The 111,168-nt window shown below is 64.8% G+C and carries 109 protein-coding genes, 1 pseudogene and 1 riboswitch (1 of these 111 only partly in view); of the genes and pseudogenes, 55 read left to right on the top strand and 55 right to left on the bottom strand.

All coding sequences use genetic code 11. From position 1 onward, the window contains the following. Positions 1–785 carry the 3' portion of an Lnb N-terminal periplasmic domain-containing protein gene (locus CK489_RS38230; RefSeq protein ID WP_095735948.1) on the top strand. The gene continues 226 nt to the left of window position 1, outside the view, so the window shows 785 of its 1,011 coding nt (coding positions 227–1,011); its start codon lies beyond the left edge, outside the window; the stop codon is at positions 783–785. Positions 786–874: 89 nt separating this feature from the next. Here CK489_RS38230 and CK489_RS38225 read toward each other — a convergent pair whose 3' ends face one another. From CK489_RS38225 to pqqA, 8 genes are all read right to left on the bottom strand, one after another. Next, positions 875–2,971, bottom strand: coding sequence for a hybrid sensor histidine kinase/response regulator (locus CK489_RS38225; RefSeq protein ID WP_245350710.1), 2,097 nt, complete (start codon positions 2,969–2,971; stop codon positions 875–877). Further along, entirely contained in the window at positions 2,964–4,466 is a 1,503-nt protein-coding gene (locus CK489_RS38220; protein WP_095735947.1) for an ATPase domain-containing protein, read from the bottom strand. The genes CK489_RS38225 and CK489_RS38220 overlap by 8 nt, the downstream gene beginning before the upstream one ends. Positions 4,467–5,032: 566 nt before the next feature. Beyond that, entirely contained in the window at positions 5,033–6,004 is a 972-nt protein-coding gene (pip, locus tag CK489_RS38215; protein WP_095735946.1) for a prolyl aminopeptidase, read from the bottom strand. Then, complete coding sequence (pqqE, locus tag CK489_RS38210) at positions 5,994–7,226, bottom strand: pyrroloquinoline quinone biosynthesis protein PqqE (protein ID WP_095735945.1); 1,233 nt, start codon at positions 7,224–7,226, stop codon at positions 5,994–5,996. The genes pip and pqqE overlap by 11 nt, the downstream gene beginning before the upstream one ends. After that, a complete protein-coding gene (gene pqqD, locus CK489_RS38205; protein WP_050630001.1) occupies positions 7,223–7,531 on the bottom strand; it encodes a pyrroloquinoline quinone biosynthesis peptide chaperone PqqD in 309 nt (102 codons plus the stop codon). The genes pqqE and pqqD overlap by 4 nt, the downstream gene beginning before the upstream one ends. Before the next feature lie 11 nt (positions 7,532–7,542). Then, positions 7,543–8,298, bottom strand: coding sequence for a pyrroloquinoline-quinone synthase PqqC (gene pqqC, locus CK489_RS38200; RefSeq protein WP_095735944.1), 756 nt, complete (start codon positions 8,296–8,298; stop codon positions 7,543–7,545). Between the two features lie 20 nt (positions 8,299–8,318). Beyond that, the gene (pqqB, locus tag CK489_RS38195) at positions 8,319–9,248 is read right to left on the bottom strand and encodes a pyrroloquinoline quinone biosynthesis protein PqqB (protein ID WP_095735943.1); all 930 of its coding nucleotides are present in this window, start codon (positions 9,246–9,248) and stop codon (positions 8,319–8,321) included. A 145-nt stretch (positions 9,249–9,393) separates the two neighbouring features. Beyond that, positions 9,394–9,474, bottom strand: coding sequence for a pyrroloquinoline quinone precursor peptide PqqA (gene pqqA, locus CK489_RS38190; RefSeq protein WP_035635412.1), 81 nt, complete (start codon positions 9,472–9,474; stop codon positions 9,394–9,396). A gap of 324 nt (positions 9,475–9,798) precedes the next feature. Between pqqA and CK489_RS38185 the strand changes: the two genes are divergently transcribed. The 9 genes from CK489_RS38185 (at position 9,799) to CK489_RS38145 (ending at position 19,532) form a co-directional block, all read left to right on the top strand. Further along, positions 9,799–10,056, top strand: coding sequence for a DUF6894 family protein (locus CK489_RS38185; protein ID WP_016839844.1), 258 nt, complete (start codon positions 9,799–9,801; stop codon positions 10,054–10,056). Between the two features lie 178 nt (positions 10,057–10,234). Beyond that, positions 10,235–11,509 carry a PQQ-dependent sugar dehydrogenase gene (locus CK489_RS38180; protein WP_095736068.1) on the top strand — a complete coding sequence of 425 codons (1,275 nt, stop codon included), beginning with the start codon at positions 10,235–10,237 and terminating at the stop codon, positions 11,507–11,509. A gap of 72 nt (positions 11,510–11,581) precedes the next feature. Next, a complete protein-coding gene (locus CK489_RS38175) occupies positions 11,582–12,148 on the top strand; it encodes a c-type cytochrome (RefSeq protein ID WP_050629999.1) in 567 nt (188 codons plus the stop codon). A 72-nt stretch (positions 12,149–12,220) separates the two neighbouring features. Next, a complete protein-coding gene (locus tag CK489_RS38170; protein WP_095735942.1) occupies positions 12,221–13,612 on the top strand; it encodes an amidase family protein in 1,392 nt (463 codons plus the stop codon). A gap of 2 nt (positions 13,613–13,614) precedes the next feature. Then, entirely contained in the window at positions 13,615–14,091 is a 477-nt protein-coding gene (locus CK489_RS38165; RefSeq protein WP_050629998.1) for a glutathione peroxidase, read from the top strand. Next, positions 14,088–14,345, top strand: coding sequence for a DUF3297 family protein (locus CK489_RS38160; protein ID WP_050629997.1), 258 nt, complete (start codon positions 14,088–14,090; stop codon positions 14,343–14,345). Before CK489_RS38165 ends, CK489_RS38160 begins: the two co-directional genes overlap by 4 nt. 111 nt (positions 14,346–14,456) lie before the next feature. Next, positions 14,457–15,626, top strand: a complete 1,170-nt coding sequence (locus tag CK489_RS38155) for a mandelate racemase/muconate lactonizing enzyme family protein (protein ID WP_095735941.1) — start codon at positions 14,457–14,459, stop codon at positions 15,624–15,626. 165 nt (positions 15,627–15,791) lie between these two features. After that, on the top strand, positions 15,792–16,853 hold the full coding sequence (locus CK489_RS38150; RefSeq protein WP_095736067.1) for a hypothetical protein: 1,062 nt from the start codon (positions 15,792–15,794) through the stop codon (positions 16,851–16,853). 306 nt (positions 16,854–17,159) lie between these two features. Beyond that, positions 17,160–19,532, top strand: a complete 2,373-nt coding sequence (locus tag CK489_RS38145) for a TonB-dependent receptor (protein WP_095736066.1) — start codon at positions 17,160–17,162, stop codon at positions 19,530–19,532. 139 nt (positions 19,533–19,671) lie between these two features. On the opposite strand, the gene CK489_RS38140 is transcribed toward CK489_RS38145, so the two are convergent. Continuing rightward, a complete protein-coding gene (locus tag CK489_RS38140; protein ID WP_095735940.1) occupies positions 19,672–21,024 on the bottom strand; it encodes a malonyl-CoA decarboxylase in 1,353 nt (450 codons plus the stop codon). A gap of 170 nt (positions 21,025–21,194) precedes the next feature. After that, positions 21,195–21,995: an AraC family transcriptional regulator gene (locus tag CK489_RS38135; protein WP_198961126.1), complete on the bottom strand. Its 801-nt coding sequence runs from the start codon at positions 21,993–21,995 to the stop codon at positions 21,195–21,197. Positions 21,996–22,069: 74 nt separating this feature from the next. Between CK489_RS38135 and CK489_RS38130 the strand changes: the two genes are divergently transcribed. The 6 genes from CK489_RS38130 to CK489_RS38105 all read left to right on the top strand — a co-directional run bounded on the left by CK489_RS38130 (position 22,070) and on the right by CK489_RS38105 (position 29,385). Further along, positions 22,070–23,260, top strand: a complete 1,191-nt coding sequence (locus CK489_RS38130; protein WP_095735938.1) for an MFS transporter — start codon at positions 22,070–22,072, stop codon at positions 23,258–23,260. Positions 23,261–23,467: 207 nt separating this feature from the next. Then, positions 23,468–24,997, top strand: a complete 1,530-nt coding sequence (locus tag CK489_RS38125; RefSeq protein WP_095735937.1) for an SUMF1/EgtB/PvdO family nonheme iron enzyme — start codon at positions 23,468–23,470, stop codon at positions 24,995–24,997. 37 nt (positions 24,998–25,034) lie between these two features. Next, positions 25,035–25,460 carry a DUF4399 domain-containing protein gene (locus CK489_RS38120; protein WP_050629992.1) on the top strand — a complete coding sequence of 142 codons (426 nt, stop codon included), beginning with the start codon at positions 25,035–25,037 and terminating at the stop codon, positions 25,458–25,460. Positions 25,461–25,615: 155 nt separating this feature from the next. Further along, the gene (locus CK489_RS38115) at positions 25,616–26,362 is read left to right on the top strand and encodes a transporter substrate-binding domain-containing protein (RefSeq protein WP_050629991.1); all 747 of its coding nucleotides are present in this window, start codon (positions 25,616–25,618) and stop codon (positions 26,360–26,362) included. Positions 26,363–26,769: 407 nt separating this feature from the next. Beyond that, on the top strand, positions 26,770–27,588 hold the full coding sequence (locus CK489_RS38110) for a formate/nitrite transporter family protein (protein WP_050629990.1): 819 nt from the start codon (positions 26,770–26,772) through the stop codon (positions 27,586–27,588). Between the two features lie 60 nt (positions 27,589–27,648). Further along, positions 27,649–29,385 carry a bifunctional protein-serine/threonine kinase/phosphatase gene (locus tag CK489_RS38105; protein ID WP_095735936.1) on the top strand — a complete coding sequence of 579 codons (1,737 nt, stop codon included), beginning with the start codon at positions 27,649–27,651 and terminating at the stop codon, positions 29,383–29,385. Between the two features lie 163 nt (positions 29,386–29,548). Here CK489_RS38105 and CK489_RS38100 read toward each other — a convergent pair whose 3' ends face one another. Then, complete coding sequence (locus tag CK489_RS38100) at positions 29,549–30,343, bottom strand: substrate-binding domain-containing protein (RefSeq protein ID WP_095735935.1); 795 nt, start codon at positions 30,341–30,343, stop codon at positions 29,549–29,551. A 191-nt stretch (positions 30,344–30,534) separates the two neighbouring features. Then, a complete protein-coding gene (locus CK489_RS38095) occupies positions 30,535–31,758 on the bottom strand; it encodes a polyhydroxyalkanoate depolymerase (RefSeq protein WP_094194138.1) in 1,224 nt (407 codons plus the stop codon). 174 nt (positions 31,759–31,932) lie between these two features. Between CK489_RS38095 and CK489_RS38090 the strand changes: the two genes are divergently transcribed. Next, positions 31,933–32,589 (top strand): glutathione S-transferase, encoded by a 657-nt coding sequence (locus CK489_RS38090; protein WP_095735934.1) that lies wholly within the window; start codon positions 31,933–31,935, stop codon positions 32,587–32,589. Between the two features lie 322 nt (positions 32,590–32,911). Next, entirely contained in the window at positions 32,912–33,346 is a 435-nt protein-coding gene (locus CK489_RS38085; protein ID WP_050629986.1) for a cupin domain-containing protein, read from the top strand. Positions 33,347–33,639: 293 nt separating this feature from the next. Here CK489_RS38085 and CK489_RS38080 read toward each other — a convergent pair whose 3' ends face one another. Beyond that, positions 33,640–33,864, bottom strand: coding sequence for a hypothetical protein (locus CK489_RS38080; RefSeq protein ID WP_050629985.1), 225 nt, complete (start codon positions 33,862–33,864; stop codon positions 33,640–33,642). Positions 33,865–34,059: 195 nt separating this feature from the next. On the opposite strand from CK489_RS38080, the gene CK489_RS38075 reads away from it, so the two are divergent. Then, complete coding sequence (locus CK489_RS38075) at positions 34,060–34,431, top strand: hypothetical protein (RefSeq protein ID WP_095736065.1); 372 nt, start codon at positions 34,060–34,062, stop codon at positions 34,429–34,431. 143 nt (positions 34,432–34,574) lie between these two features. On the opposite strand, the gene CK489_RS38070 is transcribed toward CK489_RS38075, so the two are convergent. Both CK489_RS38070 and CK489_RS38060 read right to left on the bottom strand, forming a co-directional pair. Further along, entirely contained in the window at positions 34,575–35,678 is a 1,104-nt protein-coding gene (locus CK489_RS38070; RefSeq protein WP_095735933.1) for a mandelate racemase/muconate lactonizing enzyme family protein, read from the bottom strand. A 217-nt stretch (positions 35,679–35,895) separates the two neighbouring features. Beyond that, positions 35,896–37,137, bottom strand: a complete 1,242-nt coding sequence (locus tag CK489_RS38060; protein ID WP_095735932.1) for an ABC transporter substrate-binding protein — start codon at positions 37,135–37,137, stop codon at positions 35,896–35,898. 236 nt (positions 37,138–37,373) lie between these two features. Here CK489_RS38060 and CK489_RS38055 point away from each other — a divergent pair, with 236 nt between their 5' ends. Together CK489_RS38055 and CK489_RS38050 are read left to right on the top strand one after the other, a co-directional pair. Continuing rightward, positions 37,374–38,213, top strand: a complete 840-nt coding sequence (locus CK489_RS38055) for an AraC family transcriptional regulator (protein ID WP_050629981.1) — start codon at positions 37,374–37,376, stop codon at positions 38,211–38,213. A gap of 51 nt (positions 38,214–38,264) precedes the next feature. Beyond that, positions 38,265–39,119, top strand: a complete 855-nt coding sequence (locus CK489_RS38050; RefSeq protein WP_095735931.1) for a transglutaminase-like domain-containing protein — start codon at positions 38,265–38,267, stop codon at positions 39,117–39,119. Between the two features lie 207 nt (positions 39,120–39,326). On the opposite strand, the gene CK489_RS38045 is transcribed toward CK489_RS38050, so the two are convergent. Further along, positions 39,327–40,337 (bottom strand): polyprenyl synthetase family protein, encoded by a 1,011-nt coding sequence (locus CK489_RS38045; protein WP_095736064.1) that lies wholly within the window; start codon positions 40,335–40,337, stop codon positions 39,327–39,329. A 135-nt stretch (positions 40,338–40,472) separates the two neighbouring features. On the opposite strand from CK489_RS38045, the gene CK489_RS38040 reads away from it, so the two are divergent. The 9 genes from CK489_RS38040 to CK489_RS38000 all read left to right on the top strand — a co-directional run bounded on the left by CK489_RS38040 (position 40,473) and on the right by CK489_RS38000 (position 48,331). Next, positions 40,473–40,700 carry a putative signal transducing protein gene (locus tag CK489_RS38040; RefSeq protein ID WP_095735930.1) on the top strand — a complete coding sequence of 76 codons (228 nt, stop codon included), beginning with the start codon at positions 40,473–40,475 and terminating at the stop codon, positions 40,698–40,700. After that, on the top strand, positions 40,693–41,514 hold the full coding sequence (locus tag CK489_RS38035; protein ID WP_245350708.1) for a tRNA1(Val) (adenine(37)-N6)-methyltransferase: 822 nt from the start codon (positions 40,693–40,695) through the stop codon (positions 41,512–41,514). The genes CK489_RS38040 and CK489_RS38035 overlap by 8 nt, the downstream gene beginning before the upstream one ends. A gap of 242 nt (positions 41,515–41,756) precedes the next feature. Continuing rightward, a complete protein-coding gene (locus CK489_RS38030; RefSeq protein ID WP_095735928.1) occupies positions 41,757–42,680 on the top strand; it encodes a S49 family peptidase in 924 nt (307 codons plus the stop codon). 114 nt (positions 42,681–42,794) lie between these two features. Beyond that, positions 42,795–42,986: a hypothetical protein gene (locus CK489_RS38025; RefSeq protein ID WP_095736063.1), complete on the top strand. Its 192-nt coding sequence runs from the start codon at positions 42,795–42,797 to the stop codon at positions 42,984–42,986. A gap of 117 nt (positions 42,987–43,103) precedes the next feature. Continuing rightward, a complete protein-coding gene (locus tag CK489_RS38020; RefSeq protein WP_095735927.1) occupies positions 43,104–44,039 on the top strand; it encodes a glycine--tRNA ligase subunit alpha in 936 nt (311 codons plus the stop codon). After that, positions 44,039–46,135, top strand: a complete 2,097-nt coding sequence (gene glyS / locus CK489_RS38015) for a glycine--tRNA ligase subunit beta (protein WP_095735926.1) — start codon at positions 44,039–44,041, stop codon at positions 46,133–46,135. The genes CK489_RS38020 and glyS overlap by 1 nt, the downstream gene beginning before the upstream one ends. Before the next feature lie 3 nt (positions 46,136–46,138). Continuing rightward, the gene (locus CK489_RS38010) at positions 46,139–46,732 is read left to right on the top strand and encodes a class I SAM-dependent methyltransferase (RefSeq protein WP_095735925.1); all 594 of its coding nucleotides are present in this window, start codon (positions 46,139–46,141) and stop codon (positions 46,730–46,732) included. Positions 46,733–46,734: 2 nt separating this feature from the next. Then, positions 46,735–47,106 carry a GFA family protein gene (locus CK489_RS38005; RefSeq protein ID WP_095735924.1) on the top strand — a complete coding sequence of 124 codons (372 nt, stop codon included), beginning with the start codon at positions 46,735–46,737 and terminating at the stop codon, positions 47,104–47,106. A 124-nt stretch (positions 47,107–47,230) separates the two neighbouring features. Next, positions 47,231–48,331 carry a hypothetical protein gene (locus tag CK489_RS38000; protein ID WP_095735923.1) on the top strand — a complete coding sequence of 367 codons (1,101 nt, stop codon included), beginning with the start codon at positions 47,231–47,233 and terminating at the stop codon, positions 48,329–48,331. Positions 48,332–48,559: 228 nt separating this feature from the next. Here CK489_RS38000 and CK489_RS37995 read toward each other — a convergent pair whose 3' ends face one another. Then, positions 48,560–48,919 (bottom strand): DUF1236 domain-containing protein, encoded by a 360-nt coding sequence (locus CK489_RS37995; protein ID WP_095735922.1) that lies wholly within the window; start codon positions 48,917–48,919, stop codon positions 48,560–48,562. 234 nt (positions 48,920–49,153) lie between these two features. Here CK489_RS37995 and CK489_RS37990 point away from each other — a divergent pair, with 234 nt between their 5' ends. The 7 genes from CK489_RS37990 (at position 49,154) to CK489_RS37955 (ending at position 58,046) form a co-directional block, all read left to right on the top strand. Then, positions 49,154–49,309: a DUF3096 domain-containing protein gene (locus tag CK489_RS37990; protein ID WP_021080009.1), complete on the top strand. Its 156-nt coding sequence runs from the start codon at positions 49,154–49,156 to the stop codon at positions 49,307–49,309. A 91-nt stretch (positions 49,310–49,400) separates the two neighbouring features. Next, the gene (gene ppdK / locus CK489_RS37985) at positions 49,401–52,319 is read left to right on the top strand and encodes a pyruvate, phosphate dikinase (protein WP_095735921.1); all 2,919 of its coding nucleotides are present in this window, start codon (positions 49,401–49,403) and stop codon (positions 52,317–52,319) included. Positions 52,320–52,869: 550 nt separating this feature from the next. Then, a complete protein-coding gene (locus CK489_RS37975; RefSeq protein WP_095735919.1) occupies positions 52,870–54,351 on the top strand; it encodes a cell wall hydrolase in 1,482 nt (493 codons plus the stop codon). A 191-nt stretch (positions 54,352–54,542) separates the two neighbouring features. Further along, positions 54,543–55,787: an MFS transporter gene (locus CK489_RS37970; protein WP_050629971.1), complete on the top strand. Its 1,245-nt coding sequence runs from the start codon at positions 54,543–54,545 to the stop codon at positions 55,785–55,787. Between the two features lie 46 nt (positions 55,788–55,833). After that, the gene (gene acuI, locus CK489_RS37965) at positions 55,834–56,820 is read left to right on the top strand and encodes an acrylyl-CoA reductase (NADPH) (protein WP_095736062.1); all 987 of its coding nucleotides are present in this window, start codon (positions 55,834–55,836) and stop codon (positions 56,818–56,820) included. 187 nt (positions 56,821–57,007) lie between these two features. Then, the gene (locus tag CK489_RS37960; RefSeq protein ID WP_050629969.1) at positions 57,008–57,586 is read left to right on the top strand and encodes a hypothetical protein; all 579 of its coding nucleotides are present in this window, start codon (positions 57,008–57,010) and stop codon (positions 57,584–57,586) included. Between the two features lie 226 nt (positions 57,587–57,812). Then, positions 57,813–58,046 (top strand): DUF6894 family protein, encoded by a 234-nt coding sequence (locus CK489_RS37955; protein WP_050629968.1) that lies wholly within the window; start codon positions 57,813–57,815, stop codon positions 58,044–58,046. A gap of 27 nt (positions 58,047–58,073) precedes the next feature. Here the strand turns inward: CK489_RS37955 and CK489_RS37950 are convergent, their stop codons facing one another. From CK489_RS37950 to ygfZ, 5 genes are all read right to left on the bottom strand, one after another. Beyond that, a complete protein-coding gene (locus CK489_RS37950) occupies positions 58,074–60,779 on the bottom strand; it encodes a DUF2339 domain-containing protein (RefSeq protein WP_095735918.1) in 2,706 nt (901 codons plus the stop codon). 110 nt (positions 60,780–60,889) lie between these two features. After that, positions 60,890–61,396, bottom strand: a complete 507-nt coding sequence (locus CK489_RS37945; RefSeq protein WP_050629966.1) for a tyrosine phosphatase family protein — start codon at positions 61,394–61,396, stop codon at positions 60,890–60,892. Positions 61,397–61,513: 117 nt separating this feature from the next. After that, complete coding sequence (locus CK489_RS37940; protein WP_050629965.1) at positions 61,514–62,125, bottom strand: YfbR-like 5'-deoxynucleotidase; 612 nt, start codon at positions 62,123–62,125, stop codon at positions 61,514–61,516. Beyond that, a complete protein-coding gene (locus CK489_RS37935; protein ID WP_095735917.1) occupies positions 62,122–62,748 on the bottom strand; it encodes a DNA-3-methyladenine glycosylase I in 627 nt (208 codons plus the stop codon). The genes CK489_RS37940 and CK489_RS37935 overlap by 4 nt, the downstream gene beginning before the upstream one ends. Then, positions 62,745–63,626: a CAF17-like 4Fe-4S cluster assembly/insertion protein YgfZ gene (ygfZ, locus tag CK489_RS37930; protein ID WP_095735916.1), complete on the bottom strand. Its 882-nt coding sequence runs from the start codon at positions 63,624–63,626 to the stop codon at positions 62,745–62,747. Before ygfZ ends, CK489_RS37935 begins: the two co-directional genes overlap by 4 nt. Before the next feature lie 129 nt (positions 63,627–63,755). Here ygfZ and CK489_RS37925 point away from each other — a divergent pair, with 129 nt between their 5' ends. Continuing rightward, positions 63,756–65,090 (top strand): dihydroorotase, encoded by a 1,335-nt coding sequence (locus CK489_RS37925; RefSeq protein WP_095735915.1) that lies wholly within the window; start codon positions 63,756–63,758, stop codon positions 65,088–65,090. A gap of 12 nt (positions 65,091–65,102) precedes the next feature. On the opposite strand, the gene CK489_RS37920 is transcribed toward CK489_RS37925, so the two are convergent. From CK489_RS37920 to CK489_RS37900, 5 genes are all read right to left on the bottom strand, one after another. Next, positions 65,103–65,372, bottom strand: a complete 270-nt coding sequence (locus CK489_RS37920) for a hypothetical protein (RefSeq protein WP_050629961.1) — start codon at positions 65,370–65,372, stop codon at positions 65,103–65,105. A gap of 155 nt (positions 65,373–65,527) precedes the next feature. Further along, the gene (locus CK489_RS37915) at positions 65,528–66,184 is read right to left on the bottom strand and encodes an HAD family hydrolase (RefSeq protein ID WP_095735914.1); all 657 of its coding nucleotides are present in this window, start codon (positions 66,182–66,184) and stop codon (positions 65,528–65,530) included. Next, positions 66,174–66,551: a TIGR02301 family protein gene (locus CK489_RS37910; RefSeq protein WP_050629959.1), complete on the bottom strand. Its 378-nt coding sequence runs from the start codon at positions 66,549–66,551 to the stop codon at positions 66,174–66,176. Before CK489_RS37910 ends, CK489_RS37915 begins: the two co-directional genes overlap by 11 nt. A gap of 85 nt (positions 66,552–66,636) precedes the next feature. Beyond that, the gene (locus CK489_RS37905; RefSeq protein ID WP_095735913.1) at positions 66,637–67,056 is read right to left on the bottom strand and encodes an NUDIX hydrolase; all 420 of its coding nucleotides are present in this window, start codon (positions 67,054–67,056) and stop codon (positions 66,637–66,639) included. Between the two features lie 45 nt (positions 67,057–67,101). Beyond that, positions 67,102–67,602, bottom strand: a complete 501-nt coding sequence (locus CK489_RS37900) for a hypothetical protein (protein ID WP_050629957.1) — start codon at positions 67,600–67,602, stop codon at positions 67,102–67,104. 62 nt (positions 67,603–67,664) lie between these two features. Between CK489_RS37900 and CK489_RS37895 the strand changes: the two genes are divergently transcribed. Beyond that, entirely contained in the window at positions 67,665–68,426 is a 762-nt protein-coding gene (locus tag CK489_RS37895) for an SOS response-associated peptidase (protein ID WP_095735912.1), read from the top strand. A gap of 193 nt (positions 68,427–68,619) precedes the next feature. Here the strand turns inward: CK489_RS37895 and CK489_RS37890 are convergent, their stop codons facing one another. Genes CK489_RS37890 through CK489_RS37880 form a run of 3 tightly spaced genes read right to left on the bottom strand, consistent with a single transcriptional unit; the run spans position 68,620 to position 69,918 of the window. Beyond that, positions 68,620–69,006, bottom strand: a complete 387-nt coding sequence (locus CK489_RS37890) for a RidA family protein (protein WP_050629955.1) — start codon at positions 69,004–69,006, stop codon at positions 68,620–68,622. A gap of 4 nt (positions 69,007–69,010) precedes the next feature. Then, the gene (locus CK489_RS37885) at positions 69,011–69,490 is read right to left on the bottom strand and encodes a DUF6691 family protein (RefSeq protein ID WP_095735911.1); all 480 of its coding nucleotides are present in this window, start codon (positions 69,488–69,490) and stop codon (positions 69,011–69,013) included. 2 nt (positions 69,491–69,492) lie between these two features. Then, positions 69,493–69,918 carry a YeeE/YedE family protein gene (locus CK489_RS37880; RefSeq protein ID WP_050629953.1) on the bottom strand — a complete coding sequence of 142 codons (426 nt, stop codon included), beginning with the start codon at positions 69,916–69,918 and terminating at the stop codon, positions 69,493–69,495. 214 nt (positions 69,919–70,132) lie between these two features. On the opposite strand from CK489_RS37880, the gene CK489_RS37875 reads away from it, so the two are divergent. Further along, complete coding sequence (locus CK489_RS37875; protein WP_050629952.1) at positions 70,133–70,567, top strand: hypothetical protein; 435 nt, start codon at positions 70,133–70,135, stop codon at positions 70,565–70,567. Positions 70,568–70,666: 99 nt separating this feature from the next. Here CK489_RS37875 and CK489_RS37870 read toward each other — a convergent pair whose 3' ends face one another. Next, complete coding sequence (locus CK489_RS37870; protein ID WP_095735910.1) at positions 70,667–71,188, bottom strand: mismatch-specific DNA-glycosylase; 522 nt, start codon at positions 71,186–71,188, stop codon at positions 70,667–70,669. A gap of 48 nt (positions 71,189–71,236) precedes the next feature. Here CK489_RS37870 and CK489_RS37865 point away from each other — a divergent pair, with 48 nt between their 5' ends. Then, positions 71,237–71,782, top strand: coding sequence for an HD domain-containing protein (locus CK489_RS37865; protein WP_095735909.1), 546 nt, complete (start codon positions 71,237–71,239; stop codon positions 71,780–71,782). Positions 71,783–72,090: 308 nt separating this feature from the next. On the opposite strand, the gene CK489_RS37860 is transcribed toward CK489_RS37865, so the two are convergent. Then, a complete protein-coding gene (locus CK489_RS37860; RefSeq protein ID WP_095735908.1) occupies positions 72,091–72,486 on the bottom strand; it encodes a hypothetical protein in 396 nt (131 codons plus the stop codon). 156 nt (positions 72,487–72,642) lie between these two features. Between CK489_RS37860 and CK489_RS37855 the strand changes: the two genes are divergently transcribed. Next, the gene (locus CK489_RS37855; RefSeq protein WP_095735907.1) at positions 72,643–74,310 is read left to right on the top strand and encodes a flavin-containing monooxygenase; all 1,668 of its coding nucleotides are present in this window, start codon (positions 72,643–72,645) and stop codon (positions 74,308–74,310) included. A gap of 763 nt (positions 74,311–75,073) precedes the next feature. Here the strand turns inward: CK489_RS37855 and CK489_RS37850 are convergent. The 8 genes and pseudogenes from CK489_RS37850 to CK489_RS37815 all read right to left on the bottom strand — a co-directional run. Continuing rightward, positions 75,074–75,412: pseudogene (locus CK489_RS37850) on the bottom strand (phosphomethylpyrimidine synthase ThiC); the annotation flags it as partial. 46 nt (positions 75,413–75,458) lie between these two features. Next, positions 75,459–75,854 (bottom strand): hypothetical protein, encoded by a 396-nt coding sequence (locus CK489_RS37845; RefSeq protein WP_050629946.1) that lies wholly within the window; start codon positions 75,852–75,854, stop codon positions 75,459–75,461. Between the two features lie 386 nt (positions 75,855–76,240). Next, positions 76,241–78,139: a phosphomethylpyrimidine synthase ThiC gene (thiC, locus tag CK489_RS37840; protein ID WP_050629945.1), complete on the bottom strand. Its 1,899-nt coding sequence runs from the start codon at positions 78,137–78,139 to the stop codon at positions 76,241–76,243. A 195-nt stretch (positions 78,140–78,334) separates the two neighbouring features. Continuing rightward, complete coding sequence (locus tag CK489_RS37835) at positions 78,335–78,943, bottom strand: thiamine phosphate synthase (RefSeq protein ID WP_095735906.1); 609 nt, start codon at positions 78,941–78,943, stop codon at positions 78,335–78,337. Then, positions 78,930–79,712: a thiazole synthase gene (locus tag CK489_RS37830; RefSeq protein WP_095735905.1), complete on the bottom strand. Its 783-nt coding sequence runs from the start codon at positions 79,710–79,712 to the stop codon at positions 78,930–78,932. Before CK489_RS37830 ends, CK489_RS37835 begins: the two co-directional genes overlap by 14 nt. Before the next feature lie 176 nt (positions 79,713–79,888). Next, a complete protein-coding gene (thiS, locus tag CK489_RS37825) occupies positions 79,889–80,086 on the bottom strand; it encodes a sulfur carrier protein ThiS (protein ID WP_074130496.1) in 198 nt (65 codons plus the stop codon). After that, complete coding sequence (locus CK489_RS37820) at positions 80,077–81,090, bottom strand: FAD-dependent oxidoreductase (protein WP_050629943.1); 1,014 nt, start codon at positions 81,088–81,090, stop codon at positions 80,077–80,079. The genes thiS and CK489_RS37820 overlap by 10 nt, the downstream gene beginning before the upstream one ends. Then, a riboswitch (TPP riboswitch) is annotated at positions 81,078–81,220 on the bottom strand. Its footprint overlaps the gene before it by 13 nt. 177 nt (positions 81,221–81,397) lie before the next feature. Beyond that, positions 81,398–81,925: a lytic transglycosylase domain-containing protein gene (locus tag CK489_RS37815; protein WP_095735904.1), complete on the bottom strand. Its 528-nt coding sequence runs from the start codon at positions 81,923–81,925 to the stop codon at positions 81,398–81,400. 374 nt (positions 81,926–82,299) lie between these two features. Here CK489_RS37815 and CK489_RS37810 point away from each other — a divergent pair, with 374 nt between their 5' ends. Beyond that, on the top strand, positions 82,300–82,494 hold the full coding sequence (locus CK489_RS37810; RefSeq protein WP_095735903.1) for a hypothetical protein: 195 nt from the start codon (positions 82,300–82,302) through the stop codon (positions 82,492–82,494). A gap of 48 nt (positions 82,495–82,542) precedes the next feature. Here the strand turns inward: CK489_RS37810 and CK489_RS37805 are convergent, their stop codons facing one another. Continuing rightward, positions 82,543–83,901 (bottom strand): ATP-binding protein, encoded by a 1,359-nt coding sequence (locus CK489_RS37805; protein WP_050629940.1) that lies wholly within the window; start codon positions 83,899–83,901, stop codon positions 82,543–82,545. A gap of 2 nt (positions 83,902–83,903) precedes the next feature. Further along, positions 83,904–84,641 carry a response regulator gene (locus tag CK489_RS37800; RefSeq protein WP_029078975.1) on the bottom strand — a complete coding sequence of 246 codons (738 nt, stop codon included), beginning with the start codon at positions 84,639–84,641 and terminating at the stop codon, positions 83,904–83,906. A 287-nt stretch (positions 84,642–84,928) separates the two neighbouring features. Between CK489_RS37800 and CK489_RS37795 the strand changes: the two genes are divergently transcribed. Then, entirely contained in the window at positions 84,929–85,306 is a 378-nt protein-coding gene (locus tag CK489_RS37795; RefSeq protein ID WP_095735902.1) for a PRC-barrel domain-containing protein, read from the top strand. Positions 85,307–85,669: 363 nt separating this feature from the next. Further along, positions 85,670–86,197, top strand: a complete 528-nt coding sequence (locus CK489_RS37790; RefSeq protein ID WP_050629937.1) for a PRC-barrel domain-containing protein — start codon at positions 85,670–85,672, stop codon at positions 86,195–86,197. Positions 86,198–86,282: 85 nt separating this feature from the next. Here CK489_RS37790 and CK489_RS37785 read toward each other — a convergent pair whose 3' ends face one another. Beyond that, positions 86,283–87,668: a glycerophosphodiester phosphodiesterase family protein gene (locus CK489_RS37785; protein WP_245350732.1), complete on the bottom strand. Its 1,386-nt coding sequence runs from the start codon at positions 87,666–87,668 to the stop codon at positions 86,283–86,285. Between the two features lie 381 nt (positions 87,669–88,049). Between CK489_RS37785 and CK489_RS37780 the strand changes: the two genes are divergently transcribed. Together CK489_RS37780 and CK489_RS41995 are read left to right on the top strand one after the other, a co-directional pair. Continuing rightward, positions 88,050–88,337, top strand: coding sequence for a hypothetical protein (locus tag CK489_RS37780; RefSeq protein ID WP_245350707.1), 288 nt, complete (start codon positions 88,050–88,052; stop codon positions 88,335–88,337). A gap of 104 nt (positions 88,338–88,441) precedes the next feature. After that, positions 88,442–88,594, top strand: coding sequence for a hypothetical protein (locus tag CK489_RS41995; protein WP_094194135.1), 153 nt, complete (start codon positions 88,442–88,444; stop codon positions 88,592–88,594). Positions 88,595–88,721: 127 nt separating this feature from the next. On the opposite strand, the gene CK489_RS37770 is transcribed toward CK489_RS41995, so the two are convergent. The 3 genes from CK489_RS37770 to CK489_RS37760 form a co-directional block, all read right to left on the bottom strand. Continuing rightward, a complete protein-coding gene (locus CK489_RS37770) occupies positions 88,722–89,936 on the bottom strand; it encodes an ABC transporter substrate-binding protein (RefSeq protein WP_050629935.1) in 1,215 nt (404 codons plus the stop codon). Positions 89,937–90,095: 159 nt separating this feature from the next. Further along, on the bottom strand, positions 90,096–91,664 hold the full coding sequence (locus tag CK489_RS37765; protein WP_198961125.1) for a DUF4403 family protein: 1,569 nt from the start codon (positions 91,662–91,664) through the stop codon (positions 90,096–90,098). A 184-nt stretch (positions 91,665–91,848) separates the two neighbouring features. Then, positions 91,849–92,538, bottom strand: a complete 690-nt coding sequence (locus CK489_RS37760) for a L,D-transpeptidase (protein ID WP_050629933.1) — start codon at positions 92,536–92,538, stop codon at positions 91,849–91,851. 248 nt (positions 92,539–92,786) lie between these two features. Here CK489_RS37760 and CK489_RS37755 point away from each other — a divergent pair, with 248 nt between their 5' ends. Further along, positions 92,787–94,007, top strand: a complete 1,221-nt coding sequence (locus CK489_RS37755; protein ID WP_245350705.1) for an acyltransferase family protein — start codon at positions 92,787–92,789, stop codon at positions 94,005–94,007. Positions 94,008–94,032: 25 nt separating this feature from the next. Here CK489_RS37755 and CK489_RS37750 read toward each other — a convergent pair whose 3' ends face one another. Beyond that, positions 94,033–94,815 carry a sulfite exporter TauE/SafE family protein gene (locus CK489_RS37750; protein ID WP_095736060.1) on the bottom strand — a complete coding sequence of 261 codons (783 nt, stop codon included), beginning with the start codon at positions 94,813–94,815 and terminating at the stop codon, positions 94,033–94,035. Positions 94,816–94,929: 114 nt separating this feature from the next. After that, entirely contained in the window at positions 94,930–96,312 is a 1,383-nt protein-coding gene (locus CK489_RS37745; protein WP_095735899.1) for a TAXI family TRAP transporter solute-binding subunit, read from the bottom strand. 138 nt (positions 96,313–96,450) lie between these two features. Here CK489_RS37745 and CK489_RS37740 point away from each other — a divergent pair, with 138 nt between their 5' ends. From CK489_RS37740 to CK489_RS37730, 3 genes are all read left to right on the top strand, one after another. Beyond that, the gene (locus CK489_RS37740) at positions 96,451–97,506 is read left to right on the top strand and encodes a glycosyltransferase family 4 protein (protein WP_095735898.1); all 1,056 of its coding nucleotides are present in this window, start codon (positions 96,451–96,453) and stop codon (positions 97,504–97,506) included. A 33-nt stretch (positions 97,507–97,539) separates the two neighbouring features. Next, positions 97,540–98,229 carry a class I SAM-dependent methyltransferase gene (locus CK489_RS37735; RefSeq protein ID WP_050629930.1) on the top strand — a complete coding sequence of 230 codons (690 nt, stop codon included), beginning with the start codon at positions 97,540–97,542 and terminating at the stop codon, positions 98,227–98,229. A 227-nt stretch (positions 98,230–98,456) separates the two neighbouring features. Further along, positions 98,457–99,074 carry a hypothetical protein gene (locus CK489_RS37730; RefSeq protein ID WP_095735897.1) on the top strand — a complete coding sequence of 206 codons (618 nt, stop codon included), beginning with the start codon at positions 98,457–98,459 and terminating at the stop codon, positions 99,072–99,074. 275 nt (positions 99,075–99,349) lie between these two features. Here CK489_RS37730 and CK489_RS37725 read toward each other — a convergent pair whose 3' ends face one another. Continuing rightward, positions 99,350–101,014: an aminotransferase class III-fold pyridoxal phosphate-dependent enzyme gene (locus tag CK489_RS37725; protein WP_095735896.1), complete on the bottom strand. Its 1,665-nt coding sequence runs from the start codon at positions 101,012–101,014 to the stop codon at positions 99,350–99,352. Positions 101,015–101,048: 34 nt separating this feature from the next. Between CK489_RS37725 and asd the strand changes: the two genes are divergently transcribed. Both asd and CK489_RS42970 read left to right on the top strand, forming a co-directional pair. Beyond that, a complete protein-coding gene (gene asd, locus CK489_RS37720; protein WP_095735895.1) occupies positions 101,049–101,918 on the top strand; it encodes an archaetidylserine decarboxylase in 870 nt (289 codons plus the stop codon). Between the two features lie 123 nt (positions 101,919–102,041). Beyond that, positions 102,042–102,839, top strand: a complete 798-nt coding sequence (locus CK489_RS42970) for an NUDIX hydrolase (RefSeq protein ID WP_095735894.1) — start codon at positions 102,042–102,044, stop codon at positions 102,837–102,839. Here CK489_RS42970 and CK489_RS37710 read toward each other — a convergent pair whose 3' ends face one another. After that, the gene (locus tag CK489_RS37710; RefSeq protein WP_095735893.1) at positions 102,840–104,654 is read right to left on the bottom strand and encodes a winged helix-turn-helix domain-containing protein; all 1,815 of its coding nucleotides are present in this window, start codon (positions 104,652–104,654) and stop codon (positions 102,840–102,842) included. Positions 104,655–104,808: 154 nt separating this feature from the next. Between CK489_RS37710 and CK489_RS37705 the strand changes: the two genes are divergently transcribed. Next, positions 104,809–105,114: a nickel-binding protein gene (locus tag CK489_RS37705; RefSeq protein ID WP_050630012.1), complete on the top strand. Its 306-nt coding sequence runs from the start codon at positions 104,809–104,811 to the stop codon at positions 105,112–105,114. Positions 105,115–105,720: 606 nt separating this feature from the next. Beyond that, positions 105,721–106,548: a class I SAM-dependent methyltransferase gene (locus tag CK489_RS37695; RefSeq protein WP_095735892.1), complete on the top strand. Its 828-nt coding sequence runs from the start codon at positions 105,721–105,723 to the stop codon at positions 106,546–106,548. A gap of 75 nt (positions 106,549–106,623) precedes the next feature. On the opposite strand, the gene CK489_RS37690 is transcribed toward CK489_RS37695, so the two are convergent. The 5 genes from CK489_RS37690 to CK489_RS37670 form a co-directional block, all read right to left on the bottom strand. Next, positions 106,624–108,153, bottom strand: a complete 1,530-nt coding sequence (locus tag CK489_RS37690) for a FecR family protein (protein WP_502694169.1) — start codon at positions 108,151–108,153, stop codon at positions 106,624–106,626. A 159-nt stretch (positions 108,154–108,312) separates the two neighbouring features. Then, positions 108,313–108,747: a hypothetical protein gene (locus CK489_RS37685; RefSeq protein WP_245350703.1), complete on the bottom strand. Its 435-nt coding sequence runs from the start codon at positions 108,745–108,747 to the stop codon at positions 108,313–108,315. A 16-nt stretch (positions 108,748–108,763) separates the two neighbouring features. Continuing rightward, positions 108,764–109,411 (bottom strand): inner membrane-spanning protein YciB, encoded by a 648-nt coding sequence (locus tag CK489_RS37680; protein ID WP_095735890.1) that lies wholly within the window; start codon positions 109,409–109,411, stop codon positions 108,764–108,766. 131 nt (positions 109,412–109,542) lie between these two features. Next, entirely contained in the window at positions 109,543–110,640 is a 1,098-nt protein-coding gene (locus CK489_RS37675; RefSeq protein WP_158226558.1) for a helix-turn-helix domain-containing protein, read from the bottom strand. Between the two features lie 121 nt (positions 110,641–110,761). Further along, positions 110,762–111,168: DUF2147 domain-containing protein (locus CK489_RS37670; RefSeq protein WP_143278314.1), on the bottom strand; the 407-nt coding region annotated here is incomplete at its 5' end.

The following is a 111,168-nucleotide window of genomic DNA, read 5'->3' as shown; positions in this document are numbered from 1 at the left end:
TGTTTTTCGGCATCGTCGGATGGTGGATCGCCATTCCCCCGTCAAATGATCGTCATTGGCGCCCGGAAGTGGCTGTCATGCCGCGGGCGTTCATCGACGGCGACCGTGTGCGGTTCACCGGCGTGCGCGATTTCGACTATCGCTCGCGCAACGATTTCACGGTGCGTTACGAAGAGCGCGAGGTGCAGCTGTCACACCTAAAAGCTATCGATTTCTACGTTTCCTACTTTATGGAAGGGCCAGTTGGGCACACGTTTCTGAGCTTCATGTTCGACAATGTGCCGCCGCTGACCATCTCGATCGAGACGCGCCCAGAGATCGGCGAAGGTTTTGCTCCCATCGCATCCATGTTCAAGCAATTCGAATTGATTTACGTGGTGGGCACCGAGCGCGACCTCGTTGGCGTGCGGACCAACCATCGCAACGAGCCGACCTATCTTTATCGCCTCAATTCATCCGCCGGCGACGCGCGCCGCCTGTTGCTGGTTTACCTGGAGCGCATCAACCAGCTCGCCGATCACCCGGAATTCTATCATCTGTTGACCAATAGCTGCACGATCAACATCGTACGCTACGCCAATGCGGCGGGACGCGGCGGAAGGCTCGACATCCGTCATCTTCTCAACGGCCTGATCGACAGCTACCTGTATCAATCGGGCCGGATCAACACGGACGTGTCGTTCGATGAATTGCGGCAACGCTCCCTGATCAACCTGGCCGCACAGGCAGCCGACGGCGCGCCCGATTTCTCGGAGCGGATCAGAGCTTCCCTGCCGCCGCGTTGATGAAAAGCCGCTCGCGACATGACGCAGCGTTTCTCTTGCTTGCACCGACGTTCTCGACCTGACGCGTCCGGATCGACGCGTCGCACAAGCTAACGCAGTGTCTGGGACAGCATCTCACCTATTTTTGCCGCTAGTTCTTCGATCTGAAAGGGCTTGCTTATCATCGCCATGTTTGTTCCGAGGAAGCCAGCTCGAATGGCGGCGTTTGCGGCATAGCCCGTGACGAATAGGATCGGCACCTTCGGGTGATGCTTGCGAGCGACTTCAGCGAGTTGCCGGCCGTTCATGCCGGGCAGTCCAACGTCGGAAATCATCATGTCTATCGGACGACCGCTTTCCAGCAGCTTGATTGCGGAGTCGGAATCAGGTGCTTCGATCGTTCGGTAACCCAGCTCCGATAGCAGTTCGCCGATGAGAAGACGAACCGAAGGGTCGTCTTCGACAAGCAGAACGGGCTGACCGGTTCCTTGCGGAGACGCTTCATGCTGGACGGTAGTCTCGATCGCCCCTTGATCCGCAGCCGGCAGGTAGATCTTCGCGGAGGTGCCTTGGCCGGGCGTCGAATGGATCCGGACTTGGCCGTTCGACTGCCGCGCAAACCCGTAGACCATCGATAGACCGAGACCGGTACCTTGCCCCACCGGCTTTGTCGTGAAGAAAGGATCAAAGACCTTTTCGATCACGTCCGGCGTCATTCCGACGCCGGTGTCCGAAACTGCCACGACCACGTAGCGGCCGGGCGAAATGCCTGGTCGAGCCCTTGAATATGTCGCGTCGAGGTCAATTGCAGCGGTCTCGACGGTAAGCTTGCCTCCGTTAGGCATCGCGTCTCGCGCGTTGATGGCGAGGTTAAGGATCGCGTTCTCAAGCTGATTGGCATCCACTATGGCGGCGGGCACGTCCTCGTTGGTTTGGATGGCGATCGAGATATTCTCGTCCACAGTGTGATGCAGCAGGTCCGAGAGCGACCGGACGAGAGCATTGATATCGGTCGGTTTGCTGTCGAGAGATTGCCGGCGCGAGAAGGCGAGAAGTCGTGATGTCAGATTGGCAGCCCGGTGCGCCGATGTACTCGCCGCGTCCATGAAGCGATTCAAGTCGTCGAGCCGATGCGATGCAATGCGCCGTTTCATCAAATCGATCGCGCCGATGACGCCGGTGAGCATGTTGTTGAAGTCGTGCGCAATGCCGCCAGTGAGCTGGCCGACAGCTTCCATTTTTTGAGCTTGGATCAGCGCGGATTCTGCCCGCGACCGCTCTGCCGTCTCCCTACGGAGATCGGACAAGGCCTTTTCAAGCTCCGCGGTACGTTCGGCCACCTGCAACTCGAGCGTCTCGGCGGCCTTCGCCAACCTTTGCTGCGCAAGCTTTTGCTCGTTGATGTCGACGACGACACTTATCGCACCCATGATCGCGCCGTCTTCTCTCAAGATCGGGACGCTGCTGATGCGGGTCCATATTGGTCCCTCCGCCAAGCCCGTGTAGAGAAATTCGACCCCGGTCACATATTCGCCGTGCAGCGCACGCGCGCTCGGGAAACGGTTTCGCGAGAGCGGGGAGCCGTCGCTGTCCTGCGCAAGCCATTCATGCTCCGCTGTGGGGTCGAAAGCGGGGCTTTTGCCAGACTTGGAAAAGCGTCTGAATGCCGGGTTGGAGACCAGACCAGTTCCCGTCTTGTCAAGAAATACGACCCCGACCGGGAGATTGTCGAGAAGCGTCCTCAAGCTGGCCCGCTGCGTGTCCAATTCCGCAAGTTGATCGCGCATCAAAAATTGTCGCTGTCGCGCCCGCATAGCCGATGTGATCGTACTCAGCAGGGATTCGCTGCTTAGCGGCCTCTCGAGCAAGACCACATTCGTGGCGTTTGGCGGCAATTTCCGGCGGACGGCTTCATTCGGACGCTCGCGCCCTGCTCGTCGGCCGGACAGCAGAATGAACGGAATGTCCGACCACGCGGGTTGTGCCGTCAATGCGGATTCCAGCGTCGACGCGTCTTCGCGGAGTGCTTCCTCGGTGATCAGAATGACGCCCGCGTGCGCATCGACGAGTGGCGCGAGCTCGTTGAAGGTCTCGCAAATCTTCGTATCGTAGCCGTGAGACATCAGTAGTGCCGATACGCTGTCCGCATCGCGGCCGTAAGGGGCGATGATCAGGACGCGATGGCCTTCAGCGGCTGTCCTATGCACCTGAACCGCGATCTTCCATTAGGGGATTGGTTGCGCCCGTGTATTCCGGTGTTCCGGTCAAGACGCCCTTGAACTCCGAGAGAGGCTCGCCGACCCTCACGCCTCTGTCGTCGATGCGCATCTCGCGGATCGTGTCTTCGTGCTTTCCGGAGCGGTTTTTGACGACGGAGATGGCCTTCCGGATACGTCCTGCAGCCTCGAAGAACCGCAGAAGGATGACGGTGTCTGCCAGATAAGAAACGTCCAAACCATTTGTCTGCATGTTTCCGAAGAAGCCGCTTTGGGCGTTAATCAACAGAGTCAGGACGCCCGACTGGCTGAGGTAGGACAGGAGTTCGTGAAGCTGCAGAACGAGTTGCTGCTCCTGCGGCATGGCGGCGACGTAGCCGCTGAGGCTGTCGATCATAAGGATCTTGACGGAGCGTTGTTCAACTTCCTTCATAACGTCGGCAGCGAACTCGCCTGGCGAAATCTCGGCCGGGTCGATCTGCCGAACGACAAGCTGCCCCTTCTCGATGCACGCCCCAAGGTTGAGGCCCATTGCTTCCGCGCGTGCGAGAAGGGTGTCGATACGCTCGTCGAATTGATAGACCGTCACCTTCTCTCCTCTCTCGCAAGCGGCAGCAAGGTATTGCAGCGCGAGAGTTGTCTTTCCTGCGCCGGAAGGTCCGGTGATGAGAACTCCTGTGCCGCGCGTAGGACCGCCGTTCAGTAGCGCATCAAGTTCCGGTATGCCGCTGGGAACGAGTTCGTTCGAGCGCTCGATTCCATGCTCAGCTGCGACCAGTCGAGGAAAAATGTCCAAGCCGCCTCGCCGAATGACGAAATCATGGAAGCCGGCGATGAAATCGACGCCTCGAAGTTTTTGAACCTGAAGCCGTCGCCGTGCCGCGCCAAAGTCCAGCGTCAGCCGTGACAGGGTAATGACGCCATGGCAAAGGCTATGTAAGTGATTGTCCAAACCGCCGCCCGACCCAGTGAAGTCGTCCACCAGCAAGACGGTTGTACTGAGACCGGAGAAGAATTGCTTCAGAAGGAGAAGCTGCCGCCGATACCGCAGTGGATCCTGGGCGAGCAGCCGCATCTCGGAAAGGCTGTCGAATACGACCCTGGTCGGCTTGATCCTCTCCACTTGCGTCTTGATGAGCTTGATTGTCTCTCCAAGCTCGATCTCCCAGCTATGGAGTATCGACTGATCTCTGCCTGGGCCGAGAACTTCGTCGGCGGCGCTCAGTTCAAAAATATCAATTCCGCCTAGATCCCAACCATGCGAGGCCGCGACGACTTCTAGCTCTTCCTTGGTTTCCGACAAAGTGATGTAGAGCCCGCGCTCGTTCCTGGATTGACCATCTTGGAGAAATTCGAGCGCGAGCGTTGTTTTGCCTGAACCGGGCGTTCCCTCGACAAGGTACAAGCGGTTGCGCGGCAAGCCTCCGCGAAGGACATAGTCCAGACCGGCGTTGCCGGTCGAAATGCGATTGCGTGTGTGATCCATGGCGCGTTCGGTAATAGGCTCAATCTTTATCGTTCTGCACGAAGCGGCGAACAATGTGAGACAACAAGGCTACTGCTGCAGTAGATCGCCCGCCGTTGATAAAAATGTTCACTAGTGAACATAACCATCGTCTCTGTTGGTAGGTCAGAGAAGACGATCCTGTCCAAACCCATGCTTCTGTCTTTCACCTGTGTTCCTGGAACAGAACGCGCGCGCCGGCGATTGGCTCCCTAGGACAAGGAACTCTATTTCGACCATTATTTTCGGCAATTGCGGAACATTTCCGCTTCATCGAGCCAGCCACACGGCACGCGGAAATGACAGGGGCGGCTGCAATGGGTAGCAATTGAGATCGGGCAGGGCCCGCTCTGGTCGATAGCGCTAGCTGGCTTGCTGCTGTACGGCGGGCATCTTCAAGTCTCTAATCCTGATTGGACAGGCGAAGCCGCAAACGATCTCGTACGACAGATCTCAAAGACCCCAAACGGACAGGTCGAACTCCGGTCGGCATAGCAGTCCAATTCGTCTGCCTTGCGGGCGTTCCAATCTATGGGTACGCGCCCTGGTCATTGTCTTGCCGCCAAATCCGCGATCGCCTTCATCACGGCGTTGCGGATGCCGGGGTCGTAGAGGATGTGGCCGGCGCCATCGACAACGCGGACCTCGCTGCCCGGCCAGCGCGCGGCGAGCGCGTGCGAGGTTGCGGGCGGGCACAGGAGATCGTAGCGGCCCTGCACCAGGATGCCGGGAATTCCGGCGAGCTTGCCGGCTTCCTCCATCAACTGGTTCGGCCGCATGAAGCAATCGTTGGCGAAGTAGTGTGCCTCCATGAACGGCGTCGAGGGCAGGGCGCCTGAGGCCTTCAGATCGAGCCGCGTCTGCTTCGGCGTGTGCTCCGACAGCACGCGCTCCGTGTCATGCCAGGCGCGCGCGGCCGGCGCATGCACGGCGGCGTCGGGATCGAGGATGCGGCGGTAATAGGCCGCAAGTGGCGCCGCACGTTCATGCTCGGGCAGGAAGTTGAGGAAATCCTCCGAGAGGTCGGGATAGAAGCGCGGTAAGGCGCGCCGGAAGACGTCTTCCAGCTCCTCGGCCGTGCCGAGAAATGTCGCGCGCAGCACGAGGCCGCTGACGCGCTCGGGATGGGCCTCTGCATAAGCCAGCGCCAGCGTCGCGCCCCAGGAGCCTCCGGCCACCATCCAGCGCGCGAAGCCGAAGCGTTCGCGGATCTTCTCCATGTCGGCGATCAAATGCTGCGTCGTGTTGTGGTCGCGGCTGCCTTTCGGCCGGCTGCGGCCGCAGCCGCGCTGGTCGAACAGCACGGCGTGGAAGCGCTCGGGATCGAACAGCCGGCGATGGTCCGGCTGGCAGCCGCTGCCAGGGCCGCCATGCAGATAGACCGCGGGGATGCCGCCTTCGCGCCCGACGCTCTCGACGTGAAGGTTGTGGCCGTCGCCGACATCGAGCCATTCCGATGTCAGCGGAGCGAAGGGATCGGCGCGCCTGGCAGCCTTGCCGGCGTCGGCGTCAGGCGCCATGAGATTTGTCCTGGGGCTTTTCCTGGGGGAGGTCCGTCTCCAGCGTGCCGCCGGCGAAGTTGCGGTAGAGGAAACGGTTCTGCGTGCCGGCGGATTCCTGCTCGGCCTGTTTGAAGATCTCCTCATGCCGCGGCGACAGCGCACAGGCCGGGTCGGTATTGCCGGCGTCACCGGTCAGCGCAAAGGCCTGGCAACGGCAGCCGCCGAAATCGACCTCGCGGAATTCGCAGGACTTGCACGGCTCCGGCATCCAGCCGGTGCCGCGATAGCGGTTGAAGGCCTCCGAGTTCTGCCAGATCCAGGCAATCGAATGGTTCGAGCGCACGGATTCGAATTCGAGCCCGGTGATGCTTTCGGCGGCGTGGCAGGGCAGCACCTTGCCCGCCGGAGAGATGTTGAAGAACTGGCGGCCCCAGCCGCCCATGCATTTCTTCGGCCGCAGCGCGTAGTAGTCCGGCACGACATAGTCGATCGCGAGCGTACCCTTCAGGCGAATTTGGGCTTCCTCGACGATGCGGCTGGTCTCCTCGATCTGTTCGACCGTCGGCATCAGCGCGGCGCGGTTCTTCAGCGCCCAGCCGTAATACTGCACGTTGGCGACTTCGAGCCGGTCGGCGTCGAGATCGACCGCCATCTGGATGATGTCGGGCAGCTGATGCAGGTTCTGCCGGTGCATCACCGCATTGACCGTGAGCGGCATGTCGAGCTCGCGGGTCCATTTCGCGACCTCGAGCTTCTTCCTGTGTGCGTCCTTCAGGCCCGCGACGCGATCGGCGACGTTGGGCTCGTTGCCCTGAAAGCTGATCTGCACATGGCTGAGGCCGGCATCGGCCAGCGCCGACAGCTTGTCCCTGGTCAGCAGCACGGCCGAGGTGATCAGGTTGGAATAGAGCCCGACATCGGTCGCGTGCTGCACCAGCTCGACGATGTCCTTGCGCGCGGTCGGTTCGCCGCCGGAGAAATGGACCTGCAGCACGCCGAGCTCGGCAAGCTCGCTCAGCACCTTCTTCCACTCTTCGGTGGTGAGCTCGGTCGAGCCGCGGTCGAGCTCGACCGGATTGGAGCAGTAGGGGCATTGCAGCGGGCAGCGGTGGGTGACCTCGAGCAGCACGGCGAGCGGGATGCCGTAGGTCTCGGCCGCCGAGCGCGTTTGCTCGAGCACCGCGAGCCCGTCGGTTGGGCCTGCTGCCGTCGTCTTGTTGCCGGCGAGCGTGTCAGTCATGCCGTGCTCTCGCGCGCTTCGGTGAGAAAGCCCTTGTCGGCCAGGTCCTGCAGCATCGCGATCACGTCGGTCGCGATCGCCTCGCGCGGCGCGGCGTATTTTTCCGCGAGCTGGTCCACCATCTGGCCGACGCTGCGCACGCCGTCGCAGAGATGCAGCACCTCGACCGCGATCTCGTCCGGCGCCAGCACGCGTTCCGGCGCCAGGATCACCCAGACCTGCCGCGTCTCGTCGAATTTCAGCCTGGTGTGGCGCGGCAGTTTCGGCCGGCTGGTCTCGCTGACGCTGATGTTGCGGCTGGCCATGATGTCTGTCTCTAACCTGTCTTCGGCACGAAGGCGCCGGGCGGAATCTGGCCCTCGACATAGGCGTGATAGAGCGCGTCGAGCTGCACCCACAGCACGTTGGTCTTGAAGATCAGCGCGTTGCACACGGCCTCGCGCTCGGCCGGCGTCCTGGCGTGCTGCTTGACGTAGTCGAGCGCAAAGCCGGCGTCGCGCGGCGCCTGGGTGAGGCGGCGGCTGAAATAGCTCATGATGTCGGGGTTGACGAAGTCGTAATGCTTCAGCATCCCCGAGATGCGCTCCTCATGCAGGTTCGGCGCGAACAATTCGGTGAGCGAGGAGGCGATCGCCTCCAGCGGCGTGCGGTCGCGGCAGAAATGTACATAGGCTTCCACGGCAAAGCGCGTCGCCGGCAGGATGCCTTCGGTGGATTCGACATAGGCGGTGTCGAGGCCGAGGCCTTCGGTCAGCTTCAGCCAGCGCTCGATGCCGCCCTCACTGCCGAGATCTCCGTCATGATCCTCGATGCGGTGGCGCCACTCGACCCGCGTCATGCGATCGCGAAAGCGCGTCATCACCATCGCGTCCTTCAGCGGGATCGTGCTCTGATAGTAATAGCGGTTGAGAGCCCAGGCCTGGACCTGGCCCTTGTTCAGCTTGCCGCCGTGCAACAGGCGGTGGAACGGATGCAGGCTGTGATAGCGCGTCGCGCCGATGGTGCGCAGCGTCGCCTCCATGTCCTCGGCCGTGTCGAGCGTGATGCCCTTGCCGATCGAGAGCGCGGTCATTCCATTGGTGGGCACGACGTTCACAGCACGATCTCCGTTCCGTCCGAAGGTATCTGCCAGCCCGCGTGCTCGGCCGTCTTGCGTTCGGCCGAACTCCCAAGCAGCGCCGGGTTGGAATTGTTGATATGCAAAAACACTTTTCGTCCGATGTCGAGACCGGCGAGGCTTTCGATCGCGCCGTGATCGCCTGACATCGCGATATGTCCCATGCTTTGGCCGGTCTTGGTGCCCAGCCCCGCCGCGATCAGTTCGTCGTCGCGCCACACCGTGCCGTCGAAAAACACCAGCGGCGCACCCTTGAGCCGCGATTTCAGTTCGTCAGTGACCCGCGCGCAGGCGGCCAGGAAATAGAAGTATTTGCCGCTGCGCTTGTCCGCAATACGCAGGCCCAGCGTATCGCCGACGCCGTCGGCGCCTGCCGGGTGGGCCTTGCCTTCGAGATACCATGCGCCCTTGCCGGGAACCTCGAACGGCAGCACTTCGAGCCCCGACGGCGATCCGTCGGGCAGGGCCGGCTCGAAGGCCTGGTCGACGGCGATCGGCAGGCGGGCGACGTTCTTCTCGCTCAGCACGTTGAAGATGCTGTTCGAACGCAGGATCGCGAGCACCCGCTGATGCGCGTAGATCGCAAACGGCGAGCCCTCGCGCATCGACAGCAATCCGGCGACCGCATCGACCTCGCTGTTGGTGAGGATGACGCCCGCGATCGGGCTGTGGCGCAGCGCGCCGTGCTTCGGATGAAGCTGCGGCGTCGCGATCAGCTGCTGGCGGAGATCGGGAGAGGCGTTGACCAGGAACCAGTGCGCGCCGTCGCCGCTGACGGCGATCGAGGCTTGCGTGCTCTGCAATTCGGGATGGTCGCTTCGCGCCGTCCTGCAAACGGCACAGCCGCAATTCCACTGCGGAACGCCGCCACCCGCCGCGGCACCCAGGACGACGACACGAAGCATGATCCGTCCCCTGGAGAGTTTTTTTCAGATCCAGAAACGTTACGAGGTGGACTCCGGATTTGAAACACACCCCCATGCTCGGGAGCGCGTTACGCCCGGATGTCCACCTGCGCTAAAACGCTAAACGTGTATAGGGCGCTGCCGCTTACTTGCGGGTGGCGCACATATACATGTTGATTTCCATGCCGACCGACACTTCCACGATCTTCGGTGCTTTCCAGGCCATTAGGCTCTCCTTGTTGCAACCGGACGAACTTTCCGCCCTGAGGTTAAACTACTGCGGTTCGGAAAGTTCGCCACCTAAATTTTTCGCTAGGCGCCCTGCGGAACGGCATGCTGCACTGCGGAAGACAAATCCGGACCACTCACAAATTTGTGCGCGCATTTCCCGTCAAAACCCGGTGCCATCAGACCTTTTTCCTGTTGTTCGCCACACGGCGAATGGTGATCTTGGATTATGAGACAGGGGCCGGGTGATCCTCCCAAGGTCCTGATGACGATCCTGTGCTTCCCGGTCACGGGAAGCGACTAACCGAGCCGAGTTCAGCCGATGCCACGCTATTTCTTCAATACCCGTATCGGCGACGAGCTGATCTCCGACCCCGACGGCGAAATCCTGCGCGACCCGGATCGCGCGTGGGAGATGGCCCGGGCGATGATTCGCGAGCTGCTCAAGACCGAAGGAGCCGACGGCGCGCTGCTCAGTGCTGTCATCGAGGTGACCGACGACGAGGGCGAGATCGTGCTGGAGTTTCCATTCACCGAGGCGATTCTCGATCGCCCGGACCGCTCGATGACAAGGCACTGATAAACGCCGGCGCTGCCGCGCGGTCACAACCGTGGTCACAACCATGCGTTGGACGATGTCGGCATGTTTCCGATTGCATTTGTCCGGACAAATTCGCAAGACTATGAACGGAAAGCCTAATGCGCCGATCGACATCAATGGCGCGATGAACAAAGGCTTCCACCCAGGGGAGATCATCATGACAAAACACTCGTTCGCACTGCGCAGCCTGCTGCTGGCGGGGGCCATGCTGGGCGCGTTCACGCTCTCTGCTGCGGCGCAGCAGCCGGCGGCCGCACCGGCGGCAGGTGCTGCTCCGGCCGCCCAGCCGCTGCCGCCGGGCTCGCCCTTGATCGGGCGTCCGGACAATGAAGCCGCCGCCAAGCTGGCGCCGGTGGCGCCGCCGCCGCTGCCGTCTGCGCCCGACAAGCTGCCGCTCGCCAAGCTCAAGGTGCCGGCCGGCTTCAATGTCGAGGTCTATGCGGCCGGGATGGCCAATGCGCGCTCGATGGCGCTCGGCGACAAAGGAACGGTGTTCGTCGGCAGCCGCCTCGTCGACAAGGTCTATGCAATCGTCAACAAGGACGGCAAACGCTCGGTCAAGGTGATCGCTTCCGGCCTCTACCGCCCGAACGGCGTCGCCTTCAAGGACGGCACGCTCTACATCGCCGAGCTCTCGAAGGTCTCTAAGATCGACAAGATCGAGGACAATCTGGACAACCCGCCGAAGCCGACCGTGATCTACGACAAGCTGCCGAAGGACGAGGCGCATGGCTGGAAGTTCATCGCCATCGGTCCCGACAACAAGCTCTATGTCCCGGTCGGTCAGCCCGGCAACAACGTGCTGCATGACGCCGACCACGGCCAGATCCGCCGCATGAATCTCGACGGCTCCGGCGCCGAGGTCTATGCGCTCGGCGTGCGCAACTCGGTCGGCTTCGACTGGAATCCCGAGACCAAGCAGATGTACTTCACCGACAATGGCCGCGACTGGCTGTCGGAGACGGTGCCGGAAGACGAGCTCAACCGCGTCACCAAGGCGGGCGAGGATTTCGGCGCGCCGTTCTGCTACCAGGGCAACATCATCGACCAGGAGCTCGGCTGGGGCAAGAACTGCAAGGAGTACACGCCGCCGGTCGGTCTGATGGGGCCGCATACCGCTTCGCTCGGCATGCGCTTCTATACGGGCAGCATGTTCCCGAAGACCTACAAGAACGTGATCTTCGTCGCGCGTCACGGCTCTTGGAACAAGTCGCAGAAGCAGGGCGGTGACGTCGTCGTGGTGCGGCTGAACAAGGACGGCACCGTGAAGTCGGTCGAGCCGTTCATGACCGGCTTCCTCGAGGACAACAAGTATGTCGGCCGCCCGGTCGACGTGATGCTGCTGAAGGACGGCTCGCTGCTGGTCTCCGACGACTGGAACGGCGCGGTCTATCGCATCAGCTACGGCAAGCCGAAGGTCGCCAATCAGTAAGCCGAAACCCAGGGATCGGGGGCAGCGCTTGCTGCCCCCGATTCTTTTTGAACTGCATGCAAGGATGGACCGATGCGCAAGTTCGCAATCGCCGCGGCGCTGGCCGCTCTCAGCTTCTCCGCAAACGCCGAGACCATCCAGGAGCGTGCTGCGGCGTGCTTTGCCTGCCACGGCGAACACGGCACGTCGGAAACCGAGAACACGCCATCGCTCGGCGGCCAGCAGGCGCCCTATGCGCTGATCCAGCTGTTCATGTTCCGCGAGAAGCTCAGGGTATTCGACCCGATGAACGAGATGGCGAAGCCGATGACCGACGACGATTTGCGCGCCTTCTCGGATTTCATCGCCACCCTGCCGAAGCCGGCACCGCCCGCGGATGCCGGCGATCCGGCGCGGATGGCGCGCGGCCAGGCGCTGGCGCAGCAGAACCGCTGCAACAGCTGCCACAACACTGATTTCTCCGGCAAGGACAACGTCCCCCGCATCGCCAACCAGCGCGAGGATTACCTCGCCAAGACGCTGGCCGAATACAAGGACAACAGCCGGCACGGCTACGACGCCACCATGGCGGACGTGATGCAGACGGTGACCAAGGAGCAGATCGGCGACCTTGCCTATTACATCGCGCATTTCCGCTGACCGGCTACGCGGCAGGCCGCTGGCCTTGCCTCGCATGCGGCGCTAAAAAGCCTCCGTCACACGGAGTATCTCATGCAGGATCTTTGGCGTCTGTCGGCAACCGAGCTCGCCGGCCTCATCAAATCGAAGAAGGTAACGGCGAAGGAGGCGGCCGAGGCCGGGCTCGCCCGGCTCGATGCAGTCAACCCGAAGATCAACGCGGTGGTCGATCACCGGCCGGACGACGTGCTGGCGCAGGCCGCGAAGGTCGATGCGGCAATTGCGCGCGGTGAGGCGGTGGGGCCGCTTGCCGGCGTGCCGATCACGATCAAGGTCAATGTCGACCAGGAAGGCTACGCCACCACCAACGGCCTGAAGGCGCAGCGCGACCTGATCGCCAAGGTGGACAACCCGGTGGTCGCCAATCTGCGTAAGGCCGGCGCGGTGCTGCTCGGCCGCACCAATTGTCCGGCGGTGTCCTATCGCTGGTTCACCACCAACCTCATTCACGGCGACACCAAGAACCCGCGCGATCCCGGGATCACCCCGGGCGGCTCGTCGGGCGGCGCGGGCTCCGCGGTCGCGGCCGGCATCGGCCACATCGCCCACGGCACCGATATCGCCGGCTCGATCCGCTATCCGGCCTATGCCTGCGGCGTGCACGGCCTGCGGCCGAGCATGGGCCGCATCCCGGCCTTCAACGCGGCATTGCCGGAGCGTCCGATCGGCCCGCAGATCAGCGCGGTCTCGGGCCCGTTGGCACGTACGGTCAACGATCTGCGGATCTCGCTCGCGGCGATGTCGGCGCCTGACTATCGCGATCCCTGGTACGCACCGGTGCCGCTCGAGGGACCGCCGCGCGAGAAGCGCGTTGCGATGTGTCTCAATCCCGATGGTCTCAACCCGGTACCGGAAGTGGTCGCTGCGGTTGCCGACGCCGGCAAGCGTCTGCAAGCCGCCGGCTGGATCGTCGAGGAAGTTGCCAACACGCCATCCCTGCGTGAGGCGGCCGAGATCCAGACCCGGCTCTGGCTCGGCGACGGCTACGAGGCGCAGCTTGCGTTTGCCGAGCGCGAGGGCGATCCCGGCGCGCTGGCCTGCCTGCGCGGCGTCCGCGCCAGGGTGCATCCGTTCGACCTGTCGCAGGCGCTGACCCGCCGCGCCACGTTGACGCGCGAATGGTTCGCCTTCCTCGACAAATATCCCGTGCTGCTGATGCCGGTGTCCGCTGAGCTGCCGTTCCCCGATCATCTCGACCGCAAGGACGAGGCGTCGTTCGCACGGGTGTGGCACGCGCAGCTGCCGCAGATCGCGATCCCATTCATGGGTCTGCCGGGGCTCGTCGTCTCCACCGGCCTCGTGGGACGGATTCCGGTTGGCGTGCAGCTCGTGGCGGCCCGCTACCGCGAGGATCTCTGCCTCGCGGCAGGCGAGGCGGTCGAGGCCGGCGGCACGCCGTCGGCTGCGATCGATCCGGTGAGCTGAAGATGCCGACGGTCTACGATTTCACCGCCAAATCGCTCGCCGGCGAGGACATGCCGCTGCGGGATTTCGAGGGGCAGGTGCTGCTGATCGTGAACACCGCGAGCGCCTGCGGGTTCACGCCGCAATACAAGGGCCTGCAGGAGCTGCACGCCGGATTGTCGCCGCGCGGCTTTGCCGTGCTCGGCTTTCCCTGCAACCAGTTCGGTGCGCAGGAGCCGGGCGATGCCAAACAGATCGCGGCGTTCTGCGAGACTAACTATGCCGTGACGTTTCCGATGTTCGCCAAGATCGACGTCAATGGCTCAGGTGCGCATCCATTGTACGAACACCTGAAACGTGAGAAGTCGGGCCTGCTCGGACCGGCGATCAAATGGAACTTCACCAAGTTTCTGGTCGATCGCGCCGGCAAGGTCGTGGCGCGGCATGCGCCGACCGCCCGGCCCGAAGGATTGAAGAAGGAAATCGAGGCGCTGCTATGAGCGACGACACCACCAACGACCAATTCCCCGACCGCCTCTCGGTCGATCCGAACAGCCCGTACTACAATGCGGAGATTCTGGCGCGCGACGTCGGCATCCGCTTCAAGGGCGCCGAGAAGACCAATGTCGAGGAGTACTGCATCAGCGAGGGCTGGGTACGCGTCACCGCCGGCAATGCCAAGGACCGTTACGGCAATCCGCTGACCATCAAGGTGCATGGGCCGGTCGAGCCGTATTTCCGGGATAAGAAGTAACCACCATCATTCCGGGGCACGCGAGACGTGAACCCGGAATCTCGAGATTCCGGGTTCGATGCTTCGCATCGCTCCGGAATGACGTGCCCCGACAACTCCGAAAGCTCAACCATGTCCGTCCGCATCGTCGACGTCCGCGAGGTGACGAAGCCGATCTCCTCGCCGATCCGCAACGCCTATATCGACTTCACCAAGATGACCTCGAGCCTCGTTGCCGTGGTCACCGATGTGGTGCGCGACGGCCGGCGGGTGGTCGGCTACGGCTTCAATTCCAACGGCCGTTACGGGCAGGGTGGTCTGATCCGCGAGCGCTTCGCGCCGCGCCTCCTGGAAGCCGACCCGAAATCGCTGCTCGATGCCTCAGGCGACAATCTCGATCCGGACAAGGTCTGGTCGACGCTGATGTCGAACGAGAAGCCGGGCGGCCATGGCGAGCGCTCGGTCGCGGTCGGTACCATCGACATGGCGGTGTGGGACGCGGTGGCGAAGATCGCGGGCAAGCCGCTGTTCCGGCTGCTTGCCGAGCGCCACGGTGTGAGCGCCAATCCGCGCGTCTTCGTCTACGCCGCAGGCGGCTATTATTATCCGGGCAAGGACCTCGGCGCGCTGCGGAAGGAGATGCGCGGCTATCTCGACCGCGGCTACAACGTCGTGAAGATGAAGATCGGCGGCGCGCCGCTCACTGAGGACCGCGAGCGCATCGAGGCGGTGCTGGAGGAAATCGGCAGCAGCGCGCAGCTTGCCGTCGACGCCAACGGCCGCTTCGACCTGGAAACCGCGATCGCCTACGCCAAGATGCTGCGGGAGTATCCACTGTTCTGGTACGAGGAGGCCGGCGACCCGCTCGACTATGCGCTGCAGTCCGCCTTAGCTGAATTCTATCCCCGGGCGATGGCGACCGGCGAGAACCTGTTCAGCCACCAGGATGCGCGCAACCTGATCCGCTACGGCGGCATGCGGCCGGACCGCGACTGGCTGCAATTCGACTGCGCGCTGTCCTATGGGCTGTGCGAGGATCAGCGCACGCTCGAGGTGCTGAAGACCCACGGCTGGTCGCCGAGCCGCTGCATCCCGCATGGCGGCCACCAGATGTCGCTCAACATCGCGGCCGGCCTCGGACTCGGCGGCAATGAAAGCTATCCCGACCTGTTCCAGCCCTATGGCGGTTTCCCCGACGGCGTCCGCGTCGAGAACGGCCACATCGTGATGCCGGACCTCCCCGGCATCGGGTTCGAGGGCAAGTCGGATCTCTACAAGGAAATGAAGGCGCTGGCCGATTAGCTGGTACCCATCCGGCCAGCCCGGTGGGTGGGCCGGCTGTAAAAATGATTTGAGCATTGCTCAATATAAGATTGAACGTTGCTCACGTTCCGATATACTTATGGGGGGAGAGGCGCCTCGTCCGGAACCGGGAAGGCGTCGGAACCGGCCATGAGGAACAACCGCATGCCATATTCAGCGAAGAGTCTTCGGGAAGCTGCCGATGCCGGGGTGATCAGCGCGGCTGATCTGGACCGGCTGCTCGCCTTCCTGTCCAGCCATGAGGGGCAGGGCGCCACTGGCGATGCCAGCCCGGTCGCCAGGTTCGATGCCGCCCACGTGCTCTGGTATGCCGGCGCCCTGATCGTGATCGGCGCCATGGGCCTGTTCTCGACCCTGGCGTTCACCCAGATGGGGGGACGAGCGCTCACGGCCTGCGCAATCGCCTATGCCGCCGCTTTCGCCGTGGCCGGTCACCACCTCTGGGTCGGCAAGAATCTGCGGGTTCCCGGCGGCCTGCTGATCGCGATCGCCGTCTCGATGGCGCCGCTCGCGGTCTATGGCATCCAGGATGAACTCGGCTGGTGGGGCAAGTTCGGCAAGCCCGGAACCGTGCAGGACTTCTACGTCTGGGTGAAGGGCAGCTGGATCTTCATGGAACTCGCGACCGTCGCCGCCGGCATCGTCGCGCTGCGCTATTTCCGCTTCGCCTTCATCGTCGCGATCATCGCGTTTGCGCTGTGGTTCATGTCGATGGACTTGGCGCCATGGTTCAGCGGCACGGCCCATGCCGACTTCGAGACGCAGCGCCGCGTGTCGGTCTGGTTCGGTCTTGCCGTCCTCGCGGTGGCCTGGATCGTGGACTATCGCAGCCGCAACGGTGACTTCGCGTTCTGGCTGCATCTGTTCGGCCTGATGGCGTTCTGGGGCGGCATCTCTGCGTCCTCGAGCTCGACCGAACTGGGCAAGGCGATCTACTGCCTGCTCAATGTCGGCCTCGTCGTGATCGCCGTGATCCTGATGCGGCGCGCCTATGCGGTGTTCGGCGCGTTCGGCATCTGCCTCTATCTCGGACATCTTGCCGACGTCGTGTTCAAGGACTCGCTGTGGTTTCCCTTCTCGCTGTCGCTGATCGGCATTGCCGTGATCGCCGCGGGCCTGCTCTACCATCGCAACGAGCGCGCGATCACGGCCTGGATCGACACGCATCTGCCGGCGGGACTGCGGCCGCGCTCGGCAATCGCGTGACGACGACGGCCCATCAAGAAGCCGCTTAGAACCGATACAATCTGGAATTACTACAAGAAGGGCGGCGCGCAAGCGCCGCTCTTCGTTTCCCGGCGCAAATCCGGAAGCCGACCGAAACCATTTGCATCCCTGACTTTTCCAGCCCTGCGCTCGCCGTGCGCGGCACCTGCGCGCTTTCGTCACGACTTTATTCCGACATCACGCAAAAATTTTCCCGGGCTCATCGTCTGGACGCACAACGCCTCACGTCTCTAGAGGACGGCGCATCGCCTTCCCGCAAGGCGCGAGTTGCTTGGGGACGACGTCATGACATCAAGACCACATAAAAATCGTCGCGTCGCTTGGCTTGCGAAGCTGGCGCTGCTCACGGCAAGCTATCTCGCGCTGAGCGTTCCGCTCGCAACGTCACCTGCGCGGGCGCAGTCGACGCCCCCGCAAGGCGGCGCCTCGTCGTTGCCGCCGGTGACCGTCACCGCGCCCGCCGCGCAACGCCACCGCACTTTGCCGTCTACGTCACGCAACACCGCCGCTGCCCGCGGCCGCCGCACCCGGACGGCACGGCGGATCGAGCCTGCGGCCGCGCCGAAGCCTTTCACGGAGTCGCAGGATGCCCGCACCGGCACGTCGGGCTATTTCGCCAACAGCACACAGGTTGCGACCCGAACCAACACCGCGATCGTCAACATTCCGCAGTCGCTGAGCGTCGTGACGCGGGAGCAGATCCGCGACCAGAACTACCAGGGCGTCACCGACGTCACCCGCTACGTTCCCGGCGTCGCGGTGCATCAGGGCGAAGGCAATCGCGATGAGCTCGTGATCCGCGGCGTCGATTCCAGCGCCAACTTCTTCGTCAACGGCTTCCGCGACGACGTGCAGTACTTCCGCGACATGTACAACGCCCAAAGCATCGAGGTGCTGAAGGGGCCGAGCGCGCTGACCTTCGGCCGCGGCGCCAGCGGCGGCCTGCTCAACCGCACGCTGAAAGAGGCCGACGGCAACCGCGTCTACGAGGCGACGGCGCAGACCGGCTCGTGGGGCGATCGCCGTGTCACCCTCGATGCCGGACAGGCGATCAACGAGAACGTCGCGGCGAGGCTCAACGTGTTCTACGAGGGCGCCGACGCGTTCCGCGACTTCAACCATCTCGAGCGCTACGGCATCAACCCGACGGTGACGCTGAAGCCGGACGATAATACCAAGATCAAGCTGAGCTACGAGTATTTCCACGACGCGCGCACGGCCGACCGCGGCAATCCTTCGCAAGGTGTGCCCGGCGGCGCGACCCGCTTCAACCCGACGGCGCCGTTTGCGCCGAACGGCGACTTCTCGACATTCTTCGGCAGCCCGAGCCTAAACACTGCGCAGGCGACGGTGCAGACCGGCATGGCTATCATCGAGCACGATTTCGAGAACGGGCTGACGGTGCGCAACGGCACCATCGCGGCCGACTACCAGAAATTCTACCAGAACGTCTATCCGACCGGCGGCGCGCTCACCGGCGCGGTCAACCCGGCGGACACCGCGGTCAATCTCGGCGCCTATCAGCACACGACCAACCGCGACAACGTCTTCAACCAGACCGATTTCGCCTACAAGACCTGGACCGGCCCGCTGTTCCACACCGTCGGTTTCGGCACCGCGTTCGGCCGCCAGAGCGGCGTCGACATCCGCAACACCGGCGTATTCCCTGATGGCACCAACACCATCGTGCAGAACCCGTTCGCCCCGACCTATTTCGGCGCGGTGACGTTCATCCACCACTTCACCGGCACCAACACCGACGGCGTCACCACGCCCGACTCGAACAGCCGTTATGCGCTGAACATCCAGTCCGGCTATGTCAGGGACACCATCGAGATCTCCCGCGCCGTGCAGATCATCGCCGGCGCGCGTTTCGATCGCTTCGACATGTCGGCGACCGACATGAACACCAACACCATTCGCGGCCGCGTCGACAATCTGGTGTCGCCGCAGGGCGCCCTGATCATCAAGCCGATCGAGCAGATGTCGGTCTATACCGCCTACAGCATCTCCTATCTGCCGGCGTCCGGCGACCAGTTCGGCTCGCTGACCGACGGCACGCTGATCCTGCAGCCGCAGCGCTTCGAGAATGTCGAGCTCGGCATGAAGTGGAACATCAATCCGAAGCTGCTGTTCTCGACCGCGGTCTACAATCTGAACCGCACCAACCAGCCGATCCCTGACGGCAACAATCCCGGCTTCTTCTTTCCCTCCGGCAGCACGCTCACGCGCGGCGTCGAGGCGAGCCTGACCGGCCATGTCACCGAGCAGTGGCAGTCGTCGCTGGCCTATGCCTATACCGACGCGAAGATCACCGGCGCGACCTCGGCCACCGTCGTGCCCGGCAACCGCGTCCAGCTCGTGCCGTATAATCAGTTTGCCTGGTGGAACAAGTATCAGTTCACGCCGATGTGGGCGGCCGCGCTCGGCGTGATCTATTTCGGCGATTCGTTCGCCTCGTCCGACGACACCGTGCGGCTGCCAAGCTTCGTCCGCTTCGATGCGGCGGTCTATGCCAGGATCGACGAGACCTGGAGCGCCCAGCTCAACGTCGAGAACATCTTCGACAAGGGCTATTGGGCCTCCGCCGACGGCAACAACAACATCTCGCCGGGACAGGGCCGCACGGTGCGGTTGACGGCGCGGGCGAGGTTTTAGGCGTCGAGCGTTCGAGGCCGGAGCGATGATTAGCCGTCATTGCGAGCGAAGCGAAGCAATCCATTGTCCCGCAGTGGCGCGATGGATTGCTTCGTCGCTTGCGCTCCTCGCAATGACGGGGAGGGAGCTGAGCGGCGGTCTACCCGAGCCGCATATCCAGCAGCCGGCGGCCTTCGCCCTTCAACAGCTTCTTCACCGCGCTCGAGGCAATCACCTCGCCATTGTTGGCATAGGCCTCGTGGTTCTTCTCGATGTCGTCGAGCCGGTAGAGGTAGTTGACCATGACGCCGGCGGATTCGCGCAGGCCCTTGGGCGAGAGGTCGCCGAGCCAGTTGATCCGCTCCAGCCGCGCACCGTTGCCGAGGTGGAAGCGCGCGACCGAATCGATCAACCGGCCCTTCGGCGTGCGCGCCTTCAGGAAGTAGTAGGCGGCGAGCGGCTCCAGCACGGCGCGCAATTGCGTGGCGAGCTCGGCGTTCTCGGGCCAGCCGGGCTTGCCGAGATTTTCCAGCAGCTGGCGGTCCTCATCTGACAGCGGCACGTCGTCGGCCTGCTTGACCCACTGCATGAAGCCCGGCACCGGCGACAGCGTCACGAAGGTGTCGAGCTTGGGCAGTTCGCGGCGCAGCTCCTCGACCACCTGCTTGATCAGGAAGCTGCCGAACGAGATGCCGCCGAGGCCGCGCTGGGTGTTGGAGATCGAATAGAACACCGCGGTGCGGGCCTTCTCGACCGGCACCGGCTCGCGCTCTTCCGCAAGCAGCGGCGCGATCGCGCCCGGGATGGCTTCGGTGAGCGCGACCTCGACGAAGATCAGCGGCTCGTCGGCCAGCGCCGGGTGGAAGAATGCGTAGCAGCGGCGGTCGACCGGATCGATGCGGCGGCGCAAATCGTCCCAATCGCGGATCTCGTGCACCGCCTCATAGCGGATGATCTTCTCCAGAATATTGGCCGGCGACGACCAGTCTATCCTGCGCAGCACGAGGAATCCCCTGTTGAACCAGGACGAGAGCAGATGCACCACGTCGCGATCGAGCGCGGCAAGGTCCTTGTTGCCCTTCATCAATGAAAGCAGATCGGAGCGGATCGACACCAGCTCGCCGGTGCCGCCGGGCGCGCGATTGAGCCGGCGGATCAATTCCTGGCGGCGCGGCTCGGAGGCGAAATGCAGGTCGCTGGCGTCCTCGCCATTGGCTTTGGTGCGCCAGCTCTCGATCGCCTGCGCCAGCCTGGCGTGGTCGGGGCCGAAATCGCGGGCCAGCGTCTGGAAGAACGACAGGCGGCCGGCGGCGTCGAGGTGGTGGTAGCGGTCGAGCACTTCGCGCGCCATCGCGGTACCGGAGGCTTCGCCGCGGCCGGACAGCAGCGCCTCGCACAATTCCAGAAGCTCGGAGGCATCCTGCCTGTCGTTGGCCGGGCTGGCGCGGCCGAGCAGGACGCGGCCGCGTTCGGAAATCGTCGAGAGCAAGTCGGAGAAAAAGGCGTTGGCCATGGGCAGGTCGTATCCAGCGGGTCGCATCCAGTGAAGCCGGACCTTACACGGGATTTAAGGTCGGCAGGAATGCAATCAAGCGCATGGATCGTACGGAAATATGTCGCAACGCGACAGCGGTATAATTCGCCTTATCATTCGTCTTGGCTGCGCCCGGTGACAAATCCCGTTCACGTTTTCTCCGCGAACGCGGTCGGTGTCTTGCCGGTGACCTGGCGGAATGCATGGGAGAATGCCGGCACGCTGGCATAGCCGAGGTCGGAGGCGACCTGCTTGACCGAAACGTTGGCGCTGGTCGACAGCCGCTCGATTGCCGCCGCGATGCGGGCGCGCTGGCACCAACTCTTGAAGGAGAGTTGCGTCTCCGCCGCGAACAGCCGCGACAGTGTGCGCGCCGAGGTGCCGACCGTGCGCGCCAGCGCATCGATCTCGTGATCCCTGGTCGGATCGGCCAGCACGATGTCGGCAGCGCGGCGGCAGCGCGGCTCCTGCGGCAGCGGGATGAAGGTCGCGGAATCCTCGGCCTGGTGCAATTCCAGCATCACCAGCCTGATCAGCAGGTCGGTGCGCTCGCGTCCGCAGGATACGTCGAACAGCGCAAGGATCGCCTGGTGCACCAGCGGCGAGACCCGCACCACGAATTCATGGCCGAGGCTGTCGCTGCGCTTTTCGCGCGCGAGCCAGGCCTGGTCGAAATACAGCGTGCGCATCTCGATGTCGGCGAGCACGTCGATCGCATGCGGGAGCAGGGCAGGGACCCACACCGCGCGGTCCGGCGGCACCAGCCAGCGGCCCTTCGGCGTGGTCACCTGCATGGTGCCGCTGGCGGCATAGACCAGCTGCGCCTCGCGGTGCATGTGGGGATCGAGCCGGATGCCCTTCTGGTAGCTGCGCGCGACCATGTGCACGCCGTCGCCGGTGACGCGCCGGTCGTTGTGGAGGGCTCTGATTGGCGGCTCAGCGATAGTCATTGGCGACATCCCGTCAGGACAAGCACCTATAACCTATTTCCGAGCAATTGAAGAATCGCCTGAAAGACGTGCCCATGAATGGTCCAAAGAACAGTCCGAGCCGGGTGATCGGCTTCGTCAACGCCGGCCATTTCATCGACCATTACGCGATGCTGATCTTCGCCGCCGCGGTCATCATCATGGGCCCGGCGCTCGGCATGGCCTATTCGGAGCTGCTGCCCTATGCGACGCCGGGCTTCATCGCCTTCGGCGCCGGCTCGCTGATCACCGGCTGGCTCGGCGACCGCTGGAGCCGCCGCCACATGATGGTGATCTTCTTCGTCGGCATCGGCCTCTCGATGATCTCGGTCGGCTTCGTGCAGACGCCGCTGCAACTCGGCGCCGCGTTGCTTGCGATCGGCATCTTCGCCTCGATCTATCATCCGGTCGGCACCGCGATGATCGTGTCCTACGCCGAGAAGCTCGGCGCCCAGATGGGGATCAACGGCGTCTGGGGCAATCTCGGCGTCGCCTCGTCGGCGCTGGTCACCGGCGTGATCGGCCAGTATCTCGGCTGGCGCTGGGCCTTCATCGTGCCCGGCACGGTCACCGTGCTGATCGGCATCGCCTTTGCGATGACGGTGGTGCATGAGGATCGCAAGGGCTCCAAGCAGGCGGCGGCACAGGTGCGCGTCGCCAAGGAGGACATGTGGCGGGTGGTGCTGTCGCTGCTGATCGTGGTGATCGCGATCTCGACCACGTTCAACGCGGTGACGGTGGCGCTGCCGAAACTGTTCGCCGAACGGCTCGCCGATCTGACCAAGAGCCCGGCGCTGCTCGGCGTGATCGCCGCCGGAGTCTATGTGTTCGGCGCGATGACGCAGTACACGATCGGCAAGCTGCTCGACAAACATTCACTGAAGACGGTGGCGCTGCCGCTGTCGTTCATGCTGGCGCCGTTCCTCTATCTCGCAGCGAGCCTGTCCAACTTGCCGCTGATCGTGGTCTCGATCGGCATCGTGATGGGCGCGTTCGGCCAGGTGACGGTGAACGATGCGATGGTCGGCAAATACACCACCGAGGAATGGCGCTCGCGCGCCTATGCGGTGCGCTATTTCGTCGGCTTCACCGCGGCGGGCGCCTCCGTCGGCCTGGTGGCCTGGCTGTATGACCAGGGCGGCTTCTCGATGATGCTGCGCGCGTTCGCGGCGCTGTGCCTGCTGGCAATCGCAGCCGCGATCATCCTGCCGCGCGAGATTCGCAGCCCTGTCACGCAGACGGGCTGACCTGCTGACCGTTTGCCGCAGCAACGCGAGCTGAAATAGGCCAAAGTGCCATCCGCCACGAGCGGATGGCGCTTTTTCGCGCATTGCACAATGGCGTCACAAACTTTGTTCGGACCGGGTGGTGTGATACGCTCCACATGGGTCGCAGGGCCCGGGCGCCGGTTGCGCCGATCACTGCCATTTGTGGTTTGTGGAGCAGCCGACGCCATGGGCGAAATTCGCGACTTCAGATCCGGCAAGCCGGGCAGGCCACCGCCCGGCGAAGCGATGCCGCGGCGGCTCGCGGCGATCGTGGTCGGCGATATTGCCGGCTACAGCCGGCTGATGCAGCTCGATGAAGAGGGCACGCATACGCGCGTCAAGCGGATCGAGCGTGATCTCGTCGAGCCCACCATCACAGAGCACCACGGCAAGCTGGTCAAGACCACCGGCGACGGCTTCATCGCGATCTTCGACAGTCCGGTCGAAGCGGTCCGCTGCAGCATCGTGATCCAGCAAAACATGGTCGGCCGCAACGCGGCGATCGCCAGGGATCACTGGATCGAATACCGGATCGGCGTCAATCTCGGCGACGTCATCATCGAAGCCGACGATATCTACGGCGACGGCGTCAATGTCGCCTCGCGCCTGGAAGGGATTGCCGCGCCGGGGGAGGTATTCATTTCGGGCGGCATCTACGAGCAGATCAAGCACAAGATGGTCTGCGGCTACGAATCGCTCGGCGACAAGAAAGTGAAGAACATCACCGATCCGATCCGGGTCTACCGCGTGCTGCCGGACGCCGCCGCCTACCAGAGGACGCGCCGGCGCCGCGAGTCCATCCTGCTCACGCTGCTCGGACTGGCGGTCGCGACCATCGCGGGCGGCGTGTTGTGGTACCTGCTTGCGCAACCGCGCAGCAAGCTGGCCGAATTGGCGCAGGCGCCCCCGGCACCGGCGGCGTCGCCTGCCGTGCAGCAGCCGGCGCCGGCGCCGAGCCAGAGTTCAAGTCCGGTCCCGGCGGCACCGGCGCAGCAAGCATTGCCGCAACCCGCGCCTGCCGCGAGCCCGGCACCGGACGTGCCGGAGCCCGAGATGGTTTCGCTCAAGGGCGGCAGCTTCTCGATGGGCAGCAATGACGACCCGTCGGAGCGGCCGATCCGCAAGGTGACGGTCAAGCCGTTCGCGATGGGCAAATTCCCGGTCACCGTCCGGGAGTGGAATGCATGCGCGGCGGCCAAGGCCTGCGGCTTCACGGCCAGCGGCAAGGATGACGTTCCGGTCACCAATGTGAGCTGGAGCGATGCGAAGCAATATGTCGCCTGGCTTGCCGAGCTGACGAAGAAGCCCTATCGGCTTCCGAGCGAAGCCGAATGGGAATACGCGGCGCGCGGCGGAACCCAATCGAAATACTGGTGGGGCGATCAGGTGCAGCCGGGCCACGTCGGCTGCAAGGATTGCGGCGGCGACGCTTCGGCCGAACAACCGGTGAAGGTCGGCAGCTTCAGGCCGAATCCGTTCGGGCTCTACGACATGGGCGGCGGGGTCGATCAATGGGTCGAGGATTGCTGGCACAGGAATTACCAGGGTGCACCGGACGACGGTGCGGTCTGGACCGGAGGCGACTGCGGTTCCCATGTCATTCGCTCCGGCTCCTGGAAGAACGACGCACGCTATGTGCGCCCGGCCAATCGCGACAATTACGACACCAATGTTCGTTATCCGACCCACGGTTTCCGGATCGCGCTGTCTCCCTGAGCGATCATCCGCAATCGCCGGGTTTCATGGAGGGGCTATGAGACGTGCACGCCTGATCATGCTCGCCGCGGCACTGACATTGCTCGCTGCTCCTGCCGTCGCGCAAAACAAGCCGGCGGGCAAGGACACCAAGCTGTACTTTATCTGGCCGCACAACGGCGCGACGCTCAGGGGATCGTTCGTGTGCCGCTTTGGGCTGCGCAACATGGGCGTCACCCATGCCGGCGACGAGTTTCCAAACAGCGGCCACCACCATCTTCTGGTCGACGTCGACGAGCCGCTCAATCCGAATGAGCCGATCCCGTCGGACAAGTCCCATCTGCATTTCGGTGCCGGCCAGACTGAGACGCAGCTCGATCTGGCGCCCGGCAAGCATACCTTGCAGCTCGTGCTGGGCGACGCCAAGCATTATCCATTCAATCCACCCGTCGTCTCCGAAAAGATCACCATCCGGGTCAAATAGGCCGATACGGATAGCTCCCTTGCGCGAAGCACAGCTTGCGCAAGGCGGCCTCGTGCGGTTTGTTGCGCGCCGCCGGGCGCAAGAGCCGGCGTGGAGGGCATCCGATGTTGTCTCGATTGCTGCGTCTGGCTGGCCTTGTTCTGGGAGTGATAGTGATGGCCACATCAGCCAATGCCGACGCCTTGACGGATCAGATCGCGCCGACCGGAAAGCTCCGGGTCGCGATCGCAATCAGCCCGGCAGGCGGCGCATTCTGGTCGACCAAGAGCGAGAAGGGCTATGCCGGCGTTCCCGTCGATCTCGGCAAGGCGATGGCCGCGCAGCTCGGCGTCCCCGTCGAATACGTCGTGCACCAGAATTCCGGGCAGATCACCGACGCTGCGGCGAAGAACACCTGGGATGTCACCTTCCTGCCGAAGGATCCCGAGCGCGAAACGAAGATGACGTTCGGGCCGATCTACGAGGTCGCCGACGCCACCTATATCGTGAGACCAGGCTCGAAGATCACGAATTTCGCCAGCCTCGACCAGGATGGCGTCAAGGTCGCCGCCGTCAACAACACCACGACCATGCGTGGCGCGATCGCGCATCTCAAGCACGCCAAGGTCACCGGCTATCAGACCTATGACGAGATTTTCCATCTCCTGGAGAACGGCGAGGTGGACGCCTTCGCGCTGTCGCGCGACCAGCTCATGGCGATGGCGAAGAAGATTCCGGGCACGTGCGTGCTGGACGAGACCTTCAAGCAGACCGTGACTGCGGTCGCGGTGCCGCTCGACCATCCGCTCGCGGCTGCCTTCGTCACCAAATTCATGACGGACGCGATCGCCAACGGCACGCTGCGCAAGGCTTACGACAATAACGGCCTGAAGGACGCGCCGGTTCGTACCGAGGTGAAGTAGACCGCATCGGCCGCGCCGTGCGCGCGGCGACGTTCGCGCCGCGGCCCCTGCCGGGCCACGCGGCGGCCTGGGCGACATCTGTGCAAGCTGCATAAATCGGCGCCACCATCCCGGCCGGTTCCGGCGCCGGTCATCTAAGTAATTGTATTGAAATGATTTTCTTCCCCGACGCCAGCGCCTCCAGTTGGCATATCCATTGCTTTTGATTGCATCAGTCAATGACGACTGCCGTCCTCCGGATTGCCGAAGCCAGTGCTGGCCGAGGCGAGGGGATCAAGGCGCCCGGCCCGGGTGCCTCGAGCAATCGTTGCATCCCCATCTCCCCCGGACGGACGAGCATTTCCACCAACCCGCGTCGCTTCCGGCAGGCAACCGGCGCGGCCGAATTGCGCAAGGGGAATTTACGAATGGCCTATCTCGCACCGTCCGAATTCGTCACCAAGATGGTGGATGCCGGTGAATCCAAGATCTTCATGTCGACGCGCGACACCGTGATCCGCGCCTACATGGCCGGCGCGATCCTCGCGCTGGCAGCCTGGTTCGCGGTCACGATCAACGTCAACACGGGGCAGCCGATCGTCGGCGCGCTGCTGTTTCCGGTCGGCTTCGTGATGCTCTATCTGCTGGGCTTCGACCTCTTGACCGGCGTGTTCGTGCTGTCGCCGCTCGCGCTGCTCGACAAGCGGCCCGGCGTCACGCTCGGCGGCGTGCTGCGCAACTGGGGCCTCGTCTTCATCGGCAATTTCGCCGGCGCGCTGACGGTTGCCTTCATGATGGCGTTCGTCACGACCTTCGGCTTCACGCAGGAGCCTGACAAGGTCGGCATGACCATCGGAAACGTCGGCGAGGCGCGAACGCTGGGCTATGCGGCGCATGGCGCGGCCGGCATGGCCACGCTGTTCATTCGCGGCATGCTCTGCAACTGGATGGTCTCGACCGGCGTCGTTGGCGCCATGATCTCCACGACGGTGCCCGGCAAGGTCATCGCGATGTGGATGCCGATCCTGGTGTTCTTCTACATGGTGTTCGAGCATTCGGTGGTGAACATGTTCCTGTTTCCGTCGGGACTGATGCTCCATGCCAAGTTCTCGATCATGGACTATCTGATCTGGAACGAGATCCCGACCGTGCTCGGAAACCTCGCCGGCGGCCTCGCCTTCACCGGGCTGACGCTCTACACCACGCATGTGAAGACGGCGCCGAAGCGCCAGCGCCTGGCGGCTTGATCCTGGCCGGCTTGTGGGGCTCTCCTGTCACGGAGGGCCCCATTCGCTTTGGGACGGTCGATGCCGCGCACGCTGAAAATATCGGTCGGGCAATTCTCTGATCAGGGCCGCAAGGACACCAATCAGGATTTCCACGGCGCGCTGATCCCTGACGAGCCGCTACTCGGCCTGAAGGGGATCGCTGTGGTGCTCGCCGACGGCATCTCCTCGAGCAGCGTCAGCCGCATTGCCGCGGAGTCCGCGGTCAAGAGCTTCCTCACCGACTACTACTGCACCTCGGAATCCTGGTCGGTGAAGAGCTCGGCGCAGCGGGTGCTGGAGGCGACCAATTCCTGGCTGCATGCGCAGACCCGGCGCAGCCAGAACCCCTACGACAAGGACAAGGGTTATGTCTGCACGCTGAGCGCGCTGGTGATCCGGTCGACCACGGCGCACCTGTTCCATGTCGGGGACAGCAGGATCTACCGCGTCGCCGGCAACAGTCTCGAGCAGCTGACCAACGACCACCGCGTCGTGATCTCGTCACAGCAGAGCTATCTCGGCCGCGCGCTCGGCGTGAACCCGCAGCTCGAGATCGACTACCAGAATCTCCCGCTCGAGCGCGGCGATACCTTCCTGCTGGTGACCGACGGCGTCTACGAACACGTCCCGGCGCGGCAACTGGCGAAGACGATCAGGGACGGCGCCGCCGACCTCGATGCGGCCGCGAAGTCGCTCGTCGAACAGGCCTATGAGAACGGCAGCCCGGACAATCTCACCGCGCAGATCATCCGGATCGACGAACTGCCTGACGGCGATGCCAGGGAGGTGTTCGGCCAGCCGACCGAGCTGCCGCTGCCGCCGCTGCTCGATGCACGGATGCTGTTCGACGGTTATCGCATCGTGCGCGAGCTGCATGCCTCGCACCGCAGCCACATCTATCTCGCTGTTGACGAGGAGAGCGGCACCACGGTCACGATCAAGATCCCCTCAATCGACCTGCGCGACGACGGCGCCTATCTGAAGCGCTTTGTGATGGAGGAGTGGGTCGCCAAGCGGATCGACAGTCCGCATGTGCTGAAGCCATATCTGCCGCAGCGCAAGCGCAACTTCCTCTATGTCGCGATGGAGTATATCGACGGCCAGACGCTGACACAGTGGATAACAGACAATCCTACGCCCTCGCTCGAGACGGTGCGCGACATCACCGAGCAGATCGCCAAGGGCCTGCGCGCGTTCCACCGCAAGGAGATGCTGCACCAGGACGTCAGGCCCGACAACATCATGATCGACAGCACCGGAACGGTGAAGATCATCGATTTCGGCTCGACCCGGATCGCGGGCGTCGCCGAGGCGGTGCCGGCGGGCGTCGAGGACATCCTGGGCACCCAGCAATATACCGCCCCGGAGTATTTCCTCGGCGAGGGGGGCTCGGCGCGCTCCGACCTGTTCTCGCTTGGGGTCGTCACCTATCAGATGCTGACGGGGCGCTTGCCCTACGGCGCGCAGATCGCGCGCGCCCGCACCCGATCCGATTTCAACCGGCTGGTCTATCGTCCGGCCGCGCATGGCGGCCGCGACATCCCGAGCTGGGTCGACGGTACGCTGGAGCGCGCCGTGCAGATCAATCCGCTCAAGCGCTATGACAGCTTTTCCGAGTTCCTGTTCGACCTGCGCAATCCCAACGCAAGGTACCTGACGACGTCATCGACCCCGCTGATCGAACGCAACCCGGTGCTGTTCTGGAAGTCGACCACGCTGCTGCTGGCGCTCGTCGTGGTGCTGTTGCTGGCCTATGGCGCGCATCATTTGCGGTAGGGAGTGCGACGACCCACCCCGTCATCCTGAGGAGCGCGTAGCGCGTCTCGAAGGATGCACGGCCCGGCTGGTGGCCGATTCATCCTTCGAGGCTCGCCCAGCGGCGCAATAGCGCCGCAAGGCTCGCACCTCAGGATGACGGGGAACGAGTTGGAGTAGGTGCCTAATGCGTGGCGCCCGCCGCAATCGGATCCAGCCCGCTCTTGACCAGCGCGTCGCGCGCATCTGATGAGGCGAGGAAGCTGATCAGCGCCTTGCCGGCGTCGGGCTCCTTCGAGACGGTCGCGATCCCGGCTGAAAACACCGTGATCTTCTGCAGCGGCTCCGGCAGCGGGCCGACGATGTCGATGCCGCTAACGGGCTTCAGCTCGGAGATCTGCTGCAGGCCGATCTCGGCCTCACCCTTGGCCACGATCTCGCCGACCGGAGTTGCCGGGATCATCCGCGCCTTGTCCTTCATCTGGTCGGCAATGCCGAGCTTGCCGAACATCTCGGTCGAGACATAGACCCCGCTGGCGCTGTCGGAATAGGCGACCGATTTCGCCGCCAGCAGCGCCTGCTTGACGCTGTCGGCCGAGCTGATGTCCGGCTTCGGCGCACCGGCCTTGACCGCAATGCCGATCGGCGACTTCACGAGGTCGACGCGGCTGTCGGTCACCACCTTGCCCTGCTTGATCAGGTCGCCCAGCGCGTAGCCGACCATGATCAGCACGTCGGCGGGCTCGCCGCGCGCGAGCCGCACCGGAATGGCGTTCGTGGTCGTCCCCATCGACGGCCCGAAGGCGGTCACCACCTTGTTGCCGGTCTTGCGCTCGAACTCCGGCACCAGCGCCTTGTAGGCCGCCGTCAGCCCGCCCGAGATCATGACATGGACTTCCGCGGCCGACGCGGCTGACGTGAAGGCGAGAGCGCCGATGACGGCGAACGTGAGGGCACGAAAGGCGATGGCTGATCGCATGAAGTTTCTCCCTGGACGATTCTTGGGAACGGGGTCGTCGTGGCCTGGGAGACTATAGCTCGGGAAGAGGCGTGACTAGGGACGTGCCGCCGTCATTGCGCGGAGCGAAGCGACGAGGCAATCCATCTAACCCCGGGTGGAGACATGGATTGCTTCGCTTCGCTCGCAATGACGGCAGAGGATGCGCGCCCTCACGAATTCACATGCACGAAATCACGCAGCAGCGGATAGATCTCATTGTTCCAGCGCTTGCCGGAGAACACGCCGTAATGGCCGACGCCGGCCTGCATGTGGTGCACCTTGCGATAGGTGCGCACGCCGGTGCAGAGGTCCTGGGCGGCGAGCGTCTGGCCGATCGAGCAGATGTCGTCCTTCTCGCCTTCCACCGTCATCAGGCCCATGCGCCGGATCGCCGCCGGGTTCACCGGGCGGCCGCGATGCATCAGCATGCCCTGCGGCAACAGATGCTCCTGGAAAACGTCGCGCACGGTCTCGATGTAGAACTCCGCCGGCAGATCCATCACGGCGAAATACTCGTCGTAGAAAGTCTTGATCACCTCGGCCTTGTCGGTCTCGCCCTTGGCGAGATGGTCGGCGAGATCGATGTGCTGCTTGATGTGGCGCTCCAGATTCATCGAGACGAACGCCGTGAGCTGCACGAAGCCGGGATAGACCTGACGCAGCGCGCCCTTGCACTGCACCGGCACGTAGTTGATCAGATTGTCCTCGAACCATTTGATCGGCTTGCTCTTGGCGAACTGGTTCACCTTGGTCGGCTGAATCCGCGTGTCGATCGGCCCGGCCATCAAGGTCAGCGACGCCGGCCGCGCCGGATGATTGTCCTCCGACATGATCGCGGCGGCGGCCAGCGCCGAGACCGAGGGCTGGCAGATCGCCACCATATGCGCGCGCGGGCCGAGCTGGCCGAGGAAGTCGATCAGATGGTCGGTGTAGTCCTCGAGCCCGAAGCGGCCTTCCTTGCGCGGGATGTCACGCGGATTGTGCCAGTCGGTGATGTAGACGTCGTGGTCCTGCAGCAGCGTCTTCACGGTGCCGCGCAGCAGCGTCGCGAAATGGCCGGACATCGGGGCCACAAGCAGCAGCCGCGGCTGCTCCGGGCCGTCCACCTTCCTGAAATGCAGCAGCGAGCCGAACGGCGTCGCATAGGCGACCTCCTCGGTCACCTCCACTTCCCTGTTGCCGACGGTGACGCTGCCGATGCCGTAGTCCGGCCGGGCGTAGGTCAGGGTGGAGCGCGAGATCAGCTCGAGCGCGGCGGCGAGCCGGCCGAACGTCCGGTCGGAGGCCCCCCGGGGCGCCAGATTGAGATAGCGCAAAGCCGCCGCGGCGCCGGTCCGCCACGGCGCCGTGAGGTCCATATGGTTCTGATAGGCCTGGTACATCATCGACATCATACGCATCCACCCGGTGGCCCGGTCTGCCAAGCAATATCGAGGCCAGAGGCTGGCCCGCTGCCCGGCAAATTGGCACGTGGCTTGCTGCGAAAATGACCGGCTCCGGGGGAGCGGCGGTTGGACCGGCGCGCGGCGTCCGGCAGCGAAACCGGTTTTCGGGCGTGAGGGACTGATATGGCGAAGGCGACACTCACCATCAGCAGCAAGAACTATTCGTCCTGGTCGCTGCGTGGCTGGCTGCTGGCGAAATTGGCCGGGCTGGAGTTCGAGGAGGTGGTCACCGCGCCCGATGACCCCTCGGCGCGCGCCGAGTTGCTGCTGCTGTCGTCGTCGATCCTGGTGCCGTGTCTGCGCCACGAGGGCGCGACCGTCTGGGATACGCTGGCGATCGGCGAGTATCTCAACGAGATCATGCCGCAGGCCGGGCTGCTGCCGGACGACCGGATTCAGCGCGCGCACTGCCGCTCGATCTCGGGCGAAATCCATTCCGGCTTCACCACGCTGCGATCGTCGCTGCCGGTCAATCTCAAGGGCCATTTTCCCGGATTCAAGATCTGGTCGCGGGCGCAGGCCGACATCGACCGCGTCTGCACCATCTGGCGCGATTGCCTCGGCAAGTCCGGCGGGCCGTTCCTGTTCGGCGAGCGCCGCACCATGGCGGATGCGATGTATGCGCCCGTCGTGACCCGCTTCATGACCTATGACGTGAAGCTCGACCCGCTTCTCGCGGCCTATGCCAGCACCATCATGGCGATGCCCGAGATGCAGGAATGGATCGAGGCCGCGAAGGCGGAGCCTGCCGACGTCGAGGAGCTCGAGGTCGAATATTAGGCAAGCCGCGCAGCCGGCCTGACTGCGCCGGCGGCTCAAGCTCCAGGCAAGACTTGCTCAATTGACGTGCCGTCCGCGTCTGCCATCGGGCGCTGCGACTGATCGAGCGCGGCGCGCGCCGAAGGCAAATATGCGCCTCGCGCCAAATGCTTCCGCCGCGATATCGGCGCGTGGCGGGACCGATCGCCGCAGCGTGGCCGGGCTGGCAAGGATTTCGCATAGCAATATTCGAGCTGTGACCGCGACGATGCGACGCTGCCGAAAATTTGGACGCTGAGCCCCCGCCGCGATCTCGCGAACACGAGAACCGTGGAGGCTTGAAATGAACCAGCACGCCGTCGTCAGCAAATTCTCCCACGTCAAACCCGGTGACACCGAGTTCAAGGGTGGAGGTCTGCGCGACTTCTTCCTGTATCGCGATCTTGGCATTGCCGATGCCACCGGCGGGCAGGTGATCTGCCACCTCGTCAAGGCCAATCCCGACCTGCCGCCAGAACACGGCACCGGCTGGCACAAGCATTTGTGCGATTTTCAAATCGTCATCATGACCAAGGGCTGGGCGCGCTTCATGTACGAGGACAAGGAGACGCTGGTCGAAGCCGGCGACGTCATCCACCAGCGGCCCGGCATCACGCACTACCTGTTCGATTACTCGAAGGACATGGAATACCTCGAGATCGTCAGCCCCGCCGATTTCAAGACGGTGGACGTGCCGCCGGCGACCGAGACGGTGCCGCCGATCACCCCGTGGAAATGATCGCCAAGGCGGATTGGAGAGGAGGGATTGCAAATGTCGTCTGCGGAGGAATTAACCTTTGTCGTCGGCCGCTGGCTGCGGCCGATTATCATGCTTCTGCATGTGGTGCGCCGTATCGGGCAGATCGCCACATCTAGCCGTGAACAACGGAGTACGTCACTCAATCAGTGATTCGGACGCGGTTCGTTCCATCCGCGTTCCAAATCTTAAAGCACGTCGCATGCGCGTCGCGTTTTGAGACAGCGCATGCACATGACCGGAAGGATCATGTGCAGGAGCTGCGGCTTGCGGCCTCAGGCCATGCCCGGTTGCTTTTCGCGCGGCTTGCGCCAGGCGATGACGTTGGCTTCCAGCGCGCCACCTGTCGTGTCATTGCGCCACTGACCGTCGACGAAGCGGCAGGCGAACGGCAGCTGATACGTTCCGCTATGATCCTCACAAAGCACTTCCACGCGCTGTTCCGGCGAAGGTTCGCCATTGCCATCGAATTGCGCCAGCCGTTTTTCGCGCGTTGCCATGCGATCTGTCTCCACTGCCCAAGGTCGAGCCAAAAGGGGTCGAACCAAACAAGTTCCGAAGGCCCCCGTCCCCACGAGTAGTCCCCGTAATGGGTGAAGCACACCGCTCGAATGCGGTTTCAGTGTGGTATGTCTGCCCAGCTTTCAGCGTCGCGAGCACAAAACTGTGAATGACGCATGTGATTGGGGATGCCGATGATCGCTCGTTTCGCTCTTGTCCTGCTCATGCCGCTTGCGCTCGGCGTCGCCGGAACCGCGCATGCACAGGACGTTCCCGGCATCGAGATCTGCACCGTCGAGAAGACGATGGAGCGGCGCACCAGCTGCCTGCAGAGCAACGTCGATTTCCTGCAGAAGACGATCACCAAGCTGACAACGGATCATCAGCAGAAGCTCGACGCCGCCAACCGGCAGATCGCGAGCTTGCAGAATGCGGTGGCAAGCTTGCAGAAGCTCGTCACCGACTTGCAGGCGGCGCAGCTCAAGCTGACCGAGGATCTGAAGAAGAAAGCCGACGCGCCGGCGGCGAAGGATGCCGCGCCTGCGGCAAAGGACGCGACGAAGTAGCACACCGTCATTGCGAGGAGCGAAGCGACGAAGCAATCCACCTCACAACGAGCGGAGGGATGGATTGCTTTGCGGAGCCTGTCATCGGGCGCGCGTTCGCGCGACCCGTTGGCTCGCAATGACGCGGAAAGAGCCGGGGCTCTTCACGCCACCCGATATTTCTCCATCACGTCGCGATCCGGCTCGTAGCCGAGCCCGGGGCCCTGCGGCACGGCGACATGGCCATGGGCGTCGACAGCGATCCGGTCGCCCCACAGACAGGCAGGTCGCTTCATGAAGAACACCTCGATCAGCCCGGCGTCACGGATCGCCATCAGATGCAGCGTGGCGAGAAAGCCCGGGCCGAAATAGGGCGAGTGCGGAATGACCTGAACGCCGAACTCGTCAGCGAGCACGGCGACCCTCAGGAATTCGGTGACGCCCCCGACCTTGATCACCGACGGCTGCGCGTGGCTGACTGCGCCCGCGGTCATCATCTGGCGGAATTGATGTACGGTGCAGGCGTTCTCGCCGGCCGCGATATCGAGCCGGCCTTCTCGCCGCACTTCCGCGAGCGTCGCAAAATCCTCCGGCGGCCAGACCGGCTCCTCCAGGAACATCGGCGCGGCCTGCTTGCAGTCGCGGGCGAACTGGATCGCCGCCGGCCCGTCCAGCGGGCAGTTCATGTCCACCATCAGCGGCACGGTGGGACCGATCGCCTCACGCGCGGCAGCGACTGCGGGCACGGTCGTCTCGTGCAGCTTGATCGCGGCATAGCCAAGCTTGATCGCCTTCTTGCATTCGGCGGCGATGTGCGCCGGATTGCCGATCCGCATCAGGCTCGCATAGGCCGGAATCGTGCTGCGCTTGGCACCCCCGATCAATTGATGCAGCGGCACGCCCTGCACCTTGCCGGCGAGATCCCATAGCGCGATGTCGAGCGCCGAGATCGCAAACATCGTGATGCCGTAGCGGCCGAACAGATGCAGATTGCGCTGGATCTGCTCCATCGCGGCGGGAATGCGGGCGGCGTCCGGCACCTCGAGGCCGCGTGCCTGCGGGGCGATCATCTCGGCCACGGCAGCGCAGCTGGTCTTCGGGCAGACATAGGCGAAGGCATCGCCCCAGCCGGTCAGGCCGGCATCGGTCGACACCTCGACCAGCACCATGTCGAGCGCGGAGATTGCGGACGCGCCCTGGCGGAAGCTCGCGGGCCCGGCATCATAGGGAATGCGGATATGGTGAGCGCGGACGTCGGTGATTTTCATTGTTGTTGTCCTTCCGATCGCAGGATGCAGCTGGAGCCGGTGAGGCCGGACATCGCAGCCTGGACGGCGTTGCTGCGGCTCGCCCGGGTTCCAGCCAATCGCAGGTCTTGGTTGTAAAGCCTTGCTTGTGACGAGTCTTGCTCGTGAATCGTGTCGAAGACGTGGATGCCCGGCGTAGCGCCGGGCATCACGAACGCGGAAATTGTGGAGAAGGCCGTTACGAGCTCTTCTCGCCGCTCATGACGGGGCCGAAGCGCTCCCAGCTCTCGCCCTTGAAGCGCATCATCTGCAACTGCTCGATCGGTGCGTAGTCGTCCGGCCCGGTCTTGATCTTGGTGCCGGGCAGGTAGATGCCGATCTCGAAGTTGAGGCTGGCCGCCTGCTTCATCAGGTTCTCGCGGGTGAGGTTGTCGCCGCATTGCCGCAACACCTGCTCGAGCCCCTTGGCGACGCCGTAACCGAACACGGTCGAGGCATCGTTCTGGTCGCCCTCGGGATACCACTTGGTCATGAACGCGCGCCACTCGTTCATGGCCGGATCGTTCTTCCACTCGTGATCGGCGGGATCCTTCAGATACTGGGTCGACAGGATGTCCTGGCTCGCCTCGTAGCCGGCCGGCTTCATCACACCGCCAATCGAGACCGAGACGTTGGTGAGAAACTGGACCGGATGCCAGTCGAGCTCGGCGGCCTTCTTGATCGCCTGCGCCGCGAATTTCGGCGTCGCGATGTTGACGAAGATGTCTGGGTTGGCGCCCTTGATCTGCACGATCTGAGAATCCACGGTCGGCGACGAGGTCTCGTAGGAGGATTCGACGACGATCAGTTTCTTGGCCGCATCGCCGAGCCCGTCATGCAGGCCGATCAGATAATCCTTGCCGAAGTCGTCGTTCTGGTAGAGCACGCCGATGGTCTTGCCGGGATATTTCTGCAGGATGTATTTGGCATAGATGCGCGCCTCGACCTGGTAGCTCGGCTGCCAGCCCATGGTCCACGGAAAGTTCTTCGGATCGTTCCACTTGGCGGCGCCGGTCGAGACGAACAGCTGCGGCACCTTCTTGGCGTTCATGTATTTCTGGATCGCGGTATTGCCAGGCGTGCCCAGCGGATTGAAGACCAGGAGCACCTCGTCGCTCTCGACCAGCTTGCGGGCCTGCTCGACCATCTTCGGCGGTGAGTAGGCATCATCGTAGGAGATGAAGTTGACCTTGCGGCCATTGATGCCGCCCTCGCTGTTGAGCTTGTTGAAATAGGCCGCTTCCGTCTTGCCGATCGTGGCGTAAGCGGATGCCGGGCCCGAATAGGGCATGATGTTGCCGACCTTGATCTCGGTGTCGGTTGCGCCCGGATCGTATTTCTTCTGGGCGTTGGCTGCGCCGGCGACGGTGATCGTCAAAAGTCCGGCAAGCGCCGCTGATGCGACGCAGTTGGCATAGCTCAGGCGGTGGTGGTGCATCATTGTCCTCCCTGACATGCTGGCCGCGGCTCGTGCAGTCTTGATTTTCGGGCAGCTTGATGAGCCGTCGGATCGATGCAACCGCGAGTATGCACGATTGCAACGCTGTTGCCAGCGACGCCTTTGGTTTAAAATTTCGCGGAGCGGAACCACGGTTTCGCCGCGCGCAGCAAGGACTGTCAAGCGCCGCAGGTCGCAGCCATGCATGATGCCGGAGCCTTGCAGGAAAGCCGTCGTCCATGAATCCAGCCCAGAAGGCGCTCTGGTACATCGAAAGCCACTTGCGCACGTCGCTGACGCTCGATGATATCGCCGTTGTCGCCGGGGTCTCGCGCTTCCATCTGGTGCGGGCGTTCGCGGAAGCGACCGGGTTCTCGGTGATGCGCTATGTGCGGGCGCGCCGTCTCAGCGAGGCCGCGCGCGAGCTTGCGGCCGGTGCGCCCGACATTCTGACGCTGGCGCTGGATGCGGATTACGGCTCCCACGAGGCATTCACCCGCGCGTTTCGCGACCATTTCGGCGTCACGCCGGAGACGGTGCGCGCGACGCCGTGCCTGACGACGCTCAAGCTCCAGGAGCCGATCACCATGATCTCGACCGCTCTCGATCATCTCGATCCGCCGCGCATCGCGACCGGCAAGGCCTTTCTCGTCGCCGGCGTCGGCGAGCGCTATAACCACGCCAACGACAGCACGGCCGGCATTCCGAGCCAGTGGCATGGCTTCCACCAGCAATACGCGCATATTCCGCGCCAGATCGGCAATGGCGCCTACGGCGTCTGCTGCAACGGCGATGATGCCGGCAATTTCGACTACATCGCGGGCGTCGAGGTCGCCGATTTCTCCGACCTGCCGCGCGAGTTCGCGCGGGTCCGGATCCCGGCGCAGAAATACGTGGTGTTCACCCACGCCGACCACATCTCGACCATCCGCCGCACCGTCAACACGATCTGGAACAGGTGGCTGCCGCAGTCCGGCATGAAGGTCGCCGACGCGCCGAACTTCGAGCGCTACGACGCGAGATTCGACGCGTCGACCGGCGTCGGCGGGCTCGAGATCTGGGTGCCGGTCAAGGAGTAGCGGTTTGTGTGGTGGCTGCGCGGCAGGCGAGACGTGCGGGAGGTTCTTCAGATGAACGTCGACAGATACGAAAGACCGGTTGCCATGAGCGATCCGGGACGTCACGCGGCCCTGTTCAACGGCCTGCCGCAAGGCCCCGGCGCGCTTGCGGCGACTGTGCAGGGTCTATTGATCCATCAGCACATCGCCCCGGCCTATGGGGTGACGCTCGGCGGCGACCGGCAGGCGCAATCGCAGGTCCGCGCCGTCGAGACCATGCTGGGCGAAATCGTAGCGCGCGACGCCCGGCCGCTTGCGGCGGCACGTGCCGTCAACGAGCGGCAGGTCGGTGTATGCAGGCACTTCACGCTGCTTCACGTGGCGATGTTGCGCACGCAGGGCATTCCGGCGCGTGCGCGCTGCGGATTTGGCGCCTATTTCGAGGCGGGAAAATACCTCGACCATTGGGTGACGGAGTATTGGAACGAGGACAGCAAGAGCTGGGTCTTGTTCGATTCCCAGATCGATCATCGGCAGCGTGAGCTGTTCGGGATCGGATTCGATGCGGCGGATGTGCCGCGCGATCAGTTCCTGGTCGCCGGCGATGCCTGGTCGCTCTGCCGCGCCGAGAGCCGCGATCCCTGCGCATTCGGCATCCTCGACATGCACGGACTTTGGTTCATTGCAGGCAATCTCGTCCGCGACATCGGCGCGCTGAACAATCGCGAGATGCTGCCGTGGGACGTTTGGGGCGCCATGCGCATGCAGGACAGCGAACTCGACCTCGCATTCTTCGACCGGCTAGCAATCGTCAGTCGCGAGCCCGATGCTCACGTCGATGAACTGGCTGAGCTCGATCGCGATGAGCGGGTGCGCGTTCCCGGAGCGGTGTTCAACGCCGTGCTCGGCTGTGTGCAGGAGCTGTAGCCGGAGGGCGCGCGCCGGACTTCGAGATCTAGGTGCTACCGCAAATTCGATGTCGTCCCTGCGAAAGCAGGGATCCATAACCACAAATGCCGATGGTCGCCCGATGTCAGAACGACGAGTCCCGCCTGCAAGTCTCGCCGCGGCGTATGGGTCCCTGCTTTCGCAGGGACGACACCGTTTATGCGGCCGCGAGCTTGCTTTGCTAACTCAGTGCGATCTAGCCAGGCAGAACGCCACGACCTGTTCCAGCGCCGTCTTCATCGGCGAGGACGGGAATAGCGCCAGCGCGTCGACCGCCATCGCGCCATAGTGCTGGGCGCGGCTGATGGTGTCCTCGAGGGCGCGGTGCTTGGTCATCAGGCCAATCGCTTGGTCGAGATCGCTCGAGCCGATCTCGCCGCGCTCGAGCGCACGGATCCAGAACTGGCGCTCGGTGTCGTTGCCGCGGCGGAAGGCCAGCACCACCGGCAGCGTGATCTTGCCCTCGCGGAAATCGTCGCCGACATTCTTGCCGAGTTTTGCGGATTTGCCGCCATAGTCCAGCACGTCGTCGACGAGCTGGAAGGCGATGCCGAGATTCATGCCGACCGAGCGGCAGGCGGTCTGCTCGGCCTTGGGCCGGTTGGCGATCACGGGACCGACCTCGCAGGCGGCCGCGAACAGCTCCGCGGTCTTGCCGCGGATCACGGCGAGATATTCGTCCTCGGTGGTCGCGGTGTTCTTGGCGGCGGCGAGCTGCATCACCTCGCCCTCGGCGATGGTGGCGGCAGCCGCGGACAGGATGTCGAGCGCGCGCAGCGAGCCGACCTCGACCATCATCCGGAACGCCTGGCCGAGCAGGAAGTCGCCGACCAGCACGCTGGCCTCGTTGCCCCACAGCATCCGCGCGGACAATTTGCCGCGGCGCAGCTCGCTCTCGTCGACCACGTCGTCATGCAGCAGGGTCGCGGTGTGCATGAACTCGACCGCGGCGGCGAGCTTGATGTGGCCGTCGCCTGTGTAGTCGGAGAGCTGGGCCATCGCCAGCGTCAGCATCGGGCGCAGCCGCTTGCCCCCCGAGGAGATCAAATGATTGGCGACCTCGGGGATCATGGTGACCTCGGAGCCGGTCCGCGACAGGATCGTCGCGTTGACGCGCTCCATGTCGGCGGCGACAAGTCCCACCAGCCCGTCGATCGAAGCATTGGACGGGCTTTCGAAGGGTACAATAACCGCCACGCTGGTCTCCAATTTTGCCGAATTCGCACTATGCTCAGCTATAACAATAGAAACTGCGCAGTGCAGCGGCAAGGCCTCGAAGCTGTTGACATATGACGCATTCGCTGCACTGCCGGGGCAACAGGAGAGCGTATTTTGCGGGAATTGGTACGGACCAATGACATGGTGCTGGTCTCCGCCGTCGGCGCGCTGCTCGACAGCGCTAACATCCACCATCTGGTGCTGGACCAGAACATGAGCATCATCGAGGGTTCGCTCGGCGTGCTGCCGCGGCGGATCCTGGTGCACGAGGACGACAACCACGAGGCCCGCCAGCTCCTGACCGATGCCGGCCTCGGCCACGAATTGCGGGCCGATGATTAGAGCGTTTTCAAGCGAAGTGGACCCCGGTTCGCGTGAAGAAAACGCGTCAAGGAAGGAGGCCGCCGAGATCACCGAAGACGGATTCCTCGGTGGGCAATTGCGGCTGCGGCAGCCCCGCGGCGGCCACCGTGCCGGCCATGACGCAATCCTGCTGGCCGCGGCGACGCCGGCCCGGTCAGGTGACCGCGTCGTCGATCTCGGCGCTGGCGTCGGCGCCGCCGGGCTTGCGGTGGCGCGGCGGGTGAAGGGGATCGACCTGGTCCTGGTCGAGATCGACCCGGCAATGGCCGAGCTCGCCCGGAATAATGCCGGCGCCAACGCGATCGTGGCCGACGTGATCGTGCTCGATGTCGAGGCCGGCGCCGCAGCCTTCGATCAGGCCGGGCTCGCACCCGACAGCGCCGATGTCGTGCTGATGAACCCGCCGTTCAACGATCCCTCGCGGCACCGCGCCTCGCCGGACGGCGTGCGCCAGCGTGCTCATGTCGCGACCGCGACAACACTTGCCGCCTGGGTTCACGCGGCGCGGCGGATTCTCAAGTCGAACGGGCAGCTGACGATGATCTGGCGGGCCGACGGGATTGCCGACGTATTGGCCGCGCTGGACCGCGGCTTCGGCAGCCTCGAACTGCTGCCGGTTCATGGTGACGGGACCTTGCCGGCGATCCGAATCCTGGTGCGGGCCACCAAGGGTGGCCGGGCGCCGACGCGGCTCCATGCCGCGCTGTTGCTCAATGAAGAGTCAGGTGTGCCCAATAAATGGGTGCAGAAGATCCTGGCTGGAAAGGGAGAATTGCCGCTGGCGCGGCGCTGACGGGCAGGCGAGCTGCCCGCGTCACTGGCACAAAATCACTGCGAAGCCGTTTCCGACTGGCGTTCCGGCCTTGATGTGAAGCGGATCGCCGTCAGGAGCGTTCCGATCAACACAATCAGCAGATAGATCTTCATGAGTCCCTCTCCGCCGCGAATTGCAACCCCAATGACAAAATGCAAAACGCGTTCCACGGAATCCAATGACAGTGGCGTGATAAAAAGTGGTTAATTCGAGGTAACGGCATGAGTGAACAAATAAGTGATCGCCAAGGCCATTCTGGAGGACGTTCGGGACTGCTCGAACGCGTGCAGGGAATGTTGCCGGCACGTTTCCGGCGCGGCACAGCGGTCGTGCCGGTGGTGCGGTTGTCGGGCGTGATCGGCGCGGTGACGCCGCTGCGGCCCGGCATGACGCTCGCCGGCGTTGCCAAGATGCTGGAGCGCGCCTTTGGCACTCGGAATGCCAAGGCGGTGGCGCTGGTGATCAATTCACCGGGCGGCTCGCCGGTGCAGTCGCGCCAGATCTATCTGCGTATCCGGCAGCTGGCGGCCGAGAAGAAGCTGCCGGTCTTGGTGTTCGTCGAGGACGTCGCGGCGTCCGGCGGCTACATGATCGCCTGCGCGGGCGATGAGATCTATTGCGACCCGTCCTCGATCCTGGGCTCGATCGGTGTGGTCGGCGGCAGCTTCGGCTTGGAGGGACTGATCAAGAAGATCGGGGTCGAGCGGCGGCTCTACACGGCGGGCGCGCACAAGGCGATGCTCGATCCGTTCCTCCCCGAAAACCCCGACGACGTCGCCCGGCTGAAGTCGATCCAGCGCGAGATCCACGCGATCTTCATTGCGCTGGTGAAGCAGAGTCGCGGCAGCCGCCTGAAGGGGCCCGAGGACGAGCTGTTCACCGGCGAGTACTGGGCGGGCGAGACCGCTGTCGGCCTCGGGCTTGCCGACGGCATCGGCGATCTGCGCGCCACCTTGCGGGCCCGCTATGGCGAGAAGGTGCTGACCCCGGTGATCGCGCCCGCCAGCGGCATGCTGTCCGGCCTGCTCGGCCGGCGGGCGCCCGGGGCCGGCTCGATGGCGGCGCTGGACGGGATCGCTGGCCTGCCGGACGATCTGATCTCGGCGGTGGAAACACGGGCGATTTGGGCCAGATTCGGGCTCTGAACACGCGGATTTGAGCGCGCCATTTAGCCCCAAAACCGCGATTGCGGCGCAGGCCGGCTTGCGCGAGAATGGGTTATTGGGGGCCTGACAGACGTGAACGACAAGGATCGACCGATGCCGCCGCTGATTGCATTCGCAGGCGTCCTGGGTGGCCTGGCCGTGGTCCGCTGGGCTTACAAGACGGCCGTCCGGATCAACCAGGAACTGGAAGAAGCGCGATTGTCCCGCGTGGCCGAGGCCTCGCGTGCGGGCGAAATCAAGACCCTGCGCCGCGACCCCGTGACCGGGGCGTATCGCCCGGGCTAGCAGCTTCAAACTCCGCAAATCGGCGGTGCCGGATTTTCCGGCATCGCCTTGATTCCATTGGCCGCCGCCGATACGGTCCCGCGCGTTTTCACACCCCTCGCGAGATCGATTCCAACGATGGACGCCCTGCCTGACCACATGCGCCCGGAACGTTCGTTCCAGGGCTTCATCCTGGCCCTCCAGCGGTTCTGGGCCGAGCAGGGTTGCGTCATCCTGCAGCCCTACGACATGGAAATGGGCGCCGGTACCTTCCATCCCGCGACCACCTTGCGTGCGCTGGGCCCAAAGCCGTGGAACGCGGCCTATGTGCAGCCCTCGCGGCGGCCCAAGGACGGCCGCTACGGCGAAAATCCCAACCGGTTGCAGCACTACTACCAGTTCCAGGTGATCATGAAGCCGTCGCCGCCGAACCTTCAGGAGTTGTACCTGAAGTCGCTGGCCGCGATCGGCATCGATGCGGCGGTCCACGACATCCGCTTCGTCGAGGACGATTGGGAGAGCCCGACGCTGGGCGCCTGGGGACTCGGCTGGGAATGCTGGTGCGACGGCATGGAAGTCTCGCAGTTCACCTACTTCCAGCAGGTCGCCGGCGTCGAATGCGCGCCGGTCGCGGGCGAGCTCACTTACGGGCTCGAGCGGCTTGCGATGTATGTGCAGGGCGTCGACCGCGTCTACGACCTCAACTTCAACGGCCGCGAGGGCGCCGAGAAGGTGACCTATGGCGACGTCTTCCTGCAGGCCGAGCAGGAATATTCACGGCACAATTTCGAGTACGCCGACACCGCGATGCTGTTCGAGCAGTTCAGGATGGCGGAAGAGGCGTGCCGCAAATACCTCGCCGCCGGCTGGCGCGAGGGTGGCAATGCGAAGGAACATCTGATGGCCTTGCCGGCCTACGACCAGTGCATCAAGGCGAGCCACGTCTTCAATCTGCTCGACGCCCGCGGCGTCATCTCGGTGACCGAGCGGCAGAGCTATATCGGTCGCGTGCGCGACCTGGCGAAGGCCTGCGGCGAGGCATGGATCCACACTGAAACGGGCAGGGCGGTCTGATGCCCGATCTTCTCCTCGAACTGTTCTCCGAAGAAATTCCCGCGCGCATGCAGGCCAAGGCGGCGGACGATCTGCGCCGCATGGTGACCGACAAACTGGTCGCCGAAGGCCTCGTCTATGAGGGCGCCAAGGCGTTCGCGACCCCGCGTCGCCTCGCGCTCACCGTGCACGGCATCCCCGCGCGCCAGCCCGATTTGAAGACCGAACGTCGCGGTCCGAAGATCGGCGCCCCTGACGCGGCGGTGCAGGGCTTTCTGAAGGCGACCGGTCTCAAGTCGCTGGATGAAGCAAAGATTCAGAAGGATGCGAAGGGCGACTTCTACATCGCGCTGATCGAAAAGCCGGGCCGCGCTGCGATCGACGTCATCGCTGAAATCCTCCCCGTCATCATCCGCACTTTCCCCTGGCCGAAATCGATGCGCTGGGGCGCGCGTTCGGCCAAATCGGGCTCGCTCGCCTGGGTGCGCCCGCTGCACGCCATCACCGCGACCTTCGGTCTGGAGACCGAGGAGCCTGATGTCGTGAAATTCTCGGTCGACGGCATCGAGGCCGGGCAGACCACCTATGGCCATCGCTTCATGGCGCCCGGCGCGATCCCGGTGCGCCGTTTCGAGGACTACGAGGCCAAGCTGCTCGACGCCAAGGTCGTGCTCGATTCCGAGCGCCGCAAGGATACGATCCTGACCGATGCCAGGCAGCTGGCCTTCGCGCAGGGCCTCGAACTGGTCGAGGACCAGGTGCTGCTCGACGAGGTCTCCGGCCTGGTTGAATGGCCCGTGGTGATGATGGGATCGTTCGAGGAGCAGTTCCTGTCGATTCCGGACGAAGTGATCCGCGCCACCATCCGCAACAACCAGAAGTGCTTCGTGGTCAAGGATCCCAAGACGGGGAAACTGACCAACAAGTTCGTGCTGACCGCCAACATCGAGGCGCCCGACAGCGGCAAGACCATCGTCGCCGGCAATGAGCGCGTGATCCGGCCGCGGCTGAGCGACGCGAAGTTCTTCTACGAGACCGATCTCAAGACCAGGCTGGAGGACCGGCTGCCGAAGTTCGAGCAGATCGTGTTCCACGAGAAGCTCGGCACGCAAGCCGCACGCATCAGGCGGATCGAGCAGCTCGCTGCCGAGATCGCGCCGCTGGTCGGCGCCGACGTCGAGAAGACCAAGCGCGCCGCGCGGCTCGCGAAGGCGGACTTGCTGACCGAAGTGGTCGGCGAATTCCCCGAGTTGCAGGGCCTGATGGGCAAGTATTACGCGCTAGCGCAGGGCGAGGATGCCTCGGTTGCAGCCGCGAGCGAGGAGCACTGGAAGCCGCAGGGGCCGACCGATCGTGTGCCGACCGATCCGGTCAGCGTCGCGGTGGCGCTGGCGGACAAGCTGGATACGCTCGCCGGGTTCTGGGCGATCGACGAGAAGCCGACCGGATCGAAGGACCCGTATGCGCTGCGCCGTGCGGCGCTGGGTGCGATCAGGCTGATCGTCGAAAACGCTCTGCGTCTGCCGATCCTGACGACGGCCAAATCGGCATTGCGTGGACTGTCGGTCAAGGCCGATGCCGACGCGTTGCCGAACGATCTGCTCGCCTTCTTCGCCGACCGCCTCAAGGTCCAGCTCCGCGATCAGGGCGCGCGTCACGATCTCGTCGATGCGGTGTTCTCGCTCGGCGGTCAGGACGATCTCCTGCTCGTGGTTCGCCGAGTCGAGGCGCTCGGCAAGTTCCTCGACAGCGACGACGGCAAGAACCTGCTCGCGGGCACCAAGCGTGCCAGCAACATCCTCAGCATCGAGGAGAAGAAGGACAAGCGGACCTTCGATGGTGCGCCCGACGCCGCGCTCTACAAGCTCGACGAAGAGAAGGCGCTGGCTGCGGCGATCGACCAGGTGAAGGCCGAGGCCTCCGCTGCGGTTGCCAAGGAAGACTTCGCCGCCGCGATGAGCGCGATGGCCAAGCTCCGTCCGGCGGTCGATGCGTTCTTCGACAAGGTCAAGGTCAACGACGACGATCCGAAGGTGCGCGAAAACCGCCTGAAGCTGCTCAACGAGATCCGCGCCGCGACGCGTGCGGTGGCGGATTTCTCCAGGATCGAAGGCTGACCGATGGACCGCGCAACGCTCGCCGCCTACGACAAGGAGGCGGCGGCGTTTGCGCAGGACTGGCACGACCAGCCGGCGCCACTCGATCTGCAGGAGATCGTCGGGCAATTCTTCATCAAGGGCGGCGCGACCGCCGATATCGGCTGCGGCAGCGGCCGCGAGGTGGCATGGCTCAACGCCAATGGCTTTCCGGCGGAAGGCTTCGATGCCTCCGAGGGCCTGCTTGCGGAAGCGCGCGCCCGCTATCCGGCGCTGCGCTTTACGCACGCCGAATTGCCCGCGCTATCCGGAATAGCCGCCGACGGCTTCGACAATGTGCTGTGCGAGACCGTGATCATGCATCTCGATCACGCACTGATCGCGCCGTCCGTCCGGCGCATGTTCGACGTCGTGAAGCCCGGCGGTATTTTCTACCTGAGCTGGCGCGTGACCAAAGGTGACGATACGCGCGATGCGCACGGCCGGCTCTATGCCGCCTTCGATGCGGCGCTGGTGCGGACCGAATTGGCGGCGGCTGAATTGCTGCTCGACGCGGAAGTCGTCAGCGCGTCCTCCGGCAAGGTCATTCACCGTCTGGTCGCCAGCAAGAGGAGGTGACGATGACGCGGCTTGCGACATGCGCCTGCGGACAGCTTCGCGTGACCTGTCATGGCGAACCGGCCACGGTGGCGCTCTGCCATTGCCTGGACTGTCAGAAGCGAACCGGCAGCACCTACGGCATCGCCGCCTTCTTCGGTCGTGCCGACGTCGAGCCGCAGGGCGAGGCACGGCAATACACCAGGCCTGGCGACAGCGGCTCCTCCGTCCTGTTCCATTTCTGTCCGAATTGCGGATCGTCGGTGTATTGGGAGCCGGCGCGGATGCCCCATCTCATCGCGATCGCGGTCGGAGCGTTCGCGGACCCGGATTTTCCGGCGCCTTCCGTCGCGGTCTACAAGCAGCGCCGCCACGGCTGGGTGGCGGATATCTGACGGACCATCGGTCGAGAAATATTCAGACACAATTTGCAATTTGTTAACCACGCCCTGCGAAGGTCGCGCCGGATCAACGATTTCTTAAGAAATCCCCCCTCGCGCCAATGCAGGGACCTCCCCGATGACCTCGATCGGCACCTCGCCCAATCCCTACGCCCAATATGGTTCGGCCTATGCTCGGGCCGCAGCGACGCCCTCGCTGGCCGCGACCTTGTCGGGCGACGGCACCGCCGGCGACCTGCCGGCGTCCTCGACCCCGGGCGCTGCAACCAACCTCACGCTGTCGGACGCCGCCCGCGCGCAACTCGCCAAGGCACCGCTGCCGGATTTCGCGACCGTGACCAATGACGCGCGCGTCACTCTCGACCGGCTCTACACGGTCGCCGGCGTGAAGAAGCCGATCGTCGACGGCAAGACCACGATCGATCTCTCGACCCTGGACCGCCGCTCGCTGTTTGCGATCTCGACCAACAATGGCGGCAAGTTCACGCCGGACGAGCAGGCGGTTGCCGCCACCGAACTGAAGCAGCGCTTCGACAAGGCCCTGGCGCCGTCGCTTGCGACCACGCGGCTGACCGGCGACTACAGCGTCAGCTACAAGGCGGCGCTTGACTGGCTCGATGGCGCCAGCGACGAGGAGAAAGCGACCGCGACCTGGGCCAACCAGCGCGCCGCGGTGTTGAAGGGTGTTCAGGCGACCCAGCAGGACCCGAACACAGCGCCAAGCGGGATCACGGGCGATCCGATCGCCGCCGCGCTGGCCGGGACCACGTCGCCTACGACGGGCAACACGCGCGACTTCTCCAGCGTGGCGAGCGACGTGCGCGCCTTCCTCGATCGGCAGAAGAGCGACGCCGCGAAGAACGGCAAGGAATTGGTCTATGATTCCGGGCGCAAGACCGGACAGCTCGCCGACCTCTCGTCGCTCGACAATCGCTCGCTGTCGGCGATCTCATTGAACCAGGACAAGAAGTTCTCCGGCGAGGAGATCTTCGCGGCCAAGCAGGAGCTCAACACGCGGACGCGCCTTGCCGTGCTCGATGCGTTGAAGCAGAGCCAGTCCGCCGGCGATCCACGCCAGTTCTCACTCGGCATCCTCAAGCAGTATTCCTCGATGAGCGCGGAGGAACGCCAGGCCGCCAACTGGACGCAGGATTTCCAGGACACCGCGATCAAGAGTTACAAGTCGACCTCGACGCTGCTCTCGATCCTTAAATCGTAGATCGCTGGAGCTTGATGAACCGAAAAGGTGTCGGGCTCCCTCCCCCGCAAGCGGGAGAGGTGCAGCAAGTTTGACGCGGGACTGATTCAACTCACGATGATCTCGAACAAGACAGAAAAGCCCCGCCCGGTGGGGAGGCCGGGCGGGGCTTTCTGGTCCGGTCGATCTGCGCGCAGATCCGCTTGCGCGGCGCCCGGACTGTTCGTTCAGGCTATCGCTGACGTTACGCTATTCGACCACCTGAACGATCCGTCGCGAACGCGGCTCGACCAGGACGGTCTCGCCATTCACGACGGTGTAACGATAGGGCGTCGCGCCGAACCGTTGCGGCACGTCGTAATAGGTCACGCCGGCGTCGGGCAGCACGGTGCCGACCACGACGCGATCGGGAACGGTGTAGTTCGGCACGCGCTCGCGCACGATGTATTCGCGGAATGCCGGGCGCTGCTCGACTGCAATGCCTTCGTCATCCTCGACTGCAACCGGCGGGCCACCGCGGACAACGCCAACGGTCTGGGCCTGTGCGGCAACAGCCGGCACCGTGATCGCAGCAGCAACGGCTGCAACGGCAAGTATTCTGTTTCGCATGGCTCGCTCCATTCTTTTTCGATGCGCGCCAGCTTTCGCCGATGCGCACGGCGAGCCAATGCATCTGACGTGGTGATGTTCCGGAAAAACCGCCGCCACAAACGCGGCAATTTGGAGCAATTTTCGTGAGTTGCGGGAACTCTCAGGCGGTGCAGGCGTCTTGATGTGGGAACCCCCTCAGCGGATAAACTGCCGCTCGATTCGCTCCTCCAAAAACCGCCGGAGAAAACTTCAATGACCATCACCGCTGGGCATCTGCCTGCCATCGTGGCCCTGGCTGCAGGCGTCCTGATCCTGATCATGCCGCGGCTCCTCAACTACATCGTCGCGATCTACCTGATCTTCGTCGGTCTCGTGGGAATGGGCCTGCTGCGCTGGCTGCACCTGTAGCGGGAAAGCGGGGTTTCGCGGCTTGCGCGGAACCCCCCAAAGTGGTGTAAGGCGCGCATCTTCGACCCCTCCTTCCGGATTGTTGTCTGACATGGCCAAAGCCGTCGCGAAGTCCAAGAAACCTGCTGTGAAAACTGTCGTGAAAACTGCAGCGAAATCAAAGCCCTCCGCCGCAGCCCGCAAGGCCGCTCCGGCGCGCAAGGCATTGAAGAAGAGCGCCCCGAAGGCGGCGCCGAAAACCGCGGCCAAGCCGGTTGCCAAAACAGCCGCAAAGCCCGCCGGCAAGGCGCCGAAGGCCGTGGCGAAGAAGGTGGCTCCGCCGGCGATCAAGGCCGGCAAGTGGGTCTATACGTTTGGCGACGGCAAGGCCGAGGGCCAGGCGACCCTGCGCGATCTGCTCGGCGGCAAGGGCGCCAACCTCGCGGAGATGGCCAATCTCGGCCTCCCGGTGCCTCCCGGCTTCACCATTCCGACCTCGGTCTGCACCTACTTCTACGATCACGACAAGACGTATCCGAAGGAATTGAAAGCACAGGTTGAGAAGGCGCTCGACTATGTCGGCAAGCTGACCGGCAAGACCTTCGGCGACGCCAAGAACCCGCTGCTGGTCTCGGTGCGTTCGGGCGCGCGCGCCTCGATGCCGGGCATGATGGACACCGTGCTCAATCTCGGTCTCAACGACCGCACGGTCGAAGCGCTTGCCGAGCTCTCCGGCGACCGCCGCTTCGCCTATGACAGCTATCGCCGCTTCATCACGATGTATTCGGACGTGGTGCTCGGCTTCGAGCATCATCACTTCGAGGACATCCTCGACACCTTCAAGGACGGCCAGGGCTATTCGCTCGACACCGACCTCACCGGCGACGACTGGGTCGAGCTGGTCGGCAAGTACAAGGAGGCGGTCGCCAAGGAGACCGGCCACGACTTCCCGCAGGATCCGCACGACCAGCTGTGGGGCGCGATCGGCGCGGTGTTCTCATCCTGGATGAACGCGCGCGCGGTGACCTACCGCAAGCTGCACGACATCCCGGAATCCTGGGGCACCGCCGTCAACGTGCAGGCGATGGTGTTCGGCAACATGGGCGAGACCTCGGCGACCGGCGTTGCGTTCACCCGCAACCCCTCGACCGGCGAGAGCAAGCTGTACGGCGAGTTCCTGATCAACGCGCAGGGCGAGGACGTCGTCGCCGGCATCCGCACGCCGCAGGACATCACCGAGGAAGCGCGCCAGGAGAGCGGCTCCGACAAGCTGTCGATGGAAGCCGCGATGCCGGCCGCGTTCAAGGAACTGACGCGGATCTACACGCTGCTCGAGAAGCACTACCGCGACATGCAGGACATGGAGTTCACGGTCGAGCAGGGCAAGCTGTGGATGCTGCAGACCCGCGGCGGCAAGCGCACCGCGAAGGCGGCGCTGCGCATCGCGGTCGAGCTCGCCAATGAAGGCCTGATCTCGCGCAAGGACGCGGTGACGCGGATCGATCCGGCGTCGCTGGACCAGCTGCTGCACCCGACCATCGATCCCGCCGCCAAACGCGACGTGATCGCGACCGGCCTGCCGGCATCGCCTGGTGCTGCCTCGGGCGAGATCGTGTTCTCGTCGGATGAGGCCGCCAAGCTGCAGGCCGACGGCCGCAAGGTGATCCTGGTTCGCATCGAGACCAGCCCGGAAGACATCCACGGCATGCACGCCGCCGAAGGCATTCTCACCACCCGCGGCGGCATGACCTCGCACGCGGCGGTGGTCGCGCGCGGCATGGGCAAACCCTGCGTCTCCGGCTGCGGCACCATCCGCGTCGATTACGGCCGCGGCACCATGAGCGTCGGTTCGCGCACCTTCAAGACCGGCGACGTCATCACCATCGACGGCTCGGTCGGACAGGTGCTGGCCGGTCGCATGCCGATGATCGAGCCGGAGCTGTCCGGCGAGTTCGGCACGCTGATGGGCTGGGCCGACGAGGTCCGCAAGCTCGGCGTCCGCGTCAACGGCGATACGCCCGATGATGCGCGCACCGCGGTGAAGTTCGGCGCCGAGGGCATCGGCCTCTGCCGCACCGAGCACATGTTCTTCGAGGAGACCCGCATCCGCACCGTGCGCGAGATGATTCTCTCCGAGGACGAGCAGTCGCGCCGCGCCGCGCTGTCGAAGCTGCTGCCGATGCAGCGCGCCGACTTCGTCGAGCTGTTCGAGATCATGAAGGGCCTGCCCGTCACGATCCGCTTGCTCGATCCGCCGCTGCACGAGTTCCTGCCGCACACCCAGGCCGAGATCGAGGAAGTGGCGCGTGCCATGAACACCGATCCGCGCAAGCTGGCCGACCGCGCCCGCGAACTGTCCGAGTTCAACCCGATGCTCGGATTCCGCGGCTGCCGTCTCGCGATCGCCTATCCGGAGATCGCCGAGATGCAGGCGCGCGCGATCTTCGAGGCCGCCGTCGAAGCCGGCAAGCGCACCGGCAAGCCGGTCGGCCTCGAGGTGATGGTGCCGCTGATCGCGACCAAGGCCGAGTTCGACCTGGTCAAGGCGCGGATCGATGCCACCGCCAATGCGGTGATGAAGGAAACCGGCGTCAAGCTGACCTACCAGGTCGGCACCATGATCGAGCTGCCGCGCGCCTGCCTGATGGCCGGCGAGGTGGCGGAGACCGCGGAGTTCTTCTCGTTCGGCACCAACGATCTGACGCAGACCACCTACGGCATCAGCCGCGACGACGCCGCGAGCTTCCTCGGCACCTATGTCGCCAAGGGCATTCTAGAGATCGACCCGTTCATCTCGGTCGATCGCGACGGCGTCGGCGAGCTGGTCAAGATCGGCGTCACGCGCGGCCGCAAGACCCGGCCGAGCCTCAAGGTCGGGATCTGCGGCGAGCACGGCGGCGATCCCGCCTCGGTCGCGTTCTGCCACGAGGTCGGGCTCGACTACGTCTCGTGCTCGCCCTATCGCGTGCCGATCGCGCGCCTCGCCGCCGCGCAGGCCGCGCTCGGCAAGGAGATCGCCAGCCAGGCGTGAGCGATCGAGCAGTTCAGAGGTTGCAATGGCCGGGACCGAGTCCCGGCCATTTTTTTGTTTGCCGAGCGCGATCGGCAGTCATCGTCATTGCATCAGGAAGTGCGTCCACTCTCCGTTGTCATCGCTCGGCTCGTCCGGGCGATCCAGTACCCCGCGGCCTCTCGGCTCAAGCACTGCTGCCTCTGGAATACTGGATCACCCGCTTTCGCGGGTGATGACAGCGAGTGCCATATGCAGACCAGTGGATTGCTTCCGCCTTCGCCAAGGCTTCGGCGGACAAGTCGTCGCTGCCGCTCCTCGCAATGACGGGCTAGGGACGGGTAACGACTCGTTCACCATTCCCATTGACCAGATGTTTACGACTTTCATGCGCAGCGCATTTACCAACGCGCGCGATGCGGCGCGCGACATGTGCGCGATCGCTTGAGTGTAGCGCGCGGGCAACGCTGATTAACTCCGCGGCAACCTAAACAGATTAGCAACGGGAAAGGTCGAATTGCGCGGATGTACCGCGTTCGATTGCACTCAGTAAGCGTTGCGTGAGCGTACGATGTTTGTGTCGCGTAACCAGCCGAAGGGCGCACGTCTCGCGCTCTTCGGTCTCGGTCTCAGCATCTTCGCCTTGATGCCGACCGAGCTCGGATATCAGGATATTGCTTCGCTCCTGGCCCGGCAGCCCGGCGTCGCCGAGCGCTGGCAGAAGCGCGTGTTCGCATCCGCGGTCGGCTCGATCCAGGTCGCGACCTATAGCTTCGGTCGTCCGATCGGAACCTCCGCGCCGCAGGATCCGCAAATCCTGCTCGCAAGGCTGGACAGCTCGAGCGGCGACATCACCGGCGCCGTGACACGCAATCCGATCACCACGCCGCCGCCGCGCTATGCGGCATCCGATTTTCCCAAGGTCGATCGCACCCTGAAGGGCGATCGGCTTGTCGTCAGGCGGCCTGACCAGGCCGATCCCGCACAGCCCGCCAACACGGCGCCGGCGAGCGAGGATCCTGCGACGTCGAATTCGTCGGTCAGGGGCATGAAGACGGCGACCGCGCCGGCGGATAACACCCCGCTCGATCCCGAATTGCAGGAGGCGCTGCGCGCGCCGCCGCTGCCGCAATATGCAAAACCGTCGCCGCAGCAATACGACGTGTCGATGTCGCTCGAGGCCAATCCGCTCGACGACCTCAAGCCCGCGCCCGCGAAGCCTGCTGCCGCGCCGCCCGTCGATGCAACGCACGAGCGTGACCCGTTCGCATTCAAGACCGCCAGCCTGTTCTTCGGCTCGTCGCTCGGCACGCCCGAGAATCTCGAGAGCTGGCAGCCCGGCGAGGCGCCGGTCGTGGTGGCGCCCGCGGCGCAGCCCGATCCCGACATGAAGGTGATGGCCTCGCTGCCGGTCGATGCCGACGGCCCGGTCAAGGCCGGCGAGATGGGCGAGAGCATCGCGCCGAAGGGCGAGGTCAATGCCGACGACCAGCACAGCAAGACGCCGGCGGAGCGGCTCGGCCTGTTCGACGATAAGTCGCGCGCCAAGTCGGAGAAGTGCCTCGCCGAGGCGGTCTATTTCGAGGCGCGCGGCGAGGCGGTGCGCGGCCAGATCGCGGTCGCCCAGGTGGTGCTGAACCGCGCCTTCTCCGGCAAATATCCGGAGACGGTATGCGGCGTGGTCTACCAGAACAAGAACCGGCACTACGCCTGCCAGTTCACCTTCGCCTGCGACAACATCCCCGATGTCGTCCGCGAGCCCGACATGTGGGACCGCGCGAAAAAGATCGCGAAGGCGATGCTCGACGGCAAATTGTGGCTGCCGGAAGTCGATCGTTCGACCCACTACCACGCCTATTGGGTGCGGCCGTCCTGGGTCAGCGAAATGAAGAAGATGTACAAGTTCGGCGTCCACACCTTCTATCGTCCGCGCGCCTGGGGCGACGGCAGCGATGCGCCGAGCTGGGGCAGTGCGGCTGAGACCGCCAAGATCTCGGCGCAGCTCGCCGAGGCCGCCCAGAGCTCGGCCGAGCAGGCCAGCGCCAAGCGGTAGCGCGGTCGGTCTCCCGTTCCGGGTGCGATGTGCCTCGGAATGACGCTCGTCATCCTCTCGGATTCTGCAGAGCTGCCTTGCAGGCGAATATTTTTCTCCGCCGCCTCTTGGGGTTTTCATGCATGTGCATTAACTCCCCGTAACGTTCGGCGGGGCCGGTTCCCCGCGCGGCAGATGCGGGGGAAGACGACATGGCCGTCACGACAGGGGATCTTCGACCGACATCGGGCAGCTGGCGCACGCCGCTCGTCATCATCGTCTGCGGCTGCGCGATCGCATTGCTGAGCTTCGGCCCGCGCTCCAGTCTCGGCTTCTTCGTGCAGCCGATGGGCCGCGAATTCGCCTGGGGCCGCGACGTGTTCGGCCTTGCCATCGCATTGCAGAACCTGCTGTGGGGGCTCGGCCAGCCGATCGCAGGGGCCATTGCCGACCGCTTCGGGCTGCTGCGCGTCATGATCGTCGGCGCCCTGCTGTACGCCGCCGGCCTGCTCCTGATGCGTTACTCGACCACCTCATTGTCGCTCGACATCAGCGCCGGCGTGCTGATCGGTTTCGGCCTGTCGGGCTCGTCGTTCAATCTGGTGCTGGCAGCGTTCAGCAAGCTGTTGCCGCCGGAAAAGCGCGGCCTCGCGCTCGGCGCCGGCACCGCCGCCGGCTCGTTCGGCCAGTTCCTGTTTGCGCCGTTCGGCGTCGCCCTGATCGACAATTTCGGCTGGCAGACCGCGCTCGTCGTGTTCAGCGCGCTGATGCTGTTGATTCTGCCGCTCTCGCTCGCGCTGGCGACGCCGCCCGCGGAGACGAATGATGCGGCGCCCGCCGATCAGCAATCGTTCAAGACGGCGCTGGCGGAGGCCTTCGGCCATCGCTCCTACGTCCTGCTGGTGCTCGGCTTCTTCACCTGCGGCTTCCAGCTCGCCTTCATCACCATCCATCTGCCGGCCTACCTTGCCGATCGCGGCATTCCGGCGACGACAGGCGGCTGGGTGGTCGCGGCGATCGGCCTGTTCAACATTGTCGGCTCGCTCAGCGTCGGCTGGCTGCAGAACTTCTTTCCGAAGCGCTATCTGCTCTCGGTGATCTACTTCTCGCGCGCGCTGGCGACGGTTGCCTTCATCTCGTTCCCGGTCACGCCATTCTCGGCGATTGCATTCGGCGCGGTCTCAGGGCTGCTGTGGCTGTCGAGCGTGCCGCCGACCTCGGCGCTGGTCGCGCTGATGTTCGGCACGCGCTGGTTCTCCACCCTCTACGGCTTCGCCTTCGTCAGCCATCAGGTCGGCGGCTTCCTCGGGGTCTGGCTCGGCGGCGTCGTGTTCGAGCAATACGGTTCCTACACCCCGATCTGGTGGCTGTCGGTGCTGTTCGGCGTGCTGTCGGCGCTGATCAACCTGCCGATCGTCGAGGCGCCTGTCGCCCGCCCGGTTGCGCAGCCCGCCTGATGGGTTAAACACTCCCCCGAGACCAGAATTACGGGGAGTGCTCATCGTGGCAACGTTCAAGGCAATCAGGATCGACAAGGCGGACAAGGGTACCACCGCCGCACTGACCCAATTCGACGACGCGGAATTGATGGACGGCGACGTCACCGTCCGCGTCGAATGGTCGACGCTGAACTACAAGGACGGCCTCGCGCTGACCGGCAAGGCGCCGGTGGTGCGCCGCTTTCCGATGATCGCCGGCATCGATTTCGCCGGCACGGTCGAGCAATCCAGCCATCCCGACTGGAAGGCGGGCGACAAGGTCGTCTGCAACGGCTGGGGCATGGGCGAGACCCATCTCGGCGCCTATGCCGAGAAGGCCCGCGTCAAGGGCGACTGGCTGGTCCGGCTGCCTGACGGCATCTCGGCGCGCGATGCGATGGCGGTCGGCACGGCCGGCTATACCGCGATGCTGTCGGTGCTGGCGCTGGAGAAGCACGGCCTGACCCCGAAGAGCGGTCCGATCGTGGTGACGGGTGCGGCCGGCGGCGTCGGCTCGGTCGCGATCGCCGTGCTGTCCAAGCTCGGCTACCACGTCATCGCCTCGACGGGGCGGATGTCGGAGGCCGACTATCTCAAGGGGCTCGGCGCCGCCGAGGTGATCGACCGCGTCGAACTGTCAGGTGCCCCGAAGCCGCTCGCGAAGGAGCGCTGGGCAGGCGGCGTCGACAGCGTCGGATCGACCACGCTCGCCAACCTGCTTTCGATGACTAAATACGGCGGCGCCATCGCGGCGTGCGGCCTGGCGGCCGGAATGGACCTGCCGTCGTCGGTCGCGCCCTTCATTTTGCGGGGTGTGTGCCTTCTCGGCATCGATTCCGTGATGTGCCCGATCGAGCTCCGGAGGACCGCCTGGCAGCGCTTGGCCCGCGATCTGGACAAGGCGAAACTTGCTGATATCACTCATGAAATCGCCTTGGACGAGGTCATGGGTTACGGTGCGAAAATCCTCGGCGGCCAGGTCCGCGGACGGATCGTGGTAAAAATAGTCTGAGGACGTTCAGACTTTACCAACGAAGCTGCTCCAATGTTGCCACTGTTGGTATGGTAAGCAGCGGGTAAAGAGGCTTGCAGCATGATCCCGGGGGGCCGGGTATCCTCGCGCAGACGCCGAGAAGCGTCGGTAGCGGGGGTCATGCTCAACAAGGAGCGGGTGCCCGCGCTCGTAAGTGGAGTAGCTCATGCTTGCGCGTTTGGTGTTGGGGGCCGTCACGGCCGGAGCGATGGTCGTGCCGGCATTCGCAGGCAGCATGAATGCCGATGAGGCCCGCAGATTCGTCGCCGGCAAGGTGTTCGCGTTCACCTGTTTCGATGGCACCCGCGGCGCCGGCCGTATCCTCGACGATCTCGGCGCGACAGGCTCGATCCAGTTCTCCGGCTCCGGCCCGATCCGCCACGTGCGGCTGCCCGGCAATACGCTGCAAATCCGCGGCCAGAGCGTTTGCGCCTCCCTGAAGGGCATTCCGTTCGAACCGTGCTTCAATCTCGACAAGCAGGACGACCGCTCGTTCCGCGGCTCGGTCTCCGGCATGGGCTTCGCCTATTGCGATTTCCATCACCAGGGCGGCCAGCAGATGCTGATGGCGCGTGCGGCGGCGCGTCCGCGCACGCTGCACCCGCGCACCCGATCCGCCGATGCCACGCCAACCGAAGTGTCGCGCGTTGAGACGCCGCAAGTCGGAAGCGCCAAGCTCGAGCCGGTCAAGGCCGAACCCGCCAAGGCCGAGAGCGCGCCGGAATTGCGCCGCTCCACCGACTAGAGCCTATCCCTTCCGAGGCTCTAGATTCTTGTTTTGACGCATTTTCTTCACGCCAACCGCTATCCGCTTCGCTCGAAAACGCGCCGACCTCTGATCTGCGCGCTAGCGGGAATACGCTCCGAGCCGTAGTCATACGGATGGCGGTCGCCACGCCTTGATAGCTACTCAATACCTAGCGTTCATCGCCGCGAGGCGGAATGGTGGGGACACCGATTTGAGTAGTCATATGGCGCAGTATTTTTTCAGGATCAGTGACGGCGATTTCGCCGGTGGGTCCGATCACGCGACCGAGTTCGAGAGTCGTGACGTGGCCTGGGCCGAGATGACCAAGGTCTGCGGCAATTTCCTCGGCAGCATTTCGCGCAACATGAAGCAGAACAGCGAGTGGCACATGGAGCTGCTCGACGAGGGCAGAAAGCCGGTCTTCCGGATTCGCCTGGTCGCTGAATCCGTGGACTGAGGCTCTCGCCGTTCAACACAACAAGCTTCAAGCCTCGGTCTGCGCGACCGGCGGAGCGGCCCGCCTGCGGAACAGGATCCGCTGATACAGCCAGCCGATCGCGACCAGCACGATGCCGAGGCACATGAAGGACAGCGCCCGGTAGACCCCTGACAGTGTCGACATGTCGACCAGGAACGCCTTCAGGATCGTCAGCCCGATCACCGCGGCGGAGGCGAGCCGCGCGCGCTCCGAGTTGACCACGATGCCGACACCGAGCAGCGCGACGCCGAACATCAGCCAGGCGATCGAATAGGTGTACTGCTCCGCGCCCGTGGTCTCGCCGCGCGACAATACCGGCCCGTGATACAGCCTGCGGATCTCGAACGTGACATAGGCGAGCGCGAGCACCAGCGCACCGGCCGCGATCGTGTTGGCGCATGCAGCGGGACGATGCCCCGCCACTGCATAGGACAGCAGCAGCGCCAGCACGGCCGGCAGGGCATAGCCGAGCAGCAGCAGGTTGATAAAGCTGCCGCCGACGTCCTGCCACCACAGCATCGGGTTCTCCAGCCCCAGCAGCCCGAACAGGCTGGCAAGCCCGGCGAAGACCGTGAGCAGCACCGCGGCGGCATTGTGCACGATGCTGCCGCTGCGCAGCCGCAGCCGCTCCAGTCCGATCGACATCGCGAGCGTCACGCCGACCTGCAAGGCGACCTCAGTCAGTCCGGCGCTGGCGTAATAGACGTCGCCGCCATTGACCGCGTGGCGGATCTCCATGAAGGCGAGCAGCACCGTGAACAGGATCGCAGCAGATTCAACGATGCGCAGCGGGACGTCGTCGCCGGTGCGGCGCAGGAAATGACTGCCGGCCCAGAATGACAGCGCCGGAACGCCATAGCCCCACAGCAGCCAGTTGAAGATCGGCGTGGTGCCGACGGCGTCGCCAGCGATGCGCGGCTCATAGCCGATGCGCAGCACCACGATGCCGGCGAGGATCGCGGCAAGCCAGCGCAGGAAAGGGATCGGCCGCTGCACCGACAGCCACGCCGTGCCCATCGACACCAGGGCCAGCGCAATGGTGAGCCAGCCCTTGTCGAGCGCAAACGTCAGTGCCAGCGCCAGCGAGGCGAGGGCGCCGGTGGCCGACAATGCGATCGAGGGCGACAGCTCCGGCCGCTCGCCGCGCCGGGTCAGCGCTTCGGTCGCAGCGGCGTAGGCTGCGGCCAGCAGCACGGCCAGAACAGCGAACGGGATCGAGCGATCGAGATGCGCAATCCGCGCATAGAGCGCGACCAGCAGCGCGACCGGCGTGAACACCGCCGCCGCGGCCCAGGTCACCGTGATCTTCGTGGTGGCAAAACGGAATTGCGCGAGGAAGCCCGCGATGCCGAAGGCGGCTGCGAACAGCGCAGCCGTGACGAGATGCAGCGAGACCGAGCCGTCGGTCGCGGACGGGCCGATGCCCGGGATCGCACCGCCCGGCAGCACCAGCATGTCGACGTTGCGGCGCACGGCCCATTCACCGAACACGATGAAGACGAAGGCCGAGGCGGCAGCGATCGCACCGGCAGCCGCAGGCGCGCGCCAGGCGACGAAAAGGCTGCCCGCCGTCAGCAACCCGAAGCCGATCATCGCGGTGTCGGCGTGGGCGCTGTTGAGCACGATCAGCATCGCGCCGAGCAGATAGGCGGCGAGCGAGCCGGACGAGATCGGCTCGATCTCCTCGCCATCGCCGTCGGGGCCGAACATGAAGCCGCAGACCACGAGCAGCGCCGCCAGCACGAAGCCCGCGATGACGTGGAAGACGTGCGGCGCGATCATCTCGGGGCCGCATTGCAGGCAGGGGAAGGTCCACAGCAGTGCGAAGGCGATCGTCGTGACCGCGAGCCAGCGCCACAGCCGGATCCGCGCAAGGCCGAACGCCGCCGCCGTGACGATCGCGACATAGACATAGAGCGACCAGAAGTCGGGCTTGTCGGATGAGACCAGGAGCGGCGTGACGAAGGCGCCGACGATACCGAGCCCGGCCAGCGCCGGCCCGTGCAACAGCGCGGCCGCCAGCGTGCCGAGTGCGACCATGCCGAGCAGGATGAACGCGGTTGCCGGCGCAAGGAAGTCGTACAGCGCATAGGCGGCGTAGACGGTGGCAAAGGCCACGGCGGTACCGGCCGCGGTGAGGATCGCCGGAATGTTGGCGATCGGCAGCGCTGCGATGTTGGAGATGCTCTCCTTGCGCCGCGTCCACTCGCCGGCACCGAGCAGCGCCAGCGCAAACAATCCGCCGAGCATCGTGCGCACGCCGGGGCCGAGCAGCCCGGCCTCGATCGAATAGCGCACCATGAAGAAGCCGCCGAGCGCGAGCGTCAGGCCGCCGATCCACACCACCCAGCGGGTGCCGAGCGTCTCCTCGAAACCCGGCGCCGGCTGCGGCGGCGCGGGCGGCTCGGGCAGCGGCGGCGGCGCGGCGCCCGCCGCGTCCGCGGCTGGCTCTGCCTGCGCCTCGGGCGCGCGCGCGATCGCCTCGGGGAGGGGCGGCGGCGCGATCGGAGGTGCCGCCGGAAGGGTCTGTTCGAACGCCTCGAGCGGCGCCAGCGGCGGCGGCACAGCGGTTCGCGCGGCAGTGACGCCCGCTGCCTCGATCGCATCCAGCCGGCGCTGCAGCACCGAGATCTGGCCCAGCGCCTTGCGCGAGAAAATGATCGCAACGATGGCGATGACGAGGGTCAGGAAATCAAACGGCGAATCGAACATTGGGCCTCCGGCGGGACGCGCCGGACCATCGGCCAGCCGGCCGCCCGTCGCAACCTAGTAGTGCAGTTGAGCGGACGGGAAGTTCAAGCGGTCCGGACGCGCAGGTCGCGCTATTCCAGGTCGATGTGGAAGGGCCGGCCTTCGACGCTCATGCTGCCCGGGCCCATCGCATCGAGCGCGCGCAGCATCCGGCCCTCGCGCCCCAGGGCCTTGTCGGCGAGGCTGACGATCAGGCGGTTGGGCGCCGCGATCGGCGAAGCCTCGCGGATCAGCCGGGCGATGGACATTTCGTCGCGGTGCGGATTGAGCGCGCAGACCGTAGCAAATGCGCTCGCGGTCGAGCGGCTGATGCCGGCATAGCAATGCACCACCATCGGAGCGCGCCGATCCCAGCCGCGCACGAAGTTCAGCACCCGCTCGATATGCGTCTCGTTGGGTGCAACGAACCCGTCCATCTGCTCGACGATGTCGTCCATCGACACTTTCAGATGATTGGCCGGAAGTACGGAGGGCGGCCGCTGCACCTGATCGACATTGGCCATCACGGTCAGCACATGGCTGGCGCCGGTGGCACGAACCGTGTCGGAGAGCGCAGCGAGCGAGCAGACGTGAAGCATGATGATCCTTGGGGCGTCAGGTGTGCCCGATTATAACGGCTGCTCCCCGGTGGGCAAAGGCGCCATGTCCATCTGCATTTTGCGGCGCAACCGGAGGCGCGGCTCGCGATGCCGCGCCTATGACGCGTGCAATGTCCCGAAGCGCTCTAGGAACTGCTTTTCGGCCCGCGCCGCGGTCCATGGCGTCAGATAGTCGCGCTCGGTCGCTTCGGGCAATTCCGGATCGCGGCCGAACAGCCGCTTGGCTTCGGCCTGCGAGAATCCCGCCAGATGCGTCGCCTCGAGATAGGCGGCGCCGCGATCGGCGGCCTTGATCTGCTGGGTGATCTCGTCCGCCAGCACGGCAGGCAGGCCGAAGCGGATATGGATCGCCGACAGCAGCCGTCTCTCCACCGCCTTGTATTCGCCTGCGAGCACCGCCTTGAACGGCGAGATCATGTCGCCGATGACGTATTCTGGTGCGTCGTGCAGCAGCGCCGCGAGACGATGGCTGATGTCGACGCGCGGCGTCTGCTGACGCATCACGGCCTCGACCAGCAGCGTGTGCTGGGCGACCGAGAAGATGTGCGCGCCCGAGGTCTGGCCATTCCAGCGCGCAACCCGCGCCAGTCCGTGCGCGATGTCGACGATCTCGATATCGAGCGGCGACGGGTCGAGCAGGTCCAGCCGGCGTCCCGACAACATCCGCTGCCAGGCGCGGGTTGTTTCGGTCGATTTGCGCGCCGTCATTTCTTCTTGAGCCGCGGGGTGCGGAGCTTGCCGCTGCAGGTCTCGTGGCAGAAGCAGGTGACGAGGTGATCGTTGACCATGCCGGTCGCCTGCATGAAGGCGTAGACGATGGTGGGGCCGACGAATTTGAAACCGCGCGCGCCGAGTTCCTTGGAGACCTTGATCGAGACCGGGGTCGAGGCGGGCACGCTCGCGGTGGTCTTGAACTGGTTGACCTTCGGTTTGCCGTCGACGAAGTCCCACAGCAGCTTCGAGAAGCCGGGGCCCTTCTCCATGATCTCCAGGTAGCCCTTTGCGCTCGCCACGGCGCCTTCGATCTTGGCACGGTTGCGGACGATGCCGGCGTCGTTCATCAGCGCATGCACCTTCTTGTCGGTGTAACGCGCGATCTTCTCGGGCTGGAAATCGTCGAAGGCTTTGCGGAAATTGTCGCGCTTACGCAGGATCGTGATCCAGGACAGGCCGGCCTGAAATCCGTCGAGGATCAGCTTTTCATAGAGCGCGCGGTCGTCATATTCCGGCACGCCCCATTCATTGTCGTGATAGGCGACGTAGAACGCATCCTCGCCCGGCCACGGGCAGCGCGTCTTGCCGTCGGGATGCAGTTGCGCGGTACGGCTCATGCGACGGTCTGCTTGGGAGTGATGCGTACCGCGTCCGGCTCGGCGAGATGCAGCGACAGCCCGCCCGCGGTCAGCGGCAGGCCGGCGTCGAGCGCGTCGGCGACGCGATCGACACGCACCAGCGCGAGGCCTCTCTCGCCGGCTGTCGAGCCGATGGTGCCGACCTGTTTGTCGCCGGCGAGGATGGTTGCGCCGGCTTCGGGCGAAGGACCATCGAGAATGATCTTCACCGTGCGGGTGCGCGCGGTGCCGCGGTGCTGCATGCGCGACACCACCTCCTGGCCGACATAGCAGCCCTTGTCGAAATCGACGCCGTTGAGGCGGTCCATGTTGGTCTCGTGCGGGAAGGCGTCGCCATACATGAAGTCGAGCCCACCGCGCGGCACGCCGGTCGCGATCCGATGCGCCTCGTAGGCGCTGGCGTCGACGAGATCGGCGCCGATCAGATCGGCGAGCTTCTGCTTGAGGTCTTCCGGGATCAGGATGCGCCAGCCGAGCGCTGCGTTGCGCGGATCGGCGAAAGCGAGATCGGGGATCGCCGCCGGCTCGCCATCCCAGGCCGCCAGCACGCCGAGGCTGTCGGAGAGGTTTTCCACCACGACCTTGGCGCGCAGCTTATAGAAGCCGAGCTTGTCGGCGAGCCCCTTGGCGAGCGCGCGCGGCGCGTCGATCAGGAAGCCGCCGCCGTGCCCTGTGGGTATCTCGGTGATCAGGAAGTCGACGATGATCTTGCCCTGGGGCGTCAGCAGCGCACCAAACCGGGCCTGTCCCGGGGCCAGCTGCTCGACATCGGTCGTGATGAGGCCGTTGAGGAAGTTGCGGGCGTCCTCGCCAGAGACCTTGATCACGCCCCGATCTGGAAGAAACGCTGCTTTCATGCGCAAAATTGGCTCTTTTTCCAAGTTCCTTGGGAAACGCGGTGCTCGCGGATATCCCCTGCCAAGCTAAGGCGCTAGAGTACGCCGAACAAGGCCCGCAAGACTGTGGAAAGCGGGCGCCGAGGACCGATGAATCAGCGTTTTGACACCATTCTAAAATCCGGCACCGTGGTCAATCAGGACGGCGAGGGCGTGCGCGATATTGGCATCGCGGGCGGCCGCATCGCCGCGATCGGCTCGCTCAGCCAGGCCTCGGCCGGCGAGGTGGTCGACTGCAAGGGCCTGCACATCCTGCCCGGCGTGATGGACACCCAGGTGCATTTCCGCGAGCCCGGGTTGACGCAGAAGGAAGATCTCGAGACCGGCTCGCGCAGCGCCGTGATGGGCGGGGTCACCGCTGTGTTCGAGATGCCGAACACCAACCCGCTGACGGTCACCGAGGAAGCATTCACCGACAAGATCAAGCGCGGCCACCATCGCATGCATTGCGATTTCGCGTTCTTCATCGGCGGCACGCGCGAGAACGTGCAGGACCTGCCTGAGCTCGAGCGCGCGCCGGGCTGCGCCGGCGTCAAGGTGTTCATCGGCTCCTCTACCGGCGCGCTGCTGGTCGAGGACGACGAGAGCCTGCGGCGGATCTTCCAGGTGATCAAGCGACGCGCCGCGTTTCACGCCGAGGACGAGTACCGCCTCAATGAGCGCAAGCCGCTGCGCATCGAGGACGATCCGCGCTCGCATCCGGTGTGGCGCGACGAGACCGCCGCCCTGATGGCGACCGAGCGCCTGGTCAATCTCGCGCGCGAGACCGGCAAGCGCATCCATGTGCTGCACATCTCGACCAAGGAAGAGATCCTCTATCTGCGCGACCACAAGGATGTCGCCTCCTGCGAGGCGACGCCGCATCACCTGACGATGGCCGCACCGGAATGCTATGAGCAGCTCGGCACGCTGGCGCAGATGAACCCGCCGGTGCGCTCGGCCGATCACCGCGCCGGCATCTGGTACGGCATCGAGCAGGGCATCGTCGACGTGCTCGGCTCGGACCACGCGCCGCATACGCTGGAGGAGAAGCAGAAGACCTATCCGGCTTCGCCGTCGGGCATGACCGGCGTGCAGACGCTGGTGCCGCTGATGCTCGATCACGTCAACGCCGGGCGGCTGTCGCTACAGCGGTTCGTCGATCTCACCAGCGCCGGTCCGGCGCGGCTGTTCAACATCGCCTGCAAGGGCCGCATCGCGGCGGGTTACGACGCCGACTTCACCGTGGTCGATCTGAAGCGCAGCGAGACCATCACCAACAAATGGATCGCCTCGCGCGCCGGCTGGACACCCTATGACGGCGTGCGGGTGCAAGGCTGGCCGGTCGGCACCTTCGTGCGCGGCAGGCGGGTGATGTGGCAGGGCGAGGTGACGACGCCGTCGCTGGGGGAACCGGTCCGGTTCCTCGAGACGCTGAAGGCGTAGCGCTGTCGTCGATTACTGCCGGGCGAGAGCCAGCGAGAACTCGCCGTTGCGCACGCGCGCGGCGAGGCCCTCGGCGAATTTCGCCACCGCATCCTCGCCATAGGTGTTGACGAGCTCGGCGAGCGCCGCAAACAGGCTCGCCTGCGCGAGGCAGTCGCCGTCGACGCCGTCATGACGCGCTTCCGCCCAGGCCTCGTTCAAATAGCTGAGCGCGGCCTGCTTCTGTTCTTGATCGGGACGCGGGTCGTCTTGGTGATGGGGGAAGGACGCTGGATGGCGCATGAAACTCTGCAAAATGAATGCGCGCGGTCCGAGGAGCGAACCACTGCGACCCGCGAGATGTATCACGCATGCGGGTACCGCCTAGCCCACATCTTTCGAAAAGGTTAACGGCCGCCACGGCATTTAAAGCGGAATTCCTGATATCCCCGCCGCGATCAGCCAAATGAGCTGTGGATATGGTCCAGCACCGCGCGGGGCGAGGCGCAGAGGTGGCTGGCGCCGGCCTCGCTCAGCTCCTCAGCCGTGCCGTAGCCATAAGTGACCCCGACCGCGCGGATTCCGTTACGACTGGCCCCGATCACGTCGTGGCTGCGGTCGCCGATCATCACGGCCTTGGCCGGATCGGCTCCAGTCTCGACCAGCGCGTAGGCCAGCAGGTCGACCTTGTTGACCCGGGTTCCGTCGAGCTCGGAGCCGAACACGTGGTCGAAATAGCCGGTGAGGCCGAAATGCTCGACGATCCGGCTCGCGAACACATGCGGCTTCGAGGTCGCCACGAACATCCGGCCGGGCCGCCCGCGCAGCTCGGCCAGCACCTCCGCGATATCGGGATAGACGCTGTTCTCGAACAGCCCGACATCGCCGAATCGCTCGCGGTAGAGCTCGACGGCGCGGTCGGCGAGCTCCTCGCCGCCCAGCAGCATGGCAAAGCTCGCCCGCAGCGGCGGCCCGATGCACCAGGTCAGGTCATCCTGCGAGGGAACCGGGCGGCCGAGCTTTGCCAGCGCATACTGGATCGAACCGGTGATGCCGGGCTTCGGGTCGGTCAGGGTGCCGTCGAGGTCGAAGAAGATCGCGCGTTCAGTTGGCATAGCGGGCCGTCAGGTCGCGCGAGATTTTCGAGCCTTCCTCGATGTAGCGGCGGATCGCGACGGAAGCTGCCGGCGTGCAGGTCCGGTAGGTCTGCTGGAAGCCGTTGTAGCCGCGGTTGAAGCCCGCGACCATGCGGGCGCGGCGGTCGCCGGAGGGGGTCTCGGCGTCGATCAGCGCCTGCATCTCGTTGCGCCATTTGGCGCCCTCGTTGGAGCCGCAGATGCCGCGCAGGTAGTGCAGGGCGCCCAGGATCTCGGCCAGCCGCTGCAGGTCGCCGTCGAACGGCGCAGCCGCGTCCTGCGCCCGGGCGGGCGTCGCGAGGCATGCCGACATCAGGATCACAACGGCGAGAAAGGTTCTGATCATCAGGGGTTCCGGAATGGCCGTGGTATGCCCCCTCAATGCGCCCGAGGCAAGGCGGCAGAGCTCTCCAAAGCCTCCAAAACAGGCCTCAAACCAGCCGCTGAGCAGCCGTGATGACCTCGTGCAGGCCGCCGGTGACCTTGAGGTCGCCGATCGCCTCCGGCGTCAGCCATCTGAAATCGTCGTGCTCGTCGTTCAGCACCGGCTCGCGGGAGGTCCAGCGCGCCGCGAAGGTCATGATCATGTAGTGCCCGGTGCCGGGGCCGGTCGGCAGCACCTCGCGCCAGCCCGCGAGACCCAGGATATCGACCCTCAGGCCGGTCTCCTCGTCGATCTCCCGGTGCAGGGCGGTGTGCAGGGTCTCGCCGAACTCGACCCGGCCGCCGGGCAGCGAATAGAAGCCCTTGCCGGGCGAGCGGGCGCGGCGGACCAGCAGCACCCGGCCGTCGCGGAAAATCACGCCGGATACGGCAAGCTGCGGGCGGATCGGAGGTTCGGGAGAGGTCAAGGCAGTCAGGGCACCAGTTTCAACACCATCATCCTGCCCGATATCTCAGGCGCCCGCCATGATGCTCTCGACATCGGCCTCTGCGGCGCCGTTGATGATGCCGGCGGTCTGCATCACCAGCGGCTTGACCCAGACGATGGCCTGTTCGGCGAGCGCGACCCGGCTCTTGTCCTGCTGCAATTGCCGCATCGCCGCCCCGACCTCGGTCAGGATCCTGGTCATGCTGTCGGTGAGCTGGTCGAATTCGGCCCGGATCCCGGTATCCGCGGTCTCGTAGGACTCGATCGCCAGGTCACGCGCCTTGAAATTGGACGCGGTGAAATGCTCGGCGTAGGACAGCGGCTGCCATTCCAGGAAATCGTCGGCGCATTCCGGCAGGTCCGGCACCATCTCCAGCAACATGATGGCTTCGTTGAAGTGATTGAGGTAGTCGGTCGCAAGCCCGGTGCGGGGATTGATGTTGGCGGCGCGCAACAAAGCCGCCCGCGCCTCGTCGGGGTACGTCGGTCGCGGGGAAGAGCCCGCTATGGCGGCCGTTGAGGTCATTGGTCGCAGTCTTTAACGGTCCAAGTTAAGGCTGAATAAACAGATACCACTCTGGACGGGATATGTGCGGACGCTTTGTCATTACCTCGCCGCCGGCGGCTTTGCGCGAAATGTTCGGCTACATCGAGCAGCCGAATTTTCCGCCGCGGTATAATGTTGCGCCGACCCAGCCGATCCCGGTGGTGCTGCTGCAGAACGGCGGCCGGCATTTCCAATTGATGCGCTGGGGCCTGATCCCGTCCTGGGTCAAGGACCCCCGCACATTCTCGCTCTTGATCAACGCGCGCTCCGAGACGGTGCGGGAGAAGCCCGCCTTCAAGAACGCGATCAAGCGGCGCCGCGCGCTGATCCCGGCCGACGGCTATTACGAATGGCAGGATGCCGGCGGCCGCAAGCGGCCGTTCTTCATCCATCGTCGCGATGGCCACCCGGTCGCCTTCGCCGCGCTCGCCGAGACCTGGATGGGGCCGAACGGCGAGGAGCAGGACACGGTGGCGATCGTCACCGCGCCGGCGAGCCCCGATCTTGCGCAACTGCATCACCGCGTGCCCGTCACGATCCGGCCCGAGCAATTCGCGCGCTGGCTCGACTGCCTGCCCAACGATGTCGACGACGTGATGCCGCTGCTGAAGGGGCCTGATGTCGGCGAGTTCGCCTGGCACCAGGTGACGATGCGCGTCAACGCGGTCGCCAACGACGATGCGCAATTGCTGCTGCCGATGACCGCGGAAGAGATCGCCGCGGAGGATGCGCCGGCCGCGAAGAAGGCCGCGCCGCGCAAGACGGCGCCGCGGGAGGACGACGGGCAGGGGTCGTTGTTTTGAGGGCGGCTGAAGCCGCGAGGTGAGTGCACGCATACAGGCGCAGGCATCTCCACGTCGTCGTCCTGGCGAAAGCCAGGACCCATAACCACCGCATTTGATTGCAAACGGGATCGCGGCCCCAGCGTCGCGCAACAATCGACATTTGGGGTAATGGGTCCTGGCTTTCGCCAGGACGACGGCGGTGGATGGACGGCTATGCCTTCACCGACGCCACGCCTTCGATCTCGATCAGCATCTTCGGATTGGGCAGCGCCACCACGACGCAGGTGGTGCGTGCGGGGTAGGGGGCGGGGCCGAACGCGCCGGCGTAGAGCACGTTCATCGTGGCGACGTCAGAGGCGCGGGTCAGCAGCACGTTGACCTTGACGAGATCGCGCATCGTCGCGCCCGCCTCATTCAGGACGCGTTTGAAATTGGTCACGACATTGGCGAACTGCGCCTCGAAGCCATCGGGTAATTCCCGATTGGCGTCGAAGCCGGGAATGCCTGATATGAACAAGAGGTCGCCGACGCGGGCGCCGAACGAGAGTGGCGGCGCCGTGACGCCGGGCGGAGGTGGGAAGTGCTTGATCGTTGTCATGACATCACCCGTCTGCACGAGATGGAAGGGGAGTAGTCTCGATGGCGTGCGACGCCGGCGTGCGGCGGCGCCAGAGATTGTCGCCGAACAGATTCTGGCCGATCATGCCCGCCAGCATCGCGACGACGAACACGACGATCGGCAGCGAGAGGCCGGCGAGATTGACCAGCGCGGGGCCGGGGCAGATGCCGGCGAGGCCCCAGCCGATGCCGAACAGGACGGCGCCGGCAACCAGCGGCGCATCGATGTCGTTGCGGTCGGGCCAGAGGAAGTGCGCGGAGAAGGCCGGCGCCGCACGCCGCCGCGCGATCGCAAAACCGGATGCTGCGACAGCGACCGCGCCCGCCATCACGAAGGCGAGCGTCGCATCCCAGGCGCCGAACAGGTCGAGGAAGCCGAGCACCTTCTGCGGGTCAGTCATGCCGGAGATCAGAAGGCCCGCGCCGAAGATCAGGCCGCAGATGAAGCTTGCGAGAACTTGCATCGTTAGCCTCCGAATCCATGTCTGACGATTGCAACAGTTGCGATCGCCGCCGTCATGAAGATGAACGTGGCGACGATCGAGCGGCCGGACAGCCGCGCGAAGCCGCAGACGCCGTGGCCCGAGGTGCAGCCGTTGCCCATGCAGGTGCCGAACCCGACCAGCACGCCCGCGATCGCGATCACGACGAGGCTGCCGTTCATCGCCGGCCGCGGCAGCGGCGCGCCGAACAGCGCTGCAATCAGCGGCGCTGCGATCAGCCCCGCGATGAACGCGACGCGCCAGCCTCGGTTGGCGGTATCGGGCTGGAGCAGGCCGCCGACGATGCCGGTGATCCCCGCGATTCGCCCGGTCAGCAGCATCAGCGTCGCCGCGGCGAGGCCGATCAGCGCACCGCCGGCGAAGCCGGAAAATGGGGTGAAATCGTGCATCTGTGCAGATCCCTGTTGCGCAAACTCCTCAGCGATCCGGCAAAGCGGCGCGCGCGCATGCGCCAACGTCGCGCGGCTGCGCGGCCGATGATAGACTCCGCAAGATCAGGAACAAGCACAATCCCGCATGTTTCGCAGGCGTTTCAAGGGTGCCTGCCCGTCGGCTGGATTGCCGCGATTCGCATCTCGACTTCACTTCGTCCGGAGAACCCCCATGAGACTGTCATCCGCCGCCCGCGCCGTGCTGTTCGCGCTGGCGCTGCTCTCCGGATCGTCCGCCGCGCTGGCCGACGAGGGCGCCGTGACGCTCGTCATCTTCAAGGGCGGCTGGATCTTCGGCGGCTCCGCCGGCAAGGGCGTGTTGACCTTCAAGGGCCAGACCTACGGGCTCACCGCCGGCGGGCTGGATTACGGCCTCGTGTTCGGCGGCTCCCAGACCACGTTGCAGGGCCGGGTGCGCAATATCCGTCGCGCGCAGGACATCGCCGGCGTCTACGCCGCGGCCGGCATGGGCGTTGCGCTCGGCGCCGGCGTGCGCGGCATCTTGCTGACCAACCAGAACGGCGCCGTGCTCGAACTGAGCGGCAAGCAGGTCGGCCTGATGGCCAATGTCGACCTCAGCGGGCTCGCGATCACGTTGAAGGAGTAGGCGGGGTTCGATTCGTGGCCTTGTAGGATGGTAGAGCGCAGCGAAACCCATCTCTTTCGCGGTCAGGAAGTTGATGGGTTTCGCTGCGCGCTACCCATCCTACGATGCGATCCACTCGGCGAGCTCGCGCCACGGCTGCAAACTCCAATGCCCGGACGCGGCGCCTGACGGCGAGGGCAGGACGAACACGTCAGGGAAACCACTCGTTGATGGCTGACGCCCCAGCGCAAGCGCGGTGGTCGGCCTGTTGTAAAACAGGCTCGCCGCCTTCCTGCTGGTGAACGCGATGGTCCTCGGGCGGTAGGTCTCGATCTTCGCTCTGAAGCCCACAACGTCGAACGACTGTCGCGCAATCTCATGATCCATCCCGGCGCCGGTCTTGGAGAGATCGGTGAAGCCGATGCCGAGCGATAGCAGCGCTGCGAACTCATCCGGCCGATAACGCCGCGGCGTGATGCCGGCCTCATGCAGCGCGCGCCAGAACCGGTTGCCGGGATGTGCATAGTAGTGCCCGAGCGCAGCTGACCGCGTGCTGGCCGCGGTGCCGACGAACACCAGGCGCAGATCGGCGCGGAGCTGGTCGGGAAGGCGGTGGAGGTTGGTGTCGCGCAAGTCGCTCATCCGGGCTCCTGCCTACCATTTCCGCCACTGTCGTTCTATCATTCGGCGATGAACCGCGACGAATTGGCCGCCGCCTACACGGCGGCGGGCCGCCACTATCACAACCTCGCCCATATCGAGGACTGTCTTGCGGCGCTCGCGCGCGTGGAGGGCATTTCCGCGGCCGAGCGTGAGATCCTGGCGGAAGCGATCTGGTGGCACGATGTCGTCTACGATCCGACCCGGCCCGACAATGAGGAGTTGAGCGCGCAGCTCGCCGAACGGCACGTTCGCGCCGACATCAGCCGCGAGGTCGGCCGCCTGATCCGTTTGACGAAGACCCACGACGTGCAGTCCGGCGACCGCCTCGGCGCGATCCTGATCTCGATCGACCTCAGCATTCTCGGCGCCGAGCCCGCGCGCTACGATGCCTATGCGGCTGCGATCCGGCAGGAGTTCATCCATGTCGGCGATGCCGACTATCGCGCCGGTCGTTCCAGGGTGCTTCGGCACTTCGCCGAGCGTCCGGTGATCTTCCCCGATCCCGGTTTTGCCGCGACCTATGACCGCCGCGCCCGTGACAACCTCGCGCGTGAGCTGTCGGCGCTGGGCTGAGGGCTGTCGGTAAATCTCTCTCTCCCGTTCCTGCGGGCAGAGGCGGGGGTGAGGGGGCTCCAACCGCATGTGGCCTGCGTCCGCGGGGGCGCATTACCAAAACATCGAAAACAACCCCATGCAAAGCAGCCGGCGTGCCGGCGTTCGACACGGCAACTTGACATGTCGGGCAACTCAGTGGCATTATTCTATTATTCAGAAGTCGCCCGGCCCCGCCTCCTGAACTGCGGGACGTGGCCGTAGGCATATGCGATTGCCTGCCGTGCGCGGCGCGAGGTCGCGGCTCGGTTCCGCTGATCTCGTCAGCGCTAACGCACCGGCTCCTTGATCTCGTCTTCGGTCGTCACCGCCTGCGCCGGCCCGGTCGCGCGCACCATCAGGAACCGTCCCGAAAACGCCGTGCCGCGGATGCTCCAGCGGCCGTCGATCTCGGTCGCGTCGGCGTTGACCGCGCCTTCATAGTGCACGATGTCGTAGCCGTAACCAGCCGGCTCGTAGCGCTTGACGAACGTGACGGCGCTGCCTGATCGGTGACCGGAAAGCGAAGCATTGTGGGTGCTGATCGGGCAGCCCGGTGCGACGCAAGGTTCGGTCACGCTGCCGCCGAGTGCACCGCCGGCGTCGATCAGCGTCGCCAGGAACGTGACCATGCCGCTCGGCTGAACGTAGCTGCCGTCCCAGACGCCGGTGAGATTGTCGTCCATGTCGCTCGTCCGGATTTCCGCGCATTGCAATGCAGGGATCGATGTGGCGCTTGCAGCGTCTCAACGCAAGTCGCGCGCGACGCGCCCGGTTGCCTGATCCGGCAAAACGGTCTGTAATCCGGCCCAACAGATCAAGAAGAATTTCGGGAGCAATCCATGACGGGAGAGGCGAAAACCCATTACGAGGTGATCGTGGTCGGCGCCGGCGTCGCCGGCATCTACCAGATCAAGCGGCTCGCCGATCTCGGCATCGATGCCACCGTGCTGGAAGCCGCGCCCGATCTCGGCGGCACCTGGTACTGGAACCGCTATCCCGGCTGCCGTTTCGACTCGGAGAGTTACACCTACGGCTTCTCGTTCTCGCGCGAGCTGCTCGACGAGTGGCACTGGAAAGAACGCTTCTCCGGTCAGCCGGAGAACCTGCGCTACCTCAACTACGTCGCCGACAAGTTCGACCTGCGCCGCCACATGCAGTTCAATTGCAAGGTCGAGGCCATGCAGTTCGACGAGGCGCGCGACCTCTGGCAGCTCCGGATCAGTGACGGCCGCGAACTGACCTGCCGCTTCGTCGTGCTGGGGATCGGCCTGCTGTCGGCGCCGACCATGCCGCGCGTGCCCGGGATCGAGGACTTCAAGGGCCGCTCGTTCCATACCTACTACTGGCCGCATGAGCCGGTCGATCTCGCCGGCAAGAAAGTCGCCGTGATCGGCACCGGCGCCACCGGCATCCAGCTTATCGGCGAGATTGCCGACAAGGTCGGCGAGCTCACGGTGTTTCAGCGCCGGCCGAACTGGAGCGCGCCGCTCAACAACAGCGCGATATCGGACGTTGAAATGGCCGACATCCGCGCGCGCTACGACGAGATCTTCGCCGCCTGCGCGCTGACACCGGGCAGCTTCGTGCATGGCCCCGACAAGCGCGGCTTCTACGAGGTGAGCCGCGAGGAGCGGCTCAAGCTCTGGGACAAGCTCTATGACGAACCCGGCTTCGGCATCTGGCTCGCGAACTTCCGCGAGATCTTCATGGATGAAGCCGCCAATGCGGAACTGTCGGAATATATCGCCGGCCGCATCCGCGGCCGCGTCAACGATCCCAAGATTGCCGAAAAGCTGATCCCCAGGGATCACGGCTTCGGCGTGCAGCGCCTGCCGCTGGAGACACGGTATTTCGAGGCTTATAACCGCGACAACGTCCATCTCGTCGATCTCTCCGAGACGCCCTTGGTGCGGATCACCGAAACCGGCCTGCGCACATCAGCGCGCGACTACGAGTTCGACATCATCGTCTACGCCACCGGCTTCGACGCCATCACCGGCGCCTACGACCTGATCGACATCACTGGCATCGGCGGCGAAAAACTCGCCGACAAATGGAAGCAGGCGCCATCGACCTTCCTCGGCATGCTCGTGCACGGCTTCCCGAACCTGTTGATGCCGACCGGCCCGCAAAGCGCCTCCGCGTCGACGAACTTCCCGCGCGGCATCGAGAATGGCGTCAACTGGTGCACCAATTTGCTGCAATACATGTGGGACCGTGGCCTGACCCGCGCCGACGCGACGCTGGAGGCGCAGGAGCGCTGGACCGCACACGTCGTCAAGATGTACGAGATCATGCTGATGCGCAAAGCCAAGTCGTGGTTCACCGGCTACAACTCCAACGTCGCGGGGCACGAGGAAGGGACCGTGCGGTACTTCGTCTACAACGGCGGGACGCCGAAGTTCTTGGGGATCATCAACGGCGTGGCGGCGGGGGGATATCAGGAGATCGCGTTTGGTGCCGGGGCGCAGGGGGACGCGCAAGCGGCGGTTGGCGCGTCGGCTTAGATTTTCGTCTATTCTCGGCGCGACCTCGGCCTCATGCAATGCACGCTAGGGCGTGCGAACCGGCCATCCATCGTTGAACCTAGCCTACAACTGTTTTAAGGTTCGAGGATTGATGCGCTAGCATTGCGTGTAACTCAATTCGCCGGGTTTGCCAATGGACGACCGAGAAGCAAATGTCGCTAATGACGGTGAAGAAGACATTGCTATCTGGCCCGATAACCTTAGGGCCGCGCAGGAAGTCACCGCCTTTGAAATAGGCGGACAAGTGTACCCTCGCGTACCCTACGGGGATGAGCCAGAGGACTGGGGTGCAGGTCGACAATGCTGCGGCGATTGCGGAGTGATAAGGGGGCAGTTCCACGTTGCGGGGTGCGACGTCGAGAGATGCCCGAAATGTGGTGGGCAGTCGATATCCTGTGATTGTTCCGATGATGAGCCTTTGGAAGGTAAGTTCGACTTCCAGAATCACAAAGAGAAAGCGCTAAATGCGTATTTGCTGAGGAGGCCTCATTACGAACACCTCTGCTTATGGTTTCCGTCAAGGCCAAGTGCATCGCTTTGAATTGGTCTTGCTTGCTGGCATGGGTAGTCTTTTCGTTGAGCGTCATCTTTGGAGCGACGAAGATTGGTTTAGAACAAAGACCAAGGAGATACTCGATATCTTCAAGGAGAACAAAATCGAGATACGAAACTTCGATCCGTTGTCTGCGAGTTAGATTTTGTGGTGCCCGTTCAAGACCGGGCACCACAACGGAGGATTTTCTCACAACACCCGATTGCTCTCCTTCACCTTCTCCGCGTCGAGATACAGGCTCTCGCCCATTTCCTCGAAATTGGCGCTCATCGTCGCCATGCCCGCCTTCGCCGAGACTTCGGCGGGCTGACATCGATGCGCCAACGCCGATCGGGTCGTTGAGCGTCGCGGCGTAGTCGCGGACGTCCTGGGTGATCTTCATCGAGCAGAATTTCGGGCCGCACATCGAGCAGAAATGCGCGACCTTGTGGGCTTCCTACGGCAGGTCTCATCGTGGAAGTTCTTCGCGGTGTCCGGATCGAGGCCGAGGTTGAACCGGTTCTCCCGGCGGAAGTCGAACCGGCATCGGTGGGTTACGCCTTCGGCTGACCTACCTTAGCCGTCGCCACCGACCTCACATCGAGCAGCGAACATACGGCGTCTCCACCGACACCGGTTCCTTCGAGCTGAGCGTGATCGTGTTCTCGCCAGAGAGTTTCACGTCGAATGTGACGTCTGAAATCGCGATGCCGTCCGAGCATGCTGCGATCAGCCGGACATTCTGCCCGTCATCGTGCAACGATTTGATCGTGCATTTTTGAAATGTGCCGGTGATTTGCTTTCCCTGCACGATCAAGCCGCCGGCGTGGAGATCGGCATCCCGCTTGAAGGCGAGCTTGTTGTTCTCCTTGGTGAAGATCTGATTGCAGGCAGAGGCGTCCATCGTCCAGGCTCCGTCCAGACTTCCAGCCTGTGTCGATGCCGATTGCGTAACGAGAAGTACGAATAGCACCGCATTGAAGGTCTTCATGAAACTCTCCAGTTGAAGGCAATGGGCTGCGCTGCAATCTCTGCCGCCTGACGTGGAATTGTCGCTACATCGTCTATTTGGAGGGAGCGGGATGACACCCCGACGCGGGCCCTCGCTGTTGGGCATCATAGAAAGCGACGAGATCGCGGATCTTCCGTTGATCCAAATCAATGGTTTGGCGGGACAGCGGGTGTCTCTGCCGCAGCGCTAGGCTTCGGTCTTGGGCCGGCTGCCGTCGTGATCGGGCCTGTATGATCCGCGCATAGGCAGTGAGCTCGTGGGTGCGCGCCTCCAAAGCAAAAAGACCGGGCGATCGCCCGGTCTCTTCGTTCTTGATGGATGCCCGGGTCAAGCCCAGGGCATGACGAGCGGTGAGGGCGATGCCCTCACAACACCCGATTGCTCTGCTTCACCTTGTCCGCGTCGAGATACAGGTTCTCGCCCATCTCCTTGAACTTGGCGCTCATCGTCGCCATGCCGTCCTCGATGGTGCCTGACATCGATGCGCCAACGCCCGAGGGGTCGTTGAGCGTCGCGGCGTAGTCGCGGACGTCCTGGGTGATTTTCATCGAGCAGAACTTCGGGCCGCACATCGAGCAGAAATGCGCGACCTTGTGGGCTTCCTTCGGCAGGGTCTCGTCGTGGAAGTTCTTCGCGGTCTCGGGGTCGAGGCCGAGGTTGAACTGGTCCTGCCAGCGGAAGTCGAAGCGGGCGCGCGACAGCGCGTCGTCGCGGAGCTGCGCCGCGGGGTGGCCCTTGGCGAGGTCGGCGGCGTGGGCCGCGATCTTGTAGGTGATGACGCCGACCTTGACGTCGTTGCGATCAGGCAGACCGAGATGCTCCTTCGGCGTGACGTAGCAGAGCATCGCACAGCCGAACCAGCCGATCATCGCCGCACCAATGCCCGAGGTGATGTGGTCATAACCCGGCGCGATGTCGGTCGTCAGCGGGCCCAACGTATAGAACGGCGCCTCGCCGCATTCCTTGAGCTGCTTGTCCATGTTGATCTTGATCTTGTGCATCGGCACGTGGCCGGGGCCCTCGATCATGACCTGGCAGCCCTTGTCCCACGCGATTTTCGTCAGCTCGCCGAGCGTCTCCAGCTCCGCGAATTGCGCGCGGTCGTTGGCGTCCGCGATCGAACCCGGGCGCAGGCCGTCGCCGAGCGAGAACGAGACGTCATACTTGCGCATGAGGTCGCAGATCTCGTCGAAATGGGTGTAGAGGAAGCTCTCCTTGTGATGCGCGAGGCACCACTTCGCCATGATCGAGCCGCCGCGCGACACGATGCCGGTGACGCGGTTGGCGGTGAGGTGGATGTAAGGCAGCCGCACGCCGGCATGGATCGTGAAATAGTCGACGCCCTGTTCGCACTGCTCGATCAGGGTGTCCTTGTAGAGCTCCCAGGTCAGCTTGACGGGATCGCCGTCGCACTTCTCCAGCGCCTGGTAGATCGGCACGGTGCCGATCGGCACCGGCGAGTTGCGCAGGATCCATTCACGGGTGGTGTGGATGTTGCGGCCCGTCGAGAGGTCCATCACGGTGTCGGCGCCCCAGCGGATCGCCCACACCATCTTGTCGACCTCTTCCTCGACCGACGAAGTCACCGCCGAGTTGCCGATATTGGCGTTGATCTTGGTCAGGAAGTTGCGGCCGATGATCATCGGCTCGAGTTCGGCATGGTTGATGTTGGAGGGGATGATGGCGCGGCCGCGCGCGATCTCGTCGCGGACGAATTCGGGGGTGATGAAGGCAGGCACCGAGGCGCCGAAGCTCTCGCCGTCGGCAAGCGCGGCCTCGGCGCGCTCGAGCTGCTGCTTGCGGCCGAGATTCTCGCGCTCGGCGACGTAGATCATCTCCTTGGTGATGATGCCGGCGCGGGCGAATTCGAGCTGGGTGATCTTGTGGCCGTCGAGGCCGCGCAGCGGCTTGTGGTGCGCGGTGAACGCCTTGGCGGCGTGGGATGCGCCGACATTGCCGTTGTCCTCCGGCTTGATGGTGCGGCCCTCATATTCCTCGACGCCGCCGCGCTCCTTGACCCAGGCGAGCCGATTGCGCGGCAGGCCGGAGTTGACGTCGATCGTGACGGCCGGATCGGTGTAGGGACCCGAGGTGTCATAGACCGGCAGGTTCGGCTCGCCGGCGCCTTCCGACAGGATGATCTCGCGCAGCGGCACGCGGACATCGGGCGCGCTCGCCGGCGTCGCGAAGATCTTGCGCGAGGCGGGCAGCGAACCGGTGGTGACGGCGGGACGGGTGGTGTCGGGGTTGGAGCGGATGTTCATGAGGGATCCTCCTTACTTCAATTCGTTGGCATTGCTGCGCGAGAAACAATTACCGCTGTCATCCCCGCGAAAGCGGGGATCCAGTATTCCAGAGGCCGCGGGGGATACGGAGACGCCGCGGCGTACTGGACGCCCGGTCCATGTGCGCAATTGCGCACAGGCCGGGCGATGACAGCAGGGTGTGTGGAATTTGCATCACGCGGCCTCCGCACGGATGCCGAGCCATTGCCGCACCCGCGCGTCGGGGTCGGCGTTCTGGGTGACGTCGGAGACGACGGCGATTGAATCGGCGCCGGCGGCGAAGATCTCGGCGGCGTGCTCGAACTTGATGCCGCCGATCGCGACAAGCGGGATATTGCCGATCCGCTTCTTCCATTCCGTGATCTTCGGAATGCCCTGCGGCTCGAACCGCATCGACTTCAGCGTGGTGAAGAAGATCGGGCCGAGCGCGACATAGTCCGGCCTGGCGGCGAGCGCGGTGGCGAGTTCGGCATCGTCATGGGTGGAGACGCCGAGCGTCAGCCGCGCTTTACGGATTTCGCCGAGGTCGGCGTCGGCGAGGTCTTCCTGGCCGAGATGCAGATGCTCGGCGCCGGCGACGATCGCCGCGCGCCAGTAGTCGTTGACGACGAGCTTTGTGGGCGTGCCCTTCGTGACGGCCAGTGCGTCGCTGACGATCTGCAGCGCCTCGGCATCGTCGAGCTCCTTGGCGCGGAGCTGGATGGTGCCAACGCCGAGTTTTGTCAGTCGCTCGACCCACTTGACGCTGTCGACGACGGGATAGAACGGATCAGGATACGGCATGCCAGAACGGGGTCCCAACGACAGGGGTGGAGGGGGAAGCGAAGTCGCGGGCTTCCATCAGCCCGGCTTCATAGGCGGTGCGGCCGGCCTCGACGCCAAGGCGGAAAGCATTGGCCATCGCAACCGGGTCGGCGGCCTTTGCGACGGCGGTGTTGAGCAGCACCGCGTCGTAGCCGAGCTCGAGCGCCTGCGCCGCATGCGACGGCGCGCCAAGGCCGGCGTCGACCACCAGCGTGATGTCGGGCAGGCGGTCGCGCAAAAGCTTCATCGCGTCGCGGTTGGTGATGCCCTTGGCGCTGCCGATCGGGGCGGCCCACGGCATCACCACCTTGCAGCCGGCCTCGACCAGCCGCGAGGCGACCGAGAAATCCTCGGTGCAATAGGGGAAAACCTCAAAACCGTCCTTGATCAGGATCGTCGCGGCCTCGACCAGGCCGACCACGTCGGGCTGCAGCGTGTCGTTGTCGGCGATCACCTCGAGCTTGATCCAGGGCGTGCCGAACAATTCGCGCGCCAGCTTGGCGGTGGTGACCGCCTCGCGCACGCTGCGGCAGCCCGCGGTGTTCGGCAGCACGGTGACGCCGAGCTCGCGGATCAAGGACCAGAACGCATCGCCGGTCTTGCCGCCCGCCGCCTCGCGCCGCAGCGACACCGTGACGATGCTGGCGCCGGAAGCGCGGATCGCGTTCTGCATGATCGCAGGCGAGGCGTAAAGCGCCGTGCCGATCAGCAGGCGGGAGGGAAAGGTTTTGCCGTAGAAGGTGACCATGGTCCGTAGTGTCTCCTCAAACCGTGCCGTCGTCCCGGCGCAGGCCGGGACCCATAACCACGACCGGCAATTGCCGGAGGGAACGTTGCCCCGCGTGCCTCACTGAAGGGCCGCGGAGTATGGGTCCCTGCTTTCGCAGGGACGACCCGTGGAGGGAGTGTGCAAACAAACTCACATCACCCTCCCTGCCGCGGCGTGATGATCTCGATCTCGTCGCCGGCCTGAAGCCGCGTCTCCGCCCAGCGGCCCTTCGGCACCACGTCGTAGTTCACCGCGATCGCGAAATGCGTGCCCTCGTAGTCGAGCTCGGCCAAGAGCGCGTCGACGCTCGCTGCGTTGATCTCGCGCTGCTCACCGTTGACGATCACGCGCATTGCATCACCTCATTGTCGATTTCGCCGCGCTGGAGATAGGCGAGCGTCAGCTCGGCCAGCGCGGGTGCGAGCAGGAAGCCGTGACGGTAGAGTCCGTTCACCGTGATGCGTTCCTGCTCGATCCTGATTTTCGGCAGATTGTCGGGGAAGGCCGGGCGCAGGCCGGCGCCGAACTCGACGATGCGCGCCTCGCCGAACGCCGGATGCACGACGTAAGCCGCCCCCAGCAGCTCCAGCGCCGAGCGCACGCTGACGCCATTGTCCTCGGCCTCGATCGTGGTCGCGCCCAGCATGAAGCGGCCGTCGCCGCGCGGGATCACGTAAAGCGGCCAGCGCGGATGGATCAGCCGCACCGGACGCGACAGCTCGACCTCGGCGGTTTCGATGATGATCATCTCGCCCTTGACGCCGCGCAGGCTCGGCTCGCGGTCGCACGCGGCGAGCCCGCGGCAATCGATCACGAGGCCGTCGAGATCATGAGCCTCGGCATCGCTACCGAACTTGATGGCGCCGCCGGCCTTGGCGATCGCGGCATGCAGCCGCGGCAGCACGCGGCGCGGCTCGACATGACCCTCGTCGGGATAGAACAGCCCCTCGCGGAAGCGGCCCTCAAGCGACGGTTCCAGCTCGCGAACGCCCTCGGCATCGAGCCTGCGGTGATTGGTGGTGAGGCGGGCGAAGCGCTCGAAGTCGGCGCGGTCGCGCGGATGCGCCACCACCAGCGAGCCGTTGAACGGGGTTTCCGGAAAATGCTGCCGCCACAGATCGAGCGAGCGGATGCCAAGGCGGGTGATGACGGGCTCGGCGGCCTCCTCCTCGCACCAGGGCGCCAGCATTCCGCCGGCCCAATGGCTTGTGGATTCCGTCATCCCGGCGTCACTGCGCTCATGCAGGGTGACGGCACGTCCGGCCTCTGCGAGCAATAGCGCATGCCAGGCGCCGGCTATGCCTGCGCCGATGATGGTGACGGGGGAATCCCCCCGCGGTCGTAACGTCTGATACATCCCTGTCCCTTCGCCGGCATGACCCGGATCAGGTTCAAAGGGTCACCGCGGTCCCGGACTGTTCGCCTACTGGCGAGGCCCAAGCTTGCGGTATCTCAGCTCCTCCTTCGGAGCACCCCTCGGAACGCCCCTAATGTAGGCGGATGGGCTTCTGTGTCAACGTGTATGCCAGCGGCAGGCGTGCCGTGGCGCCGCAGCGCCTCACAGGAGGTTGCAGCCGCAGGGTCGCGTGATTTGCGGTGAGAGGGCGCCTCGGGGATGGCCAGAACTGCGCCAGCGCGTCAGCGCTCGGCGCACGCGATCGGCTTTATTTCTCGGCCTGTTCCGGCTTCGGCTCGGCAGGGTCGGCCGCGATCTGGTCCGACTTGGCGAGCTCTTTGGGCGGTGCACCTGCGCCGCCATGCTTGGCTTCCTTGAGGTGACCGCCGCGCTGCCGCTTTGCGACGTAGTAATACCCGCCCGCGAAATAACGCACGGCTCGGTCGTGGTCGCCATTGGCGGCGCGATAGGCGCCGGCGAGGTATTTGACGCCATATTTGAGGTTGGTGCCGGGGTCGCGCAGACCTTCGGCGGTACCGGTGTAGCCGAGGCCGCGCGCGGTGCCGAGCTTGATCTGCATCAGCCCGATGGTGCCGCCGCGCCCGATCAGCTGCGGATGGTATTTGCTCTCGCGCACGATGACGCGATGCACCAGCTCCTCCGGCACCAGATTGGCCTGGGCCTCGGCCGCCACCATCGCCTCATATTGCGCGCGCGATTGTGCATGCGCACCGGCGCAGGACGCCAGCACCGCAATCGCGGTGGCAAGGCAGCTAAGGGTCTGAAGTGTCTTCATCTCGGATCGCCCGGGTGATCAAACGCGCGTCGGTTCTGCGGTCTCATTGGTACGGCGAGCGGGCAGGAATGTGGCAAAACCTTCGCATCAGCGAACGTTCCGCGTCCGTGATTGTCCGGCCCCGCGGTGAGCGGCACGACGCGATTGCGAGATGCTTCAAATTGTCTGCTTCAATTGTCTCAGCTGAAAATTGTCCGAGCAGAGAACTTGACCGCAAAACTCTCTGCCGATTTTGCCGCACGCTATCCACAGCGGTTTGTCGTGCAAACGACTCAACAAGGGTCTACACTGATCGAACGACAGAGCGCGCGTGTTGAGTCAGCACGTCTGTCCGTTCCAAAGCACGCAAAGAAACAACATTCGGGAGATGCGCCATGGTCCGTCAGGACACCGGCTACATGCCTCGCGAAAACCCCTGCGCGCAATGCGGCAAGCCGATTGCCCGCCCCGATTGGGTGGAGCACAGCGAGGGGCGCACGTCGTTCCTGTGGAATTGCCGCGCCTGCGATTACCGCTTCGAGGCTGTCGCGATCTACGATACCGCGCAGCTCACGCCGCTCGCCGCCTGACGCCCTAGTTATCGGTCAGCTTCGTCGTCGCCGATCAGGTCAGCCTGATCAGGCCGCGGATTTGCGCGCCACTTGCTGCGGCTGCTGCCGCGCCGGCAGTTCGATCCGGACCACGAGCCCGTGCGGCTTGCGATCGTGCAGCGACAGCGTGCCGCCGTGCGCGAGCACGATTGCGTTGGCGATCGACAGGCCAAGGCCGAAGCCTTCGGCCTCATCCATGTTGCGCGCCTGGTCGCCGCGCACGAACGGCTCCAGCACGCTCGCCTTGTGCGCGTCCGAAATGCCGGGGCCGTCATCCTCGATGTCGATGACGAGACGATCCGGCCTGACGTCGAGGCGGACGGCGACTTCGCCGCCGAAGCGTACGGCATTGTCGACCAGATTGGTGATGCTGCGATGCAGGTCGGCGGGCCGCGCGGTCGCCATCGCATGCTGCGGACCTTCGTAGCTGACCTTGTGGCCCATGTCGGCGAACTGGTCGGTGACGAGGTGCAGCGTGCTCGCGATGTCGACCAGCGTCATCTCCTCGAGCTTGCGGTCGTTGCGCAGGAACGACAGCACCGATTCCAGCATCGAGCGCATCTGGTCGAGGTCGCGCAGCATGCGGTGGCGGTGGGTCTCGTCCTCGATGAACTCGGCGCGCAGCCGCATCCGCGTGATCGGCGTGCGCAGGTCGTGGCTGATGGCGGCCAGCATCTTGGTGCGGTCGTCGATCAGTGCGGTGATGCGCTCGCGCATCCGGTTCAGCGCCTTGGCCAGCGAGCGGATCTCCTCGGGGCCGCGCTCGGGCAGCGGCGCGGCGGCACCGTTCAGGCTGAAGGTCTCGGCGGCCTTGACGAACGACGACAGCGGCGCGGTCAGTGCCCATGCCGCCCACAGGCCGAGCAGGGTGACGCTGATGACGGCGAACAGCACCGTCATCATCCAGGGCCCGCCCCAGAACGGCCGCAGGTGCTGGTCCGGCATCAGGTTCGCGCCGAACATGCTGCCGTCAGGCAGGCGGATCGCGACGCGGCGGATCTCGCCGTCACGCGACGTGCTGCCCGCCTCGCGAGGCAGGGAGTAGACATGATAGCCGGCGCCCAGCCGGCGCAGCGCGTGCAGGTTCGGCGGGTCGGTCTCGGTGAGCCCGCTGGTATCGGCTGGCAGGTCGCTGACCGCAAGCTGCGGGAAGGCTCTGATGATATCGGCCTGGAGACGCGGCCGCTCCGATGCCGGGGCGTGCCCGAGCAATTGCGCGGCGGCGGCGAGCTGGGTGTGCCAGCGATCGGACGGCTCCGGCCTGTCAGGGCGATGGATCAGGAAGGTGGCGGTGATGATGAGGTGCAGCGCGACGATCGAGACGACGACCAGCGCCGCCATCTGGGCGCCGATCCCCCGCAGACTCAGCACACGCAGCAGCTTCATGATCAGTTGCTCGTGGCGGCAACCGCCTCCACCCTCGGAGTGAACACATAGCCGCCGGAACGCACCGTCTTGATCATGGTGGCTTCCTGCGGATCGGGCTCGATCTTGCGCCTGATGCGGCTGACCAGCACGTCGATCGAACGCTCGAACGAGCCGGCGCTGCGGCCCTGCGTCAGGTCGAGCAGGCTGTCACGCGACAGCACGCGGCCGGGCCGTTCGCAGAAGGTGCGCAGCAGGTCGAACTCGGCGCTGGTCATCGCGACGCGCGCGCCTTCGGGATTGCGCAGCTCGCGCAGGCGGATGTCGATGCGCCAGCCGAGGAAGCTCAGCGTGGTCGCGCCCTCGATCGCGCTGGCGTTGCGTGCGGCGGCCTGCCGGCGCAGCACCGCGTTGATCCGCGCCAACAGCTCGCGCGGGTTGAACGGCTTGGCCAGGTAGTCGTCGGCGCCCATCTCGAGGCCGAGGATGCGGTCGACGTCCTCGCCGCGCGCGGTCAGCATGATGATCGGCGTCTGCGACTCCGCCCGCACCTTGCGGCACAGGCTGAGGCCGTCCTCGCCGGGCAGCATGACGTCGAGCACCAGCAGATCCACCCGGTGATCGGTCATGGCCTTGGCCATTTCGCGGCCGTCGGAGGCGGTCGTGACATGGCAGGAATTGGTGCGGAGATATTTTGCGATGAGGGATCGCGTTTCGCGGTCGTCCTCGACGACGAGGATATTGGGCGCAGCCTGGGTCATACCGACTCTTTTGTCCGTGATTCGGGGGAAGCGGCTCAGGAATTTTGTTTCAGTGTATGTCTGAAATCTTGCCCGGCAGAACGGGTTAACAGGTCGGTGGAGCGGTGAAAAGTTATCGTTCTGTCATCAAGCCTAATCCGTTGAAATGCGGGTCGAACTCTCCAAGGTCCGAGCTCCGCTCCGGGCCGCCGTGGCGGGCCGAGAAGGGAAGGGCGGCTGTCATATCCGGGGCCGGAACCCGTTCCCCCGGCGACGCGTTGTTTCTCTTTCCGGACAGGGAGGGTGAGATGTCTGTCGATGTCAGGACAAGGCCGCATCAGCTCATTGCAAGCGATCGCGTCGAGGGGACGGCGGTGCGCCGGGCCAATGGCGATATGATCGGGCACATCGAGCGGCTGATGATCGACAAGATCTCGGGCAAGGTGTCGTACGCGGTGCTGAGCTTTGGTGGCTTCCTCGGGATCGGAACCAATCTAATTCCGCTGCCGTGGGGCCGGCTGCACTACAACACGAAGTTCGAAGCCTACGAGCTCGACATCGAGGATGACGAGCTGAAGCGCGCGCCGTCGTTCCGCGCCGACAAGGATTTCGATTGGGGCGACCGCTCGCAGGAAGTCGAGCTGCATCGCTTCTACGGCGTGCCGCCCTATTGGGGCGGCTTCTGAGCGCGCTGTCAGGCGTGCGCATGATCGACGCATGTCGATCGATGATGCGGCTGCTGCGGGGGCGCGTGTCCGCTTGTGCAGCGCGGTTCGCCGAGACGACTTAGTGAGCCGAACATCGTCACATCGGGGACTGCGCGTCCGGCGCAGTCGTGAGGCTCAACCGCAGCCCACTTGAAAGATCACGATCGCTCTCGTCAAGGCGTGCGACGTTCCATCCGCGGAAGGTCGACAGCACCGGCTTGCCGCGCTGTTTCCATGGCGTTCCTGCACATGGGGGCGGCCTTTGAGCGCAGGTCCGATAGGAACGGTAGCCCACATCCCGGGTTCTCCCAGCATCGATTTTGCGAACTGAGGAGAGCGCATATGTTGATCAAATCCATCGTTGCCGGCGTGGCCGGCTCGGCCCTGCTTGCGACCGTCGCGGTCGCACAGACTCCCGCCGACAAGGCCGACAATAAGATGGCACCTCCGGCGTCGACAACGGCCACCTCGCCAACCTCCTATACGGGGGACTGGCGCGCGTCGAAAGTCGTGGGCCTGAGCGTGTACAACGACAAGAACGAGAGCGTCGGCTCGATCAATGATCTGCTGATGGACAAGGGCGGCGCCATCAAGGCTGTCGTCATCGGCGTCGGCGGCTTCCTTGGCGTCGGCGAACACCTAGTCGCCGTGCCGCTCGACAAGGTGAAGTTCGTCAATGAGCCGGTCGCCAATACGAGCGCCTCGAACACCGGCGCCGGCGCCAGCAGCACCAGCAAGACGACGACCACGGGCGCGGCGCCCGCGGCGACAGCGTCAAAGCCGAATCCCTGGTATCCGGACCACGCCGTGTTCAACGCGACCAAGGATGAGCTGAAGGCGATGCCCGAGTTCAAGTACACGACCCAGTAACGCGCATCGCGTCGCGCAAAAGACAAGCGCGCCCGGTGATGCCGGGCGCGTTTTGCCATGCCGAGCGCAACTTGCGTCGCCAGCCTCACCAGCCCAGTTCGCGCAAGTAAGCGGCGCGGGCGGCAACGCCGGTGTGGGTGAAATCCGTAAACACCCCGTCCACGCCGAGACGGAAGAACCTGAGATATTCCTGGGCCGGGTCGCCGCGATAGTCGGCCGCCAGATATTTCTTCTCGTTGCGGAACGTGAAGACGTGCACGAACAGGTCGAGCTTGTGCGCGTCGGCGATCACGCTGGTCGCATCCTGTGTCGAAGCCTCCGCGGTCGATCCCTTGTAGGGCTTGCCGTCGGCGCCAGCGTCCTTCCACGGCGAGATCTTGTACGGCACGATATGGGCCTTCCACGGACCGATGCCGTCGGCATAGGTCTTGATCTCCGCGAGGCCTTCCGGGGTGAGCATCGCATCGAAGGTGCGGCCGTCGCCTGCGACCGTCCAGTCGTAGGGACGGGAATTGGCGATGTTGTTGAGCAGCACCTTGCCGGTCTTGAAGTCGACGCCGTTGCCGTCGATGAGCTGGACCTGCCGCGTTTCCAGTCCATGGCTGCGCATGTATTTCAGGCTGCCGGGCTCGAAGCTCTGCACGATGATCGGCGCGTCCTTCGAGTTGAGGCCGTTCTCCTTGATGATCTTGATCAGGGCATCCTCGAGCGGATGGCTGCCGGGCGCGCCGCAGCCGTTGGCGATCGCCTGGGCGTTGTTCCAGGTCGGATTCTTGGTTTCCGGATAGACCGAGATCGTGCGCCCGGTCGCCTTGCTCTTGGCCTTGGCGATGTCGATGATGTCCTGGAAGCTGATGATCGGGAATTTGCCGTTGAACAGTTTTGGCCGTTCGTTGGCCGCATCATAGGTGGTGCCGGCGATCCACTGCCTCAGCTCGGCCATGGTGAAATCGGTGATCGACCAATCGTTGGTGTGGTCGTCGCCGTCGACGATCAGCGCTTTCAGCACCGATTTGGGATCGGCCGGATCAATCAGATCGGTGAGGTATTCGGCTGGCCCGCTGCTGGGGGTTTGCGCCCACTTCACCTTGACGGGCACGCCCGGCGCCGTGCGCTTACGGGCCGCAACTTGCGCGTTGGTCTTCGCCACTTCAGCGACGTTGGTGTTGTCGCCGAGCCATGGATTATGCCGCGCCACGAGCACGCAATCCTTGGTCAGATGCAGGTCCTCCTCGAGCGAGTCGGTGCCGAGGTCGGCGGCCAGCTCATAGGATGCCTCGGTCTCCTCGGGCACGAGGCCCGGCACGCCGCGATGTCCGATGACCAGCGGCAACTTGCCGTCGACGGTCAGGAAGGGTTTTGCGCCTGATGGTGCCGAGGCGGTCTGCGCCGATGCCATCGACGGCAGCAGCGCCGCCAAGGCCGCGCCGAGCAGCATCGCTCCAATGTGTTGTTTCCGTCCTGAACGCATCTGCTTCACGGGCCCGCTCCATCTCTTTCCGGCATCGGCCGATGCCACAGTGCCGAGCCGACGCGGCCGACGCAGGCGTCTTCTTGTCTCAGTCTCCTGACAGTCCGATGACTGCCACGGTCGCGCACGCGTGGTTCACTCGCGCGTTTGTCGCCGGTCGGTCCTTCGCAGTCCACCGGAAGAATTTCCGAAAGCGCCGGCCGCGCGAACAGAGCGGCCTTGCCGGCGGCGCATGGCCCGCGGGTCACACGGATATTTGAAGGCCCGCGCCCGAATAAATCGTATCCGATTAAATCGGGATACTTGAAAGCAGGCCGCGTCGTGCCTTTATCAAGCGCGAGCGAATTAATCGTATGCGATGTAAATCGCAGGAGCGTTACCATGACCACCAGGATTTCCCACCTCGCCAGGATGTTCAAACCCATTGCGCTGGCTGCGGCGTTGTCCGCCGTCGCGGCGACGGCGGCCTCGGCCCAGGCCGCGATCTCCGAGCCGGCCGCCTTCCAGGCGCTCTATCCCTATCGGGACGTGCTCAACAACGGCGCGCCGACGCCTGCGGCCAGGCTGGTGCTCGAGCCGCCCGCGGTGCTGCAGAGGCTCCAGGCGCTGGAGAGCGGCGTCGGCATCGCTGACGCGCCGCGTGCCCGCGCGCATCGCGCCGGCCGCTGAAGCTCGCGCGTCTGTGATTGAATGATAAGTATCATCCTATTGACCGCAGACGCGTCCTGACTACGTGGAAATGTAGTGACTTTCCCTGACGACGGAGACGTCCCATGACCAAGCAGATCGACGACCTCTCAAGGTACTATCGTTACGAGCTCGTGCACGGCGACCATGCCGACTTCATCGCCTATCAACGCAATCTCGGCGATGGCGTCTGGCAGACCTATTCGACGTGGATGATCCCGAGCGCGAATGCCGGATAGCGCCGGCTGACGACGCAATCATCGATGGCTGCCGCGACATGAAAAACGCGCCCGGTATGGCCGGGCGCGTTTTCTTTGGCTCTTGGCGGGCACGGATTCAGGACCCGGCCGTTCGCGGCGGCGTGCGTCAGTTCGACTTCACCAGCGGGCAGCCGCCCTTGTCGAGCGGACGGAACGCTTCGTCGCCGGGCACGGTGGCGATCAGCTTGTAGAGATCCCACTCGTTCTTGGATTCCTCGGGCTTCTTGGTCTCGAACAAGTACATGTCGTGCACCATGCGGCCGTCGATCCGGATATGGCCGTTCTTGGCGAAGAAGTCGTTGATCGGCGTCTTGCGCATCTGCTCCATCACCTTCGGCGCCTCGTCGGTGCCGATCGCCTCGATCGCCTTCAGGTAATGCATGGTCGCCGAATAGAGGCCGGCCTGGATCATGGTCGGCATGTGGCCGACCTTCTCGTTGAAGCGCTTCGAGAAGGCGCGGGTCTCGTCGTTCATGTCCCAGTAGAAGGCGTCGGTGACGATCAGGCCCTGCGTCGCCTTCAGGCCGAGCGCGTGGGTGTCGGTGATCTCCATCAGCAGCGCGATCAGCTTCTGGCCACCCTGGGTCAGGCCGAACTCGGCGGCCTGCTTCAGCGCAGTGGTGGTGTCGCCGCCGGCATTGGCCAGCGCCACGACCTTGGCCTTGGAGGCCTGCGCCTGCAGCAGGAAGGACGAGAAGTCCGACGAGTTGAGCGGATGTCGCACGTCGCCGAGCACCTTGCCGCCGGTCTCCTTGACGACGTTGGCGGCGTCGCGCTCCAGCGCCATGCCGAAGGCGTAGTCGGCGGTGACGAAGAACCAGGTGTCTTCGCCGCGCTTGACCATCGCCTTGCCGGCGACGTTCGACAGCGCGTAGGTGTCGTAGGTCCAGTGCACGGTGTTGGGCGAGCAGGCGGTGCCGGTGATATCGGAGGAGCCGCCGCCGGAATTGATATGGATCTTGTTCTTCTCGCGCGTCAGCGCCGAGATCGGCAGCGCGACCGAAGAGGTCGGGACGTCGAGGATCGCATCGACCTTGTCGTTGTCGTACCAGTTGCGCGCGATGCTGACGCCGACGTCGGGCTTGTTCTGATGATCGGCCACGACGACCTGGATCGGCTTGCCCTTCACCTTGCCGCCGTAATCGGCGACCGCCATCTCGACGGCGGCGACCGAGCCCTTGCCGGTGGCGTCCGCATAGAGGCTCGACATGTCGGTGAGCACGCCGAGCTTGACGACGTCGTCGGAGATCTGGGCGTTGGCCGCGGTGCCGGAGGCCGCAAGCGCGAGGCTGGCCGCCGCTGCGGCCAAGAGCGATTTCATCGTGTTTCTCTCCCTGGTTTTTGGTCGAAGTTCGCTTCCACGGGGCACCTTCTATCCGGTGCGGCAACCTGTCGCAAAGACGACTTTTTGGGCATGCGCAGGGGGGCTGGGCGCGGCCGAGGTCGTTCGCCTCTCGCCGCCAGGAGCGGGCAGCCCTCGTTACAGCGCCGGTAACGTGGTGACGGCGGCCTTGATGGTGCCGTCGGTTTCCACGACCACCCGGAGCGTCTTGGAATCGAACGTGATGCCGGCAAGGCGGATGCTGTTGACGTCGGCGTCGACCCGGATGCCCTCCTCGTTCTTCTGCAGGTCGGCGATCGCGGCGGCGATCTTGCGCTGCGCGTTGCTCGCGAATGGCTTCAGGTCGACCACCATCCGGTCGGCGAGCGCCTGCTGCAGATGCGGGATCGCCGCGCGCGCGGCAGCGCCGAGCAGGCCGAACGCGGCCTCGGACTCGACCGCCAGCTCGACATCGGTCAGCCGCAGCGTCTGCGCCGCCTGGTCGAGCCGCGGCCGGCCCCAGATGTGCACGGTCGCCTCGGCGCCGAGGCCGAAGAAGCTCTTCTTCTCCTTGGCGTGCACGAGAAGCGAGATCAGGAGCCGGTCGCCGGAGGCGGCGATGCTCGCGCTCTTGACGGTGACGTCGACCGGGCCGGAGCCGTCCTCGGGGAAGGTCTTGCCCTTCAGCTGCGCCTCGACGAGTTGCGTCAGCGTGGTGAAGGACATGTCGACCGGCAGGCCGACCGAGACCTGGCTCGGCATCGGCGGCACGATCGAGAGCTTGTCGGGGAACGGGCAGTTCGGTGTGGTCTGCGTCTCCGTGATCCGGGTCTCGGCCTCGATCCCCATGGTCAGGATCAGCGAGGACGCATCGACCTTCGGCTGCGCGGCGATCGCGCGGGTCGGCCGCAGCTCGAGCCACATCGGCGGCATCGACGCGGTGCCGCCGGTGCCTTGCAGCGGGATCGAGCGGCAGGCCTTGGCCCACTGCGTGCGGGCGGCGTTCTGGAACACCGGGTTGTTCTGCAATCGCGCCTCGACCACGGAAATCTGGTCGGCGACCGCCTTGTCGATGACAGGCTTGACCTGCGCCGGCACGTTGATGCGGACGCCGGCGGCCGACAGGCCGGTGTCGCCGAGATTGACCTGGGCCTGCAGGTTCGGCTCGATCCGCCAGGACGCGCCGAGCTTGGGCCGCGCCGTCAGCGTGACGCTGCCCTTGATGTCGGCATTGGCGTTGACGTTCTTGATGTTCACGGAGCCGATCTGCTTGGCGACATTGCCGCCGAGCAGGCTGCCGAGCGCGTTGGTGACGGCGCCGGTCGCCTTGTCCGACAGCGAGCCGGTGACCTTGAGCGTGCCGTTGATCGGGGTCGTCAGCGTCAGCACGTCCTGCGCGCCGGTGGCCGCAATCGGCCCGCGCGACGCGGTCCAGCCGATGTCGGCATTTTGCAGGATTTGCTGGACCGGGTTGTCGGCCTTGCCGCCGAAGGTCTTCGGCGCACCGCGTTCGGCGGCATCGCGGATCGCCGACAGCGCGACCGATACCTGCGCCACGACCGTCGAGGAGCGCGGCGCCTGCGGCAGCGGCGGCAGTTGTACCAGCGGCGGTGTCTGCACGGTGACGCTCGGTGCGAGCCAGTCCATGGCCTTGAGGCTGATCGCGAACGAGAGCACCACCACCGTGAGCCCGAGCGCGATCGTCCTTGGATGCATCGGTAGACGCATCGTCCCCCCGGATGAAAATCAACTTGACGGGTTGTACAGGCCCCCCGACGACGGCGCCAGTGTGGCGGGATCAAGCTGCTTCAGGGGCGGAAGCAGCGATCACCTGGACGTTAACGATTATGAACGCGACAACGGCCCCGGCATGGATGCCGGAGCCGTCGTCGATGTCTGAATGTGTCGGGGCTTAGCGGACGGCCGAGCCGAGATCGGCGCGGCGGTCGGTCATCGGCAGCACGATCACCTTGGTGCCGACGCTGACCCGCGAATAGAGGTCCGTGACGTCCTCATTGGTGAGCCGCAGGCAGCCAGAGGAGACGTGGGTGCCGATCGTCTCCGGCGCGTTGGTGCCGTGGATGCGGTACACGGTGCCGCCGAGATACATGGCGCGGGCGCCGAGCGGGTTGCCGGGGCCGCCGGCCATGTGGCGCGGCAGATAGGGCTGGCGGGCGATCATTTCCGGCGGCGGGGTCCAATCCGGCCATTCCGCCTTCTTGGTGATGGTCTGGGTGCCCGACCAGGTGAAGCCGTCGCGGCCGACGCCGATGCCGTAGCGCATCGCCCGGCCGCCTCCGAGCACCAGATAGAGATAGGTGTGCGGGGTGTCGATGATAACGGTGCCGGGCGCCTCGCGGGTCGGATAGGCCACGACCTGGCGGCGCAGGCGGGCGGGCAATTCGACGGAGCGGTCTTCTTCCTGCGCCTGCGGCATCGACTGCACCGGCGGCTGCACCGCCTCGGTCGGCGGCGTCAGGATGAAGGGGAAGATCGGCAGCGGAGCGGCCGCGGCGGAATTCGAGAAGGCAACGGTGCCAATTGCCAGCGCACCGAAGGCGGCGGCAGCGAGACGTGCGTTCAGCTTGATGGAATTGAACATTGTCGACCCCTGTTGTTTGCGCCCTGCGCGCCAGTTCCGGCGCGTCGTTGGGTCAAACCAGTACAGGTGAGGCGTTTCAGGACGTTTGCACGAAATCGCCAAAATGGTTTCGTGGCGTTAGGGGTTTGTTTCGTCCGTGTTTCGTCGAAGGGTTAAGGCCGGGTTGCCGGGAGGTGTCCCGTCCCAAGACATTTTTCCTGGCACGGCCCTTGCTGTCCGAAGGCGTGGTTCGGAATGGAGTGGAAATCATGCCAGCGCCTTCGATTGGGAGCATGCTGGATCGGCAGAAAGGCTTTGGTCCCGGGTTCGATTTTCTCCGTGTGGCGCTCGCGATCGCCGTCGTCGCGGGCCATACGCCCTATGTTGCCACCGGTCGCGGCGATTCCGATCCGACGTCGGTCCTCTGGTTTCCGCAATTTGCGATCCTCGTGATGTTTTTCGCGCTGAGCGGGTTTCTGATCGCCGCAAGCGGGCTGCGGCTCAGCGTTAAGGAATTCCTGATCAATCGCGGCCTGCGGATCATTCCGGCGCTCGCGGTCGAGATCGTGCTGTCGGCGTTGATCCTCGGGCCGATCTTCACGACGCTGCCGCTCTCCGACTATTTCACCAGCGCCGGCACCTGGAAATACTTTACCAACGTCGTCGGCCTGGTGAACTACACGCTGCCGGGCGTGTTCAACGGCAATCCCGCGCCGGAGGTCAACAGTTCGCTGTGGACCGTGCCATTCGAATACGGCTGCTACGCGGTGATGGCGGTCATCATGGCGCTGGGGCTGCTGCGCAAGCCGGTACTGATCGTGATCGGTGTCGTCGTGCTGGTGGGGCTCGGCCTCGCGCTGACCTTCACGGGGCATGCCGCTGCTCCCTCCCAGCTGCCTGCCGGCGTCGCGGGCACGCTGCATGACAAGATCTTCAGCACGGCGCTGTTTCTCGGACGCGGTGCGAAATTGCCGGTCGCCTGTCTGCTCGCAATCGTAGTCTACCTCTACCGCGACCGCATTCCCTATGACGGGCGCATTCTCGCCGCCTGCTGTGCGCTTTGTCTCGGCGCCATACTGCTCGGGCCGGCGGCCTGGATGACCCAGCCCGTCCTCAATGCCGTCATCGCGCCGGCGCTGGTCTATATCACCGTGTTCCTCGGCGTCTCCAATCTGCCGCGGCTGCCGCTGTATCCGAACGGTGACTACTCCTACGGCATCTATCTGTATGGCTTTCCGATGCAGCAGGTGGTGAAAGTGTGGCTGCCGAATGTGTCGCTGACCGTCCAGTTCGCCCTCGCGCTGGTGCTGATCACGGCGTTCGCGGCGTTCTCCTGGCACTGCATCGAGAAGCCGATCCTGAAGCTGCGCCGTCATTTCTCCTTCGTGGCGCGCAAGCGGCTCGAGCCGGACGAGAAGATCGGACCGCTCGAGGAGATCGGGCCGCTTGCGGTCAGCGTGAGCGGCAGCCGGAGCGCGCGATCGTCCTGACGAGAGGCAACAACGCCGGCAACGTTCAGAGGCGAATGTATCCGGCCAATCCGTCCCACAGCAGCTTGGCCGCGGTGACGACGAGGATGGCGTAGCAGAGGCGGTACAGCGCACGCTGGTCGAGGCGTTCGTGCAGCCGCCAGCCGGCCCAGACCCCGACCGGCACGGCCGGCACGCACAGCGCCATCAGCATCCATAGGCTCCGCGACGGCGTCGCGAGCACCAGCCAGGGGCCTGCCTTCAGGAGGTTGCCGACCGTGAAGAACAGGCTGGTGGTGCCGGCGTAGAGCGCCTTCGACATGCCGAGCGGCAGCAGATAGATCGCAAGCGGTGGCCCGCCGGAGTGCGCGACCATCGTGGTGACGCCGGAGGAGAGCCCGGCGAAGGTGGCCTTGATGGTCGAGCGCGGACGCGGCTTGATCTCGCCGCCGCCGATGAACCACAGCGCGGCGAACACCAGCGTCACCAGGCCCATCACGATCTCGACGGCATGCCGGTCGAGATCGCGCAGCACGAAATAGCCGAGGCCGATGCCGACGACGAGCGCGGGCAGCAGCATCGCGAGGTCGACCCGCGACCATGTATTGGGGCGCCAGAACCGCAGCGCCGTGATGTCCATCACCACGAACAGCGGCGCGAGCAGCGCGCCGGCCGCGATCGGATCCATCGCCAGCGAAAGCAGCGGAATGCCGACGATGGCAAAGCCGCCGCCGAACGCGCCCTTCATGAACGCGATCAGGAAAACGCCGGCGAGCGCGACCGCGAGCACGAACGGCGCGGGCAGGTCAGCAATGATGGACGTGATCATGGTGTCGTGCAGAGCGTTGTGGTCGTACTCATACATGGCCACGTGCGCAGGCACGCGCAATCCAAACATTGCTCTCGGTGCACATTGCTCTCGGTGCAATCGGCGTACGCGGCTCTAGCCGGTGCGCATCCTCGGCAGGCCCGTCCGGTCGCCGCTGATCACGGCTCGGCGGTCGGAGACGGCGTGATGGAATTGCTCGAGCGTCAGCCCGATCGCCGACAGGTCGCCTTCCTCGATCGCGCCGTCGTCGTAGCAATCGAGCGCCTCGCGCAGCAATGCGTCGGCATCGCCCTGCATCGCCGCGAGTTGCTCCGGCGTCTCGGCGCTGCGTACGCGCGAGATCAGCGTCAGCAGATTGTCGCGATGGGTGATGTATTGCTCGCGCTCGTCGCGCTTCATGTGGTGGCGCAGCCAGGCGCCGGCCGACCCGAAGCCGGAGATCAGCAGGATGCCGCCCCAGATGTAGTCCGAGTATTTCTCGAGGAAGGTGCGCTCGGTGCCGTCGATATAGGCGGCGGCGCCCTGGTGCGCCGGCAATGCGGCGTCCTTGTCGGTGTCCGGCTTCTCGATCTTGGCCGCCGCCGGCAGGTCGCGCGCGACCTGGAGGCGCTGCGTAAACAGCTGCCGGTCCAGCGTGCCGACGGTCGCCTCGTGCAGATTGTGCTGCGCGATGATCAGGTGATTGACGCTGACGGTCTCGACCTTGTCCTCGGGGCGTGCCGGCGACGAGGAGAAGATGCTGCCGGCGATCTCTTCCGATGCGTAAAGCGGATGCTTCTGCGCGATCGCTTCCGAGACCTCGATCGGAATGAATTTCGGCTCGCCGCGCGCGGCCGCCGTCGCGGCGATCGCATCCGCCGTGACCTTGCTGTTGAGCGGACCGACGGTCATGTAGGCGTCGAGCGATGGATCGCGCGCGAGGTCCGCTGCCTTGTTGACGGCGAACTGGCTGACCGCGACCTTGTCCGGGTTGACGCCGGACTCGGTCAGGATCACGCGCAGCAGCGTGACATTGGCCTGGGTGCTGCCGATCACGCCGACCTTGTGACCGGCAAGATCGTCGATGCTCTTGATCTTCGCAGGCCGCTGCTTGCCCTTGCCGCCCGACGGTGCCCACAGCACGACGACGTTCTTGCGCAGGACCGCAACCGACTCGGCGCTCGCCGGCAGGCTGAGATCGCCGCGCACCACCGCGAGATCGACCTTGTTGGCGGTGAACAGCGCGATGCTTTCGGCGGCGCCTTGCGTCGGGACCGGCTTCAATCGCACCGCGCTCCCGTCGCGGGCAAACGCCTGCGCGAAGCCCTGGATGAGCTTGATGTCGTCGCTGCCGGTCGGGCCGACGGCGATCGTCAGCGTCACTGGACGCAAGGCGTAGGACAGCGCGCCGGCGGCGGCGCCAAACACAAGGATGCCGACCGCAAGGATCAGGAGCGACGAGTTTCGCCGTCTGAGCCTGCGGCGCGTGGTGCCGGGATGTTCGCTCTGCTCTGACATCTGTCTGTCATGTTACACGAAAAACCGGCCGTTTGCCGTGAAAAACAACCTAACATTTCGATGACGTCATACGTTTGAAACATCCATGTCAGAACGTCGTGCGAGCAGAATCAAGATTAACGATTTGGGTCTCCTGCGATGCGCATACTCGTTGCGACCGATGCCTGGCATCCGCAAGTCAATGGCGTGGTCCGGACGCTGACGTCGCTTGCGCGCAGCGCAGCGGCACTCGGCGCCGAGATCGAATTCCTCACTCCCGACGGCTTCCGTTCGGTCGGCGTGCCGACCTATCCGGGGCTGCGGATGGCGCTGCCGAACCGGCGCGAAATCGCGCGCCGGATCGAGGAGGCCGCACCCGAGGCGATCCACATCGCGACCGAAGGGCCGATCGGCTGGGCGGTGCGCGGCTATTGTCAGCGCAACAAGCTCGCCTTCACCACGTCCTATACGACACGCTTTCCGGAATATGTTTCGGTGCGCACCGGAATTCCCGACAGCGTCGGCTACGCCGTGCTGCGGCACTTCCATGCGGCAGGCTCGATGACAATGGTCGCGACCGACTCGCTGCGGTCGGAGCTTGCCGATCGCGGTTTCCGCAGGCTCGGCTTCTGGACCCGTGGCGTCGACACCAGGATCTTCAATCCGGATCAGCCGGCCGTGCTCGACCTGCCGCGGCCGATCTTCATGACGATGGGCCGCGTCGCGGTGGAGAAGAACCTCGACGCCTTCCTGTCGCTGGACCTGCCGGGTTCCAAGGTCGTGGTCGGCGACGGCCCGCAGAGAGCGGCGCTGGAACAGAAATATCCCGATGCGATCTTTCTTGGCGAGAAGAAGGGCCAGGATTTGACCTCGCACCTCGCCGCCGCCGACGTCTTCGTGTTCCCGAGCCTGACCGACACCTTCGGCGTCGTGCAGCTCGAGGCGCTGGCCTGCGGCACGCCGGTCGCGGCGTTCCCGGTCACCGGCCCGAAGGACGTCATCGCGGATCATCCGATCGGCGCGATCGACAATGATCTGCGCAGCGCCTGCCTGCGCGCGCTGAACATGTCGCGCGCCGACTGCCGCAATTTTGCGTTGGAGCGTTCCTGGGAAAACAGTGCGCGTCAGTTCATCGGCAATCTGGCCACGTTGCAGCCGAGCCGCGCGCCGCGGCCCGCCCGCCGCGTCGCCGGCCGCAGTGCGGTTCCGAATTAGCAGCTCAATCGAACGAAAGACGAGAGACTATCTATGGCTGAAATCATCAAGCTGGGCGCCGACCGTTCCATGGACTTCGACCGCGAAACGGTCGAGCAGGCCTACGACCGCTGGGCGCCGATCTACGACCTCGTGTTCGGCGGCGTCTTCAGCAAGGGCCGGCAGGCCGCGATCCAGGCCACCAACAAGATCGGCGGCCGGGTGCTCGAGGTCGGCGTCGGCACCGGCATCTCGCTGCCGCTCTATAGCCAGAACGTGCGTATCTTTGGCACCGACATTTCCGAGGCGATGCTCGAGAAGGCCAAGAAGCGGGTCACCGAGCAGGGCCTGAAGAATGTCGAGGGGCTTGCGGTGATGGATGCCGAGAAGCTCGAATTCCCCGACAATTCGTTCGACGTGGTGATGGCGCAGTACGTGCTCTCGGCGGTGCCGAACCCGGAAGCCGCCCTCGATGAATTCGCCCGCGTGGTGCGTCCGGGCGGCGAATTGATCATCCTGACCCGGGTCAGCGCCGATGCCGGCGTCCGCCGTTTCATCGAGCAGAAGCTGCAGCCGGTGGTGCGCCCGCTCGGTTTCCGCACCGCCGAGTTCGCCTGGTCGCGCTACACCAAATGGCTCGCCGGCGCGCGCGGCATGGAGCTCGCGGAGCGCCGCCTGATCCCGCCGCTCGGCCATTTCTCGCTGGTCCGCTTCCGCAAGGCGGACGTCGCCAAGGCGGCTTAAAGAGGCGGCCCAGTCCGCCGGTCCCGGGTGAGGTGGCGCACAGCGCGCCGCAAACCGGGAGGCCACGATCTCCTTCGCCTCATCCCCGCAAATCTCCGGGATGAGGCGAGAGCCTGCTCCAGTCGCGTCAAGGTGTCGCTCCGCATTGTCATATGTCATTATGATGATGTCACACGCGATACATCGAATCCCTGTAGATCCTGTCCCGAAAGATGTTGGGGGAACCAATGATCAAGAATTTTCTGCAAGAGCTGCGTACCCAGCGCTGGGATGACCATCGCTTCTACCATCACAGCCGGATCAACCAGAGCCTGCACTTCGTCAGCGCCCTGAGCTTCCTGTTCGCCTATGTGATGTTGTTCTTCGATCCGGTCGTGTCGGCGCTGGTCGGCTGGCTGGTCTCGATGACCTCGCGCCAGGCCGGTCACTTCTTCTTCGAGCCGAAGGGGTATGACCACGTCAACCAGGCGACCCACGAGCACAAGGAAGACATCAAGGTCGGCTACAATCTGCAGCGCAAGGTCGTGCTGATGGCGATCTGGGCGCTGTCGCCGATGGTGCTGTATTTCGATCCGACGCTGTTCGGCCTGTTCAAGCCCTGGGTCACGATGGGCGACTTCACCCGCCAGGTGGCCAAGATCTGGCTCGCGGTCGGCATCGGCGGCCTCTTGTTCCGTACCATCCATCTGTTCTTCATCCGCGACGTCGAGACCGGCCTCGTCTGGATGACCAAGATCATCACCGACCCGTTCCACGATCTGAAGCTCTATCACAAGGCGCCGTTGTTCCTGATGAAGGGCGAGCTGATTGATCCGGGCCTCGAGAAGCACGTCAAGCACGCCTGATCGTTGCTCCCAGCGTCTTCCAACTGCGTGATGCCCGGGCTTGTCCCGGGCATCACCGTTCTCGGGCCATGTCGGATACTCTCTCGTTGAGCCGTTTTCACCGCACGACCACTTCACCTCGCCCCGCTTGCGGGGAGAGGCCGGATCGCGTTGGCGATCCGGGTGAGGGGGACTCACCGCGAGTCCGTCTGTCACAAATTTTGTGGATGCAGCCCTTCACCCCAACCCTCTCCCCGCAAGAGCGGAGCGAGGGGGGGAGAGGGCAGGGCCAGCCGTCAGCGCCCGAACTTCACAGCGACCATCTCCTTCAGGATCTGCCGCTTGATGTTCTTGTTGGTGACGCCTTCCTTGTGCCACCACCAGCCGTCGCGCTTCATCTTCTCGGCGGCCGCGACGAAACGATCGCTGACCTCGGCGAAGTCGGCGTCGGTGTAGTTCAGGGTGAAGATCAGGCGGCCGGTGCCGACCCAGCTCAGCGCCAGTCCCTCGGCGCGCAGGTAGTATTGCAGCATCCAATTGTAGCGGGACGGCTCGGTGTAATAGACCGTCCAGATCGACGAGATGTTGCCGACACGAACCGGCAGGCCCGCGGCCGCGAGGCGGTCGTTGAGGGCATTGGCGCGGCCGTTCCAGGTCTCGTCCAGCCCGTTGTAGATCGAGCGGAAGTTCGGGCTGGCGAGCCGGCTCAAAAACTCATCCATCGCCGTCATCACATAGGGATGCGAGTTGAAGGTGCCGCGGGCGAAGCAGATGTCGGCGGGGCGGTCGTCGCGGAAGCGGCGCATCAGGTCCCTGCGGCCGCACACCACGCCGACCGGAAGGCCGCCGGCAAGGCTCTTGCCATAGGTCACCATGTCGGCCTTGACGCCGAAATATTCCTGGGCGCCGCCGGCGGCGAGACGGAAGCCGACGAACACCTCGTCGAAGATCAGGACGATGCCGCGCTCGGTGCAGACCTCGCGCAGCCTCTTCAGCCATTCGGTGTAGGCGGTGCGGTCGTATTTCGACGAGCGCGACGAATCGACCAGCGCGGAATCGCCGGGCGCGTTGGAGTTCGGGTGCAGCGCCTGCAACGGATTGACCAGCACGCAGGCGATGTCCTTGCGGGTGCGCAGCACGTGCAGCGTCTTCTCCGACATGTCGGCGAGCGTGTAGGTCTCGTGCGGCGACACCGGATTGCCGACGCCGGGCTGCACCTCGCCCCACCAGCCGTGATAGCTGCCGGCGAAGCGCACGAGGTGCGTGCGCTTGGTATGGTAGCGCGCGAGCCGCACCGCCTGCATCACGGCCTCGGTGCCGGACATGTGGAACGAGACCTCGTCCAGGCCGGAGAGCTCGGTCAGGCGCTTGACGTTGTCGGCGATAACAGGGTGGTAGGGGCCGAGCACCGGACCCAGCGCATGGGCGCGCTTCTCACCCTCGGCGATGCACTCCTTGTAGAAGTCGTTGCCGAAGATGTTGACCCCGTAGGAGCCGGTCAGGTCGTAGGACACATTGCCGTCGACATCGGTGACGGTGACGCCGCGGGAAGCCTCGACGAAGGCCGAGGTGCCGAGATGCTCGCGCACCAGGCGGCTGTACTGGAACGGCACGCGGTAGCTTTCGGTGAACTGCAGGTCGGAGATCCGCTCCGTCACCTCGGTGGTGAGCGCGCGGCCCTTCGGGTAGCGATCCTGGTAGAGGCCGGCGAGGCGGAAGAAGCCGTCCTGCCGCTGCATCGCGATGTCCTTCGGCGCTCCGTCGGAGCAGAAGAACTCGTCGATGCCGAATTCGTAGTGCGGCACCATGCGCGCCACCATCTTGGACATCTTGGAATGTCCGGTCAGCGAGCGGTGCTTGGCGCGCGACAGCGCGATGCGGGCTTGAATTTTGGGGAAAGCTGCGGCGGCGCCGGCAAGTGCGGCGGCGGACAGCGAGAGAATCGGAAGGGATGTTTCCATGACAGAAGCGCTAGCCTCGGCACCTAACAAATTCATGACAGTCAAGGGCCTGATCTCGGCATTTACCCAGCAGGAAGACCTCAATTTCCTGCTCACCAACCGGATTCCGCGGGCCGCGCTGACCCGCTTCATGGGCTGGTTTTCCAAGATCGAGAGCCCCTTGGTGCGCGATGCCTCGATCGCCTGCTGGAAGCTGTTCTCCAACCTCGACCTGTCGGAAGCGAAGAAGACCGAATTCAAGAGTTTGCACGATTGCTTTACCCGTGAGCTGAAGCCGGGCCTGCGCCCGGCGGCGGCCGATCCCGCCATCATCGCGAGCCCATCGGATGCGATCATCGGCGCCCATGGCCGGATTGAGGACGGGCAATTGTTCCAGGTCAAGGGCGCGCCCTATTCGCTGCTCGACCTGCTCGGCGATCCGGCGCTGGTCGAGCAGCATAGCAACGGCCGCTTCGTGACGCTGCGGCTGACCTCGAGCATGTATCACCGCTTCCACGCGCCGTATGACCTTGCCATCGACAAGGTGACGTTCATCCATGGCGACGTCTGGAACGTCAATCCGATCGCGCTGAAGCGGGTCGAGCGGCTGTTCTGCAAGAACGAGCGCGCGGTGCTGCGCGCGAAGCTTCCGACCGGCGAGGCGCTGACCCTGGTTCCGGTCGCCGCGATCCTGGTGGCGAGCCTTCGCCTGCATTTCCTCGACGTCACGCTGAACGCGCAGTCGCGGGGGCCGGTGGACTTTCCCTGTGACGCGCATGTGAAGAAGGGCGACGAGCTCGGCTGGTTCGAGCATGGTTCGACCATCATCGTGCTCGCGCCTGACAATTTCGAGTTCTGCGACAATGTCGCCGAGGGAACGCGGATCAAATGCGGCGAACCTTTGTTGCGCAAGCCTGCAATGTGATCTCGCGTGCGCATCGGCTCATTGTTTGGGCATGAAAAGCGGTTTCCACTTTTCGCGATCATGCTTTAGAATGTTCGGGATCGTCGTGCGACGATCCTAAATCGCAAACCTGATGGATATGAGATGGCGCGGACGCCTGTGCTGGCGGCGGGAGGCATTGTGCTGCGGCGGGAGAGCCCGCCGCGCATCGCCGTCGTGCGCCTGCGCAAGCGCAACGAATGGGTGCTGCCGAAGGGCAAGCTCGACGACGGCGAGACCGCGCGCGACGCCGCCGAACGCGAGGTGCTCGAAGAGACCGGCCACGATGTCGAGGTGCACGAATTCCTGGGCACGCTGGTCTACGATTCGGGCGGGCGCTCGAAGGTGGTGCACTACTGGCGCATGGACGCCGGCGGCAAGCCGGTGCGCGAATTGATGAGCGACATCAAGGAAGTCGACTGGCTGCCGTTCGATGCGGCGCTGGAACGACTGTCACGCAGCTATGAGCGCACGTTCCTGGAGAATGTCGGACCGATCGCGTTGCAGGCCGCAGCGCTGGCCGAGCGCGAACGCCGCGCGCGTTTGCGCCTTGCTGCCGCGGAGCGCCGGCGCAACCGGCAGGGGGCGATCCTGCCCGCGGCCGAGCAGACTCCGGTCACCGAAGCGCCCGTGGTCGCTGAAGCGCCCGTGGTCACTGAGGTGCCCGAGGCCACTGAGCCGCCGGTGACCGCGGACGTGGCCGTCGAGGTGCCGGTCATGGCGGAGTACGACGTTGCCGATGCCGGCGAGGCGGTGAAGGCCGAGCATGGCGTCGGCGCCGCGCCAACCGAGCAGCCGCCGTCATTCGGGCGTGAGATCGATCCCGTGGCTTCGGCAGTTCACCCCACGCCGCGCAAGAACCTGATCGAGCGCGTGCGCGACTGGCTGCGCCGCGCGGCGTGATCAGCCGCACATCTGACGTCTTGCGGCTGGCCGCCAGGTGGCGATGTCGTGCTGCAAGGCGACGCAGTCGGCAACACGCCTGGGCGAACCCAATTCACGGGCCAAAAGCTGTGCGGCATGAACCTCGGCCATGGCGCCGCGAGTGTCGCCACGCTCCAGCTGGAGGCGGGAAATCTGCAGCCTCAGCCGCACGATCTGGACCCGCCCCTCGATGCTGGACCACAATTGGCGGGCGAGATGCAGATGCCGCATCGCTGTTTCATGATCCTGCCGGGAAAGGGCGAGAATCGCCTGCGCTTCGTTGGTGAGCGCGCGGATCGAGGGCATCGGCCAGCGATCCGGATTTCCGGAAAGCTCGCAGATCAACGCCTTTGCCTGACCGGTTCGATTTGTGTGCGCGGCAACCAGCGCCAAATGCGCGAGCAGGATTCCCCGCCGTTGCAATGTCCACCAGGTCTTGCCGATCAAACTTCGTTCGAGGCTTGCATAGGCGGCTTCCGCTTCGCCTCTTGCGAGCAGCAGCATGGCGCGGCCCGGCTCCGGGCACCAGCCGAGCGTGTAGGCCCTGTCATAGGCTTCAAGCGCCGCGTCGTCATCGCCGATCGCAGCCAGGATATCGCCCAGCACCCGGTTTGCATCGCCCATCGACCACGGCGCATCGCTGGTCAGGCGCGCGAGCGCGTCCTGGATGCGCGCCAGCGCCTCGTCGAGCGAGCCCCTGATGCCGAGCACCTCGGAGCGATGCAACTGGCATGAACCCGTCAATTCCATGCCGCTGCCCGAGCAGAAGTTCTGGTAGCTCCGCGTCCACTGGTCGGCCCGCGCCCAATCTCCGAACATCCGGGCGGCCCAGAGAATGTTGCAGTAGAGGCTGCCACCCATGATCGGGTCCAGATTGGTGCTGGACAGTGCAACGGCCGCGGCATGATCCTGATCGGCCAATCCACCATGGGTGTCACCGAGGCAGAGCCGATAGAAGCCGCGATAGGCCAGGCTCAGCGCCTCGATGTTGAGCGCATCCTTGTATTTGACGGACGTGTAGGCAGCGTCGGCCAAGGCGAGAGCCTGTTCCGGCTCGCCGTCGAACGCAGCCAGTTTCGACTTCATCCATAACAGCAGGGCCGTCGTTGGAGGATCGTCGATCCGCGAGGCCCAATCTTCGGCGCGCGCAAGCCAGCCTTTTCCGATCGCGGCTTGACCGCTCTCGAAATGCAGGCCCGAGAGCGCGATCGCGTCGACCGCGGCGCCGGCAGCGTCGCCGGCCTCGCTGCGCGCTGCGACCGCGCGAACAAAAATCGGAATGGCTGCCGTCGCCTTGCCGAGGCATTGCAAGGCAAGAGCCCAGTTGTGCAAATCTTCAGCGTTCAGCTCGCCGTTTTCGTCTGCGCTCGCGAACAGGGTTGCTGCCTGCAGCCACAATTGCCCGGCCGCTGCACGGCGGGCGAGGCCGATTGCACCGATTGCACCGACGGTGCCATCCGCGTTCTTGCGGTCATTGCGTTCCGGCTGCCTGATCTCGGACTCGAGGAAGAAGCGATAGCCTTTCCCCGGCAGATTGCGGATCGCGCCGTCCATGCCGCCCCTGCGCAGCGCGGCGCGCAACGAACTCACCGCACGCTGCAGCGAGTTGTCGGTGACCGTCACATCGGGCCACACGGCTTCGAGGAGTTCGTCTTTGGAGATCATCCGGTCGCGGTGTCGGACGAGATAGACCAGCAAGTCGAACACACGCGGCTGCAACGGGACTTCTTGCCGCGCACACAACAGTACGCGTCCAGCTTCATCAAGCTCGAACAGTCCAAATGAGAATGCCATGTGTATAGGTTCGGGCTCGGCGGAAAAGGTTCAGGCAAAGATCAGACAATGATCAGCCCGCGGTAAGGACAGTTGGCGCTGATGGCGCCTATAGCTGACCATGGCCGCGATCACCGCAGCCTGCCGTTCAACCGCCGCAACCGAGGAGATTTCGATGGAACTCTATGTCATTCGCCGTCCGAGCGCCTGGGCAAACATGAGCGAGCTCGAGCGCGCCGGCGCAACGTCCGCCAGGATCGGCGACGAGCAGATGCCGGATCGCGTCCGCTGGATCCGCAGCTACGTGGTGCATGAGGCAGATGGTCGCATTGGCACATTCTGCATCTACGAGGCGCGCGACGGCGACTCGATCCGGGACCACGCGCGCTGCGTCGGCATGCCCGGCGAGGAATTCTACAAGGTCGCAGCGACCGTCGTGGTGCGTGGCGATCCCGTCGAACCGCCCATTGCAGCCCAATGACGCCCGCGGGGGCGTCGCATGGTGCATCCCGGCCAAAGCAAGATCCGGGGCGCCATCATACTTGGATCAAGGAAACGATTATGCCGATTTCATTCATGGAGTACGCTTCAAGTCCGGTGCGAAGACATTTCTCCTTCCTGCTGTTGCGGATCCGCCGGATCGTCAATCAATCGGTCGCAGGCATGCTCGAACATCGCGAGCGGCAGGCCAGTCGCTTGATGCCGGGCGAGCCCGGCGGCCGGCGGTCGAAGGCCGCAGGCAGCCGCTGGTGCCGGCCGATCATTCGCAGCGCAGTGCTCGGACTGATGATTGCTGGTTTGTCCTCACCCGTGTTCACGAGAGCGGAGGAGCCTGCCGTTCGGAAGCATCAGGCAGGTGTGGCACAGCAGGCCGTTTGGTCCGAGCGGAGCAGGCATGGCTGCAGGCATCGCTCCGACTGGAGCATTGTCGCCGCATCCAGCATCCCGGTCCTTCTCGGCTATCACACGTAGCGCGCAGCGCATTGAAGCATTCGCACTGCTCGGCACTTTTCAACGCAACTCGTGAGTTTTCGGCGAAGCCAGCCGCCTTGCGGCGAGCCGCGCCACTTTTTCAAAGGAGAAGCATATGAACGTTCAGACCGAAATGCCCGTCGTCGATCTCGCCGCGGTCAAGGCGCGCCAGCAAGCCACCTGGAGTTCAGGTGACTACGCCATCGTCGGCACCACGCTTCAGATCGTCGGCGAAACGCTCTGCGAGGCCGTCGACCTGCGCAGCAATCAAATGGTGCTCGACGTCGCCGCCGGCAACGGCAATGCGACGCTGGCCGCGGCGCGGCGCTTTGCCGACGTGGTCTCGACCGACTACGTTGCGGCACTGCTCGAACGCGGCCGCGAGCGGGCGGCCGCGGAACGCCTGCCGGTCACGTTCCAGGAGGCGGACGCCGAGAAGCTGCCGTTTGCCGATGCGAGCTTCGACGTCGTGCTGTCGACCTTCGGTGTCATGTTCACCGCCGATCAGCAGCAGTCGGCGAATGAACTGCGCCGGGTCTGCCGCATCGGGGGCAAGATCGGCCTTGCGAGCTGGACGCCGGAAGGGTTCATCGGTCAGGTGTTCAAGACCATCGGCAAATATGTGCCGCCGGCTCCGGGCGTGAAATCTCCGGCGTTGTGGGGCACCGAGGCGCATCTCGGCGCCATGTTCGGCCCGCAGGCGGCGGTTGATGCCAAGCGCAGGCACTTCAATTTCCGCTATCGGTCGCGCGAGCATTTCCTCGAGATCTTCCGCACCTATTACGGCCCGGTACTGAAGGCCTTCGGAGCGCTCGATCCGGTCAAGCAGCAATTGCTCGCCGTCGACCTATTCCGCCTGATGGATCAGTTCAATGTCGCCAAGGATGGAACGCTGGTCATTCCCAGTGAATATCTCGAGGCCGTGATCACCAGGCGGGGCTGACCTGCCGCTATTCGTCGATCTGAATGTGGCGCCGGCGTTCTCGCCGGCGCCACATTCGTTTGTTGATGCGATCGCTCAATAATGTCGCTTGTCCTTTGGCGGCGGCCTTGCCGCGCGCGGCGGCGGTGCGCGCCGTTGCGTAAAGCCGGGGCGCGCCTGCACGGCGGGCCGTTGCATGCCGGGACGCCCGCCCGGCGCGACCTGCTGGATGCGGGGCCGCACCTCACCGGGTGCCGGCTGCGCCGTGCCCTGTCGCGGCACGCCGGGTTGAGCCGCTGGTTGTCCTGGCTGGCGCACGCCGCCCGGCACCTGCGTGCGTCCGGGCTGCAGGCCGCCTTGACGCGCGGGCTGCTGTTGTCCGCCGGGCTGTGTCGCGCCGCCTTGTCGTGCTGGCTGTCCGGCAGGCACTTGCCCGGCCGGCGTTTGCACGCCGGGCGCGTGCGGCAGCGTGGTGCCGCCGGGCTGGCCGGGCAGCGCGTGCTGGGCGCCGCCTTGTTGCTGCGTGCCCGGCTGCTGTTGCGAACCCTGCCGGCCGGGCGTGCCGGGTTGCTGCGGCTGGCCGGGACGGTTTTGCTGACCGGGCTGCTGCAACTGGCCCGGACGATTCTGCTGGCCCGGCTGCTGCGGGGTGTTGCGGTTCTGGCCCGGCAAGCCGTTCTGGCGCTGCGGGTTCGGCTGCACCGGCTGGCCGCGGTTCGGATAGGGCGCGGCCGGATTGGTGCGGCGGAAGTCGGGATTGGCTCTGCGGAAGTCGCGCTGCTCGGTCACGACTTGGCGGCCCAGCGTCTGCGCGGAATGCACCGCGCGCACGAACCCCTGATCGCGCGACATCTGTTGCGGCGAGATCGTCAGCGGCACCGCGGCGAAGCGGGCGCCGCCGGTGCCGGGACGAATCGCAAAGCCGCTGGCGCCGCGCGTCAGCACGCCGAGCGAGGCGCCCGCGCGGTCGTTGACCTCGATGCGGCCGACATGTCCGTCGGCGTCGGGATAGAGCTTGATGCCGACATTGTTGCCGGTCGCATTCGCGCCTTCGGGCACCTCGACAAGACCGGTGGTGCCGCGGATGCCGAGGGTTGCGGTCGGCGTCGAGATCTTCATGTTGCCGGTCTTGGCGACGGCGGCGGCGACGAAGGCCGCCGTTCCCTTGGCGACGTTGAACAGCGCGCTGTTCTGCTGGCCGCCATCCTCATAGACATAGTTGTCGATCGTGATCCTGGCGTTGGCGCGCAGGTTGAAGGTGGTGCCATCGTTGAAGGTGATGCCGAGCGAGGAGGTCGCCGATGTGGCGACATCGTCATTGGCGAAGATGTCGTCGCGGATCTGCAGCGGCGCCGTGGTGTTGTTGCGCGTGACCGTCGCGGTTCCGGTCAGCGTCGCGACGTTGCCGATCGGCTCGGGCGCTGTGGCTTGCGGTGTCGCGGCCGGAGCAGCCGTCGCGGGCGCGGCCGGTGTCGCGTTCGGCGCCGGGGCGGGAGCGGGGGCCGGAGCAGGAGCGGACTGCGCTTGCGCGAGTTGCGTCAGTCCGGGCGCGGCATCGGCCGTTGTATGCCAACTCGTGGCGACGCCGGCACCAAGCAGAAGCGCAAAGAGAAAGGTGCGGCGCATCACCATCGATTCCCGGGGAGGCATTGGGGATCGGCAATTGAGCCGCGTCAGGCTGAATGCCGAATGAACGGTCCTGCCTTGTTGTCATGACGGACCGGAACGATCAAGCACCGCGCCCCCAGCAGGAGGCGCGGTGCCTGGTCGTCGTCGGGGTTTTGGTTAGCCGCGCTTGTGAGGAGTGATGTTGAGTGGCTTCATCGGCTTGGCCGCCGGGGCGTAGCTTACGGGCTGCGCGGCGGTTGCTGGGGGCACGTAGTGGAATACGGCCTTGCAGCCGTCGCTGAGCAGCGCGCGCTGGCGCACCATGCAGGCGGTGACGCGATCGACATCGGGAATTTCCGAACTGCACAGCCGCATCGCGTCGCCGGTACACATCTGCTGCTGCTCGTCGGTGTAGGCATAGGACGCGGACGTCAACAGACCGAGCGTGAACGCGGTTGCCGCCAGCAGTTTGCCGTGACGGAGCGCGGAAGCGGTGAAAGCCATCTTGTCCCCCTTGTGCTGATCGCGCCGATGCAGCGCGTCGTCCGGCGCATCACTAGGGAGGTTTGGTTTCAGCGCTTCTTCATGCACCCGACAAAATGGTTTCGTCACGCACCGGTTTGTTTCGTTAACCACTCGCGGATGGTGTGAGATCAGCCGTGACGGCAGCGCGGGCCGCCGGCGCGCCCTCGAGCGCGAGCACGGCTTCGCGCTCGGCCTCGGGCATCGCGCGGATGCGGCGCCGGGCGGTGAGGCGGAGCGCGGCAAAGCCGCCGAGGAACACCACGATCTTGCTGACGATGCCGAAGGTCGGCATGACGACGGCCCAGGTCGTGATGTCGCAGGCCAGCGCGACAAAGGCGTTCACCGCGGCGGAGACGAACATCAGTCCCGACCAGACATAGCCGACCTTGACGGCGACATCGGGCACGACTTTCTGTGCGATCTCTGGAAGATAGCGGTTGAGCCAGCCGGGCTTCAGCATCACGACGCCGACGATGGCGTAGATCACGCTGGGCTTAAACAGCACGAAGCGCGGGTCATTGGTGAGGAGCGTTGCGGTGCCCGCGGTGACCACCAGGAACAGGCTGAGCCATTCCATGGTGTCGATCCGCTTGCCGCGCATGATCTGGAGGCCAATCTGCACGACGCCGAACGCGATGCCGAGGCCGACCGAGAGCGCCGTGTTGTGCGTCAGCAGGAACAGAACGAGAAAGACAAGGGTCGACGCCAGGTCGAGTGCCAGCAGCCTTGCCGCGGTGAGGAAATGCTTCATGGGCTGTTGCGCTCCGCTTGCCTTTGGTCACGCCCGATCACGCCTTGCCGCGACGCGGCGGCTGCGTCGGCACAGCTAGGCAGATTGTGGGGCTGCAAGCCTATCGATTTCTGAAATCGAGGAGCGAATTCTCACTCCGACCGGACGATTTCCACCGCATCCGCGGTTTGCCCGGCCATCGCCTGCCGGCGAAACTCGGTCGGCGTCAGCCCGGTGTCCGCCTTGAAGGCGCGGTTGAACGGCGCCAGCGACTGGAACCCGGCATCGAGCGCGATCGTCAGCACCGGCACCTCGGCCTGGCCGGCATCGGCGAGCGCCGCCTTGGCCTCGTCGACCCGATAGCGGTTGAGGAAGGCATTGAAGTTGCGGTGGCCGAGCCCGTCATTGATCAGGATGCGCAGCCGGTATTCCGGCATGCCGAGCTTGACCGCCAGCACGCCGATGGTCAGCCCCTCCTGCCGATAGGTCCGCTCGGTCGCCATCAGGTGTCTGAGGTGATTGAGCGCGGCCTCGCTCGACGGCGGTGGGCCGGCATGCGCGAGCGCGCGCGCCCCCCGCGCGGGCGGGCCGTTGCCGCCGCCGGCGACGGCTGGCTGGCTCTCGGGCGGATCGAACAGCATCATCCAGATCGATATCAGTGCGAACGCGGCAAGGGCGAACGCGGCGCCGAGGCTGATCGACCGGGTCGGAATTGCGGCGAGGCCGGCCGACGCGGCGAACATCATCTGCAGGCCGATGCCGGTCACCAGCGCGATCAGGATCCGGCCGCGCGCCGTCGTCGCGGCGGTGCGCCATCCCTTCGGGATTTGCGCGACCCCAAGCGCCGCGAAGCCGATCGTCGCCAGCGCCAGGACGCGGCCGCACACCCCGGCGGCATCGGGCCAGATCGTCCAGCAATTGTGGCTGACAACGCCAAGACCGGCGAGCAGCGTCCACACCGCCGCATGCCACGGCCGCAGCGCAAACCGCTCGTCGAACATCGCGCGCGCCCACAGCCAGAAGATCACCGGCGAGCCCATCGCGAAGGCTATGAACGGAGAGTTCCAGCCGAAAGACGATGCGGGAAAGAACGGTGCGGTGGAAATCGCATAGGCCGCGCCTGCGACGCCCATCGCGGCACCGAGATGCGCGGCGCGATGCACCGCCGCGTAGCGCAGCAGCAGCACCGCGCAAACCACCAGGAACAGCGCGACCACCGCGCCCCGGAGACCGAGTTCAAGAGCCGTCATCGCCATCGCAAGCCGCCCGCAGGTTCAAATCAACCTCGACACTGCGACGCTTATAGCGCCTCCGGCGATCGACATGAAGCGATCGCCGGAGCAGCCACAATAATCTGATGCCGGTTGCGGTTCAGCTGACCCGCTTCCAGGTCTGGCCGCCGCAGAACATGCCGCCGAAGGCGCAGCCCTGCACGCGCATCGCGTTCGGGCCCTTCATCGCGATCGTCGAGTCGTAGTTGCGGCCGGAGTCGGGATCGTGGATGCGGCCGCTCCACTTGCTGCCGTCGGGCTTCATGTTGATCAGGATGCGCTCGTTGCTCTTGACCGAATAGCCGCAGAGGTTGGCGCCGCAGGCTTCGACGCGGACGTTGCCCTTGTTCTCCTCGGTGGCCCAGACGCCGATCGGTCCGGTCGGCGCCGCTGCCGGCGCTGCGGCAATTGGTGCGGCCTGCGGCTGCGGCGAAGGCTGTGCTGCGACCGGGGGCGGTGCGGGCGCAGCGGGGGCGGCGTCTACCGGTGCGGGGGCCACCGTCGCAA

The sequence above is a fragment of the Bradyrhizobium sp. UFLA03-84 genome, from assembly GCF_002289535.1.
In the GTDB taxonomy this organism is placed as follows: domain Bacteria; phylum Pseudomonadota; class Alphaproteobacteria; order Rhizobiales; family Xanthobacteraceae; genus Bradyrhizobium; species Bradyrhizobium viridifuturi.
The sequence above is the reverse complement of the archived record's forward strand: the minus strand, read 5'-3'. Positions and strand labels throughout refer to the sequence as shown.

What these genes read in the sequence shown, in the direction of transcription:
- CK489_RS38220 (WP_095735947.1), bottom strand. Translation starts at nt 4,466, where the DNA reads ATGGATCACACACGCAATCGCATTTCGACCGGCAACGCCGGTCTGGAC.
- pip (WP_095735946.1), bottom strand. Translation starts at nt 6,004, where the DNA reads ATGGCGCCTGACGCCGACGCCGGCAAGGCTGCCAGGCGCGCCGATCCC.
- pqqE (WP_095735945.1), bottom strand. Translation starts at nt 7,226, where the DNA reads ATGACTGACACGCTCGCCGGCAACAAGACGACGGCAGCAGGCCCAACC.
- pqqD (WP_050630001.1), bottom strand. Translation starts at nt 7,531, where the DNA reads ATGGCCAGCCGCAACATCAGCGTCAGCGAGACCAGCCGGCCGAAACTG.
- pqqC (WP_095735944.1), bottom strand. Translation starts at nt 8,298, where the DNA reads ATGACCGCGCTCTCGATCGGCAAGGGCATCACGCTCGACACGGCCGAG.
- pqqB (WP_095735943.1), bottom strand. Translation starts at nt 9,248, where the DNA reads ATGCTTCGTGTCGTCGTCCTGGGTGCCGCGGCGGGTGGCGGCGTTCCG.
- pqqA (WP_035635412.1), bottom strand. Translation starts at nt 9,474, where the DNA reads ATGGCCTGGAAAGCACCGAAGATCGTGGAAGTGTCGGTCGGCATGGAA.
- CK489_RS38185 (WP_016839844.1), top strand. Translation starts at nt 9,799, where the DNA reads ATGCCACGCTATTTCTTCAATACCCGTATCGGCGACGAGCTGATCTCC.
- CK489_RS38180 (WP_095736068.1), top strand. Translation starts at nt 10,235, where the DNA reads ATGACAAAACACTCGTTCGCACTGCGCAGCCTGCTGCTGGCGGGGGCC.
- CK489_RS38175 (WP_050629999.1), top strand. Translation starts at nt 11,582, where the DNA reads ATGCGCAAGTTCGCAATCGCCGCGGCGCTGGCCGCTCTCAGCTTCTCC.
- CK489_RS38170 (WP_095735942.1), top strand. Translation starts at nt 12,221, where the DNA reads ATGCAGGATCTTTGGCGTCTGTCGGCAACCGAGCTCGCCGGCCTCATC.
- CK489_RS38165 (WP_050629998.1), top strand. Translation starts at nt 13,615, where the DNA reads ATGCCGACGGTCTACGATTTCACCGCCAAATCGCTCGCCGGCGAGGAC.
- CK489_RS38160 (WP_050629997.1), top strand. Translation starts at nt 14,088, where the DNA reads ATGAGCGACGACACCACCAACGACCAATTCCCCGACCGCCTCTCGGTC.
- CK489_RS38155 (WP_095735941.1), top strand. Translation starts at nt 14,457, where the DNA reads ATGTCCGTCCGCATCGTCGACGTCCGCGAGGTGACGAAGCCGATCTCC.
- CK489_RS38150 (WP_095736067.1), top strand. Translation starts at nt 15,792, where the DNA reads ATGCCATATTCAGCGAAGAGTCTTCGGGAAGCTGCCGATGCCGGGGTG.
- CK489_RS38145 (WP_095736066.1), top strand. Translation starts at nt 17,160, where the DNA reads ATGACATCAAGACCACATAAAAATCGTCGCGTCGCTTGGCTTGCGAAG.
- CK489_RS38140 (WP_095735940.1), bottom strand. Translation starts at nt 21,024, where the DNA reads ATGGCCAACGCCTTTTTCTCCGACTTGCTCTCGACGATTTCCGAACGC.
- CK489_RS38135 (WP_198961126.1), bottom strand. Translation starts at nt 21,995, where the DNA reads ATGACTATCGCTGAGCCGCCAATCAGAGCCCTCCACAACGACCGGCGC.
- CK489_RS38130 (WP_095735938.1), top strand. Translation starts at nt 22,070, where the DNA reads ATGAATGGTCCAAAGAACAGTCCGAGCCGGGTGATCGGCTTCGTCAAC.
- CK489_RS38125 (WP_095735937.1), top strand. Translation starts at nt 23,468, where the DNA reads ATGGGCGAAATTCGCGACTTCAGATCCGGCAAGCCGGGCAGGCCACCG.
- CK489_RS38120 (WP_050629992.1), top strand. Translation starts at nt 25,035, where the DNA reads ATGAGACGTGCACGCCTGATCATGCTCGCCGCGGCACTGACATTGCTC.
- CK489_RS38115 (WP_050629991.1), top strand. Translation starts at nt 25,616, where the DNA reads ATGGCCACATCAGCCAATGCCGACGCCTTGACGGATCAGATCGCGCCG.
- CK489_RS38110 (WP_050629990.1), top strand. Translation starts at nt 26,770, where the DNA reads ATGGCCTATCTCGCACCGTCCGAATTCGTCACCAAGATGGTGGATGCC.
- CK489_RS38105 (WP_095735936.1), top strand. Translation starts at nt 27,649, where the DNA reads ATGCCGCGCACGCTGAAAATATCGGTCGGGCAATTCTCTGATCAGGGC.
- CK489_RS38100 (WP_095735935.1), bottom strand. Translation starts at nt 30,343, where the DNA reads ATGCGATCAGCCATCGCCTTTCGTGCCCTCACGTTCGCCGTCATCGGC.
- CK489_RS38095 (WP_094194138.1), bottom strand. Translation starts at nt 31,758, where the DNA reads ATGATGTCGATGATGTACCAGGCCTATCAGAACCATATGGACCTCACG.
- CK489_RS38090 (WP_095735934.1), top strand. Translation starts at nt 31,933, where the DNA reads ATGGCGAAGGCGACACTCACCATCAGCAGCAAGAACTATTCGTCCTGG.
- CK489_RS38085 (WP_050629986.1), top strand. Translation starts at nt 32,912, where the DNA reads ATGAACCAGCACGCCGTCGTCAGCAAATTCTCCCACGTCAAACCCGGT.
- CK489_RS38080 (WP_050629985.1), bottom strand. Translation starts at nt 33,864, where the DNA reads ATGGCAACGCGCGAAAAACGGCTGGCGCAATTCGATGGCAATGGCGAA.
- CK489_RS38075 (WP_095736065.1), top strand. Translation starts at nt 34,060, where the DNA reads ATGATCGCTCGTTTCGCTCTTGTCCTGCTCATGCCGCTTGCGCTCGGC.
- CK489_RS38070 (WP_095735933.1), bottom strand. Translation starts at nt 35,678, where the DNA reads ATGAAAATCACCGACGTCCGCGCTCACCATATCCGCATTCCCTATGAT.
- CK489_RS38060 (WP_095735932.1), bottom strand. Translation starts at nt 37,137, where the DNA reads ATGATGCACCACCACCGCCTGAGCTATGCCAACTGCGTCGCATCAGCG.
- CK489_RS38055 (WP_050629981.1), top strand. Translation starts at nt 37,374, where the DNA reads ATGAATCCAGCCCAGAAGGCGCTCTGGTACATCGAAAGCCACTTGCGC.
- CK489_RS38050 (WP_095735931.1), top strand. Translation starts at nt 38,265, where the DNA reads ATGAACGTCGACAGATACGAAAGACCGGTTGCCATGAGCGATCCGGGA.
- CK489_RS38035 (WP_245350708.1), top strand. Translation starts at nt 40,693, where the DNA reads ATGATTAGAGCGTTTTCAAGCGAAGTGGACCCCGGTTCGCGTGAAGAA.
- CK489_RS38030 (WP_095735928.1), top strand. Translation starts at nt 41,757, where the DNA reads ATGAGTGAACAAATAAGTGATCGCCAAGGCCATTCTGGAGGACGTTCG.
- CK489_RS38025 (WP_095736063.1), top strand. Translation starts at nt 42,795, where the DNA reads ATGCCGCCGCTGATTGCATTCGCAGGCGTCCTGGGTGGCCTGGCCGTG.
- CK489_RS38020 (WP_095735927.1), top strand. Translation starts at nt 43,104, where the DNA reads ATGGACGCCCTGCCTGACCACATGCGCCCGGAACGTTCGTTCCAGGGC.
- glyS (WP_095735926.1), top strand. Translation starts at nt 44,039, where the DNA reads ATGCCCGATCTTCTCCTCGAACTGTTCTCCGAAGAAATTCCCGCGCGC.
- CK489_RS38010 (WP_095735925.1), top strand. Translation starts at nt 46,139, where the DNA reads ATGGACCGCGCAACGCTCGCCGCCTACGACAAGGAGGCGGCGGCGTTT.
- CK489_RS38005 (WP_095735924.1), top strand. Translation starts at nt 46,735, where the DNA reads ATGACGCGGCTTGCGACATGCGCCTGCGGACAGCTTCGCGTGACCTGT.
- CK489_RS38000 (WP_095735923.1), top strand. Translation starts at nt 47,231, where the DNA reads ATGACCTCGATCGGCACCTCGCCCAATCCCTACGCCCAATATGGTTCG.
- CK489_RS37995 (WP_095735922.1), bottom strand. Translation starts at nt 48,919, where the DNA reads ATGCGAAACAGAATACTTGCCGTTGCAGCCGTTGCTGCTGCGATCACG.
- CK489_RS37990 (WP_021080009.1), top strand. Translation starts at nt 49,154, where the DNA reads ATGACCATCACCGCTGGGCATCTGCCTGCCATCGTGGCCCTGGCTGCA.
- ppdK (WP_095735921.1), top strand. Translation starts at nt 49,401, where the DNA reads ATGGCCAAAGCCGTCGCGAAGTCCAAGAAACCTGCTGTGAAAACTGTC.
- CK489_RS37975 (WP_095735919.1), top strand. Translation starts at nt 52,870, where the DNA reads ATGTTTGTGTCGCGTAACCAGCCGAAGGGCGCACGTCTCGCGCTCTTC.
- CK489_RS37970 (WP_050629971.1), top strand. Translation starts at nt 54,543, where the DNA reads ATGGCCGTCACGACAGGGGATCTTCGACCGACATCGGGCAGCTGGCGC.
- CK489_RS37960 (WP_050629969.1), top strand. Translation starts at nt 57,008, where the DNA reads ATGCTTGCGCGTTTGGTGTTGGGGGCCGTCACGGCCGGAGCGATGGTC.
- CK489_RS37955 (WP_050629968.1), top strand. Translation starts at nt 57,813, where the DNA reads ATGGCGCAGTATTTTTTCAGGATCAGTGACGGCGATTTCGCCGGTGGG.
- CK489_RS37950 (WP_095735918.1), bottom strand. Translation starts at nt 60,779, where the DNA reads ATGTTCGATTCGCCGTTTGATTTCCTGACCCTCGTCATCGCCATCGTT.
- CK489_RS37945 (WP_050629966.1), bottom strand. Translation starts at nt 61,396, where the DNA reads ATGCTTCACGTCTGCTCGCTCGCTGCGCTCTCCGACACGGTTCGTGCC.
- CK489_RS37940 (WP_050629965.1), bottom strand. Translation starts at nt 62,125, where the DNA reads ATGACGGCGCGCAAATCGACCGAAACAACCCGCGCCTGGCAGCGGATG.
- CK489_RS37935 (WP_095735917.1), bottom strand. Translation starts at nt 62,748, where the DNA reads ATGAGCCGTACCGCGCAACTGCATCCCGACGGCAAGACGCGCTGCCCG.
- ygfZ (WP_095735916.1), bottom strand. Translation starts at nt 63,626, where the DNA reads ATGAAAGCAGCGTTTCTTCCAGATCGGGGCGTGATCAAGGTCTCTGGC.
- CK489_RS37925 (WP_095735915.1), top strand. Translation starts at nt 63,756, where the DNA reads ATGAATCAGCGTTTTGACACCATTCTAAAATCCGGCACCGTGGTCAAT.
- CK489_RS37920 (WP_050629961.1), bottom strand. Translation starts at nt 65,372, where the DNA reads ATGCGCCATCCAGCGTCCTTCCCCCATCACCAAGACGACCCGCGTCCC.
- CK489_RS37915 (WP_095735914.1), bottom strand. Translation starts at nt 66,184, where the DNA reads ATGCCAACTGAACGCGCGATCTTCTTCGACCTCGACGGCACCCTGACC.
- CK489_RS37910 (WP_050629959.1), bottom strand. Translation starts at nt 66,551, where the DNA reads ATGATCAGAACCTTTCTCGCCGTTGTGATCCTGATGTCGGCATGCCTC.
- CK489_RS37900 (WP_050629957.1), bottom strand. Translation starts at nt 67,602, where the DNA reads ATGACCTCAACGGCCGCCATAGCGGGCTCTTCCCCGCGACCGACGTAC.
- CK489_RS37895 (WP_095735912.1), top strand. Translation starts at nt 67,665, where the DNA reads ATGTGCGGACGCTTTGTCATTACCTCGCCGCCGGCGGCTTTGCGCGAA.
- CK489_RS37890 (WP_050629955.1), bottom strand. Translation starts at nt 69,006, where the DNA reads ATGACAACGATCAAGCACTTCCCACCTCCGCCCGGCGTCACGGCGCCG.
- CK489_RS37885 (WP_095735911.1), bottom strand. Translation starts at nt 69,490, where the DNA reads ATGCAAGTTCTCGCAAGCTTCATCTGCGGCCTGATCTTCGGCGCGGGC.
- CK489_RS37880 (WP_050629953.1), bottom strand. Translation starts at nt 69,918, where the DNA reads ATGCACGATTTCACCCCATTTTCCGGCTTCGCCGGCGGTGCGCTGATC.
- CK489_RS37875 (WP_050629952.1), top strand. Translation starts at nt 70,133, where the DNA reads ATGAGACTGTCATCCGCCGCCCGCGCCGTGCTGTTCGCGCTGGCGCTG.
- CK489_RS37870 (WP_095735910.1), bottom strand. Translation starts at nt 71,188, where the DNA reads ATGAGCGACTTGCGCGACACCAACCTCCACCGCCTTCCCGACCAGCTC.
- CK489_RS37865 (WP_095735909.1), top strand. Translation starts at nt 71,237, where the DNA reads ATGAACCGCGACGAATTGGCCGCCGCCTACACGGCGGCGGGCCGCCAC.
- CK489_RS37860 (WP_095735908.1), bottom strand. Translation starts at nt 72,486, where the DNA reads ATGGACGACAATCTCACCGGCGTCTGGGACGGCAGCTACGTTCAGCCG.
- CK489_RS37855 (WP_095735907.1), top strand. Translation starts at nt 72,643, where the DNA reads ATGACGGGAGAGGCGAAAACCCATTACGAGGTGATCGTGGTCGGCGCC.
- CK489_RS37845 (WP_050629946.1), bottom strand. Translation starts at nt 75,854, where the DNA reads ATGAAGACCTTCAATGCGGTGCTATTCGTACTTCTCGTTACGCAATCG.
- thiC (WP_050629945.1), bottom strand. Translation starts at nt 78,139, where the DNA reads ATGAACATCCGCTCCAACCCCGACACCACCCGTCCCGCCGTCACCACC.
- CK489_RS37835 (WP_095735906.1), bottom strand. Translation starts at nt 78,943, where the DNA reads ATGCCGTATCCTGATCCGTTCTATCCCGTCGTCGACAGCGTCAAGTGG.
- CK489_RS37830 (WP_095735905.1), bottom strand. Translation starts at nt 79,712, where the DNA reads ATGGTCACCTTCTACGGCAAAACCTTTCCCTCCCGCCTGCTGATCGGC.
- thiS (WP_074130496.1), bottom strand. Translation starts at nt 80,086, where the DNA reads ATGCGCGTGATCGTCAACGGTGAGCAGCGCGAGATCAACGCAGCGAGC.
- CK489_RS37820 (WP_050629943.1), bottom strand. Translation starts at nt 81,090, where the DNA reads ATGTATCAGACGTTACGACCGCGGGGGGATTCCCCCGTCACCATCATC.
- CK489_RS37815 (WP_095735904.1), bottom strand. Translation starts at nt 81,925, where the DNA reads ATGAAGACACTTCAGACCCTTAGCTGCCTTGCCACCGCGATTGCGGTG.
- CK489_RS37810 (WP_095735903.1), top strand. Translation starts at nt 82,300, where the DNA reads ATGGTCCGTCAGGACACCGGCTACATGCCTCGCGAAAACCCCTGCGCG.
- CK489_RS37805 (WP_050629940.1), bottom strand. Translation starts at nt 83,901, where the DNA reads ATGAAGCTGCTGCGTGTGCTGAGTCTGCGGGGGATCGGCGCCCAGATG.
- CK489_RS37800 (WP_029078975.1), bottom strand. Translation starts at nt 84,641, where the DNA reads ATGACCCAGGCTGCGCCCAATATCCTCGTCGTCGAGGACGACCGCGAA.
- CK489_RS37795 (WP_095735902.1), top strand. Translation starts at nt 84,929, where the DNA reads ATGTCTGTCGATGTCAGGACAAGGCCGCATCAGCTCATTGCAAGCGAT.
- CK489_RS37790 (WP_050629937.1), top strand. Translation starts at nt 85,670, where the DNA reads ATGTTGATCAAATCCATCGTTGCCGGCGTGGCCGGCTCGGCCCTGCTT.
- CK489_RS37785 (WP_245350732.1), bottom strand. Translation starts at nt 87,668, where the DNA reads ATGCGTTCAGGACGGAAACAACACATTGGAGCGATGCTGCTCGGCGCG.
- CK489_RS37780 (WP_245350707.1), top strand. Translation starts at nt 88,050, where the DNA reads ATGACCACCAGGATTTCCCACCTCGCCAGGATGTTCAAACCCATTGCG.
- CK489_RS41995 (WP_094194135.1), top strand. Translation starts at nt 88,442, where the DNA reads ATGACCAAGCAGATCGACGACCTCTCAAGGTACTATCGTTACGAGCTC.
- CK489_RS37770 (WP_050629935.1), bottom strand. Translation starts at nt 89,936, where the DNA reads ATGAAATCGCTCTTGGCCGCAGCGGCGGCCAGCCTCGCGCTTGCGGCC.
- CK489_RS37765 (WP_198961125.1), bottom strand. Translation starts at nt 91,664, where the DNA reads ATGCGTCTACCGATGCATCCAAGGACGATCGCGCTCGGGCTCACGGTG.
- CK489_RS37760 (WP_050629933.1), bottom strand. Translation starts at nt 92,538, where the DNA reads ATGTTCAATTCCATCAAGCTGAACGCACGTCTCGCTGCCGCCGCCTTC.
- CK489_RS37755 (WP_245350705.1), top strand. Translation starts at nt 92,787, where the DNA reads ATGCCAGCGCCTTCGATTGGGAGCATGCTGGATCGGCAGAAAGGCTTT.
- CK489_RS37750 (WP_095736060.1), bottom strand. Translation starts at nt 94,815, where the DNA reads ATGATCACGTCCATCATTGCTGACCTGCCCGCGCCGTTCGTGCTCGCG.
- CK489_RS37745 (WP_095735899.1), bottom strand. Translation starts at nt 96,312, where the DNA reads ATGTCAGAGCAGAGCGAACATCCCGGCACCACGCGCCGCAGGCTCAGA.
- CK489_RS37740 (WP_095735898.1), top strand. Translation starts at nt 96,451, where the DNA reads ATGCGCATACTCGTTGCGACCGATGCCTGGCATCCGCAAGTCAATGGC.
- CK489_RS37735 (WP_050629930.1), top strand. Translation starts at nt 97,540, where the DNA reads ATGGCTGAAATCATCAAGCTGGGCGCCGACCGTTCCATGGACTTCGAC.
- CK489_RS37730 (WP_095735897.1), top strand. Translation starts at nt 98,457, where the DNA reads ATGATCAAGAATTTTCTGCAAGAGCTGCGTACCCAGCGCTGGGATGAC.
- CK489_RS37725 (WP_095735896.1), bottom strand. Translation starts at nt 101,014, where the DNA reads ATGGAAACATCCCTTCCGATTCTCTCGCTGTCCGCCGCCGCACTTGCC.
- asd (WP_095735895.1), top strand. Translation starts at nt 101,049, where the DNA reads ATGACAGTCAAGGGCCTGATCTCGGCATTTACCCAGCAGGAAGACCTC.
- CK489_RS42970 (WP_095735894.1), top strand. Translation starts at nt 102,042, where the DNA reads ATGGCGCGGACGCCTGTGCTGGCGGCGGGAGGCATTGTGCTGCGGCGG.
- CK489_RS37710 (WP_095735893.1), bottom strand. Translation starts at nt 104,654, where the DNA reads ATGGCATTCTCATTTGGACTGTTCGAGCTTGATGAAGCTGGACGCGTA.
- CK489_RS37705 (WP_050630012.1), top strand. Translation starts at nt 104,809, where the DNA reads ATGGAACTCTATGTCATTCGCCGTCCGAGCGCCTGGGCAAACATGAGC.
- CK489_RS37695 (WP_095735892.1), top strand. Translation starts at nt 105,721, where the DNA reads ATGAACGTTCAGACCGAAATGCCCGTCGTCGATCTCGCCGCGGTCAAG.
- CK489_RS37690 (WP_502694169.1), bottom strand. Translation starts at nt 108,153, where the DNA reads ATGCGCCGCACCTTTCTCTTTGCGCTTCTGCTTGGTGCCGGCGTCGCC.
- CK489_RS37680 (WP_095735890.1), bottom strand. Translation starts at nt 109,411, where the DNA reads ATGAAGCATTTCCTCACCGCGGCAAGGCTGCTGGCACTCGACCTGGCG.
- CK489_RS37675 (WP_158226558.1), bottom strand. Translation starts at nt 110,640, where the DNA reads ATGACGGCTCTTGAACTCGGTCTCCGGGGCGCGGTGGTCGCGCTGTTC.